Annotated in this window: 98 protein-coding genes and 9 pseudogenes (1 of these 107 running past the window's edge); 35 read left to right on the forward strand and 72 right to left on the reverse strand. The window is 68.2% G+C overall.

Going from position 1 to position 115,343, the window contains the following annotated elements:
• The first annotated feature begins 193 nt into the window (after positions 1-193).
• Both AB0F98_RS25945 and AB0F98_RS25950 read left to right on the forward strand, forming a co-directional pair.
• A complete protein-coding gene (locus tag AB0F98_RS25945) occupies positions 194-1,033 on the forward strand; it encodes a hypothetical protein (protein ID WP_357740197.1) in 840 nt (279 codons plus the stop codon).
• Positions 1,034-1,119: 86 nt separating this feature from the next.
• Positions 1,120-1,392 (forward strand): hypothetical protein, encoded by a 273-nt coding sequence (locus AB0F98_RS25950; RefSeq protein WP_357740527.1) that lies wholly within the window; start codon positions 1,120-1,122, stop codon positions 1,390-1,392.
• On the opposite strand, the pseudogene AB0F98_RS25955 reads toward AB0F98_RS25950, so the two are convergent.
• A pseudogene (locus AB0F98_RS25955) lies at positions 1,374-1,502 on the reverse strand (DDE-type integrase/transposase/recombinase); the annotation flags it as partial. The gene AB0F98_RS25950 and the pseudogene AB0F98_RS25955 overlap by 19 nt on opposite strands.
• Before the next feature lie 341 nt (positions 1,503-1,843).
• Between AB0F98_RS25955 and AB0F98_RS25960 the strand changes: the two are divergent.
• Positions 1,844-2,728: an ABC transporter substrate-binding protein gene (locus tag AB0F98_RS25960; RefSeq protein ID WP_357740200.1), complete on the forward strand. Its 885-nt coding sequence runs from the start codon at positions 1,844-1,846 to the stop codon at positions 2,726-2,728.
• A 288-nt stretch (positions 2,729-3,016) separates the two neighbouring features.
• Here AB0F98_RS25960 and AB0F98_RS25965 read toward each other — a convergent pair.
• The 3 genes and pseudogenes from AB0F98_RS25965 to AB0F98_RS25975 form a co-directional block, all read right to left on the reverse strand.
• A pseudogene (locus AB0F98_RS25965) lies at positions 3,017-3,135 on the reverse strand (IS5/IS1182 family transposase); the annotation flags it as partial.
• 238 nt (positions 3,136-3,373) lie between these two features.
• Positions 3,374-5,194: a CocE/NonD family hydrolase gene (locus AB0F98_RS25970; RefSeq protein WP_357740203.1), complete on the reverse strand. Its 1,821-nt coding sequence runs from the start codon at positions 5,192-5,194 to the stop codon at positions 3,374-3,376.
• Between the two features lie 164 nt (positions 5,195-5,358).
• Complete coding sequence (locus AB0F98_RS25975; RefSeq protein ID WP_357740206.1) at positions 5,359-7,959, reverse strand: M36 family metallopeptidase; 2,601 nt, start codon at positions 7,957-7,959, stop codon at positions 5,359-5,361.
• A 632-nt stretch (positions 7,960-8,591) separates the two neighbouring features.
• Here AB0F98_RS25975 and AB0F98_RS25980 point away from each other — a divergent pair.
• Positions 8,592-9,008 (forward strand): hypothetical protein, encoded by a 417-nt coding sequence (locus tag AB0F98_RS25980; RefSeq protein ID WP_357740209.1) that lies wholly within the window; start codon positions 8,592-8,594, stop codon positions 9,006-9,008.
• A 275-nt stretch (positions 9,009-9,283) separates the two neighbouring features.
• Here AB0F98_RS25980 and AB0F98_RS25985 read toward each other — a convergent pair whose 3' ends face one another.
• Positions 9,284-9,964: an HAD-IA family hydrolase gene (locus AB0F98_RS25985; RefSeq protein WP_357740211.1), complete on the reverse strand. Its 681-nt coding sequence runs from the start codon at positions 9,962-9,964 to the stop codon at positions 9,284-9,286.
• 1,493 nt (positions 9,965-11,457) lie between these two features.
• On the opposite strand from AB0F98_RS25985, the gene AB0F98_RS25990 reads away from it, so the two are divergent.
• Together AB0F98_RS25990 and AB0F98_RS25995 are read left to right on the forward strand one after the other, a co-directional pair.
• The gene (locus AB0F98_RS25990; RefSeq protein WP_357740214.1) at positions 11,458-11,766 is read left to right on the forward strand and encodes a hypothetical protein; all 309 of its coding nucleotides are present in this window, start codon (positions 11,458-11,460) and stop codon (positions 11,764-11,766) included.
• 220 nt (positions 11,767-11,986) lie between these two features.
• Positions 11,987-12,700 (forward strand): hypothetical protein, encoded by a 714-nt coding sequence (locus tag AB0F98_RS25995; RefSeq protein WP_357740217.1) that lies wholly within the window; start codon positions 11,987-11,989, stop codon positions 12,698-12,700.
• A 572-nt stretch (positions 12,701-13,272) separates the two neighbouring features.
• Here the strand turns inward: AB0F98_RS25995 and AB0F98_RS26000 are convergent.
• Positions 13,273-14,478: an MFS transporter gene (locus AB0F98_RS26000; RefSeq protein ID WP_357740219.1), complete on the reverse strand. Its 1,206-nt coding sequence runs from the start codon at positions 14,476-14,478 to the stop codon at positions 13,273-13,275.
• Positions 14,479-14,851: 373 nt separating this feature from the next.
• Here AB0F98_RS26000 and AB0F98_RS26005 point away from each other — a divergent pair, with 373 nt between their 5' ends.
• A complete protein-coding gene (locus tag AB0F98_RS26005; protein WP_357740222.1) occupies positions 14,852-15,700 on the forward strand; it encodes a carbon-nitrogen hydrolase family protein in 849 nt (282 codons plus the stop codon).
• Positions 15,701-16,184: 484 nt separating this feature from the next.
• Here the strand turns inward: AB0F98_RS26005 and AB0F98_RS26010 are convergent, their stop codons facing one another.
• The 4 genes from AB0F98_RS26010 to AB0F98_RS26025 form a co-directional block, all read right to left on the reverse strand.
• Positions 16,185-17,693, reverse strand: coding sequence for a glycoside hydrolase family 43 protein (locus AB0F98_RS26010; RefSeq protein WP_357740225.1), 1,509 nt, complete (start codon positions 17,691-17,693; stop codon positions 16,185-16,187).
• Positions 17,694-18,045: 352 nt separating this feature from the next.
• Complete coding sequence (locus AB0F98_RS26015) at positions 18,046-18,690, reverse strand: dihydrofolate reductase family protein (protein ID WP_357740228.1); 645 nt, start codon at positions 18,688-18,690, stop codon at positions 18,046-18,048.
• Positions 18,691-18,923: 233 nt separating this feature from the next.
• The gene (locus AB0F98_RS26020; RefSeq protein ID WP_357740231.1) at positions 18,924-19,427 is read right to left on the reverse strand and encodes a hypothetical protein; all 504 of its coding nucleotides are present in this window, start codon (positions 19,425-19,427) and stop codon (positions 18,924-18,926) included.
• Positions 19,424-20,326, reverse strand: a complete 903-nt coding sequence (locus AB0F98_RS26025; RefSeq protein WP_357740233.1) for a DNA-processing protein DprA — start codon at positions 20,324-20,326, stop codon at positions 19,424-19,426. Before AB0F98_RS26025 ends, AB0F98_RS26020 begins: the two co-directional genes overlap by 4 nt.
• Before the next feature lie 250 nt (positions 20,327-20,576).
• Between AB0F98_RS26025 and AB0F98_RS26030 the strand changes: the two genes are divergently transcribed.
• The 3 genes and pseudogenes from AB0F98_RS26030 (at position 20,577) to AB0F98_RS26040 (ending at position 22,569) form a co-directional block, all read left to right on the forward strand.
• The gene (locus AB0F98_RS26030) at positions 20,577-20,933 is read left to right on the forward strand and encodes a VOC family protein (protein ID WP_357740236.1); all 357 of its coding nucleotides are present in this window, start codon (positions 20,577-20,579) and stop codon (positions 20,931-20,933) included.
• A 432-nt stretch (positions 20,934-21,365) separates the two neighbouring features.
• Positions 21,366-21,707 (forward strand): annotated as a pseudogene (locus AB0F98_RS26035) (transposase); the annotation flags it as partial.
• A 79-nt stretch (positions 21,708-21,786) separates the two neighbouring features.
• Positions 21,787-22,569 (forward strand): transposase family protein, encoded by a 783-nt coding sequence (locus tag AB0F98_RS26040; RefSeq protein ID WP_357740239.1) that lies wholly within the window; start codon positions 21,787-21,789, stop codon positions 22,567-22,569.
• 12 nt (positions 22,570-22,581) lie between these two features.
• Here AB0F98_RS26040 and AB0F98_RS26045 read toward each other — a convergent pair whose 3' ends face one another.
• Positions 22,582-23,352: a maleylpyruvate isomerase N-terminal domain-containing protein gene (locus AB0F98_RS26045; protein ID WP_357740505.1), complete on the reverse strand. Its 771-nt coding sequence runs from the start codon at positions 23,350-23,352 to the stop codon at positions 22,582-22,584.
• Between AB0F98_RS26045 and AB0F98_RS26050 the strand changes: the two genes are divergently transcribed.
• Positions 23,236-23,787: a hypothetical protein gene (locus tag AB0F98_RS26050; protein ID WP_357740530.1), complete on the forward strand. Its 552-nt coding sequence runs from the start codon at positions 23,236-23,238 to the stop codon at positions 23,785-23,787. The genes AB0F98_RS26045 and AB0F98_RS26050 overlap by 117 nt on opposite strands.
• Here AB0F98_RS26050 and AB0F98_RS26055 read toward each other — a convergent pair.
• Together AB0F98_RS26055 and AB0F98_RS26060 are read right to left on the reverse strand one after the other, a co-directional pair.
• Entirely contained in the window at positions 23,756-24,682 is a 927-nt protein-coding gene (locus AB0F98_RS26055; RefSeq protein ID WP_357740241.1) for an IS3 family transposase, read from the reverse strand. The genes AB0F98_RS26050 and AB0F98_RS26055 overlap by 32 nt on opposite strands.
• Entirely contained in the window at positions 24,679-24,990 is a 312-nt protein-coding gene (locus tag AB0F98_RS26060; protein ID WP_357740244.1) for a transposase, read from the reverse strand. The genes AB0F98_RS26055 and AB0F98_RS26060 overlap by 4 nt, the downstream gene beginning before the upstream one ends.
• 116 nt (positions 24,991-25,106) lie before the next feature.
• On the opposite strand from AB0F98_RS26060, the gene AB0F98_RS26065 reads away from it, so the two are divergent.
• Positions 25,107-25,625 (forward strand): hypothetical protein, encoded by a 519-nt coding sequence (locus tag AB0F98_RS26065; RefSeq protein ID WP_357740247.1) that lies wholly within the window; start codon positions 25,107-25,109, stop codon positions 25,623-25,625.
• A 197-nt stretch (positions 25,626-25,822) separates the two neighbouring features.
• On the opposite strand, the gene AB0F98_RS26070 is transcribed toward AB0F98_RS26065, so the two are convergent.
• Positions 25,823-26,539: an SDR family oxidoreductase gene (locus AB0F98_RS26070; protein WP_357740250.1), complete on the reverse strand. Its 717-nt coding sequence runs from the start codon at positions 26,537-26,539 to the stop codon at positions 25,823-25,825.
• A 92-nt stretch (positions 26,540-26,631) separates the two neighbouring features.
• Here AB0F98_RS26070 and AB0F98_RS26075 point away from each other — a divergent pair, with 92 nt between their 5' ends.
• The gene (locus AB0F98_RS26075; RefSeq protein WP_357740253.1) at positions 26,632-27,246 is read left to right on the forward strand and encodes a TetR/AcrR family transcriptional regulator; all 615 of its coding nucleotides are present in this window, start codon (positions 26,632-26,634) and stop codon (positions 27,244-27,246) included.
• A 198-nt stretch (positions 27,247-27,444) separates the two neighbouring features.
• Here AB0F98_RS26075 and AB0F98_RS26080 read toward each other — a convergent pair whose 3' ends face one another.
• The 6 genes and pseudogenes from AB0F98_RS26080 to AB0F98_RS26105 all read right to left on the reverse strand — a co-directional run.
• Positions 27,445-30,201: a bifunctional YncE family protein/alkaline phosphatase family protein gene (locus AB0F98_RS26080; protein ID WP_357740256.1), complete on the reverse strand. Its 2,757-nt coding sequence runs from the start codon at positions 30,199-30,201 to the stop codon at positions 27,445-27,447.
• Positions 30,202-30,205: 4 nt separating this feature from the next.
• Complete coding sequence (locus tag AB0F98_RS26085) at positions 30,206-31,561, reverse strand: ABC transporter permease (protein ID WP_357740259.1); 1,356 nt, start codon at positions 31,559-31,561, stop codon at positions 30,206-30,208.
• A complete protein-coding gene (locus tag AB0F98_RS26090) occupies positions 31,561-32,493 on the reverse strand; it encodes an ABC transporter ATP-binding protein (protein WP_357740262.1) in 933 nt (310 codons plus the stop codon). The genes AB0F98_RS26085 and AB0F98_RS26090 overlap by 1 nt, the downstream gene beginning before the upstream one ends.
• Before the next feature lie 243 nt (positions 32,494-32,736).
• A complete protein-coding gene (locus tag AB0F98_RS26095; RefSeq protein WP_357740264.1) occupies positions 32,737-33,027 on the reverse strand; it encodes a hypothetical protein in 291 nt (96 codons plus the stop codon).
• Positions 33,028-33,206: 179 nt separating this feature from the next.
• On the reverse strand, positions 33,207-33,545 hold the full coding sequence (locus tag AB0F98_RS26100) for a hypothetical protein (RefSeq protein WP_357740267.1): 339 nt from the start codon (positions 33,543-33,545) through the stop codon (positions 33,207-33,209).
• Positions 33,546-33,708: 163 nt separating this feature from the next.
• A pseudogene (locus AB0F98_RS26105) lies at positions 33,709-33,922 on the reverse strand (ABC transporter ATP-binding protein); the annotation flags it as partial.
• 135 nt (positions 33,923-34,057) lie between these two features.
• Between AB0F98_RS26105 and AB0F98_RS26110 the strand changes: the two are divergent.
• Positions 34,058-35,320: an ATP-binding protein gene (locus tag AB0F98_RS26110; RefSeq protein ID WP_357740269.1), complete on the forward strand. Its 1,263-nt coding sequence runs from the start codon at positions 34,058-34,060 to the stop codon at positions 35,318-35,320.
• Positions 35,321-35,866: 546 nt separating this feature from the next.
• Here AB0F98_RS26110 and AB0F98_RS26115 read toward each other — a convergent pair.
• The 3 genes from AB0F98_RS26115 to AB0F98_RS26125 form a co-directional block, all read right to left on the reverse strand.
• Complete coding sequence (locus tag AB0F98_RS26115; protein WP_357740272.1) at positions 35,867-36,424, reverse strand: dihydrofolate reductase family protein; 558 nt, start codon at positions 36,422-36,424, stop codon at positions 35,867-35,869.
• Positions 36,425-36,444: 20 nt separating this feature from the next.
• Positions 36,445-36,681 carry a hypothetical protein gene (locus tag AB0F98_RS26120; protein WP_357740275.1) on the reverse strand — a complete coding sequence of 79 codons (237 nt, stop codon included), beginning with the start codon at positions 36,679-36,681 and terminating at the stop codon, positions 36,445-36,447.
• A gap of 126 nt (positions 36,682-36,807) precedes the next feature.
• Entirely contained in the window at positions 36,808-37,653 is an 846-nt protein-coding gene (locus tag AB0F98_RS26125) for a helix-turn-helix transcriptional regulator (RefSeq protein ID WP_357740278.1), read from the reverse strand.
• A gap of 208 nt (positions 37,654-37,861) precedes the next feature.
• Here AB0F98_RS26125 and AB0F98_RS26130 point away from each other — a divergent pair, with 208 nt between their 5' ends.
• Together AB0F98_RS26130 and AB0F98_RS26135 are read left to right on the forward strand one after the other, a co-directional pair.
• Positions 37,862-38,812, forward strand: coding sequence for an NmrA family NAD(P)-binding protein (locus tag AB0F98_RS26130; protein WP_357740281.1), 951 nt, complete (start codon positions 37,862-37,864; stop codon positions 38,810-38,812).
• A gap of 41 nt (positions 38,813-38,853) precedes the next feature.
• The gene (locus tag AB0F98_RS26135) at positions 38,854-39,735 is read left to right on the forward strand and encodes an MBL fold metallo-hydrolase (RefSeq protein ID WP_357740284.1); all 882 of its coding nucleotides are present in this window, start codon (positions 38,854-38,856) and stop codon (positions 39,733-39,735) included.
• A gap of 238 nt (positions 39,736-39,973) precedes the next feature.
• Here the strand turns inward: AB0F98_RS26135 and AB0F98_RS26140 are convergent, their stop codons facing one another.
• The gene (locus tag AB0F98_RS26140; RefSeq protein ID WP_357740287.1) at positions 39,974-43,192 is read right to left on the reverse strand and encodes a S8 family serine peptidase; all 3,219 of its coding nucleotides are present in this window, start codon (positions 43,190-43,192) and stop codon (positions 39,974-39,976) included.
• A 335-nt stretch (positions 43,193-43,527) separates the two neighbouring features.
• On the opposite strand from AB0F98_RS26140, the gene AB0F98_RS26145 reads away from it, so the two are divergent.
• On the forward strand, positions 43,528-44,502 hold the full coding sequence (locus AB0F98_RS26145) for a helix-turn-helix domain-containing protein (protein WP_357740290.1): 975 nt from the start codon (positions 43,528-43,530) through the stop codon (positions 44,500-44,502).
• Positions 44,503-44,637: 135 nt separating this feature from the next.
• Entirely contained in the window at positions 44,638-45,849 is a 1,212-nt protein-coding gene (locus tag AB0F98_RS26150) for a HEAT repeat domain-containing protein (RefSeq protein ID WP_357740293.1), read from the forward strand.
• A gap of 243 nt (positions 45,850-46,092) precedes the next feature.
• Here the strand turns inward: AB0F98_RS26150 and AB0F98_RS26155 are convergent, their stop codons facing one another.
• From AB0F98_RS26155 to AB0F98_RS26210, 12 genes and pseudogenes are all read right to left on the reverse strand, one after another.
• The gene (locus AB0F98_RS26155) at positions 46,093-46,887 is read right to left on the reverse strand and encodes a class I SAM-dependent methyltransferase (protein WP_357740296.1); all 795 of its coding nucleotides are present in this window, start codon (positions 46,885-46,887) and stop codon (positions 46,093-46,095) included.
• Between the two features lie 1,035 nt (positions 46,888-47,922).
• Positions 47,923-48,416: pseudogene (locus AB0F98_RS26160) on the reverse strand (beta-ketoacyl synthase N-terminal-like domain-containing protein); the annotation flags it as partial.
• Between the two features lie 3 nt (positions 48,417-48,419).
• Positions 48,420-49,313, reverse strand: a complete 894-nt coding sequence (locus tag AB0F98_RS26165) for a dioxygenase (RefSeq protein WP_357740299.1) — start codon at positions 49,311-49,313, stop codon at positions 48,420-48,422.
• Positions 49,310-50,371: a maleylacetate reductase gene (locus AB0F98_RS26170; RefSeq protein ID WP_357740302.1), complete on the reverse strand. Its 1,062-nt coding sequence runs from the start codon at positions 50,369-50,371 to the stop codon at positions 49,310-49,312. Before AB0F98_RS26170 ends, AB0F98_RS26165 begins: the two co-directional genes overlap by 4 nt.
• Positions 50,368-52,170 carry an FAD-dependent monooxygenase gene (locus AB0F98_RS26175; protein ID WP_357740305.1) on the reverse strand — a complete coding sequence of 601 codons (1,803 nt, stop codon included), beginning with the start codon at positions 52,168-52,170 and terminating at the stop codon, positions 50,368-50,370. Before AB0F98_RS26175 ends, AB0F98_RS26170 begins: the two co-directional genes overlap by 4 nt.
• An 828-nt stretch (positions 52,171-52,998) precedes the next feature.
• Positions 52,999-53,958: an AraC family transcriptional regulator gene (locus tag AB0F98_RS26180; RefSeq protein WP_357740307.1), complete on the reverse strand. Its 960-nt coding sequence runs from the start codon at positions 53,956-53,958 to the stop codon at positions 52,999-53,001.
• Positions 53,959-54,135: 177 nt separating this feature from the next.
• The gene (locus AB0F98_RS26185; RefSeq protein WP_357740310.1) at positions 54,136-54,726 is read right to left on the reverse strand and encodes a hypothetical protein; all 591 of its coding nucleotides are present in this window, start codon (positions 54,724-54,726) and stop codon (positions 54,136-54,138) included.
• Between the two features lie 17 nt (positions 54,727-54,743).
• Positions 54,744-55,238: a hypothetical protein gene (locus tag AB0F98_RS26190; RefSeq protein WP_355148022.1), complete on the reverse strand. Its 495-nt coding sequence runs from the start codon at positions 55,236-55,238 to the stop codon at positions 54,744-54,746.
• A gap of 706 nt (positions 55,239-55,944) precedes the next feature.
• Positions 55,945-57,327 carry an alpha/beta hydrolase domain-containing protein gene (locus AB0F98_RS26195; RefSeq protein ID WP_357740508.1) on the reverse strand — a complete coding sequence of 461 codons (1,383 nt, stop codon included), beginning with the start codon at positions 57,325-57,327 and terminating at the stop codon, positions 55,945-55,947.
• Positions 57,328-57,431: 104 nt separating this feature from the next.
• Positions 57,432-57,998 (reverse strand): QsdR family transcriptional regulator, encoded by a 567-nt coding sequence (locus AB0F98_RS26200; protein WP_357740313.1) that lies wholly within the window; start codon positions 57,996-57,998, stop codon positions 57,432-57,434.
• Between the two features lie 33 nt (positions 57,999-58,031).
• Positions 58,032-58,571, reverse strand: coding sequence for a class I SAM-dependent methyltransferase (locus AB0F98_RS26205; RefSeq protein ID WP_357740316.1), 540 nt, complete (start codon positions 58,569-58,571; stop codon positions 58,032-58,034).
• Positions 58,572-58,749: 178 nt separating this feature from the next.
• A pseudogene (locus AB0F98_RS26210) lies at positions 58,750-58,878 on the reverse strand (SAM-dependent methyltransferase); the annotation flags it as partial.
• Here AB0F98_RS26210 and AB0F98_RS26215 point away from each other — a divergent pair.
• Positions 58,819-59,313 (forward strand): hypothetical protein, encoded by a 495-nt coding sequence (locus AB0F98_RS26215; protein WP_357740319.1) that lies wholly within the window; start codon positions 58,819-58,821, stop codon positions 59,311-59,313. The pseudogene AB0F98_RS26210 and the gene AB0F98_RS26215 sit on opposite strands and share 60 nt — an antisense overlap.
• 623 nt (positions 59,314-59,936) lie before the next feature.
• Here AB0F98_RS26215 and AB0F98_RS26220 read toward each other — a convergent pair.
• The 3 genes from AB0F98_RS26220 to AB0F98_RS26230 all read right to left on the reverse strand — a co-directional run bounded on the left by AB0F98_RS26220 (position 59,937) and on the right by AB0F98_RS26230 (position 63,300).
• The gene (locus AB0F98_RS26220) at positions 59,937-60,605 is read right to left on the reverse strand and encodes a CGNR zinc finger domain-containing protein (RefSeq protein WP_357740322.1); all 669 of its coding nucleotides are present in this window, start codon (positions 60,603-60,605) and stop codon (positions 59,937-59,939) included.
• A 281-nt stretch (positions 60,606-60,886) separates the two neighbouring features.
• Positions 60,887-62,422, reverse strand: coding sequence for an NAD(P)/FAD-dependent oxidoreductase (locus AB0F98_RS26225; protein WP_357740324.1), 1,536 nt, complete (start codon positions 62,420-62,422; stop codon positions 60,887-60,889).
• A 359-nt stretch (positions 62,423-62,781) separates the two neighbouring features.
• On the reverse strand, positions 62,782-63,300 hold the full coding sequence (locus AB0F98_RS26230; RefSeq protein ID WP_357740327.1) for a carboxymuconolactone decarboxylase family protein: 519 nt from the start codon (positions 63,298-63,300) through the stop codon (positions 62,782-62,784).
• A gap of 795 nt (positions 63,301-64,095) precedes the next feature.
• Between AB0F98_RS26230 and AB0F98_RS26235 the strand changes: the two genes are divergently transcribed.
• Positions 64,096-64,854 (forward strand): C39 family peptidase, encoded by a 759-nt coding sequence (locus tag AB0F98_RS26235; RefSeq protein ID WP_357740511.1) that lies wholly within the window; start codon positions 64,096-64,098, stop codon positions 64,852-64,854.
• 299 nt (positions 64,855-65,153) lie between these two features.
• Here the strand turns inward: AB0F98_RS26235 and AB0F98_RS26240 are convergent, their stop codons facing one another.
• From AB0F98_RS26240 to AB0F98_RS26270, 7 genes are all read right to left on the reverse strand, one after another.
• Positions 65,154-65,858: a GntR family transcriptional regulator gene (locus tag AB0F98_RS26240; protein WP_357740330.1), complete on the reverse strand. Its 705-nt coding sequence runs from the start codon at positions 65,856-65,858 to the stop codon at positions 65,154-65,156.
• A 20-nt stretch (positions 65,859-65,878) separates the two neighbouring features.
• On the reverse strand, positions 65,879-66,889 hold the full coding sequence (locus AB0F98_RS26245) for a proline racemase family protein (protein ID WP_357740333.1): 1,011 nt from the start codon (positions 66,887-66,889) through the stop codon (positions 65,879-65,881).
• 4 nt (positions 66,890-66,893) lie between these two features.
• Positions 66,894-67,622: an ABC transporter ATP-binding protein gene (locus AB0F98_RS26250; RefSeq protein ID WP_357740336.1), complete on the reverse strand. Its 729-nt coding sequence runs from the start codon at positions 67,620-67,622 to the stop codon at positions 66,894-66,896.
• Positions 67,615-68,436 carry an ABC transporter ATP-binding protein gene (locus AB0F98_RS26255; RefSeq protein WP_357740339.1) on the reverse strand — a complete coding sequence of 274 codons (822 nt, stop codon included), beginning with the start codon at positions 68,434-68,436 and terminating at the stop codon, positions 67,615-67,617. Before AB0F98_RS26255 ends, AB0F98_RS26250 begins: the two co-directional genes overlap by 8 nt.
• Positions 68,433-69,470 carry a branched-chain amino acid ABC transporter permease gene (locus AB0F98_RS26260; RefSeq protein WP_357740342.1) on the reverse strand — a complete coding sequence of 346 codons (1,038 nt, stop codon included), beginning with the start codon at positions 69,468-69,470 and terminating at the stop codon, positions 68,433-68,435. Before AB0F98_RS26260 ends, AB0F98_RS26255 begins: the two co-directional genes overlap by 4 nt.
• On the reverse strand, positions 69,470-70,363 hold the full coding sequence (locus AB0F98_RS26265) for a branched-chain amino acid ABC transporter permease (RefSeq protein WP_357740345.1): 894 nt from the start codon (positions 70,361-70,363) through the stop codon (positions 69,470-69,472). The genes AB0F98_RS26260 and AB0F98_RS26265 overlap by 1 nt, the downstream gene beginning before the upstream one ends.
• A gap of 69 nt (positions 70,364-70,432) precedes the next feature.
• Positions 70,433-71,605, reverse strand: a complete 1,173-nt coding sequence (locus AB0F98_RS26270; protein WP_357740348.1) for a branched-chain amino acid ABC transporter substrate-binding protein — start codon at positions 71,603-71,605, stop codon at positions 70,433-70,435.
• Positions 71,606-71,808: 203 nt separating this feature from the next.
• Between AB0F98_RS26270 and AB0F98_RS26275 the strand changes: the two genes are divergently transcribed.
• From AB0F98_RS26275 to AB0F98_RS26295, 5 genes are read left to right on the forward strand one after another with little or no spacing between them, the layout of a single operon-like run.
• On the forward strand, positions 71,809-72,717 hold the full coding sequence (locus AB0F98_RS26275) for a dihydrodipicolinate synthase family protein (RefSeq protein ID WP_357740351.1): 909 nt from the start codon (positions 71,809-71,811) through the stop codon (positions 72,715-72,717).
• 3 nt (positions 72,718-72,720) lie between these two features.
• A complete protein-coding gene (locus tag AB0F98_RS26280; RefSeq protein WP_357740354.1) occupies positions 72,721-72,951 on the forward strand; it encodes a hypothetical protein in 231 nt (76 codons plus the stop codon).
• Positions 72,951-74,237 carry an aconitase X catalytic domain-containing protein gene (locus AB0F98_RS26285; protein ID WP_357740357.1) on the forward strand — a complete coding sequence of 429 codons (1,287 nt, stop codon included), beginning with the start codon at positions 72,951-72,953 and terminating at the stop codon, positions 74,235-74,237. The genes AB0F98_RS26280 and AB0F98_RS26285 overlap by 1 nt, the downstream gene beginning before the upstream one ends.
• On the forward strand, positions 74,218-74,670 hold the full coding sequence (locus tag AB0F98_RS26290) for a DUF126 domain-containing protein (RefSeq protein WP_357740360.1): 453 nt from the start codon (positions 74,218-74,220) through the stop codon (positions 74,668-74,670). The genes AB0F98_RS26285 and AB0F98_RS26290 overlap by 20 nt, the downstream gene beginning before the upstream one ends.
• On the forward strand, positions 74,667-75,644 hold the full coding sequence (locus AB0F98_RS26295) for an ornithine cyclodeaminase family protein (RefSeq protein ID WP_357740363.1): 978 nt from the start codon (positions 74,667-74,669) through the stop codon (positions 75,642-75,644). The genes AB0F98_RS26290 and AB0F98_RS26295 overlap by 4 nt, the downstream gene beginning before the upstream one ends.
• Before the next feature lie 431 nt (positions 75,645-76,075).
• On the opposite strand, the gene AB0F98_RS26300 is transcribed toward AB0F98_RS26295, so the two are convergent.
• The gene (locus AB0F98_RS26300) at positions 76,076-76,864 is read right to left on the reverse strand and encodes a phosphotransferase (RefSeq protein ID WP_357740366.1); all 789 of its coding nucleotides are present in this window, start codon (positions 76,862-76,864) and stop codon (positions 76,076-76,078) included.
• Between the two features lie 134 nt (positions 76,865-76,998).
• Here AB0F98_RS26300 and AB0F98_RS26305 point away from each other — a divergent pair, with 134 nt between their 5' ends.
• On the forward strand, positions 76,999-77,466 hold the full coding sequence (locus tag AB0F98_RS26305; protein WP_357740369.1) for a hypothetical protein: 468 nt from the start codon (positions 76,999-77,001) through the stop codon (positions 77,464-77,466).
• Positions 77,467-77,694: 228 nt separating this feature from the next.
• Positions 77,695-78,654 (forward strand): serine hydrolase domain-containing protein, encoded by a 960-nt coding sequence (locus AB0F98_RS26310; protein WP_357740372.1) that lies wholly within the window; start codon positions 77,695-77,697, stop codon positions 78,652-78,654.
• 331 nt (positions 78,655-78,985) lie between these two features.
• On the opposite strand, the gene AB0F98_RS26315 is transcribed toward AB0F98_RS26310, so the two are convergent.
• The 6 genes from AB0F98_RS26315 to AB0F98_RS26340 all read right to left on the reverse strand — a co-directional run bounded on the left by AB0F98_RS26315 (position 78,986) and on the right by AB0F98_RS26340 (position 85,867).
• Entirely contained in the window at positions 78,986-79,702 is a 717-nt protein-coding gene (locus AB0F98_RS26315) for a YcnI family protein (RefSeq protein ID WP_357740375.1), read from the reverse strand.
• A gap of 130 nt (positions 79,703-79,832) precedes the next feature.
• The gene (locus AB0F98_RS26320) at positions 79,833-80,477 is read right to left on the reverse strand and encodes a hypothetical protein (protein WP_357740377.1); all 645 of its coding nucleotides are present in this window, start codon (positions 80,475-80,477) and stop codon (positions 79,833-79,835) included.
• Positions 80,478-80,601: 124 nt separating this feature from the next.
• The gene (locus tag AB0F98_RS26325) at positions 80,602-82,512 is read right to left on the reverse strand and encodes a copper resistance protein CopC (protein WP_357740380.1); all 1,911 of its coding nucleotides are present in this window, start codon (positions 82,510-82,512) and stop codon (positions 80,602-80,604) included.
• A gap of 3 nt (positions 82,513-82,515) precedes the next feature.
• Positions 82,516-83,676, reverse strand: a complete 1,161-nt coding sequence (locus AB0F98_RS26330; RefSeq protein WP_357740383.1) for a branched-chain amino acid ABC transporter substrate-binding protein — start codon at positions 83,674-83,676, stop codon at positions 82,516-82,518.
• 85 nt (positions 83,677-83,761) lie between these two features.
• Entirely contained in the window at positions 83,762-85,237 is a 1,476-nt protein-coding gene (locus tag AB0F98_RS26335) for a hypothetical protein (protein ID WP_357740386.1), read from the reverse strand.
• A gap of 477 nt (positions 85,238-85,714) precedes the next feature.
• A complete protein-coding gene (locus tag AB0F98_RS26340) occupies positions 85,715-85,867 on the reverse strand; it encodes a hypothetical protein (protein ID WP_357740388.1) in 153 nt (50 codons plus the stop codon).
• A 690-nt stretch (positions 85,868-86,557) separates the two neighbouring features.
• On the opposite strand from AB0F98_RS26340, the gene AB0F98_RS26345 reads away from it, so the two are divergent.
• Positions 86,558-87,652: an alpha/beta hydrolase gene (locus AB0F98_RS26345; protein ID WP_357740391.1), complete on the forward strand. Its 1,095-nt coding sequence runs from the start codon at positions 86,558-86,560 to the stop codon at positions 87,650-87,652.
• A gap of 1,074 nt (positions 87,653-88,726) precedes the next feature.
• Here the strand turns inward: AB0F98_RS26345 and AB0F98_RS26350 are convergent.
• The 14 genes from AB0F98_RS26350 to AB0F98_RS26415 all read right to left on the reverse strand — a co-directional run bounded on the left by AB0F98_RS26350 (position 88,727) and on the right by AB0F98_RS26415 (position 102,098).
• Positions 88,727-90,223: an NAD-dependent succinate-semialdehyde dehydrogenase gene (locus AB0F98_RS26350; RefSeq protein WP_357740394.1), complete on the reverse strand. Its 1,497-nt coding sequence runs from the start codon at positions 90,221-90,223 to the stop codon at positions 88,727-88,729.
• Positions 90,216-90,650, reverse strand: coding sequence for a heme-binding protein (locus AB0F98_RS26355; protein ID WP_357740397.1), 435 nt, complete (start codon positions 90,648-90,650; stop codon positions 90,216-90,218). The genes AB0F98_RS26350 and AB0F98_RS26355 overlap by 8 nt, the downstream gene beginning before the upstream one ends.
• Entirely contained in the window at positions 90,650-91,534 is an 885-nt protein-coding gene (locus AB0F98_RS26360; protein WP_357740400.1) for a dihydrodipicolinate synthase family protein, read from the reverse strand. Before AB0F98_RS26360 ends, AB0F98_RS26355 begins: the two co-directional genes overlap by 1 nt.
• Positions 91,535-91,563: 29 nt before the next feature.
• Positions 91,564-92,832: a flavin-dependent oxidoreductase gene (locus AB0F98_RS26365; protein ID WP_357740403.1), complete on the reverse strand. Its 1,269-nt coding sequence runs from the start codon at positions 92,830-92,832 to the stop codon at positions 91,564-91,566.
• 339 nt (positions 92,833-93,171) lie between these two features.
• Positions 93,172-93,678, reverse strand: a complete 507-nt coding sequence (locus AB0F98_RS26370; protein ID WP_357740406.1) for a MarR family winged helix-turn-helix transcriptional regulator — start codon at positions 93,676-93,678, stop codon at positions 93,172-93,174.
• Positions 93,679-93,915: 237 nt separating this feature from the next.
• A complete protein-coding gene (locus tag AB0F98_RS26375) occupies positions 93,916-94,584 on the reverse strand; it encodes a hypothetical protein (RefSeq protein WP_357740409.1) in 669 nt (222 codons plus the stop codon).
• Between the two features lie 50 nt (positions 94,585-94,634).
• Complete coding sequence (locus AB0F98_RS26380) at positions 94,635-95,882, reverse strand: MFS transporter (protein ID WP_357740412.1); 1,248 nt, start codon at positions 95,880-95,882, stop codon at positions 94,635-94,637.
• Positions 95,879-97,072 carry an NAD(P)/FAD-dependent oxidoreductase gene (locus tag AB0F98_RS26385; protein ID WP_357740415.1) on the reverse strand — a complete coding sequence of 398 codons (1,194 nt, stop codon included), beginning with the start codon at positions 97,070-97,072 and terminating at the stop codon, positions 95,879-95,881. The genes AB0F98_RS26380 and AB0F98_RS26385 overlap by 4 nt, the downstream gene beginning before the upstream one ends.
• A gap of 10 nt (positions 97,073-97,082) precedes the next feature.
• Complete coding sequence (locus AB0F98_RS26390) at positions 97,083-97,844, reverse strand: isochorismatase family protein (RefSeq protein ID WP_357740418.1); 762 nt, start codon at positions 97,842-97,844, stop codon at positions 97,083-97,085.
• The gene (locus AB0F98_RS26395) at positions 97,841-98,593 is read right to left on the reverse strand and encodes an ABC transporter permease (protein ID WP_357740420.1); all 753 of its coding nucleotides are present in this window, start codon (positions 98,591-98,593) and stop codon (positions 97,841-97,843) included. Before AB0F98_RS26395 ends, AB0F98_RS26390 begins: the two co-directional genes overlap by 4 nt.
• A 98-nt stretch (positions 98,594-98,691) precedes the next feature.
• Positions 98,692-99,597, reverse strand: coding sequence for an ABC transporter ATP-binding protein (locus tag AB0F98_RS26400; RefSeq protein ID WP_357740422.1), 906 nt, complete (start codon positions 99,595-99,597; stop codon positions 98,692-98,694).
• 4 nt (positions 99,598-99,601) lie between these two features.
• A complete protein-coding gene (locus AB0F98_RS26405) occupies positions 99,602-100,615 on the reverse strand; it encodes an ABC transporter substrate-binding protein (RefSeq protein WP_357740425.1) in 1,014 nt (337 codons plus the stop codon).
• Positions 100,616-100,768: 153 nt separating this feature from the next.
• Positions 100,769-101,113 carry a cupin domain-containing protein gene (locus AB0F98_RS26410; RefSeq protein ID WP_074308873.1) on the reverse strand — a complete coding sequence of 115 codons (345 nt, stop codon included), beginning with the start codon at positions 101,111-101,113 and terminating at the stop codon, positions 100,769-100,771.
• 67 nt (positions 101,114-101,180) lie between these two features.
• Complete coding sequence (locus AB0F98_RS26415; RefSeq protein ID WP_357740429.1) at positions 101,181-102,098, reverse strand: ABC transporter substrate-binding protein; 918 nt, start codon at positions 102,096-102,098, stop codon at positions 101,181-101,183.
• A 136-nt stretch (positions 102,099-102,234) separates the two neighbouring features.
• Here AB0F98_RS26415 and AB0F98_RS26420 point away from each other — a divergent pair, with 136 nt between their 5' ends.
• The 3 genes from AB0F98_RS26420 to AB0F98_RS26430 are packed head-to-tail and all read left to right on the forward strand — an operon-like array spanning position 102,235 to position 105,301.
• Positions 102,235-103,728: an aldehyde dehydrogenase family protein gene (locus AB0F98_RS26420; protein ID WP_357740432.1), complete on the forward strand. Its 1,494-nt coding sequence runs from the start codon at positions 102,235-102,237 to the stop codon at positions 103,726-103,728.
• Between the two features lie 58 nt (positions 103,729-103,786).
• Positions 103,787-104,581 carry a carbon-nitrogen family hydrolase gene (locus AB0F98_RS26425; RefSeq protein ID WP_357740434.1) on the forward strand — a complete coding sequence of 265 codons (795 nt, stop codon included), beginning with the start codon at positions 103,787-103,789 and terminating at the stop codon, positions 104,579-104,581.
• Between the two features lie 45 nt (positions 104,582-104,626).
• Positions 104,627-105,301: a DUF2848 family protein gene (locus AB0F98_RS26430; protein WP_357740437.1), complete on the forward strand. Its 675-nt coding sequence runs from the start codon at positions 104,627-104,629 to the stop codon at positions 105,299-105,301.
• 645 nt (positions 105,302-105,946) lie between these two features.
• On the opposite strand, the gene AB0F98_RS26435 is transcribed toward AB0F98_RS26430, so the two are convergent.
• Together AB0F98_RS26435 and AB0F98_RS26440 are read right to left on the reverse strand one after the other, a co-directional pair.
• Positions 105,947-106,201: a hypothetical protein gene (locus tag AB0F98_RS26435; protein WP_357740439.1), complete on the reverse strand. Its 255-nt coding sequence runs from the start codon at positions 106,199-106,201 to the stop codon at positions 105,947-105,949.
• A gap of 62 nt (positions 106,202-106,263) precedes the next feature.
• Positions 106,264-107,232, reverse strand: a complete 969-nt coding sequence (locus AB0F98_RS26440) for a helix-turn-helix domain-containing protein (protein WP_357740442.1) — start codon at positions 107,230-107,232, stop codon at positions 106,264-106,266.
• 141 nt (positions 107,233-107,373) lie between these two features.
• Between AB0F98_RS26440 and AB0F98_RS26445 the strand changes: the two genes are divergently transcribed.
• The 4 genes and pseudogenes from AB0F98_RS26445 (at position 107,374) to AB0F98_RS26460 (ending at position 112,650) form a co-directional block, all read left to right on the forward strand.
• On the forward strand, positions 107,374-111,063 hold the full coding sequence (locus tag AB0F98_RS26445; protein WP_357740445.1) for a S8 family serine peptidase: 3,690 nt from the start codon (positions 107,374-107,376) through the stop codon (positions 111,061-111,063).
• Positions 111,064-111,252: 189 nt separating this feature from the next.
• Positions 111,253-111,354: pseudogene (locus tag AB0F98_RS26450) on the forward strand (hypothetical protein); the annotation flags it as partial.
• A gap of 145 nt (positions 111,355-111,499) precedes the next feature.
• On the forward strand, positions 111,500-112,345 hold the full coding sequence (locus AB0F98_RS26455; protein ID WP_357740448.1) for a hypothetical protein: 846 nt from the start codon (positions 111,500-111,502) through the stop codon (positions 112,343-112,345).
• Entirely contained in the window at positions 112,321-112,650 is a 330-nt protein-coding gene (locus AB0F98_RS26460) for a hypothetical protein (protein WP_357740450.1), read from the forward strand. The genes AB0F98_RS26455 and AB0F98_RS26460 overlap by 25 nt, the downstream gene beginning before the upstream one ends.
• A gap of 224 nt (positions 112,651-112,874) precedes the next feature.
• Here the strand turns inward: AB0F98_RS26460 and AB0F98_RS26465 are convergent.
• The 3 genes and pseudogenes from AB0F98_RS26465 to AB0F98_RS26475 all read right to left on the reverse strand — a co-directional run.
• Positions 112,875-113,222 (reverse strand): annotated as a pseudogene (locus AB0F98_RS26465) (hypothetical protein); the annotation flags it as partial.
• A 69-nt stretch (positions 113,223-113,291) separates the two neighbouring features.
• A complete protein-coding gene (locus AB0F98_RS26470; RefSeq protein WP_357740453.1) occupies positions 113,292-113,693 on the reverse strand; it encodes a hypothetical protein in 402 nt (133 codons plus the stop codon).
• Positions 113,694-114,429: 736 nt separating this feature from the next.
• A pseudogene (locus tag AB0F98_RS26475) lies at positions 114,430-115,343 on the reverse strand (IS701 family transposase); it runs 351 nt beyond the window's last position.

A 115,343-nucleotide genomic window follows, 5' to 3' on the forward strand; every position in this document is an offset into this window, starting at 1 on the left:
ATCACCGCCCACGCCTCATCGGTCAGTTCACCACGACGTACCACCGGCACATCGTCGACGATCAACCACTACAAGATCGGCAGGACACGCCCTAGCCGCTCGCGAGCGGGCCGCCCGCGAGCAGGCCGCCGCCCACCCGGCGCCGCACGCCCAGGCTGCGAGGGCCGTGTCGTCCTCAGGCGAAGGCCCGCGGGTGGAGCCGGTCGACATCTCGGTGCCGGAGCGCCAGGCCAGATGGATGGACCCCCCGGTGGTTGACCTGAAGCTGCTCAACCGCGGCGGCGAGTCCGCGGTGCTTACGAAGATGGTGGTGGAGGTGTTGTGGGCACGCCGGATCACGGCCTTCGGCGACCTGCTGCCCTACGTGGACACCTCGGGGGGTGTGTGGCTGCCTCCGTCAGCGACCTACGACGTCGAGCTTCCGGTGCCGGAGAACGCCCACGGAGCCCGGATCACCGTCGGCATTTCCCAGGTGATCGGGGCAGGCGAGGCCGACCGCTTTCAGGTCCGGGTGAATACCGAGATCCCGCCGGGCAGCGGATATCTCCACGAAACTCCCGGCGCGACCTCGCTGTATCTGCTGCGCCTGCACGTGGTCTACAACGCCGACAGCCGGCAGGTGCCGTTTCGCCCACTCGCCGTGGCCTGCCCAGGCAATCTCCTGCAGGTGCCGACCAAAGCGGTGATCGGGAAACGCATCGCCGAGTTCCGGGCCGAGGTCGATGAGCTTCGGCGGGCCATTGACCAGGAGATGTCGGCACGCGGAATGCAACCGCCCGACTGGATCGCCAAGCCCCCGCGGTCGGCCCGGGACGTGCCCGCCGATCTGGCCACACTGCGCCGTGGATGCGGGGTAAACGGCAACTTCTGGGATCCCGAGGGCGCGATCGAACGGTTCCTGGACGACGCCGAGCGCATCTGTCGTGATATCAGCCAGCTTCCACCCGATCTGCCCGACGGGCTGGATCGGGCAGTTGCGATGGCTAGGACCACTCTCGGGCAACTACCAGCGCTCCGCAGGGCAACCTCGTAGACCCGCTCGGAGAACTTCCCAGCCGTTACCAGTTCGCTGGCAGCGCCGGCGTCATTGACCGGTTCGCAAACAGCCCGGACCAGACCATGACTGTTGATCCACGTGCCGCCGCCGTCCACCCCGATCCCCAGGCACCACGACCCGGCGGCACTAGGGTCCACACCCGCTGGCGCGTCTTGGCACGCCCGTCGCCCTACGGCCACTTCCGGCAACTCCGCGACCGTCTCAACCCCTTTATTCAGCAGCTTGCCGAACGCGTCGACAACGGCCACCGCCTGCCGCAGCTCATCGGCCTCGCGGAGATCGAACTCATCGCGACCTTCATGGTCATCCTCATCCGCAGGTCGGTGCGCATGTGATCGGCGATCGCCCAGCCGGCGAGGCACCGGGAGTGCAGGTCGAGGACGGTGGCCAGGTAGAGGAAGCCGCGTTCCCCGACCGGCAGGTAGGTGATGTCGCCGACGCAGCGCTGCTTGACGGGCCGCGTCCGCCGCGTCACGGACGGCGCGCGCTTCGGCGGCCGAACGCCCGTAGTAGAAGCTTGAGCGGGACACCCCGATGATCTGGCACAACCGCTTCACGCCGTAGCGCTGCTGGTGGTCGCCGACGAACCGGGGAGCGGTTCACCAACGCCTCTCCCTGGGCGATCACGATCCGAGGTTCAAGTGTCCAGGAGCAGGGGATAACTCCCATATGACCTCCGATCAAACCGGGGTTCAACACGTCCGCTGATCAGACAACGCAACAGCGCCGTCACGGCACGGTTGGGTCAGCTCGCTCGTCCGCAGCGGGATCGGGCAGGATGGCAGTATGCGTCTGGTGTCCCTGCTGCCGTCCGCGACGGAGATCGTCTACGCCCTCGGTTTGGGTGACGACCTGGTTGGCGTGACGTTCGAGTGTGACGTGCCGCCCGCCACACGGGGCGACAAGACCGTCGTGGTCGGCGGCCGGGACACGCGCGGCCTCACTCCACACGAGATCGACGCCTACGTTAAGGCACAGGTGGCAGCCGGCAGCGACCTCTACACCCTGCACAGGGACGCGCTGGCCGGCCTGAAACCTGAGCTGATCCTCACGCAGGACCTCTGTCGAGTGTGCGCCCTGCCCTCAGGCCAGGTCTCGGACGCCTTGGATTACCTCGGCTGCCGTGCAGACGTACTGTCCCTGGACCCGCACACGCTCGACGAGGTCCTCGACACGATCCTTGCGGTAGGCGCCCGGGCCGGCGTATCCGAACGGTCCGAAGCGCTGGTAACCGGCCTGCGCGCCCGGCTCAAGGCCGTCGCGGCGGCGGTCGCCGGCCGGCCGCGGCCCCGCGTCGCGGTCGTGGAGTGGGTCGACCCGCCGTTCACCGCCGGGCACTGGGTGCCCGACCTGGTGCGAAGCGCCGGCGGCGACCCGGTTGCCGCCCGCCCCGGTGCCCGGTCGGTGCAGACAACCTGGCAGGAACTCAGTGACGCCGCCCCCGACGTCGTACTCGTCACACCCTGTGGATTCCGGCTCGACGGCGCGGCGCAGCAGGCCGAAACAGTCGCGTCGAGGTTTCCCGGGGCCGCGGTGTGGGCGATCGACGCGGACGGCCTCGTCGTACGCCCGGGTCCGCGGCTCGTCGACGGCGTCGAAGCGATCGCCGCGATCCTGCATCCCGACGCCGTTCCCGAACCTCCCGTGGGCACCGTCACCCGGGTGGCATGACAACGGATAACCCCCTACAGCCGGTGGTTCCCGCTGACGTCACGACCCGCCAACTGCCCGCCGTCGAGGCCGAGCCGCTGAGGCCCTCGCCGCGCTCTACAGCATCCCGATCCTCGACCGGAAGCGCCGGGCATGATCCAAAGAGTTCGACGAATACTGATGCCCGACCCACCGAGCAGCTTCCAAGCGAATGCGACCCCTGATTCGACACCGAGGCAGGCGGTCCAGCAGGTCACGCGCCTACGTGTGATCGAAGAACACCGGCTTCGAGTTCCTAACTCTCCGGTCGGGCCGTTGCCGGGGCCTGCCTCGGATGCCCTTGATCCGGGGATCTTGTCGACCAGGGGCAGGAGTTGGGTGACGTCGTGGCGGTTGCCGCCGGTCAGGCTCGCGGCGAGGGGGATGCCGCCCACCCTCACACCGGCTACCCTGCACCAGATCGCGGCATAACCCGGTGTCCACATCCTGGGGGGAACCTCACCACGACACCGCAGGGCGAATCTCATCCAACCGTTGGGTCTCGCCGCGGTGCTCTATCCCGCCCGGCACCGCGACATGGCAGCCTCTCCTGAGGCTGACGAAAGGACATCCGGGGGTGTTCAGGACCAGCGCACGCCAGGGCGTGCGCTGGTCCTGAACCGCTGCTCAGAGTCGGAATCTCGGCGTGCCCGGCTCCGGGAAGGTGCGCGTGTACGCCCGGATGTAGCTGTCGAGGAACGGCGAGCGCTCCCCCGCGGTCGGCACGTCGTCCGCGGTGCTCTCCGCCGACAGCCGCAGGATGGCGCCGGTCACCCTGATCGTGGCGCCCGACGGCGTGTCCCGCCAGCTCCCAGTCGTGATCGAGCCGATCTCGACCGCGAGCCGATGCCCAGGCTGCAGCGTCCAGTCGGTCGACTTGAGGTCGAACCCGACCCGGCCCTTCTTGACCAGCGACACGTTCTCGTCGAACATCACCGCCGTGCCGTCGGGTGCGACGTCCCACACCTTGACCATGACGTTGCCCGCCGCACCAGCCGTGAGTTCGACGCGCGGCGTGGCGGTCAGCCGCGTCTCCTGCCGCACGACGTCGGACCACACGAGGTAGCTCGACGCCGGCTTCACAGAGACCGCGTCGGACGACGCCGACGGCGAGGCCGCCTTGCGCGTCGCCCCGAGCCCCTCGAGTCTCGGGGCGCTCTCCATGTCCCACTGCCCGTAGCTCTTCGGGAAGGCGAGCGTGGACGGCGACGACGCGAACGGCACGCCCGCGGTGCCGCCGTCGTCGACGTAAGTGCCGTTGCCGAGCGCCACGGTGATGCGGCGGTCGGGGGTCGGCCAGGTCGGCTCGGCCCGCCACTCGCCGAGGTTGTCCTCGATCGAGTAAGTGGGGTACGTCGTCGTCGGCTCCTCGCCCTTGAGGTACTGGTCGTAGAAGCTCATCACCTCGTCGAACCAATCCTCGCGGCCCATCGCCAGGCGTCCGTCGGATACGCGGTCGTTGCCGCGCACGTGGTCCCACTGGCCCAGCCAGCCGCGCTCGGGGCCGACGTGGTTCTCGAGGAACTCCTCCATCCCCTCGGGCTTGGTGTTGTTCTCGATGAAGCCCGCCGTGACGAACAGCGGAGTCGTCGTGCCCTTGGCCTTGGCTGCCATGTCGCGCGCCTGCCAGAAGGGGGCGTTCGGGTCGGGCTCGTAGTTGTCCGCGATGTTCTCGCTGAGGCACTCGGGGTGCGACTCCTCGTACCGGGCGTTGGCCTGGTAGCGCGAGGTGTCGTCGGCCAGCGGGTCCATCGTGGCGATGTTGTTGTAGGAGTTCGGCGTGCCGGTGGCGTTCGGGCGCGGCACCCCGTTGGAGAACAGGTAGTTGTACCCGGTCCAGATGGACTCCTGCGCCACAACCGCCTTGAGCTGCGGCATCTTGAGGTTGTTGCCCATCAGACCGGTGGCGCCGTCGTACGACTTGCCGTACATGCCGACGTTGCCGTTCGACCACGGCTGCGAGGCCGACCACTCGATGGCCGCGCGCACGTCGTTCTGCTCGCCCGGGCCCTTGTTGTCGAGGCAGCCGGTGGACCCGCCGAACCCACGCAGGTCGACCATGACGTACGTGTAGCCCTCGTCGAAGAGGTCGGTGCCCTCGATGAAATCGTTGAAGCGTGCCGACGGCCCGGTGTGGGTGAAGCCCTCGGGCCCGGTCTGCCCTGCGTGGCCGAAGTAGGGCCCGACGGCGAGGATGACGGGCGTCTTCGCGCCCGCCGGCAGTCCCTCGGGCCGCAGCACGTCGGCGTGCAGCTCGACTCCGTCCGTCGACGGGAAGTAGTGCTCCGTCCAGACCGAGCCCTCCGGGACCCGGTCGTTCTCCTCGTGGGTGATCCCCTCCGGCGGGGCCTCCGCCGCCGTCGCGGGGGCCGCCGCCGCGATCCCTCCCGTGAAGACGCTCGCGGTCAGCAGCACGCCGAGCGCCGCTGCCGTCGTCCGTCTCTGCATCGATGTCTCCTCGTCGTCCATGATGGGTGACTCTGGGTGACGCGGCGGTCGCCGCGTCCAACGCGGCCGTACATCGGTCGCGGTTGGTCGGCTCTGGACGGACCGGAGGGAGCGTTCCGTTGGCCGGGACGCTCCCTCCGTTCGCAACCGATCGGTGCTGTGGCTCAGCTGGTGAACTTGAAGTAGGCGCGGTGCTGGAAGCCGTCGTCGAGGGTCAGGACGAACTCGCGGCAGGTGCCGGCCCAGGCGGGGTCGGTCTTCCACGGGTACAGGTACTGGCCGTTCGCGGTGGCGGTCAGTGCGGACCCGCCCGGGGTCTGCGCCGCGACCGGCGTGGGCCGGGGCGTGATCGGCCCGTCCGGGTTGACGGTCTTGAGGGTGTCGCAGTCCACCAGCCGGGAGTACGGGGAGTTGCTGGCTAGGATGTCCAGACCCCGGTTGGTGGCCAGCTTGAACCGCAGCGGCACCGCGTCACCCGCGTCGACCTCGTTCAGCGCCGGCTGCGCGGCCAGCTTGGTGAAGTCACCCCGACAGGACGGGTGCGTGTCGAACGCCTCGGTGTTGTCGTCCCGGTTCGTGGTGCCCTGCACCGCGCTGTAACCCAGACCGCGGCGGGCGAACGACGCCCACAGGGTGCAGGCGTTCTCGCCACCGGTCAACGCCGCGTCCGCGGCGATGATGGCGTTGCGACCGGTCACGAAGCCCGGGCCACAGCCCTGCATCTTCAGCCCGTCGATCACGAGCTGCATGGAGAGATTGTTACCGCCGGTCTCCCAGGAGTCGTAGACGTTCGGGTTCAGCCCGTGCTTGTCGATGAGGTCCCAGGTCATGTCCCAGAGGACCGACGCCCAACCGTGACCGATGCCGTGCGGCGCGGCCAGGGAGGTGCCGCCCAGCCAACCGCCGGTCTTGATGCTGTCGTACGTGAAGGGCTGTACCTCCATGTTGCGCGAGTACGGCCGCGGCCGGAGACCGTTACCGCTCCTGTTCTCCTCGAACAGGACGTACGGCACCAGGCCGCGCTGACCGTCGGCCGTGTCGAGCCTCGGGTCGAGCAGGGTGGTGACGGCGAAGTAGTCGCTCCAGCCCTCGCCCATCTGCTCGTTGCCGGTCAGGCAGTTGATCGTCGGGCCGCCGGTGAGCCGGTTGGAGATGCCGTGACTGTACTCGTGGATGATGATGCCGGCGTCGAGGTCGCCGTCGCGGATGCCCGGGTGGTTCGGGTGCTTGCGCACCGACCCGGTAACGTCGCCGGCGATGATCGCGGCCTTGATGGTCGCCCCGTTGGCCTGGGTCACGCCGATCGCCGGGATGGTGACCGGCGCGGTCGTCATGGAACCGGTCAGCACCGGCGCGGCCCCGGCGGCGTTGTGCGCGACCACCACCGCCTTGGCGCCGATTGACTCGGCGACCTGGATGCGCTGCAGGTAGCTGCAGGCGGCGGTGCCGCCGTCGACCACCGCGATCCAGTCGCCGCTCGGCAGCGTGCCGGGGTATGCGTCCGCCGCACAGCCGGTGCCGCCGTACACGAACTGGCCGGACCGGCCGGCCGCCGAAAGCGCCGGGCTGAACCGCGACCACGACGCGTCGAAGGAACCAACGCCATTGACAGCGACCTGGTTCTGGGCGCCGAACTGGTTGCCCGGCCACAGGTACATCTGCATCCGTGGGGTGCCCGTGCCGTCCATCGGCGGCGTCGAGAAGTTCGCGTTGTTCGTGCCGTTGCCGTCCGCGGCCTCGGCGCGCACGTAGTCGCTGGCCGCTCCGCCGCGACCGTAGTTGTTGACCTGGAAGTTGCCCGACGCCTCGTCGAAGCCGTAGAGGTAGGAGACGTCGTGGATGATGTTGTTCCAGTAGAAAAGGTTGGCCGTCGCCGCGTCCCGGTAGTTCTGCGGGTTCTCCGCGAGGTCGAGCGGGAAGTCGAAGCTCAGACCGGCCCCGCCGTTGGGGCTGCTGCCGAAGTCTGCGGCGTTGTTGACGTCCTGGTCCTGGTACGCGTGGACGTTGTTGCCCTGGGTGGTGGTGTGCTCGGCGCCCGGAACGCCGTCGGTGTCGTGCCAGCCGTACGGCGACGCGGTGCCGTCCGCCGGGTTGGTCACCAGGGTGCGCGGCCCGTCGTTCGGGCTCTCCGTCGGGTAGCCGTAGACCCGGTAGCTCGATCCGTCCTGCGCGGGGTTGCGGGTGCCCAGGCCGGTGGTGCCGGCCGGCAACGTCCGACCCTCCACCTGGCTCAGGGTGCCGGACAGCTCGTCGACGTGCTCGTGGGTGGTCCAGTCGTCGACGTTGAGGAGTTCACCGGTCCGGGCGTCCACCGCCGCGCCCCACAGGTGCGCAGCCGACGAGTCGTCAATGACCAACTGCCACGCCAGGCGCAGCCCCTCATCGGTCGGCTGCCACCCCAGCTTCGCCGGGATCGGCTGCTCCGAGATACCACTGCCGGACACCACGGTCCGCTTCGCCGCACCACCGGCCCGGCTCACCACCCGCGGATTCTTCGGCTTGGCCAGCTTCAGGCCCTTCGCGGCCGCCTCCACCGCCTGCACGGCGTCCAGCGACGCGGTCCCGGACACCTTCTCCGTCAGACCCGACACCAGCGAGTCACCCACGAAGACCACACTGCCGTCACGAGCGACGTTCACCGTCGCCGTGGCACCGAAGACCTCCAGGTCCCTGTACCGCTGCGCCAGGTTCACATGCGTCACACCGTTGTGCCGACTCGTGTAGCGGGACGCCACCGCCAGATCACGCAGGTCGGCGTCGGTCACGCCGTACTGCACCGGGTTCGCCCGCAGATAGTCAATCGCGATGCTGTCCGGCGTCCCCTCGTTCGGACCAGTCAGAAAGATCGGATTCGACCTCGCCGCACCCCCCTCCGGAGCCGCCGAAGCGGACGACGTCGGAAGCGAGGTCAGAGCAACAACAAGAGTCGTGGACAACAACAAGGCCGCGGGACGGCGGCCACGGGACGGACGTTTGTTCGGCGGCACAGCTACTCCTCCGGGGTTGGCAACGTGGAGCGCCTACTCACGACCGCCGGGGGACGGCGCCGCGGAGATTCGCGCCGCTCGCCCGGCGATTACTTTCCGTAATCGATCCGTGCGAGTTGAGTTGCCCCGACGCTACGGTTTGACCTGCGGCCGATCATCGAGCAACTGTTAAATATTTCGATTGATAGCTCCTACACCTGTCGTGCGGCGCCTTCCATGGCCTACGGATCCTCAGTGCGATCGCGCGCACCCTCGCCGACGCGGCCCTCGGCGGCTGGCTCGGCGGGCCGCCCGGGCTGCTGGTCGGCGCGGCTCTCGGGCTGCTGCAGGTACCTCGTCCTGGTCCTCCACACGTAGACTTCGCAGGCCCGGATAGGGCGGTGTCAAACCGGGTGAGGGAGCGTAGATCGATGTCTGCCTGGAGGTCGCACCTGCGGGCCGCGCCCCTGTTCCTGCTCGTATTGGTCGCCGGCTGTGCACAGCGCAATCCCGCCGAAGAAGCCATCTACGGCTCAGCCAATCTCCTCGCCCGTGAGGTGGAGGGAGTGCCGGCGTTCCATCGCGGGCAGCTTGGCGCAGCCGGGGTGAACTACCTCCGTGACGGAATGGAGCGCCGGGGCGACGAGGTCCTGGACTCCGAGGTGCTCCCTGGCGAGGACGTGTCCGGTCACGTTCTCGGCTGGATCGATGCCCGATTTACCCGGCAAGCGCAGAGCGGCCTCATTGCGAAAAAGGACCTCACCGCAACGTTGTGCCTTCGGTTTGAGGTCCGATGGTCCGATTCGGACGGCGGGTCGATTGCATACCACGAACGGGCATGCCCCTGACCGGTGTCGGCGGCCAGTGGCCGCCTCAGACAGGGAGATCGGGCCATCACCCAGGCGGTGGGGAACCTCCCCCGAAGCCGGGGAGTGGCCTTTGATCTGCGTGGGCGATAGTGGGATCGAACCAGTGACTTCTTCGGCGTGTGAAAGAACGATCACCCGGCGATTAGCTGCGTGAGTCGCAGCGGTGAGCTGCCCGAACGGTCCACCAGCGTCCACGGGCGTCCGGCCTTGCGTCCGTCGTCACCCAGTTGGTCACCCAACCCGATCGTCAGACGTTAAAGCGAACTTAGACTGGGCAGCTCGCGCAGCAGGGCGGGCAGGTCGCCGAGGGTAGCGAACGCACGTCCGCCCCAGCTCGGGTCGGTGTCGTTGTGCTCCGTGGTCCGGAGCACGGTCATGCCGACCGCTGCCGCGCCGGCCAGCTCGCCGTCTGCGCCGTCGCCTACGTAGACGCACTCTGCCGGCGCGACGCCCAGACGCTCAACGGCAGTGTGGTAGATCGCCGGGTCGGGCTTGGTCAGCCCGACATCGCAGGAGAAGACCGCGACGTCGAAGCGGCGGGCGAGCGGGCTCTGCGGCCATGCCTCGGCGGTCTCCGAGGTGGCGTTGCTGATGAGGGCCAGCGGATGCCCGTCGTCGCGTAGCGCGTCGAGCACGTCCAGGGTGGCGGTCGAGACACTGTGCAGCACCCGGCGGGCGAGGGCTCGCCGATGCCCACCGGCCCGTGTCACCTGTTCGTTGGTTGGCGTGCCGCCGAGGCGTCCGGCGAGGATGCGTACGGTCTCCTCCACGTCCCACCGGACCAGCCGGTCACGCCAGGTGGCGTGGTACGCGGCGACCAGCGCGGCGGGAGCCACCCCGACCATGAGCGCTATCTCGCCGACTACCCGGTCACGCTCGTCATCGGCTCCTTGGACCAGGGTATGGAAGAGGTCGAAGATCACTGGCCGGGACATGTGAGTATCCTACTGAGATCGTCACCGCTGTCACCTTGCTCTCCATCCCGTCTGCCGCCGACCCGCCCGTCTGGAAAGCGGCCCGCCGCCCGGTCCGCCACGTCAAGCGGGCCTTGACGCACGTATGGACGCTGGCGGGCCGGGCGGTGGTCTGCTCGCCTTGCCTGGGTCGTCGGCTGGCGAGATGGCCCTGCGCAACCACCCACGGACCGCAAGGCGCGCACGAAGCCCCAGCCATCCTGGAGCCGTTGCGCCCCCGCCGGAGGCGCAGTGACCGCGACCGGTCCGCCGCCGCGACTCGCCGCGCGGACCCGGCGTGCCCTTCCCTGCGCCGCGCTGCTCAGGCGCGGCGCGGCCGGCTGCCGGCGATGAACCTCCACCACTGTCCCCGCTGTCCCGTCTGCGGCGGCCCCGGGCTTCCCGCTCTCCGCGCCAGCCGCCGGGCATCAGGCGTGACCGCCGCAGAGCGATAGCGGCAGCGGCCGGCGCGCGCCCAGGCGGCGGCGCGTGCGGCCCGTTCAGGGCCGCCTTGATGGACGGCTCTCGTAACGCTACTGCTGTCACCGTTGCTGTCACCGCCCCGGGGAGTGATCTTCCTGAGGCGGTTTCGGCTGGTGATGAAGGGTGGGCGCGGCAGGTTCCGAACCTGCGACCCCTCGCTTGTAAGGCGTAGCCGGCGAAGGTCGCTCCGTCCGTCGCCGTTCGGGACGTCCGTAACCTCCGCCTGGCTCGTTCGCTGGTGTTCGCCGACGGCCGGCTCAGTTGATGTCAGCTACGGATGTCAGGCGAACCGTTGACCCCCACACCGCCACGAGCGAGCGGGCCGCCGTTCCGACCTACATCACGAGTCAGTCGCGGGCTGCTGGCCGGCGTGATCCTGGGCTTCGTCTACCTGCGCCTGCGGTCCGCCGCTGTCCGTCGGTGGTCGCCGGCTTGGTTGCTCCGTTGGCTGCTCGCCTACGACACATGGTTTAGGAAGGGTTTGGCGTTCACCGGGGCATTCAGTGTTCTACCAGGGGGTTCGTCAACCATCCCGGCCGTGACGTGCTTGATCATTCCGCGCATGTCTCGGATCTAGTTTGACGCCCTGTTTGAGGCCGGTGGGCTCAGACCAACGCTGATGCCGCCAAGTTGGTCGCGAGACCGCCAAGGACACTCGCAGTAGAGCTAGCGATCAGCTTCACCCAACTCACCTCGCCTTCCTCGTCTGGCTCCGTTAACACAGCGGCAGAGATCAGAGTGAAGATCCAGGCTGACAGCATGAGATGGAGCGCTGGCCCCAGGGGCAACCCTGGTCTCAGCCCACCGACCCCACATCCATACTAGATCCCTGGCTTGTAAGGTCTGGGCGCTTCGTCCGGCGGGGTCCGTCCGCGTCGTTGGCCTGGGACGATCGTCCGCACACCCCGGGCTGCGGTTGCCCTCGTCTGGGCTCGCTGCTGTCGCCGTTGCTGTCAACAACTCCGGCGACGCAGCCGCTACAGTCCGTTTCCATGGCCGAACGCGTGTCCGTCGACGACCTGGGAATCTGGATCACGCACCCCAACGGGACTACGGGACTTCCATGGGTAGAAGTAGCCAGCGTCGCCGTGTACACATCTCTGCTACCTCCTGATGATCAGCGCATCGTATGGATGGACGCCACGCATGTATCAGGTGAGTTCGTGGAGATCAATAACATGACCGAGGGGTTCAACGACGCCGTAGCCGCTGTCGTCTCCCGGTCAGGTCGCGGCCCCCTGGACCTGTCCCGCTTGCATCCGTCGGATTCCCCTGCCGAGATCTATCGCGCGGAGCTATAGGAAGATCACGATGCCAACCGGCAGTTTGGAAGGTGCCTAACCTCTGCTTGGGAATCGTGTTGATCTGCACGGCGGGTAGTCGCGTCACCTCCGACATCGCTGCCAACTGTCGGTCCCCGGCGACGTTGCGTGCCTGTGCGGCCCGTGTTGACCGCTATGTCGGGCACACAACGGGCACGCGGCCCGCGCGAGGCCCTTGCCAGGCACCTACGATGGCCAAATGCCCGATCCCGCGCTCGGTTTCGGTTACAAGCTTCAGTGGCTCGCGGTGCGTGACCGAGCCGCCGACGCTGTCGCCGCCGCGCTGAACCTTAGCCGTCCCACTCCGACCACCTGGCGCGATGCGGTCGCCGCTGCCTACGCCGGTCACGCGCAATGGCTTCTCACACCGCCGCTCGATGGCTGGACGCTTGCTGCTTCAAGAGATGTGCCCGCACCTGAAGACGACCGATTTGCCGCTTGGCTGGCGGCGATAAGCCACCTATTAGGTGAGGTTCAGTACTTCGGAACTCATCGCGTCATTGAATATCACGGCTGGGGACGCGCCAGGGGCGGCGTCGTGGAGCGGGCATTCGCCTATCTCGGCGAGCGAGGCGAAGTGCTGTTCAACGTAGGTGAGCCCACAGTGGAAGAGCAAGAGCTCGGAGTTGGGACCACCTACGACGTGGACGAACCGTCGGAAGAGGATGACGAGACTTCGCCGTGTCCGGGCGAGGAAACTGTGTATCTCGGCGACCGAGGCTTGGCACTGTTAGACGTAGGCGAGGCCACCTACGCCGAGGACGAACCGTGGGACGACGATGACGAGACTTCGCCGTGGCCGGATGAGGAAACCGTGCTCACGCTCGCGGGTCGATGGAGCATCGACCCGCGGAAGCTAGACGGTGCCATGGTCGCTGGGCATCCGTGGATCACCTCGGCCGAATCAAGGTAGTCGGAGAGCGACAAACCAATCAGGGGAACCGCTTCGTCCCGAAAGAACCAACACAGCTCACTTGCCTGCACTGACAGCAAGCGTGTGCATCGGCATTCGCCGGCCAATGGCTCGTCAATCCCCATGCCCGGCACGGTCGAACAACCCGCAAGCGCTTGACAAGCACACCGACCTGCGCACGAGGAATACTGCACGGTTGGAAGAGGTGTGCTCTACCAGTCCCTTGTGCTCGCTGTCGACCGCGCTCGGCCGGCCGGTTTCGCCCATCAACGAGGTGGGCGGAAAAGCATCAGTAATCGTGGTCGCTGACAGGGCACACACCTGTTCACCACCTTCGACATTCTGGATCCATGCCGGCACATACGTGCGATCAGAGGACCTACGCGGCACGCCATTCCCACGTGTCCGGTGCCCGATTCTCGCCAGGACGGGCCGCGCGTCGCGGGCCGCTGGCCCGTCGCTCAATGCGACGCACCATCGGTGGCAGATCCGAATGCCTTGCCGCAGCTGTGTTTGCCTGAGCACCCGGCCCTGAACACCGGGGTACCGCTGTTCAGGGCCGAGTGGGGTTGTTAGGCGGTTGTTTCGCGCAACCGACGCCAGGCGAGGGTGGTGACCGCTGTCATCATCACGGCGGCGATCCAGAACGGTGTGGTGATCTCCCAGACGCTGGCGAACAGACCGCCGAGGAGGGAGCCCAGCGCGGCTCCGCCGAGGTCCAGCAGCGCATACACGCTGCCGACCCGACCGCGCAGATGTGCGGGCACCGTCCGCTGCCGGACGGAGGCGACGGTGATGCCCCAGACCATGGCGTGGATGCTGAATACGACCAGGATGAGCGCAGCCACCCAGGGGGTCGTCGTGGTCGCCAGGGTCAGGTGGGTGACGACCTCGATGACCAGGCCGGCACGTAGGATGGTAGTGGTCCCGAGGGCTCGGGTGAGCTTGGCGGCGACTGTCGTACCGAACAGGCCGCCGACCGCGAAGGCGGTCAGCAGGAAGCCGTAGCCGACGTCGGACAGGTCCAGTCGCTGCCGGCAGTACAGGACGAACACCGCGAACGCGGTACCGAACGCGATGTTGCCCAGTCCCATGGTGACGGCGAGGGTCCGCAGCAGCCGGTGCCGCCACAACCACCGCACACCGGCGGCGACCTCGTCGCGCAACGATACTTGAGGCTGGTTTCGCTCCGGTGCGGGAACCGGTCGGATACCCGCTATCAGAGCTGCGGCCACAGCGAACGTGAACGCGTCGAGCCCAAACGGTACGGCGGCGGCGATGACGAACAACCACGCGCCCAACGGTTTTGCGATGAACTGGTTGCCGATGGTGAAGCTGGCGTAGAGCCGGGCATTGGCGCTGGGCAGCTTCTCGGGTGCGACCACCGACGGGAGTAAGGCACCCACGGCGGTGTCCGCGAGGGTTTCTCCGGTACCGAGCAGGAAGAGCACCGTGTAGATGATGGGCACGGTGACGGTCTCGGTCGCGATGGTGGCCGCCAACCCGGCGAGGGCGGCTGCGCGTACCAGGTTGACGGCTACGACCAGCCGGCGCCGGTCGAGCCGGTCGACGTAGGCGCCGCTGATCAGTGCGAACAACAGCCAGGGCAGCTGCTGGGCGAAGGCGGCCCCGGCGACGTAGGCCGGATTGTCACTGACGGAGGCGACCAACAGGGGGCCGGCGGCCATGGTGACACCGTCGCCGATGTTGGACACCGCCGAAGCGGTCCACAGGTTGGTGAAATCCGCGCCCAGACGCGCGGATACAAGGGCACGCAAAAGAGCTCCTCTAGCCAGGAAGGGGAACGGTCGTAGGACCGCCCCGCGGCGAGGAGCACCGCACCGCCGGCTAGTTCTTTCCGGCGGCGAACGATCAGTGTGCGGTGTGCTCTCGCGGCGAAGCGGGGACCGTGACCATGGCGAGACGCATCTCAGCTCCTAACTGTGGATCAATAGCCTGAGCAGGCTAGACGGGTTGCCGTTGCGGCTCAAGTGGATAAGGGCATGACCGGCCGGGCGACGGCAACCCGTGGCAGTGACCCGTCGCATTCACATCGACAGATCTGCGCACGCATCATGACGCGACCCGCACGGACCGTGACGGCGGTTCAGCCGTCGACGCGCGGTTCGTCCATCCGTTACGGTGCCGCGGATGAGCACCGCCGAGAAGATCCGGATTGCCGTGGCGCAGACCGAGGTCACCACGGACCCGCGTGCGAATGGCACGGCGATCCGCGACGCGATGCGCCGCGCCGCTGACCAGGGCGCGCGGCTCGTTCACCTCGGCGAGGGCGCGCTGTCCGGGTACGCCGGCGCGGCGAAGCCGCATTACGCCGGATGGCGAATCGACTGGGCGCCGGTCACCGAGCAGCTGTACCGCACGATGGCACTCGCCGCGGAACTCGGCGTCTGGGTCGTGGCCGGAGGCAATCACCGGCTGTCCGGCGGTCACTGGCCGCACAACTCGCTGTGGGTGATCGATGAGCGTGGTGAGCTGGTCGACCGGTATGACAAGCGGTTCCTGTCTCACGCTGAGATCACCGGCTTCTACACACCCGGGGACCATGCCTGCACCTTCGAGGTGGACGGGTTCCGCTTCGGGTGCCTGGTCTGTATCGAGGTGAACTTTCCCGAGTTGTGGATGCAGCAGCGGCTCCTGGGCGTGGATTGCGTGTTGTTCTCCACCTTCTCCGAGGACCCGGTCTTCGAGGTCATCGCCCGCGGCCATGCCGCGGTGAACGGGTTCTGGGTCAGCATTGCTGTGCCCGCCCAGTGTGCGCCGGCCACGCCATCGGCGGTTCTCGGCCCGCATGGCCACGTGTTGAAGCACGCCCGCTCGGATGGGCCCGACGTGATCTGCGTCGACCTGGACCGCACCGATCCCGTGCTCGACATCGCGCTGAACAAGGCCCGGCCGTGGCGAGACATCGCACGCGCTGGTCACATCTACGCCGACCGCCGGGTCAGCGATCCACGCAGCACCGACCGCACCAGCCCCTGATCGCGCCGTACCGGGATGAGCGGACCGGCGACGAGCCCGTAGTCGAACGCCCAGCGCGTCGTCGTGCCGTACGCCAGGCCGCCCGGTGAGGGCTTGCCGCATTAGCACGGCGGTGCCGAGCAGATGCGAGGCGCCGCCGCAGATCAGCGCGGCCCGGCCGAGCCCGGATAGGACGGCGTCCGAAGCGGGCGCGGCCACGACGATGAGCAGCACGGAGAGCATGAGCGACAGCCCGAGGACCCCCGGCGCAGCGACGGCGGCGGTGGGGCGGCTGATCGGGGTTCATGTGCTTTTCCTCAAACGGAAATGGCCCACCGTCCCCGATTCGGGGGCGGTGGGCCACGCGAGCTTGCGTCTACTCCGCCGACTGGCACCGGGACGGTGTTCGCCGGTTCAGGAAGTACGCGGGTCAGGTGGTGAGGCGAGAACCGGCAGGCCGATGTGCGCGGTCAGCGCCCGATTCGGCTCACTTCCGGCCCGGCATCTACTGGTTGGTGATAGTGACGTTGTCGAAGGCGGCAGCGGCGTTGTAGACGCGAACGCCCGACTTGCCGGACGGATGGGTGGCGTCGGTGACCGAGATCTTGGGAGAGGTCAAGTTGTCGACGTACACCTTGATCGACGAGCCGACGGCCACCACACGCAGGTGGTATTTCTGACCGGCGATGACCGGCAGCGGCGCTGCGCCGAGCAGCGTCCAGTTGTTGTCGGCCCGGCCGAGGATCACCCGCCCAGCCGGGGTGATCCCGGCGTAGTAGCCGCGGTAGGCGTCGGTTCCGATTCCCACGTCCGAGGCCCGGAACACCAGCCCGGCATCACCGATGCCCGACGTGACTCCTACGTCGAGGTCGTAGGTCGCGTTCACGTGGTTGTCGTCGAGCAGTGACTTGCCACCGTAGGAGGCAGTCGTCCGGTACTGGCCGCCACTGACCGACCAGGCCCCGCCGTACGTCTTCCAGCCGAGCGCGTTGCCGTCGGCGAAGTTGTCCTTTACGAGCATCTTCACCCGCTGGATCGTGCCGTCGGCGTTGAAGTTCATCCGGTCATACGCGACCTGCCGGGCGTTGCCGTTGGTCTCCGACAGCGGCCGGCGGTGGTAGAAGATGTACCAGGTGTCGGTGCCTGGGATGTTCAGCACCGAGTTGTGCCCGGCGCCGCGCGCTACCGCGGAATCCTGCGCCAGGACCTTGTCGAGGCGGGTGAAGGGGCCGGTGGGTGAGTCGGCCATCGCGTAGGCCACGGAGTAGTTGGGCCCGGTCCAGCCGCCTTCCGACCACATCAGGTAGTACTTGCCGTTCCGCTTGAACATCTGCGAGCCCTCGACGTACCCGCTCGGGGTGATCTCCTTGTACGTCGTGCCGTCGGCGAAGGTGCCGAGGCTCGTCATGTCGGCGTTCAGCTTGGCGACGTTGGCGTGCCCCCAGCCGCCGTAGTAGATGTACGCCTGCCCGTCGTCGTCGATGAAGACGTCCTGGTCGATGGGCTGGGCGCCGTTGACGAACTGCGCGATCAAGGGCCGCCCGATCGCGTCGGTGTACGGCCCCTCAGGCCGGTCGGCCACCGCCACCCCGATACCGCCGAGCTCGCTGTTGCTCTGGATGTCGTTGGCCGCGAAGTACAGGTAGTACTTGCCGTTGCGGGCGATCGGGGCGGGCGCCCAGACGGCGTACCGCGCCCAGCTCACGTTCGCGGTGGTGAGGACATTTGGGTGCTTGGTCCAGGTGATGAGGTCGGTTGAGGAGAAGGCGTCGAGATAGGTCTGTTCCGCGTACGGGCGGGAAGCGGTCGGGAACACGTAGAAGCGGTTGTTGTAGATCGTCACGTCGGGATCGGCGTACCACCCGGCCACGAACGGGTTGCCCGCCTCGGCGGTGGTGTAATCCGGTAGCGCGGCCGACGCCGGAGCAGCCGACGCCGGAGCGGCCGCCGCGGTGACAGCGAGCACCCCCGCGACGGCAACGAGCTTACTGAAGATGCGACCAAGTATCGACATTCAGCAATGCTTTCCAGTGTTGCTTGATGCCGTCAAGGGTCTGGTCGCATGACGAGGTGACTTGATCAGCCGGTCGTTGGACAATCAGGGTCTCGGTGTAATCCGCTCCCCTGGTGACTGAGGGGACCGGCGGGAGCTGCCGAGCGGAACGCGATGGGGCACCACCAGGTTGGTTAGGGTCTTTGCCAGTGGCCGCGCGACGTCCGCCAACTCCGCGACCTGCTCGACGTCGGAGACCCTGCGTGATGGCGGGATCCTCTGGCGAAGCGGCGTCGGCGAACTGCCGACGCCGTGACGGGAGGCCGGACTGGCGTCCCCGCGACGACAAGGACGCACCTGGCCCGGGGCGGCTTCAGTCGTCGCGTCCGGCGCCGCGATCGGGTGCGCTCATGTCTCCCGTCCCGGGCGTGCCGTCGGCGAGCCCGTAGCGCAGGAACACGGTGCTCTTCGGAGCGGCTACCGGCGGTTCGAGGAGTGTGAGGTTCGTGGGCACCGCGCCGCCGTCGAACACCTTCTTCCCGACGCCGAGCGCGATCGGGTGCACCCAGAGGTCGAGACGGTCGAAGAGTTTCTCGCGCAGAAGGGTCTGCACCAGGTTCAGGCTCCCGACGACCTTCACGTGCTCATGCCGGTCACGGATCTCGCGCACCGCGCCGGCCAGATCCGGGCCGAGGTGCGTGGACCCGGCCCACGAGAGGTCCGGCCTGCCGCGGGAGGCCACGTACTTCGGGACGCTATTGAAGAGCGCGGCGATTTCGTTGTCGTCGCCACCCTCCTGGAACGGCCAGTAGGCGGCGAAGATGTCATACGTTTGCCGACCGAGCAGGAGGGCGTCCGTGCCCTCGTATGCGGCACCGACCTGCGCCCCGGTGACCTCGTCGAGCAGGGGCGCCTGCCAGCCGCCGAACGGGAACCCCACTGGGTCCTCGTCGGGGCCGCCAGGCGCCTGCCCGACGAGGTCGAGGGTTGCGAACAGCTCGATGTGGATGAGGCCCATGCCTTCTCCCGATGAGTTGGTGGTATCGGTCGGAGGGTTAGCTGGTGTCATCCTGGCGCTCTATTGCGCTCGGTGGTGCCTTTTGCTGTGCGCGGGCGTGTCCGGGTTGGTGGCGGTCGAGCTATCCGTGCCCGTCTGCGCGGAGTCGCCTGAGCGGTTGCCGGGGCATCGGCCGGTAGGGGGTACGGACCGGGGCCAGCGTCCCTGGCGAATGGGTTGACGCCGTTGATCGTTCAGGCGGGGACTACTGGTCGGATCCGTCGTGTTGGGATCCGCCGCAACGACACCGCGAGGGTGCCAGGCTGCGCCGGGTGGCGGATCAGGTCGTAGTCACGGACCCAGACCGCGTACCAGGGCTCCGCCGGCGCGGCCCGCCGCATCTGACTGCCGGTGAGCGGGATCCCGGCCAGGGTGCGGTGCTCGCTGGTCCGATACCGGTCGCGCCGTCCGGCAAGCATCGGGCGCTGTACCTGGTGCAGCTGGGGCAGACGGCGGGGCTCGGCGATGCACTGGTACCCGAGGTCGGACTCCCTGGCGAACAGCACCACCCGCTCCGGCAGACGGTGCCCGCAGACCTGACACAGTCTGCTGGTCAGGCACTGGTGCTGCGCGACGTCGGCGACCTTGCCGAACAGGTACCGGCCGCCGCGGGTGGCCGGGGTGATCCACGGGACGACGAGTCCGCCGTGAAACGGTCGTCGGGCCAGATGGGCTGGGATGTCAGGCGTGCCGGTCACCGCGCCATGCCTTGAAGGTCGTCGCGGTGCAGGTCGGCGACGACGTCCGCCGCGTCGGTGACCGGTCGAATACGCCGGTCGGTGCGTAGCAGGGCGTGGCAGCCCGCCGACGTCAGCGACGTAACCGGGCCCGGCACGACCATGCCAACGCGCCCCCAGTCCGCGGCCTGCTGGAGCACCTCGCGCGCGCCGCTGCGCAGTGACGCCTCCACGACGACGGTGCCGGCGGTGACCGCGGCCAGCAGCTTGCGGTTGGCCTGCGCCCGTTCCCTGGTCGGTCGGGCGCCGGGCGGCCACGCGCTGAGCAGCAGGCTTCGATCGGCGAGACGCTCGAACAGCGCGCGGTGTGCGGTGGGGTGGATTTGGTCGATACCGTGGCCCAGGAGGGCGACGGCGTGACCGTCCGCGGCTGCTTGTAGGGCGGCCCCGTCGATGCCCAGCCCGCCGGTGGACACCACCGTCCAGGCGTGTTCGGTCAGGCCGGCGGCAAGGTAGCCGGCGATGTGGTTGCCGTAGCTGGTGCTGGCCCGCGACCCCACGATCGTGACCGACCGGTCGAACGACGGGTTGTGGGCGGGGCCGCGTGCCCACATGCAGACCGGCGCGGTGGCGCCGAGGTCCCGAAGCCCGGCGGGCCAGTCCGGGTCGCCGGGGATCACCACCCGTATGGGGCCGCGCTGGGCGGTGTCGACGGCGGCGGTTGCGGCTGCCCACAGGTGTACGTGTGGGAGGTGGCGCAGTTCGGCCCGCACGGGGAGCGACGCGGTTCCTGCGGACAGGAGGCGGTAGGTCGACACCGGTCCGTGTTCCGTGAGCAGGGCGTGCAGGCGGGTGTCGCCGGGTTCGTACAGCCACCCGAGCTGGCCTCTGGCGATCCATTCGTCGAAGTAGGCGCCCATCACGCGGCCCACCTTCCCGCCGCCCCGGCGCCGGCTGCCGCGAATGCGGCGGGCGGGCCCTTGACGTACTCGGTGCCGCAGGCCCCGTACCGGGGCTGCGCTCGTGCGGTCACTCGTCGGGCGGCTTTAGGCGTCCTGTCGGAACTTTCACGAGTTTGGTCCTGGTGGGTGCTCTTGCTGAGGTGTCGGAGGCTGGCACTCGGTGGGCTGACGGCCCTGCCCGTCCGCAACCGTCCATACCATTGCCGGCATGGCCGTCGCTCGCTTCCCCAGCATCGTCATCGACTGTCCCGATCCTGGTGCGCTCGCGAGGTTCTACGGCGCGATGTTGGATTGGGAGGTCGACGTCTCCTCAGATTGGGCAGAGGCCCGCGCGGAGTACGGTCAGTGCATCTCGTTCCAGCAGGTGAATGGGTACACGCCGCCGGCGTGGCCGGCCCAGGAACTGCCCCAGCAGATGCACCTCGATGTGATCGTTGACGACCTCGATGCCGCCGAGGCGGCAGTGCTCGATCTCGGCGCCACCAAACACCCGCATCAACCCGGTACGTCCTTTCGGGTCTTTCTCGACCCGGCAGGTCACCCCTTCTGCCTCTGCACGAACTGACCCGGACGGGCATTCCAAGCCCTGGCGGGCTCGGCGTGATTCTCGCGCTCACCGGCACGTCCAGGCGGCAACCGGTCCGGCTCGGTGGGACGCTGCGTAGCGCACGAATCGCGGCAATCGAGTACGGGCCCACCTGGGCCCGCTGTGCTGGCCGGGAGCGTGTCGGTGTACGTGATCGGGCAATGGATTGCTGGGGTGTCCACCAAAGAATCCAGGGTCAGCCATGAAAGACAGACCTCAGGCTGGGGTCCTCGACGCCCTGAAGCCCGAGTGGTAAGCGCGGTTTGAGCCGAGAAGCTATCGCTTCCGTGAGCGACGACAATGCCATCCTGCTCATACAAGCCGGCCGTACCCCGCGCCCAAGAGGTTCAGATGCCCTACCAAAGCCCTGCTGACTTTTGCGCCGAGTACACCAAGGCACACAATGAACCGATCCGCGTGACCCGCCTCGGTGTCGGCCGGACCCGCACCTGCCCCGACCTGGTCCTGGCCGACAAGGCCTACACCAGCCGCAGCAGCCGCAACCATCTACGCTCGCGCGGGATCAAGGCCTGTATCCCCAGCACGACCGACCAGGACGCCCACCGCAAGGCCAAAGGCTCCAAGGGCGGGCGCTCACCCGCCTTCGACAAGGACCTCTACCGGCTACGCCACGCTATCGAGAACGGCATCAACCGGCTCAAACGCCATCGCGGCGTCGCCACCCGCTACGACAAGTTCGCGGTCCGCTTCCAAGCCGTCCTGACCATCACGATCATCACCGAGTGGCTCTGACCGGCTTAATGAAAACGCCTGAGGCTCCCGGTAAGACAACAATCGACCAAGATCAGATGCCCCAACCGGGAGCCTCGCTGTGCTGTCTTACTCCGCCGCGATTCCGTTGTCCGCCCGCAGCCTGAACCACCTCGCGGGTCTCATCCGCCGCCACCGTGAACAGCGCAGATCCCGATGGCGGCGCCTTGATCCCGACCGGCAGGCACTGCTCGCGCTCGCCCACCTGCGCAACAGTGACACCCTGACCCGCCTGGCCTGCGGATTCGAGATCAGTTTTACGACGGCTTGGCGGTACGTCCGGGAAGCTGTCGACCTGCTTGCCGCCACCGCAGACGACCTGAACGCCGTGATGGACCGGATCCGCCGGCTGGCCTACGCGATCCTCGACGGAACTCTGATCCCGATCGACCGAGTTGCCAACCAGAGGCCCTACTACTCGGGAAAACACCGCCGTCACGGCCTGAACGCACAGGTCGTCGCCGACCCGGCAGGCCGGCTGGTCTGGGCCTCAGCTGCCCTGCCCGGCTCGGTCCACGACCTGACCGCGGCCCGCGCTCACGGCATCATCGACGCCCTGAACGGCGCCAACGTGGTGACCTTTGCCGATAAGGCATACCAAGGCGCCCGCGGCAGCATCCGCACACCGTTCAAACGCCACCGCTACCGACCGAAACTGCCGCGCTCGCAGAAGAAGGTCAACCGCGCTCACGCCCGGATCCCTGCCATCGGTGAACGTGCCAACGCCCCCCTCAAGACCTGGAAAGTTCTGACGAAACTGCGCTGTTGCCCACACCGCGCCACCGCGATCCTGCAGGCGATCCTGGTTTTGCACCACGTCGAGAACCCGACCTACGCAGGATAAAAGGGATCGTTGTTACACGGACGGATCCCAGGCGATGAGCTGATCGAAGATGCGACGGTCGCCTTCCAGCTCCAGCTTCAGAGAATCCGTCGGTATGCGGCCATAAAAGAACAGGACCAGATCACTGGCCGTACCCCGGGCGGAGACGTCGGCCGTGTCCGGGTCCGGGTCCTCGCTGGCAGCCGGCGCGCCGAGGCGGGCGGCCCATGCGCCGTCGCGGGACAGCCGAAGGCGCCAAGAGCGGCCCTCGGTGGCGTGGTAATCGACGACGGCGGGTTCGTGCGGCCAGGCGACATCCGTCGAGCAGAGGGTGAACTGGCAGTCGTCGAAGCCGTCGAGGGCGACCTCGTCCGGTAGCGGCTCCGGGTCCCCCACGGTGAGTTGGACGTCGTAGGTGTGCACCGCGATCTCCGGAACCTGGCGCCGAGCCCATGCACCGGAGGTTTCCGGTGACTGCGATTCACCCCAAAACGTCCAACAACCGCGGTCCGGGCCGGCCTCGCGCAGCGCGCTCGTCAGTCGCTCGACGGACTCGGTCCACCAGGCCAGGAGAGCCTCGCGTTCCCGAGGCGCACCCGTACCGTCCTCCCAAGCGGACTCGTCCGGGGGAGCGTCGGCCGGCCCTGCGGCGACGATGGCGGCCGACCTGCGGCGGCCCATGCCCAGGTGCTGCACGAGATCGAACAGCGTCCACCCCGGACAGCTCGGCACCGGCACGTCGAGGCTGGGCGCCGCAGCGACTGCGGCGCGGAAGGCGGTCGACCGTTCGTCAATCAGCCGCAGATGATCGGAGAACGTCAAAGTCTTTTGCATTCTGGCTTTCTACCAGTGTGCTCCGACAACCGGACAGCAATTTTCGCAGCCGACGCGGCGGGCACCGCGGCACTGGCGCGCCAGGATTCCACCTGCCGTGACCTGCACCTTCACGGTGAAAAAGGCTCAATCACGACGAAACCGATAAATCCGGCGCTCCGTCCACACTGGAAGTGTGTGACCAATATCAGCGAGACCCCGGACACGGCGCGTGTCGAAGCGCTCTGGTTCACCTGTGGCCACGACCCGGAGTCCGGATACTACGACGTTCATGAACGCACCGCCTTCGTCCTGGTCAACCGGCATGACGGATGGCGCCTGCACGCCGAAGAAGATCTCGGCTTGAGGTTCCCCCGGTTTGTCGGAGGGTTGGTTACCTGGCGCCGGTGGGCTCAGGCTGAATGATGGCCGTCTCGTCCTGTCGGGCTTGGTGGGCATGCCAGGCGGTCTCGTACTCGTCTGGGGATCGCCAGCCGAGGTCTTTCTGGATGCGGCGGGTGTTGTACCAGCCGTCGATGTAGCTGAAGATCGCGTTTTCTGCCTCGTCACGGGTCCGCCAGGAGTTTCGGTAGACCAGTTCGATCTTCAACGTCGACCAGAAGTTCTCCATCAGGGCGTTGTCGTAGCTGTCGCCGACGGAGCCCATGGAGGGCAGGATGCCGTTGTCGGTCAAGCGTTGCGCGAAGCGAAACGACGTGTAGTTCGAGCCCCTGTCCGAGTGGTGGATCAGTTGCCCGTCGCGGATGTCGCGGGACCAGATTCCGTATTCGAGGGCGCCGAGGATCAGGTCGGTGTCGCAGCGGTCGGAACACCGCCAGCCCACGATGTGGTTGGAGAACACGTCCCGCACCGCGGCCAGCCAGAACACACCTTCACCGCAGGGGATGCGGGTGGCGTCGGCGACCCACAGACGGTTCGGCGCCGCAGCGGTGAACTGCCGGTTGACCAGATCTGGTGCCGGTGTCGCCTTCGGGTTCGACCGGGTGGACGGGATGCGCCACTTCTTGCGCAGGCACGCGCCCTGCAGACCGTGCTCGCGCATCAACCGCTCGACCCGCTTGCGACTCACCCGGCGGCCTTGGCGGCGCAGCATGGCGTGCACCCGTGGGCTGCCGTAGGTGCCGCCCGAGACATCGTGGACCTCCGCGATCTCCACCGCCAGCTCGGCGTCCTTGCGTCGGCGAGCGGAGGGGTTGGCGGCCTGGGTGAGCCAGCCGTAGTAGGTGGAGGCGGCCACGCCGATGACCCGGAGGACGGGCTCGACCCCGAAGCGATCGCGTAGCTCGTCGACGAGCGTCACGACCGTCGCCGGGCCGGGTCGAGTTCCGAGGCGAAAAAAGCCGAAGCGGCCTTCAAGATCTCATTCGCCCGCTTCAACTCGGCGTTCTCCCGCCGCAGCCGGCGCAACTCCTCCAACTCCCCGCTGGTCGGCCGGTCGTCACGCTGACCTCGGTCGGCTTCGTCCTGGCGGATCCAGTTCCGCAACGCCTCGTGATGCACCCCAAGCTGGCGTGCCAGCTGGCGGATCACGGGCTTCGGGTCCGACTCCCGATACAAACGCACCGCACGTTCACGCAGCTCATCGGGATACTTCTTCGGTGCTGCCACGGATGACTCCCTTCAGCTCCATCAGAGCATGATCGAAAGCCTCCGAGCTACCGGGGGAACCTCAGCCTGAGTCCGACGTCGGATTCGCGTCGCGGCTCGCCAGGCACATCGTCCTCGTGTACACCAGCCACGGCGAAACGGTTCTCGACCTGGACGGCGACAACCACCTGCACGAGGCGGCCGTAGCAACCGGCCGCTCCTACCTTTCCGGATTCGACGCCACCCGCACAGACGGGCTCGACCAAACCGACCAGCAGGTCAGCCTAATCACCCTGCGTTGGCCACGCGCAGACCTCTCCCCCTCTGGCCACGCCGGCGGCCTGCTCGGCGCTAACCGGCTGCCGATAAGCGACGACGCGTGCGTGATCGTTGCGATCCAGCCCGGCAGCCTCGCCGAGCCAAACCAAGCGTTCGCCGACCATGCGCGCGCGCTGTGCACCGTCGCCGAGGCCGCCCGACTTACTCTCGTACTGCGAATCTCGGCCACCGGCGCACCCGGCAACGGCGACCGGTTTCTCTACTACGCCACCAAGACCGAAGTCACCCGCGCGGCCACTGAGGACACTACAGCCCCCACACAGCAAGTCCCGCACATCGACCTACTGCTCTTCCAAGCGAGGCGTGAACCGGTGTGACCCCGGTGCTGGCACCTCAGGCGTTCCGCGCAAACGGAGCGGTTCGAGCCACTCGGTCAGGCGGGAGGACGGCAGTGAAGTCGTCCAAGGTCAGGGCGAAGAGCACCAGGTTCAATAGAGTACGGCTGAACTCGTTCCTGGTAACGGCCGCTGGGGGCTGGCGGGTAGAAACGCGCCAACCCCCCAGCGGCTGCCGGTCAGTGACCCGCGCTCGTTCCGCCGTCGACGTGCAGGATCTCGCCGGTGACGAACGGGGCCGACTCGAGGTAGACGACGGCGTCGACGATGTCGCTCGTCTCGCCCATCCGACCGACCGGCTGCAGCCCGGCGAGCATTTCGTGGAGTTCGACCGGGTGCATCGGGGTCTTGATGACGCCCGGGGAGACGGCGTTCACCCGTACTCCTCTGGTCGCGTACTCGATGGCCAGGGACTTCGTGGCGGCACTGAGGCCACCCTTGGTCAGGGACGCGAGCACGGCCGGCACGCTGGAGTTGGGCTGGTCGACCACGCTCGCCGTGATGTTGACGATGTGGCCGCCACCGTTGGCGAGCAGGTGCGGCAGGACCCGTTGAGTGAACCGGAAGAACCCGGCGAGGTTGACGCCGAGGTAGAGGGCGAATTCCTCCTCGGTGTAGTCCGTGAACGGCTTGGCGATGAAGATGCCGGCATTGTTCACGAGTGAGTCGATGCGGCCGAAACGGTCCAGCGCCGCCGCGATCACACGGTCTGCCGTCTCGGCGTCCGCGACATCGCCCTGGACGGTGACGATGTCCGGGTCGCCGGACGCGCTGATCGTGCGCGAGGTGGCCGCGACGCCGTAGCCGAGTTTGCGGTAGGCGTCGACCAGGCCGGCGCCGATGCCCTGGGACGCACCGGTGACGACAACGACCTTTTGTCCCTGATTGGCGCTCATAGTGAACCTTTCGGTGGCTGATTGCCGTCTTGACGACCACTAGACGACTGGTCGGCTATGAAGCTAGACGACTGGTCGTGTATTTTCAAACCATGGGACGGACGAGTGACGCGCAAAACAAGATCCTCGACGCGGCGAAGATGCTGATCGAACAGCGGGGATATTCCGCGCTGGGCGTGGCGGAGATCTGCTCGACGGCCGGCGTGCCGAAGGGCAGCTTCTACTACTTCTTCGAGTCCAAGCAGGCTCTCGCGCTCACCGTCATCGACGATCACTGGGCAGCCCAGCGACAGCAGTGGGTGGAACTGCTCAGCAGCGATCACGACCCGTTGCGGCGCCTGCGAGACCTGTTCGAGGCGACGGAGAACGTGCAACGCACCGTACAGCAGAAGGCCGGCCTGGTCGTCGGTTGCCTGTTCGGCAACCTCGCCCTGGAACTCAGCAACCAAGCCGAGGAGATCCGCGACCGCCTACAGGAGATCTTCGAGGCCCAGATCGACCTGATCGAGCGGGTGGTCGTCGAGGCGAAAGACCTCGGACTGGCCGGCACCTCGATCGACGCGCGCGACGCCGCGCGCTCCATCATCGCACTGATGGAGGGACGCGCGATGTTCGCGAAACTGCTCAACGACCCGGCCCAACTCGAGGCGCTGTGGCGTAATTGTCTGGACCTGCTACAGGTGCCGACGCGGGCGCGGGCGAACTGAACGGCTGGCTGTCGCGTTGCGATCGGGCGAGCGGCAGGCGGCGGGAATCGGCCGGTCGGGGCCCCTCGGCGGCGGCAACCCACGAAACGATGAAGGCTGCGGCGCTTCCGCCGGCGGTGCGGCGCCTCCGATGGATGAACAGGGCCCCTGGCCGGCGGTGATGCCGGTCAGGGGCCCTGTCGACGCGGTCAGCCCGTGTCAGCCGTCGGACTCCGGCGACGGGATGTAGGCGCCGGGCACATCCTCCGGTGCCAGGATCTTGTCCTCGCCGGGGTACGGCTTGGTCCAGTCGTGCGCCTCGTACCACGCGAAGTGGTTCATCTGCGCCGGGTTCGCGAAGTCGGGCTTGGCGTCAGGCCCGGTCAGCCGCTGGCGCGACTTCCACTGATCCCACTGCGCGGCCACCTGCTGCTTGTCCGCCGGCACCGTCGCCGACGGCGCGGCCGCGGCGAGGGGGTTCTGCGGGGCCGGGGTGTCCAGGCCGCAGGCAGGCGGGGTCTTCAGGCCCGCGGTGAGCGAGGTCCGGTTGGGCAGCGCGGTGAACGGCGTGAAGTCCGGCTTCTTGGTGAAGGCCGCACGCATGGGGCTGGCGGCGCTGTCCTTCTGGTTCATCGGGTGGATCCCGAGGATCTGCTCGATGGTCCGGATCATCGTGATCTGCGTGTAGTAGTGGCTGTCGACGACGCCGCGCTGGGCCCAGGGGCTGATGATCTGGATCGGAGCGCGGTGGCCGTCGACGTGGTCGAGGCCGGCCTGGGAGTCGTCCTCGACAACGAAGATCGCCGAGTCCTTCCAGTACGGGCTGTGCGAGATCGTGTCGACGATCTTGCCGACCGCGAGGTCGTTGTCCGCGACCTGAGCGGCCCCGTTCGCCGGACCACCGGTGTGGTCGCTGGAGAGCCAGAACATGTTCAGGTTCGCCGGCCCGTTCTTCGCGAAGTCACGCTTCCAGATCTCGTACCGGTAGATGTCCGGGACGGCGGTGTCGAACTTCGGGAACCCGGGCACCGACACGCTGTTCAGTGACGGGATCGGCGAGGACGAGACCAGGTCGTAGGCCGTGTCCTGCCCGGTCGCCGCCATGTTCTTGGTGTCGCAGTACAGGTTCTGCCAGCTCGCGTCGGCCGGCTTGGTCAGGAACTGGTGGAACTCGCCGAAGTTCCGCACGCTCTTCCCGGCCGCCGTCGCGCCGGTCCAGATGAAGCCGGTCCGCTGGTGGCCGAGTGCGTCGTCCTCCGTGTCGTAGCTGCGGAGGTATTCGCCAGCCGTGGACTCGGTGTACTCCGGGTTGTCGGCCTGCATCAGCCAGTTGTGGCCCTCGGCCGAGTTCGTGCCGATGTCGTAGGTGTTGTCGTACAGCCCGAACTGCTTCGCCATCGCGTGCTGGTTCGGCGTCACGTTCTCGCCGTACTGCGCCAGCGACGGATCACCGTTGCCCCGCGCGTCGTCACCGAGGATCTGGTCGTAGGTCCGGTTCTCCTTGACGATCAGGAAGACGTGCTTGATCGTCGACGGGTCGCCGAGCCGCTGCGGCACCGGCTCCGCCTTCGCCTTGTTGCCCTTGGCCAGCTTGACCGAGCCGTTGGTCCAGCCGTTCTGGCTGAACACCTTGCCGGTCTGGGCCTTGATGTCCTTGTCGCTGGGCAACGTGAACCGCTGCAGGCTCGACGTCGTGTCGTGGGTGCCGTGCCCGGCGCTGTTGGTGGGGCGGCGGGCGTCGATCCCACGAGTGTTGGAGACCAGCACGTCGTCGCCGACGGTGGTGATCTCCGCGGGGAAGTAGTCCGTCGGCAGGAGGCCGACGTAGCTGACCGGCTCCAGCGGAGTCGTGTACCGGTAGACGGCGACCGCGTTGGCGCGGCCGAGCGTCACGAGCAGGTGACCGTCGTCGGTGAGCGTCACGGCGTCGGGCTCGTAGCCCACCGTCGCCTCCGGCCACGGCTGCGTGGCGATGGTCTGCACGACCTTGTTGCTCGCGGTGTCGATGACCGACACGTCGTTGGTCGCGGTGTTGGTGACGAACAGCGTCCCGTTCTTGACGTACAGGGCGGTCGGGTGCAGACCGACGTCGATGCTCCCGACGGCGGCGCCCGGGTCCGCCACGTCGATGACGCTGACCGTACCCGTGGTGGTGGCGGCGGTCACCGGGTCGGCCGGCACCTGGGTGTTGTAGGAGTTGATGGTGCTCTCGCCGGGCAGCGCCTTGCGGCCACCCTCGTTGCTGGCGTAGAGCTTGCCGCCGACCAACGCCAGGTCACGCGGGGCGTTGCCCACGGCCCAGCTCTGCCGGATGGCGCCGGTCGCCGTGTCGATGGCGACCACGCGGTTCTGGCCGTTGACGGCCGAGTACACGGTGGCGCCGTCGGGCGAGAACACGGCCTCGGCCACGAGCGCCTGCTTCGGCCCGTCCTTCGCGATCGCGATGGACGTCGGGTTGGCGAGCGTGCCGTCGGGGTTCACGGTGAACTTCGTGTAGCCGTCGGGCTGACCCAGCCAGAGCTGCGATCCGTCCGGCGAGTACGTGGGTCCTTCCTGGCCCACGTTGTTGCCGCTGATGCGCAAGTCAGCGGCCGCGTTGTTACCGACGAGCTGCTGCACCTTCCAGGTCTTCAGGTCCACGATGACCAGCGCCACCCCACCGTCGGCGACCGAGGCCGCCAGGTGGGTGCCGTCCGGGCTGACCGAGGACGACATGATCTTGCCGTTGTTGATGACGAGACGCTCGCCGATCGGGTCGACGTACTGGGCGTCGGACACGACCAGGCCCTTGTCGGTCACCTGGCCGACCTGATCGGTGCCGAACTGTTGCGTCTGGGCGAAAGCGATGCCGGTGCCGGCGGCGACGACGACAGCGGTGGTGCCTGCCGTCGCCAGGGGTAGCCGGCGGCCGATGCGTTGACGGAGAAGGCGGAACTGGTCCTTCTCCACACGCCGACGGCGGCGTGTTACCTGCATGGGATCATCCCTTCGTGGTGTGGAGCAGCTCGACGTTGCCGTCGAACTGCCAGAGCGGGTTCGGTGCGTCGCCGGTCGGCGTCTGCACCAGGAAGTAGCCGTTCACTTCCTTCGGTCCGTCGCCATCGGCCACGAACCGCCCGTCTGGGGTGACGTCGAGTTGGTAGATGGCCGACCCAGCGGCCTCGACGTCGGGGAGATGCCAGGAGACGACGCAGCGCCAGTCGTTACCGGGCCCTTCGGGGGCGAGCTTCCCGCCGCCCTTGTTGCACGTCGCCGTCGCCTTCAACTGCGCCTCGGTGACGGCGGGACGGTTGAGCTGCTCGGTCTGCATGCGGTAGAGGTGGGCGAACGCCGTGGCGACCGAGCGTTGCACCTTCTCCTGCTCGATCCCGGATCCGTTGGCCGGGGTCGTCACGGCGACCACCCCGACCGTCACGGCGAGCAACCCCACCAGCGGCAGGGCTCCGACGGTGAGCGCGCGGCGCCCGGAGCCGTCGTAGCTCAGGTTGGTGAAGGCGCGGCGCAGGAACAGCAGGTAGGCCAGGGCAGTCGCGGTCACGGCCCACACCAGGCTGACCACGATGCCGATCAGGAGCGGGCCGAGCTGCCCCGGGCTGGTGAACAGACCGTTCCAGGCGATGAAGGCAAAGCCGGGCAGTGCGAGGCGTACGGCGACGGGCAGCGGCAGCATCTGCGCGAGCTGCATCGCAAGCGCGACGAGCGCGGGCAGCAACAGCCCCATCGGCGAGCGTCCCAGCGCGACGGATCCGAGTAGCCCGACCGCGGCGAGGGCCAGGGTCGGGGCGAGCACGCAGACCCAGGCGAGCATTGTCGTCCCGGCGGCGTCCCCCGGGGTCAGCAGGTGGCCGTCGAGGCCGACCAGTGGCTGGTTGCCGACCGCCACAACCCCGCCGGCCGCGCTGGAACAGGCCAGCCCTACCACGAGCAGCAGAATGACGGTGAGGCTGGACAGCGCCTTTGCGGCGAAGATCCGTCGCGGTGACCGGACCGCCACGAGCAGGTGGCGCCAGGTGCCGAGCCGGTCCTCGGCGGCGAACACGTCGCCGGCGACCACCGAGGTCAGCAGCGGCAGCGCCCAGGTGCCGGCGAACCCGAGCGTCACCAGCGGTCCGGCCCACCCCGTGGCGTGCATCCACCGGCCGAAGAGAGTGTCGACGGGCAGAGAGCTCTGCTGGCTCACCGCCGCGACGAACAGCGCCGGCGCTATCCAGCAAGCGAGAACCAGCAGCCGGATCCGCCATTGCGAGACCAGCTTGACCAGTTCGAACCGGTAGCCGCGCGCCACCGAGACCCGGCGGGCGCCGACGGCACGGTCGGCAGCGATAGTCGCCGTCATCAGTTCTCCTCCTGCTGCTCGGTGAGGGCGAGGAACGCGGCCTCGAGCGGCGACACCACGGGTGCGAGCTCGCGCACTGCGACGCCCGCGTTCACGAGCCGCGCCACCAGTTCGTCGAGGGCGGACACCAACGCCCGTACGACGAGCACCTCGGCGTCCCGTCCCCCGGCCTCGTCGACATGAATACCGGCCGTGTCAGCGGCGAGTCGGCGGGCCGCCTGCGGGTCGGAGGTGCGCAGCCGATAGTCGAGCTCACGGTCCTCGGCGGCCAGCTTGCCCAGCGGGCCGGAGAAGACGACCCGTCCGGTGGCGAGGATGGTGACCTCGGAACAGAGCGCCTCGAGGTCGTCCATGCGGTGGCTGGAGAGCACGACGCTGGTTCCGTCAGCCGCGAGCCGGGTGAGGACACGGTGTACGTGTTTCTTGCCTGCCGGGTCGAGGCCGTTGGAAGGTTCGTCGAGCACGAGCAGCCGCGGCTTGGTGAGCAAGGCGGCGGCGAGCCCGAGCCGCTGACGCATGCCGAGGGAAAAGCCGCTCGCCCGGTCGTCGGCGACGTCGGTGAGCCCGACCTCGGCCAGCACGTCGTCGATCCCGGTCGTCCGCGCGTCCTGTCCGCGGAGAGCGGCCAGGGCGGCGAGGTTCTGCCGGGCGGTGAGCGAGGGATAGAGGCCGGGCCCGTCCACGAAGCCGGCGACGCCGTCGGGAGCCGCGAGCGCCCGCGCGAGCGGTGCACCCAGGATCTCGAGCCGACCGCTGTCGGCGACGGCCAAGCCCAGCAGGAGACCGAGCAATGTGGTCTTGCCAGCGCCGTTCGGCCCGACCAAGCCGTGAATCTGCCCCTGGGCCACGTCCAGATCGATGCCGTCGAGTGCGACCACATCGCCGAAACTCTTGGTGATCCCGCGAGCCCGGATTGCGAGTGGTGCGTCCATGAGCCCCTCCTTTCGTCGCCTTAGGCAACTTAGGGAGGACGAACGGCGCGGGCAGGGACGAATAGCTGAACGTTCATGGAACGGCAGACGACCAGAGCGCAGGGGTCGTGGACAGGTCCGCGGGTTCTCGCATCGGCGTCGGTCCTATTAGGAGTCACTTGGACGCCGCGGGTCGACCTCTCGGCCGACGGCAGCAGGCGATGAGAGCAGGGCCCGGCTCGATGGTGGTGAAGACCGCCGCGATCAGCCGGCGCGGCTGATCTTGAGAAGGGTCGCCATGTCGGCGACGCGGCGGGCCTGGTCGCGGGCCGTCTGCAGGGCCACCTCACCGGGCGCGCCGTCGCCGAATAATGGGAAGTGCCGTAGGGGTTGCCCGACTGGGAACTGGATCGGGTCGGGGTAGCAGGGAGCACGATGGTGCCGTGGTAGAACGTGTTCGTCAGCGCCAGGATGGGTCGCTTCCTGCCCGCCGTGGACGGTGCTGGAGTCGGTGAAGCCCGAGTACAGCTGGTCCGCGAGCTTGCGTTGAACCACAAGAGGCCTGTGGTGTCGATGGATGCCCTGAGCTGGCTGGCGGGGCTGCCATAGCGGGTAGGGGTACCGATCAGCACCGCGTCGGCCTACTCCAGGTCGTCGTGGCCGGCCTCGGCGACGTCGGCGGTGTCCATGAGATGTCTAACGAGCGGACCGGCGACGAGCCCGTAGCGGAACACTCAGCGCGTCGTCGTGCCGGGCCGCAGGTCGCCCATGGAGCCTGATCGCATCAGCACGGCGGTGCCGAGCAGATGCAAGGCACCGCCACCGATCAGCGCAGTCCGGCCGAGCCGGGACAGCACGGCGTCCGAAGCGAACGACGGTGAGCAGCACCGTGAGCATGACCAACAGCCCGAGGAACCCCACCGCAGCGACGGCGCCCCCGTACACGGCCCGGCCGAGAGCACGCAGCCGGCGGCCGACAGCAACAGCGCCAAGGCGGCCACCACCTGCAAGCCGGACTGCACACCGACCGCGAGCCCGTTGACCGAGCAAAAATCCCGGGTTGCGCCGCGCAAGCGGCCGGCAGGTACAGCGTCTTCCCGACAACGAGCGCGCCCCCAACGACGAGGGAGACGACGAACGCGGCGGTGAACGAAGCCCCACCATCCGGAGCGCCGAACATCGCCACCGCGGCGGAGGGCGCCGTACCGCGGCGTAGCTCCACCCTCAGCGCGCGCCTCACCGCGGCACCGTCCGCGCGCCGCGCAGAACCGCCGTAGACCCGGTCGATCGGGGAGTCGCCGCTGTCGCCGTCCCCACCGGCGGCGATCAGCTCGTCGGGGAGGCCGGTGAAGTCCAGCCGACCGCCGTCGACCAGGTTGACGCGGGTGCACGCCACGACGTCCTCGACCAGCGGCGTGTTGACCGGAACTACAGCGTCGAGGCCCAACTCCGCAGCAGTGTCCAAAGCGTCGGCGAGTGGCCCGCAAATCGAACACAGATTACCCCGCATTCCGATCACGGATAGTGCCGCATACCGAACGCCGACTGCTTCGCAGATCGAAACCGTGTCGGTTATCATGACGCCGTGCCCACACCGCATCTCATCCCCCGCCGCGCCGCCGCGCAGGTCAACGACGCCCTGGCCGACACCCGCGTCGTGCTGATCAGCGGAGCACGTCAAGCAGGCAAGAGCACCCTGGTTCGCATCGTCGCCGGTGATCGTCTCGCCGAGCGCCGTGATCTCGACCGGGCACAGGACCGCGCCGCGGCGCTCGCCGACCCGGTCGGCTTCGTGGACTCGCCCGAACTCCTGGTCATCGACGAGATCCAACGCGCTCCAGAACTGTTGCTGGCCATCAAGGCAGCCGTCGACGAGGATCCCCGTCCCGGCCGGTACCTGCTCACCGGCTCGTCTCACCTGTTCGGCATGGTGGCCGCCCCGGACGCCTTGCCCGGCCGGATGGAAACCGTCGAGCTCTGGCCTTTCTCTCAGGGCGAGCTCGAGGGAGCACCGGACGGATTCATCGATGCCGTCTTTGCGCTCGGTCCGGACCTGCGACACGAGTCGGAGGTGACCCGCGCCGACTACGCGGCTCGGATCGTGCGAGGCGGCCTACCCGAGGCCACGACCCGCACCGACCCACGCCGCCGCCAACGGTTCCTCGACGCCTACGTCCAGGCGCTCATCGACCGCGATGTGCGGCAGCTGTCCGACATCCAACACAAGGGCGAGCTACGCAAGCTGGTACGCCTCCTCGCGACCAGGTCCGCGACCATCATCGCCGCCAACTCCCTCGAATCCGCCCTCGGACTGAGCCGGCCAACGATCGCCCGCTACCTCCAAGCCCTGGAAGAGATCTTCCTGATCAAGCGGATCCCCGGCTGGTCCCGTAACCTCGGCACCCGCACCACCGCCGCGCCAAAACTGATCTTCGTCGACTCGGGCATCGCCGCCAACGAGACCGCGACCGATACCCGGGCGCTGCTCCGGCCGGGCGCGCCGTTCGGGCCACTACTCGAATCATTTGTCCTGTCCGAGTTGTCCCGCCAGCTCACCTGGTCCGAGCAGTTCGTCGACCTGTCCCACTACCGCGACCAGAGCAGGTACGAAGTCGACGCGGTGCTCGAAAACAGATCCGGGCGCGTCGTCGGGATCGAAGTCAAAGCAGCCACCACCGTCGGACCGGGCGACTTCCGCGGGCTACGCCGACTCGCCGACCGCCTCGGTGACGACTTCATCGCCGGCATCGTCCTCTACACCGGCACCTCGACGCTGCCGTTCGGCGACAAACTACGCGCCCTACCAGTCAGTGCCTTATGGCAGATTCCCGCCCCGCCAGCAGTCTGACCTCGCCCACCCCGCAGGTCGCTCGCAGTTGGTGAGGGCCCACCAATGTCCGAACGATGTGGTCTGCCGATCTTCGGCAAACAGCGCACATCATCGAAGATCAATAATGTTTCGTCCGCATACCTACCGTCGGCGCCGCCAGCGGAAAACCACGGAACGGCCATCCGGGATCGCTGCGGCCGGTCGTGGTTCTGACCATGGCGGTCCCAACTCCGACGCGGTGTTCGTGACTGAGCGCCGTGTCTGACGAGGACTTCCATCATCATGTAGGCGTTGAAAATGTCGGACATGCTCGGCTGAGCCGGGGTTTGAGTCGGCGTTTCTCAGCGTTGTGTCAGTGGCGATTTCGTATTGACCTGTCGAAATTCTCATGATCTTGGCCTGGCCGTGTTCCGGCGAGAAGGTTGGCGAATCCACGGAGTCCTCGACCGGCTCTTCGAAGAGGTCCTCGCGTTGGGCGCTGCGCGGCGAGCGCGAGGAGGACGCCGCGCTCCCGGTGAGCTGGCGGCGATCTGTAGAGCGCAGAGCTGACTGGACTCCTGTGATTCAACGCGCGCGGCGGTAATGCATGGCCACCGCGCCGTTGCGGAACGGCTCCGCCGAGAGCAGCTCGAGTTCGCGCGTGCCGGGCAGCCCGCCCTGGTACAGCGTCGGGCCGTGTCCGGCGATCCTGGGATGGACGAGCAGCTTGTACTCGTCGATCAGGTCCAGCCGGTCGAGCTCGGTCGCGAGCTTGCCGCTTCCGAGGAGGACCCCGGCTGGGGTCGCGTCCTTGAGCTTCTGCACGCCCTCGCGTAGATCGCCGGCGATGTGGTGGCTGTTGGTCCACGGGAAGTCCCGGCGTGTCGAGGACACCACGTATTTGGGTTTGGCCTCCAGCTTGACCGCCCACTCCCGAATGGCCGGCGGCGCCTCTTCGTCGCCGCGGGCGACGGCCGGCCAGTAGCTTTCCATCATCTCGTAGGTGACGCGACCCCAGAGCATCGCCCCGCCCTCGTCCATGAGACGGGTGAAGTGGGCGTGCGTCTCGTCGTCGGCGATCCCCTCCTGGTGGTCGACGCAACCGTCCAGGGTGAGGTTGAGGCTGAAGGTGAGGATTCCCATGGCCGGCGAGCCTAACGCCACTACAGCGTGCCGGCACGGAGGCTGATCACGTTTTCGCTCAACGCTTCTCCTCCGTTCGTCAGATCGGCGATGCCGAACCATGCGGCCTCGACAGCCAGACTCGCGTCGATCGGCCACGGACGCCGGTACCCGGCCAGGAATCGCACGTTATCCAGCAGTACCGCGCCGTAGCACGTCTCGAAGTCCCAGCCGCGCAATCCGGCCAGCTCCGCCGTCCGGCCGAAACCCTGCTGCACCAGCGGATCTGCCGACCGGCGCCCAGTGCTTGACGTCCCATCACCGTGACCCGGTCGTCCTGATGACGCATCAGCAGATCCGGAAGATGGCGTCGCAGCCCCGATTCGGTCTGCTCCTGGGGGCGGTCAGGTGAGTGTGTCGAGCAGCTGAAGACGTTGCGCCGACGTGGTGCCGTTCTCCGCGCCGCTGAAGATGATCCGCACCCCGGGGTCATCGGTCAGCCGGACCACCTCCTCGTTCAGGATCATGCTGCCGACCTGTGGATGGCGGTATTCGCGTACCGAGTGCGCGCAGTCGCTTACCGGATGCTCGGCCCAGATTCGGACGAAGTCGGGGCTGTGGACGCTCAGCTGGCCGATGAGTGCGTGTAGCTCCTGGTCGTCCGGGTATTGGGCGGCCGCGTGGCGTAGATAGGCGGTGATGTCCCTTGCTTGCGCTTCCCAGTCTGGGAAGAGGTCCCGGGCTGATGGGTCGAGGAACGTGATCCGGGCGATGTTGGGCTGCGGCTCACCGGACCCGCTGTTCGGTGCGGGCAGTCCCCACAGGGCGTAGCCGAGCCGGTTGCCGCCCAGCAGGTCGGCGTGTCGTCCCACGATGATCGCGGCCTGGGCGGCGGCCGCGTCGACGAGGGCCTGGACTGCGGGGCGTACCCGTTCCGGCTCGCCGGTACGGCGGCTGGTCCGTTCCGGCCGGGCCAGCCGGACCAGGTAGGCGCGCTCATCCGGGGCGAGTTTGAGCACGCGCGCCAGGGAATCCAGGACGGAATCCGAGATCTGGTGGCTCTCCCCCTGCTCCAGGCGGGTGTAGTAGTTCACGCTGATGCCTGCGAGTTGGGCCAGTTCCTCACGCCGGAGACCGGGCACACGGCGCTGGCCCCAGGAGGGCACACCTGCCTCCTGCGGAGTGAGGGCCGCCCGTCGGCTGCGCAGGAACGCGCCCAGTTCCGTCGACGACGACCAGGTGCCGTTCATCTCTCCAGTGTCACCGCGTATCGGGTGCACTGCCTGCCCATGTCGTGGATACCGTGGCATCTCGTACCCGGAGCCCTGCGATCGTCGACCGGGCGGCCACGCGAACATCCGAGCGTCCTGATCATCCCGCTCTGTCGGCTTTCTGTGGTCGCTTGGGTATCCACGGCATTGTCTGGTTGGCCCTCCCGGGCCGTCTCACACTGGCGATATGAACGATTCGCGCTCATACACCGGCACTTCCGCAAGGCACGTCGAGGCGGAACCGGATCTTTTCGTTGTCACCGCGTCCACCAGCGCCACCGGTTCAGCCGTGGCACGGGCCCTGCTGGACGGCGGATCGACAGTGGTAGCTGTGGGACGCGAGCATGACCGGCTGCGTCCGTACGCCGACTCCGGCGCCCTGACCTACCTCAGCGCGCTGGATGACCCGGACCGCCTCACCGCGCTCATGGCCAACGCCACCGGCGCGTTCGTCATGATCGCCCCGGGTTTCATCCCGGACAGCCCGGACTTCCAGGCCTACCAGCGGGCCGTGATCGCGGCTGAGGCGCACGCCGTACAGACCGCGCACCGTCACGGTCGGTTACGGCGTGTGGTGACCCTCAGCGGCTGGGCGGCCAACTACGGCGAGGCACGCGGGCCGGTATGGGGGCTGAGGCAACTTGAGCAGGCGATCGACGCCACGGGCGTACCGGCGGTCCACCTGCGGGCGGGATCGTTCATGGAGAACCTGCTGCCCGACATCGCCGCCATCCGGGCCACCGGCGCCACCGGCGGGCTGATTCCCCCCGACCTTCCCCTGCCGATGATCGCCACCGTGGATGTCGGCCGCGTCGCGGGCGAGTTCCTGCGTGGCGACCGCCCGTTCACGCCCGGGCCGGTGGAGGTGGTCGGCCCGGCCGACCGGACGCTCACCGAGGCCACCCGACTGATCGGCGCGGCTATCGGCGTGCGGGAGGCCCGGTACGACGTCCTGACCGCCGACGCCGTACGCGCCGGGTTGAAGGCCAACGGATTCTCCGACCACATGGCTGCCGCCATGGTCGACATGACCCTCGACGTGGCGGAACGCCGTATCCGCGTGCACCGCCCCGAAGGGACGATCACCACCGCGACCACCCTTGAGGAATTCGTCAGGGCAGCCGTCACCGCCGAGTGAACACACCCCAGACCCTGAACAGCAGAAAGCGGAATCCACCCATGCTCAGTCAGCCGACACAGGCGCCCGGCTTCCAGCGGTTCCGCATCGGGAACCGCCTGATCACCGCCCTGTACGACGGGTACGTGCCCATCCTCGCCGCGGACCTGCGAGGCATACCGGCAGAGCAGGTACGGGCTCGTCTCGCGGACGCTCACCTGGACGCGGAAGGCGACCTGTACACCGCGGTCATCGCCTTCCTCGTCGAGGAGGACGGCCGGTACGTCCTCGTCGACACCGGCAGCGGCGCGACACTCGGTCCGAACACCGGCCACCTGCTCGACAGCCTGTCCGCCGCCGGCGTCACCCCGGACGACATCGAGCACATCCTGATCACGCATCTGCACCCCGACCACTCCGGTGGACTCGTCACCGCGGACGGCGACGCCGTCTACCCACGCGCCACCGTCCACGTCGCATCCGACGACGTCGGGTACTGGCTCGACCGGGATCGGACCGGACAGGCCGAGGGCGTCCAACGCGACATCCATCAGGCGGCCACGGCCAGCCTGGCCCCGTACCAGCGGGCCGGTCGGCTGGACGCCTTCGAAACCACCAGCGTGCTGCCCGGCGTGCGGGCGCTCCACCAGCACGGCCACACGGCCGGCCACACCGGTTACCTGTTCGGCGACGGCGCGGAGACGGTGCTCTTCTGGGGAGACCTCGTGCACAGTCACACCGTCCAGCTGCCGCATCCGCAGGTGTCCATCGCGATCGACAACGCACCGGAGCTCGCCGTGGTCGCGCGAAGCGACGTGTTCGAACTGGTCACCGAGCGCCGCTGGTGGGTGGGGGCAGCCCACCTCCCTTTTCCCGGTGTGGGCCACCTGCGCCGCGCCGACGGCGCATACGCCTGGGTTCCCGCTCACTTCCGGCCCCTATAGGTGTGCCCTTCGAAGCGACGACAGGGCCGTGAACCTCCGCTGCTGGCGGCGCACGGCCCTTCACGTGAGGTGCTCGGTGCCGCGGCCCTCCCCCAGGGCAGGCCCACGCGGTGGCTCACGGCAAGCGTCGGGGCGTGCGCGGGCCGCAGGCTGTGATTTCCGCTGGGTTCTGCGGCGGCCGTTGCGGTGACCCGGGCCCGAGCGGCGTCGTGAGCTGCTCGGGCCCGGGTCACGTGGGTCACCGGGACCGTACCCCGTAGGCGCGGTAGACGATCTGCGTGACCTGGTTGCCGGCCCGGTCGGCGAGGGTGACGCGCAGCGCGACGTAGCCCGCGGCGGCCCGGTTCTCGACCATCACCTTGCCCAGCTGCCCCTCAGACCTGGCGGTTACCACGAGTGGCTGCCAGGTGCCGCCGTCGTTGTAGGACACCTCGACCTGCTTGACGTGGGTGCCCGCGGTGCCCCCACTGGGCCGGCCTCCGACCCCGATCAGCACCTTGGTCCGCGACCCCTTGACGGCCTGGTTGTATCCGTCGAGCCCGACGGCGGTCAGACGGGGCACGATGAGCGGGTTGTCGACGTACGAGTCGGTGCCCTCGGCGGTGAACCGCCACTCTGTGTCAATCCTGTTCGACAGGGTCGAGAAGGGCACGTCCCGACTGACGCTCGCCCGCAGGCTGTACGTCGACTTTTCGGTCGGCAGCCCGTACGCGTAGCCCCACTGGTCGGCTGGCCACTGGGTGATCTGCTGGCCGTCCCGGCTGAGGGTGAGTGTGCCTGACGCGGGGCTGAAGCCGAAGGTGTGCGGCTCGGCGTCGATGAACCATGGGATGCTCGGGATCGACATGAAGTCTTCGCGACGCGACCCGGTTGAGCTGTCCAACGACGGCCCGAGGATCGCGTTGTTCCAGGTCTCCTCGCTCTCCTGGTCCAGGCTGACGGTCTTCGTCGGCGCGAAGATCCAGTCGCCCCCGATCCGGATGTCGCTCTCGTACTGCCCGGGTGAGCGGTATTCGATGACGGTCGACGGATAGCTGACCGGGCCCTCGAAGGACAGCGTGGGCAGGCCACTGTCGCTGACCATGCCGACCGAGGCGAAGCCGCTGGAGGCGACGCCGGGAGCCTTGAAGTTCGTGACCACGCGGGCCAGTTCCTCCCTCGCCACCGTCCGCGTCGGTTTCGTCGGTACGCCCTTACGGACGTCAGCGATGCGGTAGTAGTACGGGCTCGGTGACTGCGCGCTCGATCCCTTCTTGTCGAAGACCGCCCGGGCGTTGTAGGTGACCGCCGGGTCGTCGAGCGGGAGCACGTAACTGGCGCCCTCCAGGCCGAAGGCGCCACCGTGCGCCAGACGCGTGCCCGCCACGTCGAGGGTGAGGTCCACGGAGGTCATGAGGTGCTCGGCCGAACGGTCGGAGACGTCGAGCCGGACCTGCTTACCGAGGCGGGCGTCGACGGTCACCGGCAGGATGGCCGTCTCGTCGGTCACCGTGATCGGCACGATCCCGTAGGTGAAGGTGACGTCATCCGGTCCGCCTGGGTAGACCGTGGTCAGCAGGTAGTGCCGGCCGGCGGGCAGCAGGGCCCGTGCCGTGCCTCCGGCGACGCTCAGCCAGGTCATCTCGCCGGTGTCACCGTTCACCGCGGCGACGCCGCCGTCGGCGACCTCGCCGAGCCGGTTGACCAGGTTCACCGAGACGTCGTAGCGCGCCTCCTGGTGGTACGTCAGGGCCGTCCGTGCGACCTGCGTCCCGTTGACGGTGGCGGTTAGCGCGCCGAGGTAGTAGGCCTCGTCCTCGCCCTGGCTGCCCATCGTGAGGGTAACCGAAGCGCTGCCTCCAGCCGGTACCTCCAGACGGGAGGTGTTCAGCGTGACCAGCGCGCTCGGCACCGACGACACGGCCAGGTCAAGCACGGCCGAGGTGCCCCCGTCATTGCGGTAGCTGACCGTGCGGGTTACGGGGGTGGTGGGGCGGGGCCAAGGCTGGTTGACGTTGACGGCACCGACACTCGGAGTGACCTGAGCGGCGATCGCCCGCGCGAGGTCCACCCGGCCGGTCCCGTACCGGGTCGACGGTGTGCTCTCCCAGGAGATCCCGGCCGCGCTGCTCGTCAGGGCCGCCTTGAGCTGTTGACCGGTCCAGTCGGGGTGCTGCTGGGCCAGGATCGCCGCCGCGCCGGCGACGTGTGGAGTGGCCATGGAGGTGCCGCTGAGCGTCCCGTAGCCGCCGCCGGGGACCGCCGCGGTGATGTTCACGCCAGGGGCGCTGATCTCCGGCTTCAACGCGGAGTCACCGGTGCGGGGGCCGCAGCTCGAGAAGCTGGCAATGTAGTCGTCGGCGGCGACCGCGGCCACGCTCAGCGCCGCGTCGGCGGTGCTGGGTGAGCCGACCGGATGGACGCCGTACACGCAGCCGTCGTTGCCCGCCGCGACGACGAAGAGCGCCCCGGTCTGGGCCGACAGGTCGTTCACCGCGGCTTCGAGCGGGTCGACACCGGGCGTGTCGATGCTGCCAAGGCTCATGTTGATGACCTTGGCGTGCACCTCGGTCGCCGCCCACTGCATACCGGCGAGGATCGCCGACCAGGGGCAACCGTCCTCGCCGCAGACCTTGCCCTCGGCCAGCTTCGCGCCGGGTGCCACACCCTTGAGCGACCCCTCGGAGGCGGCGCCGCTGCCCGCGATGGTCGAGGACACGTGGGTGCCGTGACCGATGTGATCGTCCACCGTGCCCTCGCCGACGAAGTCGGCGGAGGCGACGACCGCGTCCTTGAGGTCGGGGTGGTCGACGTCGTAGCCGGTGTCGAGAACCGCGACGGTGACACCGGTGCCGGTGAGCCCGGCCTGCCAGGCGGTGGGGGCGTTGATCTGGGGCACACTGCGGTCCAGCGACACGGCTATCTTGCGGTCCAGCCAGAGCTTGCCGAGATCGCCGCGCAGTCGATGCGCCGACTTCTCACCGCCGGTGACGGTGCGCCACATGCGGCCGGTGTCCTTCGGCGCCACGCGCACCGCGTTCAAGCCGAGCCGGGGAAGCGTACGGGTGGTCCGGGCGGTGTCGGAGAGCATGGCCCGCAGCATGTTGGACCGCTCGGCCGTGGCGGTCTTGCTGTACTGGGTGAGCAGCGGCAGCTCGCCGCCGTCGGTGGTGGTGGTGTTGTCGATCAGCGCTCCCAGGTCGAACAGCTGGGGGTCCAGACGATCGGTGGCGAGCAGGGTCAGCGCGTCGGAGGGGATGACCGAGACGCCGCCGTCGCCAGACGACCGGGTCAGGAACGTGATGTCCTCGCGCCCAGGGCCGGGGGTGACGCGGTACGAGGTGATCCCCTTCGGCCCGCGGGTGATGGCCACCGTGTCGCCGGTGACCAGAGCCACCGTGTGGTGTTCGAGTTGCTGCGGCGCACCGCCGGATGCGGCGACCGGCCGGGGTACAGCGACCGCCGGCGCTGGGGTCACGGCCGCCGAAGCGGCTATCCCCACCACCGTGAGGGCACCGGCTGCCACCCTCCGGGCGACATTCCGGGGCGACCGAGGTAGGTACACAGACATCGACCCTCTCTTCAGCTGACGAGCCCTGATCTGTCGTGACGTCACGACTGGCACCTGCCGACGACGTTCCGGCCGGGTCCTAGCGGAGATGAGCTCGGCAGAGTGTCACACTTGGCACCACCCCCGGCTAGATCACTTTGCGGCGCAGATGCGCCCTGACTCAGGTGCGCCATCATCCGTTCACCGCACCGCTCACCGCCGAACCGCCGCGTCCTGCACCCGCCCGATGGGAGGTTCCCACCTTGCTCGAGTCCGCCGGACTTAATGCTGCCGAGGAGTCGACCTACCTTGCGCTGCTGCGGCACGGCGCAGCCACCGTCGATCAGCTCGTCAGGCGCACGGGACGTGCCGCCACGCAGGTCAGCCGGGCGGTGACCGGTCTCCAGCGCAAGGGAATGGTGCACCGCACGCCACCACCGCACGGCCTGGTCGTGCCGGTTCCGCCCGACGAAGCGATCGACCAGCTGATCCAGCGCCGGCACTCCGAACTGGATCGGGTCCGCGAGGCGGCTCACACGCTGGCGGCCCAGACCCGCGACCGCACCGCCGGACGGCGTACCGGTGAACTCATCGAGATCGTCCAGGGCCAGGCGAGCGTGCAGCGCGCCTTCGACCGGGTGCAGCGGGTCGCCAGGGCGGAGGTACGACAGCTGGTCGCACCCCCGTACGCGGCCGCGAAACAGGTCAACAGCGTGCAGATGGAACGAGCGTCGCAGGTCACCTACCGCGTCGTCTACACGATCGAATCCCTCGACGACCCGGCCATCCTGGCGGCAACCACGGAGCACGTCCGTACCGGCGAACTGGCCCGCCTCGCGCCGACCGTGCCAACGAAGCTCGCCGTCGCCGACCACACGCTTGCGCTGCTTCCCCTGGTCTGGACCGACGCCGCACAGGACGCGGCGGTGCTCGTACATCCATGCGCGCTACTCGACGCGCTCGTCGCGCTCTTCGAGGGAGTGTGGGCCGCTGCGACCCCGTTGACGCTGTCCAGCGCCGACGAGCCCACCGCCCAACGCGAGATTTCCGACGAGGACCGCAAACTGCTGTCCCTGCTGGTCGCCGGGATGACCGACGAGGCAGCGGGGGCTCGCCTCGGGATGAGCCGCCGCACCGTTGTACGCCGGATGCAGCACCTGATGAAAACCGCGGGGGCGCAATCGCGCCTGCAGCTGGGGTGGCGTGCCCACGAGCGCGGCTGGCTGTCCAACACGTAAGCCCGGGTGGTCATCGCACGAAGGCCCACCAAGAACAACGGCGGAACGTGGAGGACCCCGGCGGCGGTTGCGGCTGCGGCGAACATCGAGGGGTACCCCATGGTGGGTGGGTTCGCCTTGTGGAGAATGCGGCGGGTGCGACTTGATCTGGACAGCATCGACTGGGCGTCGTTGACGCACGCGTACGGGAGTGCCGAGGACGTGCCTGACCTCATCCGTGACCTGCGGTCATCCGACGCCGAGATCCGTAGCGCGGCGATGTACGAGTTGTACGGCAACATCTATCACCAGGGCACCCGCTACGAGGCCACCGCATTCGCGGTCCCGTTCCTGCTGGAGCTGCTGGCCGACCCTGCCACGCCCGCCCGGAACGAAATCATTCAGCTGCTCTCCTGCCTCGCTGTCGGCTACCCGCCTTACGAGATACCCGCCAGCGGCTTCCCCATCGCCGAAATCCGCAATGACGTGGCCCAGGTCCCCGAGGAGACGTGGCGCCGCTGGTCGCAGGCGATGAAGGATTGGTACGAGGCCGTTAGTACAGGGCAGAGGCAGCCGCTTCCGCTCACGAAGCCCGAGCGGCGCCTGTTCGAGACCCGGCACACGCTCGCCGCATACGACGCCGTCCGGGCCGGCGTTCCGTTGTTGTTGGCATGCCTGGCTGACCCGGACACCGCGGTGGTCGGGGAAGCGATCCACGCCTTGGCTTGGTTTTCGGAGGAGATGACGTCGATCCGTCCCCGCCTGCTCGAAATCGCCTCCGACGGCAAGCGCCCGGCGCAGCTGGTGGGAGCGGCGCTGCTCGCGTTGGGACTGGTCGGCGGTCCGGTGACGCCGCCTGTAGCGGACCTGCTCGACAGGAACCTCGCCGGTACGGATCCCGACCTGAGGTGGGCAGCTGCTGTGGCCTGGGCACAGTTGGCTCGCGAAGACGCGCCGGACTCGGCGATAGCCGTGCTACGCGGATGGGCAACCATTCGCGAACAGGACACCGGGCAGACAATCTGGTCTGAGAGCCCCAACTACGTGGCACTCGAGGTACTCGACGCCTTCGCCGCGCCGGTGGCCGAGCAGGTGCGGTCGGAACTCGTTGCGGCGGTGCTCGCCGAGCAACCCACGTCGAACTGGCACAACCATTTCAACGTGGTGCTGGGGAGCGCGTTTCCGCAAATGGAGGCGGATCACGGCCGCGGCTTCGAGGAACTGACGGCGGCGCAGCGGGCGGTGGTCGCCTGGCTCATCGACAACCCGCATGTGTTCGGCTCGTCGGGGCCTCAAGGCCCGCTCCGCCAACACGGCCTGCCCACGACTCACGAGGCGCTACGCGCTTACGCCGGCCTGGACGGCTAGCGAACACAGCGGGCCGAAGGAACACGCTGGCCGCCGCCGACATGCTTCCCGATTCGCCAGTGCCTGCTGATCGCCCTGAACGGTGCGAGTGCTGCCGATCCGCGCGTGCGCGACGGCGGCGCAGCACGACGTCTATCAGCTACGCGAGTCAGGCACGCGGGCGGTCCGCCAGGTCTGGCCACGACTGCGCAGCTGGTAGCACCGGCCACCGGGGCACCAAGCAGGGGTCGAGGACGGCATCGCTCAGGCCTCCCCCATCGTGCCGACACTCGACTCGACAGCGCCGCCCGGCGTACGCCCGACGGCGTACCGGAACGCGTTGACGAGGCGGTAGCCCCCGGACGGGGTCCGGAACCGCCGGGCGGCGGCGATCACCGTGGGTGCCACGGTGACCGTGGTGGCTGAATCTTCGCCCAACAGCACGCCCTGGACGAGCGCGTCGTCATCGGGTGCGTGCCAGGGGACCTCGACGAGCCCCGCGAACACGACGTCGAGACCCACGGCGCCGAGCAGCTCGCCGAGACCACCAGGTTGCCATAGTCCGCCGACGGGTCTCGGCTGCTCGCCGGCAGCGTACGCGATGGCGTCCTCGATCGTGTTCAGGTCGTTGCGGGCGGTCTCCGCCCAGTTGGAGATCGCGACGAGGCCGCCGGGCGCCGCGACGCGGACGAACTCGGAGAGGGCGTCAAGGATGTCGTCGGCAAATTGCAGGGCGTTGAACGACGTCACCAGGTCGAACTCCCCGTCCGGCCAGGGAAGCTGCTCAGCATGGCCGAGCCGGATGTCGGCCCCAGTCGCCCGGGCGCGGGCGATCTCGACCATGCCGGGCGCAGGGTCGACGCCTGCCGTCGAGGCCCCGAGCCGGTCGAGGTACGCGAGGAGTTCGCCGCTGCCGCACCCCACGTCGAGCACGCGCGAGCCCGGACCGATCCCGCTCGCCTCGACCACGGCCCTCCAGGCGGGCTCGGGGAACCCGCCCCAGAGCTTCGCCCAGCCCGCGGCGACGGCGGACCAGCTGTCCAGATCCGTTCCGCCCATCCTGCTCCTCCATAAATTGACCGGGCGCATCCGAGCGGTGTGTCAGCCCGAGTTCAATTCCTGACCCGTTTTCCGCGCCGCCTTTTCGACGCTGGCAGGCGAGAGCCGTGGCTCAGCCGCCCAGCAAGATCGTCACGCAGGACCCGCCGGTAGTAGTCGTCCCGATGACTTCGGTACGACCAGCAAACCTCAGATAGGCGTTCATGCCCGAGTGGTTGGCAAAGGGCTATCCCGCCCGTAATCACGAAGCCCGATCCTGGCTCTCGCACGATGTTACCGGGTGGCCGACTTGGTGACGGTCACATTCGTCGACGTTGCGCTATCGTGAGCGCCACTCACGGCTAATATGCCGGCGCCCTTATTGGACTCGCCGAAGGCCGAGCGCATCCCGTCGGCGGACCGGCTGTCACCCGACAAGCGAGGGACGGGCAGGTCGCGAACCGGCCGGTCTACGTCATGGCGGTCACCGTCCACCGGCACCGGGACATCCTTGGGGATCTGGGCCCGCGACGGTGGCGAGGGCGCGAAGCAGTGGCTCCACGTGCTCACCGTTTTGGAGGAAGGATCCCGTTCGTCGGCGTGCCGATCGCCATCGGCAACTTCATCTACGACATCAAGGAGGGCAAGTCACCCAGCCAGGCGATCGTTTCCGGGGCCTTGAGTACGACCGCAGGCACGGCAACCGTCGCCGTCGTCGGCACGGCTCTCGGCGGTGCCGCAGGCAATGTGCCGGGTGCCATCACCGGAGGCCTGGTCGGACTTGGTGTCGGCACCCTCTCAGGCCTCGCCGTCGACGCGGCGTGGGAGAAGTGGATGCCAAGCGGGAATCGAGGAGCTCATGGACGACGCGTTGCGGAAGGGCTGGCACGCTGTCACCCCAGGCTGACCGCGCCGGGAGGTAGACCGCCGACCGACGGGTCACGAAGCCCTCTCCGCGATGATCGCGCCAGCATGACCGCACAGGTCAGCGAAGTCCTCGAGCCGGACACCGCTGTCCAGTCTGGCCAACGCTTCCGACTGGTTGATGAGGATCGACGAGTCGAGACCCGTCCGTTCCGGGTTCATCCGCGGGTTCGCCAGCCGCCAGCCCAGGGTGGTGGACACCAGTGCCGCGTCGCCGGCCGGATACGCCTTGTCCGGCTTGGGTAGCACCCAGGGCACCCGGCTCATTGACTCCACACCCCCGGCCAGCACCACGTCCGATTCGCCGAGGGCGATCTGCCGGGAGGCAACGATGGCGGCGTCCAGACTGGAGCCGCACAACCAGTTCACGGTCGTGGCCGGCACCGAGGTTGGCAGTCCGGCCGGCAGGCCGGCCATCCGGCGACTTTGCGGTTGTCCTCCCCGGCGCCGTTGGCGTTGCCCAACACGATCTCGTCGACGCGGTCCGGTTCTAGCGCGGGCGCCCGTTCGACCAGCGTCCGCAGCACGTGCGGCGCCAGGTCGTCCGGACGCACACCGGCCAGCGCACCGCCGTACTTCCCGACGGGGGTTCGTACGGCGTCGTACAGGTAGACGTCGGCGAGAATCCGTCAGCCCTCCTCGCCGATTGCGGCCGCGGGGGCAAGAACGATGTCGAACCACACCCGTGACCAGGTGTCGTCTCCCAGCTCGCGACCATCCGGGGTGGGGGTGCCCGCAGGCTGGGGCTCGAAGTCCATGACCAGCGAGTCCCGTACGCCGAAGACGCTGTCGCGGTCCAGCACCTCATCCCCACGAACGAAGATGTGTGTCACGAGGGTCCTGAATCCCTCCGCCTGGACCATGAAGTGCAGGTGCGCCGCCCGCATGGGGGACCGGCCGGTGGCGGTCAGCAGCTGGCCGACCGGGCCGTCGTCCGGGATCGCGTACGGCGTCGGGGCGATCCCCCAGAAGCGGTAGCTTCCGTCCGCGTCGCTGTACAGGTGGCCACGGGCGGCGACTCTGTCGTCGCCGTACTGGACGTCGTAGAGGCCGTCCTCGTCGGCCTCCCAGACCTCGATCCGTGCATGCGGCACCGGTTTGCCGTGCGTGTCGGTGACCGTGCCCTCCACCCAGCACGGTCTCCCGGATGCCCCGGCCGCGATGTCACCGCCGAGTTCGATCTCCGGCGAGCCTTCGACGAAGAACGGACCAAACACCGTCGCCTCGGTGGCGTTGCGGTATGCCTCGTTGTTGACGGTGATCGTTTGCATCGAGACGCCCAGGACGTCGGAGAGCAGGATGAACTCCTGCCGCCGGTCGTCGGTTATGTGCCCGGTAGCGGTGAGAAACTCGATGGCACGCTGCCATTCCTGCTCGGTCAGCCGCACCTCCCGCACGAAGGCGTGCAGGTGCCGGGTCAGCGCCTGTATCAGCTCCATGAGCCGTGGCTCCGGCGTGTTGTCGAACGACGCGACCACGCGTTCGACAAGCTGTGACTCGCGGTTCTGCTGCTCGATGCTCATCGAGTCTCTCTTCCGTCCCAGGCTCGTCGTAGCAGGCCCTCAAGGTTTTCCCTGTTGACCGGCGTCGGGTTGTTCGGCGGCACGGCCGCTAGGACAGCGTCGACGGCAGCCGGGATGTCGGTTTCGCGCAGCCCGTAGTCCCGTAGGGCGCGAGGTGCTCCCACCTGCTCCCGCAGGCGCTGCAGCCCGTGCAGGGCGGACGTCTCGCCGAAGGCCGCCGCTATCCGCTGCTCGGTGTCGGGGACTGACGGCGCGTTGAACGCAAGGACGTACGGCAGCACCACGGCGTGGGTCTGCGCGTGCGGAAGGTTGTACATCCCGCCTAGCACGTGACAGATCTTGTGGTGCAGCCCGGAGCCGGCCGAGGCGAACGCCACTGCGGCCAGGTAGGCCCCGTACAGCGTCTGCTCGCGCCCGTCGATGCCCTGGGGATCACGCACGACCTCGGGCAGTCCCTGACGAAGGGCACGGATGCCCTCGATCGCGAGCGCCTGGTCGATCGGGTCAGCCCGTGGCGCCCACATCGAGTCGACGCAGTGCGCCAGCGCGTTCAGCCCGGAGGCCACACTCAGCGGCACCGGCAGGGACAGCATCAGGCTGGCGTCGTAGACGACGGACTGCGGCAGCACGCGGGCGTCGACTCCGGTGATCTTGCGGCCGCCCTCGGTCAGCCCCCAGACATTGGTGGCCTCCGAGCCCGCGTACGTGGTCGGAACGGCGACGATGGGCAACCCGGTGGTCAGCGCCACTGCTTTGGCGAGGCCGGTGGTAGAGCCGCCGCCGACACTGATGAGGATGTCGACGTCGTGCTGCTCGGCTGCCCTGCGGGCCCGCTCGGCAACGTCGATGGGCACATGCATCACCACCTCGGTATGGCGCACCGCGGCCGGCGCGGCGGCCACCATCAGGTCGGCCAGCGAACCGTCGGCCTCTGCGGCGATCACCATCGGGCGGGCGGCGCCGAGCCGAGCAACCTCGTCGGCCACGTGACCCGCGGCCTGGTACGACGCGAACACCACCCGCTGCGGCAGCGCCTCATGGGTGAAGGTGACTCTCATGCGCCACCACGGCGGCCGAGGATCGCGGACATCGCCTCATGCAGCACCCGTTCCGGATCGGCGGACATCCGGATCGACCGCCAGCCGATGTGCTTGTCCGGGCGCACCAGAAGGGCACCGTCCTCGTCGACCTCCCGCACCCGCGCCCAGTCGTAGTACAGGTCGGTCACCTGACGCCCGGGGCCGATCACCACGGCTTCCAGCGGCACACCGAGTTCCTGGCCGACCTTCTCGGCAGCGGCCACCCACGGCTCCCCTGCGATGCCGGTCAACAGCGTGAACCGGGTCATCGGCGCCAAGTCGAGCGTGGAGACCTTGTGCTGGGCGTCGCCCACCCAGACGTGCGGCAGTCGGGATCCCGGGACCGTGGATGTCTCGTAGTACAGCTCCGGATCCCGCGCGGGTTCCGGCCGCCGAGTGCCGTCGGAGATCACCGCGTCGGAGTCGTAGAACTGCCCCAGCTCGACACCGTGGGCGTTGAACTCGTAATTCTTCAGCTCCATGGCCGACACCAGCGCGGCCCGCTTGGCCGCCCCCTCGGGGGTGTTGGCTTTGCGCTCCTCGATGCGCTCGGCCATCTCGGCCTCGTCCTTGGCGTCCATCAGGCCGAGTACCTCGAAGAACTGGACAAACTCCCGGCTGGACTTGTTCGCGCGCTGAACAATCTGCTTAGCCACCGGCGCCCGTTCCGCCGAGTAGGTCTCCAGCAGTGCAGGCGCGGCCTGCCCACGCAGGACGGCGGCCAGCTTCCAGGCGAGGTTGTAGGAGTCCTGGATCGAGGTGTTCGAACCCAGTCCGTTGCTCGGTGGGTGGCGGTGTATCGCATCCCCAGTACAGAACACCCGCCCCGCCTGCAGATGCGTCGCGTACATCTCGTTGTTGCCCCACAACGACGTGCCGGTGATTTCCACCTCTATGTCCGGCAGCCCAAGCAGGTTACGCACGATCTGGACGGCGGCGGCCTCGTCGACGGCCGGTGGAGGTTGGCTGATGTCATAGCCCCACACGATGAGCCACTCGTTCCACGGCCGGACCATGCGCACCAGCCCGGCCCCGATCCCGCCGACGTTCGAGCCGGGCTGGATCACCCAGTAGAGCACCGACGGTCGATGCCTGGAGTACGCCGAGATGTCGGCCTTGAAGGTGATGTTCATCGAGCCGGCGATGTCCATCGCACCCTCCATCGGAAGGTCGAGGTCTGCGGCGACCTTGGAGCGGGCGCCGTCGGCACCAATGAGGTACTTGGCCCGGATCGTGTACTCCTCGCCGGTAAGGCGGTCTCGAACCTCGACGTCGACGCCATCGGCGTCTTGCCGGTGCCCCAGGTACTCAGTGGAGAACCGGGCCTGAGTACCACGCGCTGCGGCGTTACGCACCAGGATCGGCTCCAGATAGGTCTGGGGAATGTCGACCGGCAGGCACGGTGACGCGAGTTGGTAGTCCGCCCGTCGGGCGGGATGCGTACCCCAGGTGAGGATCCGTCCGATTTCCTCGCCGGCGATCGAGGTGCAGAAGACGGTATCGCCCATCAAATCGTGAGCAGTGGCGTCGGCGAGCACCTGATCCTCGATGCCCACATCCCGGAAGATCTCCATCGTGCGCTGGTTAGTGATGTGCGCCCGCGGCGTGTTCGCTGTCCACTGGTACTTCGTGATCATGATGTTCGGAATCCCCAGCGTGGACAAAAACAGCGCCGCTCCTGCCCCTGCGGGGCCGGAGCCGACGACCACGACATCGGTCGTCACCATCGGTCCCCGGGGGAGCTGCGTCTCGGCCATCCCGTCGTTGAGCTCCACCATCAGTCAGCCCCTTCCACTGCATCGACTTGTGGCTCGGGCCACGTGCGCGAACAGTGTGTCGCGATGCTCCTCCACCTCGGCAAGTGCGAAGGCGGTAACACGGCGGAAATACGAAGGTGTGGCGGAATTCAGAGAACTAGGCAGTGACTAGAAGTGCGTGTAGCCATTCGTTGATCGCGTGGTCGAAGGCAGGTGGTCGGCGGCCGGCGGAGCCCGTTGGCCCGCCAGTGGGCGTCCTGGTCGACCTTGCTCGGGACGCAAGCCCTGATGCCACGGCGGCGCAAGTAGGTCCGGTTGGCGCGGGAGGCGTAGGCCCGGTCGGCGATCACGCGGTCGGGTCGCACGCGGGGACGGCCGACACCGAGAGACAGGGCACCCGGATGTCAGCCAGCACCGCGGCGAACTGCGGGCTGTCACCGCCATGCCCGGCGGTCAGCAGCATCGACAGCGGTAGCCACCCTGCTCACAGGCGCAAGGTGTGGCTTGGTGCCCCACCCGCCACGCGACCGGCCAAAGGCGCGGTCGCCGGGCTCGGCGCCCCGCCGGGCAGCTCGATGTCCTGATGCGGGCACCGACGTACACCGCCACCGGATGCCGTCAATCAGCTGCCGCTTGATCCACTGCGACGGTCGGCCCGGCCGCTTACCCGCAGGCAGCAGCGATTCCAACACCCTCCACTGGCCGTCGGTCAGATCGTGCCGCCTCATCACCGCTATGGTGGCCACCGAGGTCTCCGGTATTCAGGTTCTTCTCGGTCGATGAACCTCTACTGGAGACCTCGCTCTCTACCGATCCACCGACACGCCGCACCCGACTTCGAAACACTGCCTAGCCGAGCCGGCGCGCCCGGGCCTGCTGGCGCAGGTCCGTGGCGCGCATACCGAAGCGCGCCCGGAATGCCTGTGCGAAGTGGGTAGCCGAGCCGAAGCCGCAGCGTGCCGCGGCCTCACCGACTGGAATCTGTGGCGAGGACGCGAGCAGCGCACGGGCCCGTTCCAGCCGACGCGCCAACACGAACTGCGGAACAGTGGTGCCGGTGGCGGCGAACGCCCGGGAGAGATGGCGCTCGCTGATACCGATGCCGGCGGCGATCCGGGCAGCGGTCAAGCCACTGTCGGTTAGGTGATCCTCGATGAAGGTGCGCGCGTTGGCCAGATGGACCGTGCCGAGGTCGATCGGACGGCTGCCCGTCATGCTCGCGAGCAGGTCGAGCGCGATTCGTTCGTCGAGGGGTTCGCCTCCCTCGGGACGCAGGGCGCGGTCGATCAGCCTCGCGAGAGTCCGGGCCGCCACATCCCCTCTGTTGAAATCGCGCACCAACGGGGTGCTGAGCGAGCCGAGGCCGGTCAGATCCCGGAACAGTGGCCGCGGTACCGCGATCGCGAATTCCTCCAGATCACGCGAGAAGCCGCGCATGAAGGGACGATCTGCGTCGCAGATCAGGACCTGTCCAGGTCGCAGGGTGAGCACGCCGTCGTTGTGGTAAAAGAACGCCTCCCCCACGAGCGTCAGGTGGACCGCGACCGTGTCCGCTGGATCCTTGCGGATGACTTCGGCCGGACGTTCGACGACGTGCGGGTTGCAGCGGACGCGGGCCAGATGCATCTGCTCGAGCTGAAGGTTGAGCGCGGACGCGTCGAACGGCATCTCGCCCAGCGTATGACACCGCAGGCCGAACATCGCCTGCGAGCTGTGGTCCTCCCACAACGCGATCCTCTGTGCGCCCGGGAGCCCCACCGTGCTGAAGCTCATCGGCCGGGCCGTCGCCGAACCGGTTGTCACGGTCACCCCCGACTACGTTCGGCCTCGAATACTACAGCCATCAGATTGTGATACAGGGCACACCGGTCAGGCGTTGATCGTCGCGAATCCCCTCAGCCGGGCCCACCGTTAGCGGCGGGCCAACCTGAATCTTACAAATGTGCGGTCATCCCCATCTAACCTATGAGCTCTGGGACCGATCGGTCAATGTTGATGGTCAGCGGACCAGCTGGTGAAAGCCGGCAACAACTTTTCTGTAATACCAATTACCTCAAGACCGGCGTTTCGGTTGAGGAACGTGAAGGCATTCTCCACCTGCTCATCGTCGGCATAGCGCAGCCAGGTGGATTTTCTCAAGCAGAAGTTCGGACCCCTCGCCTTGGACATCGACGAGTGGCCCTTGACGCCGAGCTTCTTCGCCTCGTTGTAGAGCTGTTCCTTCGTCCGCCCCTGGGCGCCGCAGTGCGAGCGCTTACCGCCCCGGTGCCCGGACGACACGTCCTTACTCGAGGAGCGGCTCGCTGTGTGGGCCTCGCCGGAGCGCGCCCGCTCCTTGTCGACCGTACGGGCGGAGATCTCCTCGGCTCGATCGGGCGACTCGCCACGCTTCTTCGCGCTCGCCTTGATGTGCTCGTACTGCCGTTCCCTCTTGGGGCTCGATCCTGCCGGCATCGCCTGCCTCCGGTTCGTCGGTGCGGAGCGTTCACGGCGCCCGTCCGGCGGGCGCGCCGCCGACCGGGTCGCCGGGCTCACGCGACCGAGGTGCCCCGAACCCCACGCGGCGAAACCGGTCACCCAGCGGGGACGTCGGCTCAATCGGGAAGTGGCAGCTCGACCGGCTCGGCCGGGGCGCCGGCCGGCGCGGAGTGCTGCGGCGCGGGGCGGGGCGGCAGTCGCGAGTGCCGGTGGTGGCGCACCGCCACCTCGCAGGCGACGAGGCGGATCGGCGGGGGCGGCGTGGCGAAGGGGCCGGGACCCCAGCGCACCCAGAGCGCGACCCGGCCGGCGTCGCACTCGGCGAGCAGCTTCTCCACCGTACGGCGGCGGTCGGTGCGGTCCACCTCGATCACGACGGGACGAGCGCCGGTGCGCGCGCAGGCGACGTCCACGACCGAGTGCCGGTCCTGGTAGGGGGCGGGCAGCGGGACGACACTCGCGGCGCGCCGGTAGACCCGGAAGCCCTGGGCCTCGCCCCAGCCGGCGACGGCGTCGACGAGCAGCGCGGTGACCTCGTCGGTCGACCGGTCCACGAACGTGAGCCGGGCCAGGTGTGCCGCCAGCGAGGCGGCGAGCGCGTCGTCGTCCACCGTCCGCCCCGATCAGACCTGCCGTCGCGCCGAATTCTAGGCCACCGGCGGATTCCCACTCGGCGGCCTACCGGAAGCCGGCGTCGCGGGCGAGGAGGGCTGCCCGGACGCGGTCGGAGACCCGGAGCTTGGCGAACACCGCGGAGAGCTGGTTGCGGGCGGTCTTCTCGCTCAGGCCGAAGCGCCGGGCGATACGGGCGGTGACTGGACAAGAGGCTGATGTGAGCCAGACCACCTCGAAGCGGCTGAAGACGCGGCAGGAACTCGCGCGGCAACTCTGGGAGACCGTGACACTGCTGGCGATCCTGATCTGCCGCCCGAGAGCGTTCGAGTGTGCCGAGTTCGACGTGATGTTGCGCGAGGCGCGCGCCCAAGGTGCACGACTGGCTCGTGAACTATGTGGTGAAGAGGAGTCCGCACTCCGAGGAGCTGCGCGTGGCCTGGTTCGCCGATCCGGGTCCGGTGGTCGCGAGTGCCGGCTGGGCGCTGACCACCGAACGCGTGGCGGAGAAGCCAGGGGCGTCGACCTCGCGGGCGTGCTGGACGTCATCGAGGCGGAGATGAAAGACGTACCGGATCGCCTACAGTGGGCGGTGAACCATGCCTGGCTCGGATTGCGATCACGCATGCCGAGCAACTGCGCTCACGCCATCGACTTCGGAGAGCGACCCGGCCGTGAGCGCGGGCTCACGGCCGGGTCGGTTGCTCACGCCGGGCCGGATCGGAGTGCCTCGCGGAGGTTCTCTGCGGCGTCGGCCGGCTGGAGGTAGCCGGCGACGATGTTGCGGACATCGGTGGCCACCACGCGGGCGACGTAGCCGGCGTGCGTCGGGTAGAGATCGTCCAGGGTGGCCTCGTCGAACGGTTGGTAGGTGCCGAACAGCACGCAGAACGACTCGCCGGCGTTGTCGCCGGTGTTCAACGCGGTGGGGACGGCGACCTGCGACAGCCGGATCCCGCCGCGGGCCAGGCCGTGGGCGTCACGGGCCTTCGTGCCGTCGGGGTTGAACACCAGCGGCGGCGCGGTCGGCGGCGGGGTTCCCCGTTCGACCCAGCGCACGAGGTAGGCGTACGCGGCGGCGGTGACGTGGTGCATCGGCACCCGGCTGAACGGCGGCTGGGCGCAGGTGTACACCGGCGCGGCGCCCAGGTCGCGTTCCTGCATGGGTGCCCGGTAGACCTGGCCGTTGTAGCCGCTGTGCGCCGCACCGGCCACCTCCCACCGGCGGAACCGATCGGTGTCGGCGGGTCGGACGGGTGTCCGCACGTCGGTCTCGGACAGCACCTGGAACACGGGTTCGTCGCCGACCCGGGTCGGCGCGGAGCCCACGACGAAGGCGTACCCCTCGAACACCGGCCGCACCTGCGGCAGGACCCGGTCGTAGTAGACGGTCATCCGGCCGGCCGACTGCGAGGCGCCGATGGCCAGGACGGTGCGGGCCCGCAGCCGGCCCAGCGGCGAGACGCCGCGCGGGTCGGCGATGGCCTTTCCGGCCTGGGCGAAGATGTCGTACGAGAGTTCGTCGGCGACGTACCGGCCCCCGCCGGTGATGTCGAGCCGGCCGTACCGGGTCGGGCTCCAGCCGCGGAGCTGGTCGACGCCGACCCGCTGGGCGGAGACACCGATCCAGGCGTCGCCGGCCCGGATGGTGGACTCGGCGTTCCACAGCGCGTCGAGGTCGTACCCGGCCGTGACGTTCTGCCACTCGACCAGCGCGACGCCGCTGAACCGGCGCGGGTCGGCCGGCCGACGCACGATGAGCCGGGTCTCGTACGGCACATCGGTGGCGACCCGGTTGCCGACGGTGTCCCAGCCGTCGGCCACGCCGGAGAGATAGAACTCCTCCTCGACATAGCCCTTGGCCGCCAGGTCGTCCGGCGTCGAGAAGAAGGGGTAGGTGTCGGCCAGCCGCTCGGCGAGCGGGTCGCCCGGCACCGTTCCCGGTATCGGGCCGTGGACCGCGGCGCGGGCGATCGGCTCACGGTCACCGGTCGCCGAGGCGTGCACGGGTGCCGAGACGAGAAGTGTGGCGACCATGCTGGTGACCAGGCCGACAGCGAGGGCGGCAACGCGCCGTGGACGTGTCATGCCGGAGACTCCTTCACAACGGGCTTCCTGGCCGTACCATAAGCGGCCGTCGATGGAGTGGGAATCGACTGGCGGCAACCTGAGACGGCAGTCGCAGCGGCCGTTCAGCAGGCTTCGAGCACGGCGCGGGCGGCACGTTCCGCGGTGATCGGGTCGGCCCGCCGCCCCCTGATCAGCTCCGCGTACAGCATCGACTCGACGATCCGTACGTAGAGGAAAGCGGCGCCGTCGAGGTCGGCGGGCGACCAGGCGGGATCGGCGGCCGCGGCGGCAAGGATGGTCTTCTGCGCCTCGACGACCCGGACGTGCACACCGCCGGCCGGGGTGAACAGTACCCGCGCGGCCGTGACCGGCTCGGCGCGCAGGAAGGCCCGGAACGGCTGCGCCTGCCGCACGGCGACGGCGAACCGACGGGTGGTCTCGAGCACCCCGTCGACGCCGGTGGCGACGGTGTCGGCCCGAGCCTGGGCGAGCAGCCGATCCGCGAGGCGCCAGAGTACGTCGCCGAGCAGCCGGTCGCGGCTGTGCACGACCCGGTAGAGCGTGGCCCGACTGACCGCGAGACTGCCGGCGAGCGCGTCCATGTCGACGGTGGCGTGGCGGAGGAAGAAGGCGCATCCGCCCTGCACGACGCGTTCCGCGCTGACCACCCGCCGCGACGGCACCGGCATCCCCCGACGATAGCGTCGCGGCCGACGGCGTCTCTACCCGTGCGGCGGAAACACCGCTGCGCCGACCGACGCGCCGACGGGACGGGTCGTACGCGCCGGGCCGCGGCGGAGGACCCACCGGTACGCCTGGACGAGGCCCGTGGCGAACCCGACGGCCGATCCCCAGAGGAAGATCCGAAACCGGCGGTAGAGCGACTCGCCCCAGCGCGCGATGATGTCGTCGCGCCGCGCGTCGAGCCGCTGAGCCCAGGCCCGGCAGGTCAGGAAGTAGTTGTGCCTGTCGTCCTCCATGCCGAGCAGCTCGAACGGCGATCGAGCCACGTGTCGCAGGTAGGAGTGCAGCACCAGCGGGGCCGAGTTTCCCGGGTAGATGTACTGCTTGAAGAACGTGGACAGATGCTGTTTGCGACGCATGGCGAGGGCGTTGAGGTAGATGCGGCCACCGGGGCGCAGCAGCCGGGCGTACGCCTGAAGGGTGGCCCGGTAGTCGGGCAGGTGCTCGGTGACGCCCATGTTCACGATCGCGTCGAACGGCTCGGCGGCCCGGTACCGCAGGATGTGGTCCCTTACCACGGTGACCGGTAGCTCCTCCGGGCGAAGAGGTCGGTGAGGAAGCGCTCGGACTCGGCGGCCAGCGTGACGGTGGTGACCACAACGCCGCGCCGCGCCGCGTGCTCGGCGAACGCTCCCCAGCCGCCGCCGACAGCACCCGGTCTCCGGGACCGACGCCGATGGCGTCGAGCGCCAGATCGAGTTTGCGGGTCACGGCGTCCTCCAGCGCTTCGTCGTCCCGCTCGAAGACCCCCTGCGTGTAGCAGCGGTGCCGGGTGTCGAGGAAGGTCAGGAAGAAGTCGGACTCCTCGTCGTAGTGCCGGGAGATCGACCGCTGATCGTGGCCGTACCGCCCGTGCAGCAGAGCCGGAAGCCATCGGCTGAGGAAGGCGACCGGATGCACGTCGGAGAAGAACCGACGCATGGTCAGTGCGGCGGACAGATCACCCTCGACGTCGATGTGCCCGCCGAGGTACGCCAGGGCGACCTGGAGCTGGTCGAGGGAGCGCAGCGCCCGGTAACCGACCTGGTCGCGGACGACCAGAGTGAACCGGGGCGGCACGGTACCGGTGACCCCGAAGCGGTGGGTCGCGCCGTTGCCGACGACGAGCTCGAACGGCATGGGGGTGCGGTCGTGGAAGTAGTCCTCGTAGCGCCGGCCGACCGTGTCGGCCAAGGTCCGCCTCATGCGGTGATGGTCTCGCGGCTCCCCTGCTCCGGGACATCATCGCTCGACGAAACGCCCGGTCGAGGCCGACGGTGAACCGTCGACCGGCCGATTCGGTGACCGCTTGGGCGAGCAAATCCCCGGTGCCGCCCTGGGGCAGGTTCGCGGCGCAGCGCTGTCACAAACCGGCAGGCCCTCCTGTGTTCCTGTCGCCAGCCCCTGTTCGAAGGATGCGTGAGCGCCGACCACACACACCTGCCCCCAGGCGTCGAGGTAATCACGACCATGCCGGAGGCCACGGCCAAGATCCCGGCTGGCGCCGAGGCCAGGACCATCCGGGTCACCCTGCCTCCCGACGACCCCGGTGCGCCGCCGCACCGGCACCCGGGTCCGCTGCGCGGCGGGCGCGGGCGGCAGCCTCGGCCCCGGGAGGACCCCACGCGTGCGGGACGACCACGTCCCGGCGCCCCGCTTGCACCTCCGCATGAAAAGAGGCCCGCGCATGCGGGGGAGCAGAGGGCCGGGGCTGGTCCCGCTACTGGTCGCCGCCGCCCTCGCTGCCTCGGCGCGGCGTGATCGCACGGTCCGCCGGATGCGCCTGAATCCGCGCGACCGGGACCCGCCGCCCAGCCGGCCGGATCCAGTCAACCCACGGGCTCGGCCCTTGCCCGATCACCACCGGGTCCGCCGGCTCCTGAGCTGCCGTGAACTGTGCCCCGTCAGTCGGCGGGCTGGTTCCTGTGATGGCGCAGATAGTGCCGAGCGGCACGGACCCGGTTGCCACACACCGGAGAGCACCACTCACGGCGCGGCTGATCCTTGAGGAAGTAGAACAAACAGTTGGGTGCGTAGCAGGATTGCAGCTTGTCGCGGTCGGGGCCGGTGACCAGCGCGATGGCCTCGTGCGCGATCGACGCGAGCAGGCGCTGCGTGACGCTCGCTGATCCGACGGGGGCGAGTCCGAGGTTGCCGTCGCGCCGGACGAGCTGCGACCAGGTCGGCGCCTCGGCGGCGGCGCGGTTGACGATCGCGACCGCCTCGTCGAGGTCGAGGTCGGTCGACTGGGCGTATGGCCGGGTGTCGCCGGTGAGGTCGGCTGCGAGCCGCCTCAGCGCGTCACGCAACGCCCGGAATCGCTGGAGGTCGGCAGCGTCGGGTACGACGCTTTCCTCCGGCTGCTTGACTGCGGTAAGCCAGGCGGCCAGCTCACCGGGCGTAGTCAGCCCGTCATAGCGGCGGGTACGCGCGGCCCAGATGGTGTTCATCAGGCGAATCGGCGCCGGCTCGTTCGGCAGCAGCAGAGCCTGGGCAGCGTCCGGTTCTGCGCCGGGCGCGGTGGCGATCGGGTCCGCCGTCGCGGCTTCCGCCGTAGTTGACCGACGCTTCATACACCTAACGATAGCTCGGCCTTGCGGCGTTAGAAGCGTTCGCATGTCGCCCTTCTTCGGTACGCAGAGATCGCCGCAATAGGGGCGAGATGCCGTTGTTTCTCAAGGTCGAGCGGAGCCGGCCGCGAGTGCGGTGTGACGGCCTCGGCGATGGCGGCCGGCTCCGCTTCGGCGCACCCGTAGCCGCTCGGCACACGCGCGTCGGAGTTGTCCCGTTTTGCGCTGCATGCCGGGTCCAAGCTAGTCGTGGACAGCGCCTGCGGTCGGTGGCCCGATTCGACTCAGCCCCGGTACGCCTCGAGCAGTCGTAGCCACACCTCGCTGATCGTGGGGAACGTCGGGACCGCGTGCCACAGCCGGTCAATCGGTACCTGGCCGGCGACCGCAATCGTCGCCGAGTGCAGCAGCTCGGCGACACCTGGTCCGACGAAGGTTACGCCGAGCAGGTACTCGCCATCCAGATCGACGATGGCCCGCGCCTGCCCCTCGTATCCGTCCGCCCAGAGCAATGCCCCTGGCACCCGAGCCATATCGACGTCCACCACCCGAATCCGACGTCCGGTGCGTTCGGCCTGCTCCGCGGTCATCCCGACGGTTCCCGCCTCTGGATCGGTGAAGATGACCTGGGGGACGGCGTACTCGTCGGCGGTGGTCTGATGCAGGCCCCATGGGGTGTTGTCCAGGGGGCGGTTAGCGGCCCGGGCGGCGATTACGTCACCGACGATGCGAGCCTGGTACTTCCCTTGATGAGTGAGCAACGCCCGGTGGTTGATGTCCCCGATCGCGTACAGCCACTCACCCTCAACGCCGCGCACCGTGCAAGACGCATCCACGTCCAACCAAGTTCCAGGGAGCAGGCCAACCGTCTGCAGTCCGATGTCCTCGGTTAGCGGCTGCCGGCCGATCGCAAACAGGATCTCGTCGCACGTCATCTCGGAGTCATCATCCATGTGCACGGTCACAGGGCCATCCGGGTCGGGCCGGCGCAGTTCCGTCACCGACACTCCGGTACGCACCGTGATGCCGGCCTTCTCGAGCCCCTGCTTCACCCTCGCCCCGACGAACGGCTCCATCCTGGGCAGAAGTGAGGAAGTCCGGCTGATCAACACGACTTCGGCGCCCAGGCCCTGCCAGGCTGCGGCCATCTCCACTCCGACGGCGCCCCCGCCGACAACCGCCAAGCGGCGCGGCACAGTGTGGCTGTCCGTGGCCCGCCGGTTCGTCCACGGTCGCGCTTCGGCGATACCGGGGATGTCCGGCAACGCCGCCAGGCTGCCGGTGCCCAGGACGACGGCCAGTCGTGCGTTGACCATCACGACACGGTTGTCCGGCGTCTCCACCGCCACCCTACGGGGGCCGTCGAGCCGTCCGTGTCCACGAATCAGATCGGCACCGATGCCGTTGACCCACTGCGCCTGAGAGCTGTCGTTCCAGCCGGTCGTGTATTTCTCCCGCCGTTCGAACACTCCGGCCGGATCCAGCTGCCCGGTCACGGCCTGCCGGGCACCGTCCACCCGGCGGACGTCGGCGAGCGCGGCGACCGGCCGCAGCATCGCCTTGCTGGGAATGCACCCCCAGTACGAGCATTCGCCCCCGACCAGTTCCCGCTCCACCACGGCCACCGTGAGGCCCGCGGCCCGGACTCGGTCGGCAACTGTCTGGCCAACCGGGCCCGCTCCCAGCACTACGACGTCGTACTCGTCTCGTTCCGCCATTGTCTGCCCTTTCACTGCAACTTGTTCTTCGTTAATGAGCGCTGCGGCTCTTCCACTGAGGAGCCTCGGACTCCCGAGATCTCGGCCATCGACCCCGGTCACACTGAGAAGTCCAGACAGCGGTTCGCGTTGTATTCGCGATGGGTCCATACCGAACTCGCGGGTTTCCGCTTGCATCGGTGAGTCCCAAGGCGCGCCACTGTTGCCCCGTACGTCGACTGCACGAGGGGCACTCACGATTGCCACCGGTTCGGCCCGTCGGCCCGCAGCATGCAGCTGCCAGCGCCCCAGGCCGTCGTCGCGGTCACCAGCACTTGGCGTTGGCTGTCACGACCGAACGACGAGTTCCGCTGGCGTTGCGGGCAGGGCCGAGACCTCGATAAACCGTCGCCGCTTGGTGACCGGCCGGCACCTGGCCGTCGAGCGTGGAACGTGAGCGGGGCCAGGTGGGGCGTCCGGGTTCAGGGCGTGACGAGCGGGAAGTCGACGTCCGTGTCATTGGTGTTGTTGAAGAAGTTGGTGAACACGTTCAGGGCCACGTGCGCGACGACTTCGGCGATCTCCTTGTCGGTGAGGCCGGCGGCGCGGGCGGCGGCAACGTCCTCCTCTGCGGCGCCACGCTTCTGGTTGACAGCCAGGGCGAACGTGAGGATGGCGTCGGTCTTGGCGTCGGATGCGCCGCCCTTGCGGGCTTGCGCGATCTCGTCGGTGCTGAGGTGCAGGGCATGCTCCGCGCCGTAGCTGTGCGCTGAGAGGCAGTACTCGCAGCTGTTGGACTGCGCGATCGCCAGCGCGATGAGCTCGCGGGTCTTTGCGTTCAGGGTGGGACGCAGAGTGCGCGACAGGTCGAGATAGGCCCGGAGGACGGCCGGGCTGTTGGCCATCGCCTTGGTCATGTTCGGCGTTCCGCCCATCTGCTTCTGGACGTCGGCGAACAGCTCTGCGTTGGTGTCGGGCTCGAGGTGTGGCAGCCGGCTCATGGCAGCTTCCTTTCGGCTTCGCAACGGATCTCCGTTGACTGACGCCGCCAACCCTAGGGCGATTTTCTAACGGCTGCAAGCCGGGGAGGGCGTTAGATATACCGGCGAACCGGTCGATATGCCTCGAAGGCCCTGATCTACTCAGGGCACATTTCGATTATTTGGGGACAGAGTGACACCGCGCCCGGCTGGTTGGTTCTGACCGGTGAGGAGTGTGGAGCGCGCCGAAGTTCCGACGCGTTACAGCTAGCTGTTTCAGCAACTGTGTGGCTGCGGTGGGCTCCTCGTCGGCCTGGGCGAGGGCCAGGACCGGCTCAGCTAGAGCGGCCTGCCGGATGAGTCGCCGACCGATCGGTGTGGCTGGCGCCCTTCCCCCACGTCGCGCGTGGCATCCCCGCCATGGGGGCCGGCCCGCACACTACGGTCCATTCCGCCCCTTCGAAACCAGATAGCGCCGACGCGCGCCGCCGCCGGCCCATACCCCTGTCATTCAATTCACTTATAGCCGCCATAAGGGCACGGTTGCAGAGGGTCAGTTGAACCCGTTACCGTCGCACAGCCGGTCGATCGTCAGGCATGAACGCAATGAGGCCCAGGGCCAGGCCCGCTCAATCGTGATCATGCGAGCCACCAACCGAACATCGGCTGATTCCCAGGACTGATGGCCCCTGACGGCTGCACCCTCACCGGTCGAGGCCGATGCGCTCACCGCGATGCGTTCCGGTCCACCCCACGCTGCATCTACCGCTGATCCGGTCCATTACGTCCGCCAATCCACTCGATCGAGGGAGCATCATGACTCCGGAACGTGTTCGCATTACCGCTCTGCGCCGCGGCCACAAGGTGGCGCTGCTGTCGGCCGCGCTGGTAACCGCCGCGACGGCCGCCACGGGGGCCGCTCTCGGGCATGAGCTTTCCGCTCCGAGTGCGGCACTCGCCGCCTCGGGTCCGCAGGTCGTGGCCGATGTCGCGGCCGCCAAGGCCACAACCGCCGGGCCGGATCCGGCCGCGGCCACCACTCGAGATCCGGCTCCGGCGGCCCCGCCGGAGAAGATCCTGGGCACCTCGTTCGAGTATCAGATCAACTTCTACTACTGCGGCCCGGCCGCGGTGCACAACGCCCTGACCGCTCTCAACATCGACGCCAGCCAGGAGGAGCTCGCCGACGGGCTGGGCACCACGATCCACGGCACGGATTCCGCCTTCGACACGACCCGCATGCTCAACGGCGCGATTGGCGCCGACATGTACCAGACGAAGGAAATCACGGGCCAGGAAGCCACACCCGCTCAGATGGACCAACTGCAGGCTGACGTCGTACACGCCATCAGCAGTGGCCATGCCGTGGTGGCCAACGTCATCGGTGGCGCGACCGACGCCAGCGGGGTATGGCACGACTTCTCCGGCGGCCACTACGTCACCCTCGTCGGCTACAGCGACGACGGGCGTGCCGTGAAGGTCGCCGACGCGTCCGGCATGTACGGCTCCAACACCTACTGGATGAGCACGATCGACATGGCCAACTGGATCGCAACTCGCGGCTACTCTGCCTGATCGCACCACGTCCCTACACGGGAGACGCCGCTCGGGGATTTGCAGTTTCCGGCAGCGACGCGTCCATCAGCCAGCGCTCGCGCTGGCTGATGGACGCGGGCGGCTTGTCGGCGCGATCGCTTTCGGGGCGAAGTTGGACCGTCGGGCACGGAACGAAGCTCAACACCCTCCGTCCCTCCGCTGCCGCGGTCAGCACTGCCCTCTCCTCAGCATCCGCACTCTCGCGGGCTAGCGAGGTCACGGCGGCGACGCTGTTGCCCGGCTCGACTTCATCCGCCCTGGCCGCCCGGTGCCGGCGGTCAGGGTTCGTGGTGGCCGGCCCAGGAGCCGCGGACGTGGCCGATGTGGCGTCGCATCAGCGCTGCCGCGCCCGGCGCATCGCCGGCCACCACCAGATCGACGATCTGCTCGTGCTCGGCGGCCGAACGCCCCAGCTCGCCACGCTCGGCGAGTTCTTGCAGGCCGTACAGCCGGCTGCGGGCCCGTAGGTTGCCGACGACGTCGATGAGATGCCGGTTACCGGCGAGGGCGAGCAACGACAGGTGGAAACGCCTGTCGACTTCGACGTAGCCGATGAGGTCGCCGATTTCGGCGAGGCGCTCGACCTCCTTCGTCAGGGGACGCAGCTCCTCGACCGCCGCCCGGGTGGGCTCGTTGATGGCCCGGGCGATCTCGGCCACGGTGGGCACCTCGATCAGCGCGCGCAGCGAGGTGATCTCGTCCAGGTCCCGGTCGCTGAGCTCCTTGACCCGGAAGCCCTTGTTCCGAACGATCGTGACCAGTTCCTCGTTGGCGAGGTCGAGCATCGCTTCGCGGACCGGCGTGGCGGAGACACCGAACTGCTCTACGAGCATCGGCACGGAGTACAGCACGCCGGCGCGCAGCTGCCCGGTGATGACCGCGCCACGCAGGGCGTGGGCGATCTCCTGTCGAAGGTTGGGACGGCCCCCCAACTGCGGCAGCGAGAGCGCGTCCGGGGCCAGGCGCCCGGTGGCGTCCGTCACGGTCTCACTCCTTGTCCTCTTCATCGCAGCGCGAATCCCAGTCCGACGGGATCGTTGTCCTCAAGGACGAAATGGTGTTCGCCGGTGCGATAGGCCATCCCTCGCACCTCTGAAACGTAGGCCGGGCGGCCCTCTGCTTCCAGCTCCCGTACGACGCGGCCCAGGAATCGTGTTCCGATCACCGAGTCGTGCGTTAGCACCTGGTCAGGGGCGAGTTGCCCGGATGATGCTAGCAGCGCGATCCGCGCGGACGTGCCTGACCCGCACGGTGACCGGTCGACCTCCCCGTCGGCGAAGACGGTGATGTTGCGCTGGTGGGGGCCGCTGGACCGTCGGCCGAGATCCTCGAACAGGATCGTGCCGTAGACGCCGTCGAGCCGTGATTCGCTCGGATGCCGGGCCCATTCGGTTTCGTTGAGTTCCCATTTGATTTCACGGCCGAGTGCGAGCAGCTCACCGTAGTGCTCCGGGGTGACCGACAGCCCGAGGAGCGAGGCGTCGACGGAGGCGTAGATCCCGCCGCCGTAGCTGACGTCCGCGCGTACCGGGCCGCGGCTGGTGTTCACGATGATGTCCCGGCCCAGTACGTATGCGGGCACGTTGCGGAAGCTGACCTCGCGGACCTCGCCGGCGACACAGGTGACTGTGGCTGTGACGCGACCTGACGGTACGTCGATCACCACGTCGGTGTCCCCGTACGGGGTGGCGTCCACGAGGCCGCTGCGGACGGCCCACACACCCAGCGCGATGGTGCCGTGTCCGCACGCCGTCGAGTAGCCGTCCTTGTGCCAGAACAGCACTCCGAAGTGGGCGCCCTCGTCGTTCGGTGGCACGAGGAAGCAGCCGTACATGTCGGCGTGGCCACGAGGCTCGTTGACCAGAAGCCGCCGTACCGCGTCGACTTGTTCATCACGCTGAGCATGTTCGCGTCGTTGCAACACGGTGGTGCCGGAGATCTCCGGGACGCCTTCGGTGACGATGCGGAAGGGCTCTCCCGCCGTGTGGTAGTCGGTGGCACGAATGTCCCGCATCGCCTCAGGCCCCCAGGTACGCCTCGACCACGCGGGAGTCGCGCGCGAGTTCGCGGGCTGCTCCCTGCAGGGTGATCACGCCGTTCTCCACGACGTACGCGCGGTGCGCGATCTTGAGCGCGGCGCGGGCGTTCTGTTCGACGAGCAGCACCGAGGTGCCGTCGGCGTTGATCTGGCGGATCAGGTTCATGATCTGCGCCACCATGAGTGGTGCGAGCCCCATCGAGGGTTCGTCCAGCATCAGCAGTTTGGGTGCCGCGACCAGCGCGCGGCCGACGGCGAGCATCTGCTGCTCGCCGCCGGACAGGTTCCCGCCCTGCTGATTGCGCCGCTCGGCGAGCCGCGGCAGCAGGGTGTACACCTCGTCGATCCGGCGGCCGACCACGGCCTTGTCGCTCACCAGGTAGCCGCCGAGTTGCAGGTTCTCGTGGACGGTCAGCCGGGAGAAGATGCGGCGTCCCTCCGGCACGTGCACGATTCCGGCGCCGACGATCTCCCACGGCTTGGCCTTGGTGATGTCCCGGCCGAACGCGCGCACGGTGCCGCCGGTGGATCGCACCACCCCGGAGACGGTGGCGAGCGTACTGGTCTTGCCGGCGCCGTTGTTGCCGAGCAGGGTGATGATCTCGCCCTCGCCGACGGTCAGGGTCAGCCCCCGGAGGGCGTGGACGCGGCCATAGTGGACGTCGAGGCCGTCGATTTCGAGTGCCCAGCGGTCGGCGGCGTCACTCATGGCTGATCATCTCCTCGTTCGTGTCCTCCTCCTCGTCGTCGTCCTTGCCGAGGTACGCCTCGATCACGGCGGGGTCGCGGCGTACCTCCTCGGGAGTGCCGTCGGCGATCTCCCGGCCGAAGTTCAGTACGACGACGCGGCGCGAGACCTGCATGACGAGATCCATGTCGTGCTCGATGAGCACGATGGCGATGCCGAGCGCGCTGATGCGCTGCAGCAGGTCGAGCAGCTCGCCCTTCTCGCCGTAGTTGAGGCCGGCGGCGGGCTCGTCCAGCAGGAGCACCTTGGGTCCGCGGGCGAGGGCGCGGGCGATCTCGACACGGCGCTGCTCGCCGTACGGCAGGTTCCGCGCGAGACCACCGCGGTCGCCGCGCAGGCCCACGAAGTCGAGCCACCGGTTGGCCTCGTCGGTGGCCTCCCGTTCCGATCGCCGGAACCGGGGCGTGTGCAGTAGCGCGTCGAGGCCGTTCTGCCGCAGCCGCAGGTGCATCCCGGCGCGGACGTTGTCCAGCACCGTCAGCTCACCGAACAGGCGCAGGTTCTGGAAGGTACGTGACATCCCCCGGGCCGCGATCGCGGAGGGCCGCAGGCCGGTGATGTCCACGCCGTGCAACGTGATGGAGCCGCCGGTGGGCTTGTAGAAGCCCGTGATGCAGTTGAACGCGCTGGTCTTGCCGGCACCGTTGGGACCGACGACGGAGAGGACGTCGCCTTCGTAGACCTGGAAGGACAGCCCGTCGACGGCCTTCACGCCGCCGAAGTCGAGGTGCAAATCCTGCACCCGCAGCAGCGGTACGGAATCCCGCGTGCTCACGGCACTACCTCCTTGCCCTTGCGCACGTCATGTTCCTCGGCTCTGCGCCGGTCGCGCCGGGACTGCCGTTCCACGGCCCGCGCCGGCCACAGCCCCTGCCGACGGAAGATCATCACGATGATGAGCAGGATGCCGAAGACGAAGTACCGGTAGTCGGCGGCCTCCCGGAGAAGCTCGGGCAGCACGCTGATGAAGATGGCGCCGAGCACGACGCCGGGCGTGGAGCCCATGCCACCGAGCACGACGGCCATCAGGATGAGGGCCGACCACAGGAAGGTGAAACTCGGTGGGGAGATGGCGGACAGTTGGGCGCCGAAGAGGATGCCGGCGAGGCCACCCCAGATGGCGCCGCCGATGTAGGCGGCGAGTTTCACCCGGTACGTGTTGATGCCCATCGCCTCGGCGGCGTCCTCGTCCTCGCGGATGAACCGCCAGGCGCGGCCGAGCCGGCTGCGGCCGAGCCGCGCCGCGCCGAGGACGGCCAGGGCGACGACGACCACACAGGTGTAGTAGAGGCCGACCGGGCCGCTGAGGTCGACCCCGAGCAGCATGATGCCGGGGATCCCGTAGATGCCGGACGGCCCACCGGTGATGGTGAGGTTGTTCGCCGTGACCCGGATGATCTCCCCGAAGCCGAGCGTCACGATCGCCAGGTAGTCGCTGCGCAGCCGCAGGGTGGGCCCACCGATCACGATGCCGGCGACCACCGCCGCGACGATGACGACGGGCACGGTGGCCAGCAGCGGCCAGCCGTACCTGGTGGCGAGGATGCCGCTGACGTAGGCGCCGATGGCGAAGAACGCGGCGTACCCGAGATCGAGCAGGCCGCAGTAGCCGACGACGATGTTGAGGCCGACCGCGAGCATCACGAACAGCAGCGCGGAGGTCATCACCGACAGGGCGTAGTTGGTGGCGGTGATGAACGGCGCCAGCAACGCGACGGCCAGTCCGACCAGGCCGAGGTAGCGGTTCTGCTGGATGCGGTCGAAGAGCGCACGGGCGCGGGCGGGTGACGTGGCGAGGTTGGTGGTCATCAGACACGCTCCGTAACGCGCTCGCCGAGGATGCCGGTCGGGCGGAGCGTGAGGAAGATGATGAGGAAGCTGAAGGCGAAGACATCGCGCCACTGCCCGCCGATCCAGGCGGTGCCGATCGACTCGAGCAGGCCGAGCGTCAGGCCGCCGAGCATCGCGCCCTTGATGTTGCCGATGCCGCCGATGACGGCCGCGGTGAACGCCTTGAGCCCGATGATGAACCCCATCAGGAAGTCGATCTTCCCGTAGTAGCCGCCGGCCATCACGCCGGCGGCGCCGGCGAGGGCGGAGCCGATGAAGAAGGTACGCGCGATGACCGCGTCGACGTTGATGCCCATGTACAGGGCGGCCGTCGGGTCCTGGGAGATGGCGCGCATGGCCCGCCCGGTCTCGGTCCCCATGACGAGCCACTGGAGGCCGGCCATCAGCAGGATCGCGATCAGGATGAGACTGACCTGCTGGACGGTGATGCGGGCGCCGAGCAGATTGACCGGGTCGCCCGCCAACCGGACCGGGTAGACCTCGGGGTTGGGTCCGGCCACCAGCCGCATCCCGTACTCGAGCGCGAACGAGGCGCCCACCGCGGTGATCAGCACGGAGAGCCGGGGCGCGCCGCGCAGGGGACGGTAGGCGACCCGCTCGAGCACCAGGCCGGCCGTCCCGGTCACCAGCATCGAGATGATCATGACGATCAGCAGCGCCACGAAGCCGAGGCCGGTCGCCAGCCCGCCGGCGACGCTCAGGACGCCGAAACCGACGAACGCACCGAGCATGTACAGGTCGCCGTGGGCGAAGTTGAGGAGCCTGATGATGCCGTACACCATCGTGTAGCCCAGGGCGACCAGGGCGTAGAACGATCCGACGAAGAGACCGTTCCAGATGAGTTGGGTCATGGGAGTCCTTCGGGGCGGGGAACGCCCCGGCGGCGCACTCCTGGGAGGGCGCCGCCGGGAGCAGACGACCTACTGCAGGGTGTCCTCGAGGACGATCTTGCCGTTCTCCACCGTGAGGATCTGGAAGCCACCGCTGGAGAGCGTGTGCTCGGGCGTGAACTTCAGCGGCCCGGAGAACAGCTGGAAACCGTCGATCCCCTCGAGTGCCTTGATGACGGCGTCACCGTCGGTCGAGCCGGCCTTGTCGACCGCCTCGGCGGCCACCCGAACCGCGTCGTAGGCCTGGGTGGAGTACGGGCCGGGGGCGGCGCCGAACTTGCTCGTGTAGTCCACGATCCACTGGTCGGCGCCCTGGATCGTCTCCGGGGTCTGCGTCATGGTGGCGAAGACACCTTCGGCGGCCTCGGGGCCGGCGATGTCCACCAGCTTCTGATCGACCGACCCGTCGGCGACCATGATCTTGCCGTTGTAGCCCGCCTGCCGCAGCTGACGGATGATGAGGCCGCCCTCCTGGTAGTAGCCGGTCCAGTAGATGAAGTCCGGCTGTCCCTTGAGGATGGCGTTGACGTTGGCGCTGTAGTCGCTCTCCCCCGCGGTGACCGACTCGCGACCGGCGAGCGCCGGCGAGCCGGTCAGCAGCTTGGCGGTGGTGTCGGCGATGTCCTTGGAGTAGCTGGTGTTGTCGTCCATGAGGGCGACCTTGGTGGCGCCCACCTTCTTCATGAACTTCAGCGCCGCGTCGGACTGCTGAGCCCCGGTGCCGTTGATCAGGAAGACGTTCTTCTTGCGCTGCGCGACCAGTTCGTTGGAGTTGGCGGCCGGGATGAGCATGGGCACGCCGGCCTTCTCGAAGATCGGCAGCGTCGGGAGCGTCGCACCGGAGCAGTAGCCGCCGACCGAGATCTTCACGCCCGCGGTGACCAGCTTGTTGGCGCCGGCCGTGGCGCTCTTGGCGTCGCACGCCTCGTCCTCGACCTTGAGCTCGAGCTTGCGCCCGTCGACGCCGCCCTTGGCGTTGATCTCGTCGACGGCGAGTTGCGCGGCGTTCTTCATGTACGGGCCGATGGCCGAGCTGCTGCCCGACAGCGGAGTCAGCATGCCGAGGACGATCGGCCCATCGTCCGACTTCTCGCCCCCGCCCGAGGCGAGACCGTTGCCGCAGGCGGAGAGCATCATGGCCGCCACCGCCGCACTGCCCACGAGGGCGACTCGCGACAGCCGGCGGGTGAGGAATGACGTCATTGTCCAAACTCACTTCCCTCAGGACCGACACAGGGGACGGCCAGGTAGCGACTGGTAGCACTGCTGTGTGACGTAGCACTGCACTATGGCACACGACACAGGGTTGCTCCAGACGTGCATGTGGGGGTGTTACCGACGCGTGACTTGAGCCTCGCGGACTGCTATGTAATGTTTTACTGACCGTCCCGGAAGGACTCTCCGACATGACTGCCTCCCCCACTGTCCGTACCCGCCCCTGGCACGGCGTGCTCGTCGCGGCCGCCCTGCCCTACCGGGACGACCTGTCCGTGGACTTCGACGCGTACGCCGAGCACGTGCGGTGGCTGGCCGACAACGGCGCCCACGGAGTGACCCCGAACGGATCCCTGGGCGAGTACCAGGTGCTGACCGTCGAGGAGCGCACGAAGGTCGTCGAGGTGGCCGTCCAGGCCGCCCCCGAAGGCTTCGTCGTCATGCCCGGTGTGGGCGCCTACGGCGCCCTGGAGTCACGACGCTGGGCCGAGCAGGCGGCCGAGGCCGGCGCGCAGGCCGTCATGGCGCTCCCGCCGAACGCGTACCGCACGGACGAGCGGGCCGTCCTCGAGCACTACCGCGAGATCGCCAAGGCCGGCCTGCCGGTCACCGCGTACAACAACCCGATCGACACCAAGACCGACCTGACCCCCCGAATCCTGGCCACCCTGTACAACGAGGGCCTCATCGTGGGCGTCAAGGAGTTCAGCGGGGACGTGCGCCGGGCCTACGAGATCTCGGAACTCGCGCCCGGCCTGGACCTGATGATCGGCACCGACGACGTCGTGCTCGAGGTCGGCATCGCGGGCGCCAAGGGGTGGGTCGCCGGATACACCAACGCCTTCCCCCGCTCGACGGTCGCGCTGTACGAGGCCTCCGTGGCCGGGGACCTGGCAGCCGCGCTGCCGCTGTACCGGCTGCTGCATCCCCTGCTCCGCTGGGACTCGAAGACCGAATTCGTGCAGGCGATCAAGCTCTCCATGGACATCGTCGGCCGTAAGGGCGGCGTCTGCCGGCCGCCGCGGCAGCCGCTGGCCGCTGAGCAGGAGCGGGCGGTCCGCGCCGCAACCGAGGCAGCCCTCGAAGCCGGACTGGCCTGACACATGCCCGCCGACGACGTGTTCACGCGCGGTCTCACCGCCGCGCTCGCGACCGCGGATGCGTTGGAGGCCGGCCTGGTGAAGGTCACCGCACCGACTACCGGAGTCGACCTCCACCTGCCGTTCGGCATCGAAAAGGCGTCCAGCGTGGACGGCCGTGAGCGGGGCAAGGCCGCGCAGGTCCTCTTCACCTCCCTGCGCACCGCGCCTCTTGCCCCCGGCGAAGGAGTCTGATGCCCGGCGACGACGCTCTGGTCCTGACCGCCGAGGAAGAGTCGATGCTGGCCGGGGAGCAGGGCCCGGCCATCGCGATGTGCATGCGGCTGATCGTCGGGATGGCACGCGCGAACGGAGCCGAACGGTTGGTGCCGATCGAGTCGGCGCACGCTGACGGCTGCCTGTACCACGGCGTGGCGGGGCTGGAGTTCACGCAACGGCTGGTCTCCCTCGGCGCCCGGGTGCGGGTGCGTACGACACTCAACGTCGGCTCGCTCGATCTGCTGCATCCCGGGCTGGTACGCGCCGACGCGGAGGTGGCCGAGAACGGCCGGCGCCTGATGGACGCGCACGTGGCCCTCGGCTGCGAGCCGATCTGGTCGTGCGCGCCGTACCAGTCCGGCCACCGCCCGGCAGCGGGCAGCCACGTGGCGTGGGCGGAGTCGAACGCCATCGCCTTCGTCAACTCGGTACTCGGGGCGCGCACGGACCGGTACGGCGACTTCATCGACATCGCCGCCGGCGTCGCCGGCCGGGTCCCCTACTCGGGCCTGCACCTGCGGCGCAACCGCACCGCCGCGCTGGTGCTCGACTTCTCCAAGGTTCCCGCCGCGCTGCTCGACGACGACGTCGCCTGGCCCGCGATCGGGGCGCTGCTCGGGGAACTCGCCGGAACCCGGGTCGCGGCTCTCACCGGCCTGCCCGGCGACCTGACCGACGGCGGCGTCACCGAGGACCGGCTCAAGGCGCTCGGCGCCACCGCCGCGTCCGCCGGCGGCGTCGCGCTGTTCCACGTCGTGGGGGTGACCCCGGAAGCACCGACGCTCGACAGGGTACTCGGGCCCGGGGCCACCACCGTGCTGGTGACGGCACACGACCTCAGGCGAGCGCGCGACCGGCTCAGCAGCACCGCCACGACCTCACTCGACGCCGTCAGCCTCGGCACCCCGCACTTCTCGCTGTCCGAGTTCGCGGCGCTGGCGGGCGAGTTGCGTAACGGCCCGTCGTTCGCCTCGTCGGTCGACGTGTTCGTGTCGACCAGCCGGGCCGTGCTGGCCGAGGCGGAGGCACGCGGGTACGCCGACGCCGTACGCGACGCCGGTGGCCGCATCCTCACCGACACCTGCACGTATGTGACGCCCGTGCTGCGTGACGGAGTCCGCACCGTGATGACGAACTCGGGCAAGTGGGCCTGGTACGCGCCGGCCAACCTCGGGATCGACACCGTGTTGGGAAACCTGGCCGAGTGCGTCGCCTCGGCGAGAGCCGGGAGGGTGGTACGCGATGAGCGGCTCTGGGGATGATCCGGTGATGCTGGCTGGCCGCTCTCTTCATCCGGGAGCGGCGGACGGCGTCGTCCTCGCGCTCGACGAACCGCTCTCCTTCTGGGGCGGGCTCGACGCGCGCGGGCTGATCGTCGACGCCCACCATCCGCAGCGCGGCGTCACGGTCGCCGGGCAGGTCCTCGCGATGCAGGCCGGTCGCGGGTCCAGCTCCTCCACGGCGGTGCTCGCGGAGCTGATCCGGTCGGGGCACGCGCCGGCGGCCCTCCTGCTGGCCGAGTGCGACGCGATCCTGGTGATCGGGGCCCTCGTCGCCGCCGAGATCTACGGCACGAGCCTGCCCATCGTGCAGCTCACCGACGACGACCTGGCCCGACTGCACACCGGCGCCCAGGCCGCCGTCCTCGCCCACACCGCACCCCGCCCGGCGACCGTGATTGCGAAGACCCGATGACCGCGACGCTGCCGTACCTCGACGAGGCCGACGTCTTCGGCCTGGTGCCGTTCGCCGACGCCGTCGCCGCCCTGGCGAAGGCCCTGTCCGGCGGGCTCGACCCGCAGGCGTCGCTGCAGCGCTCCATCCACGACGTGCAGCACGGGCAGCTGCTGCTGATGCCCGCCGAGACCGCCACCGCCGTGGGCGTGAAGCTGAGCACGGTGGCTCCGGGCAACTCCGGCCGCGGCCTCCCCCGCATCCAGGCGCTGTACGTGCTCTACGACCGGGTCACGCTGACGCCGGTAGCGCTGCTGGACGGCACGGCCCTGACCACGTTGCGGACCCCCGCGGTTTCCGCGGTCGCGGTAGACCACCTCGCCGCACCCGAGGCGCGACACCTGGTCGTGCTCGGCTCCGGCCCACAGGCGTGGGGGCATGTGCAGGCGCTGCGCACTGTTCGCCCGCTCAGCGACGTCACAGTGGTGGGCCGGGACCCCGACCGCGCGGCGGCCCTGGTGGCCAAGGTTCGCGATAGCGGTCTGGACGCGCGCGTCGGCAGCCACGACGACGTCGCGGATGCGGACGTGCTGGTCTGCGCCACCACCGCCCGCCAGCCGCTCTTCGACGGCCGCCGGCTGCGCCCGGGAACCTGTGCGGTCGCGGTCGGCTCCCACGAGCCGGACGCCCGCGAACTCGACGACGCGACGATCGGCGCCGCCGAACGGGTGGTCGTCGAGTCCCGCCGCGTCGCGCTACGCGAAGCGGGTGACATCATCCAGGCCGTACGCGCCGGCGCCGTCGGCAAGGACAACCTCATCGAGCTTCGCGACGCGGTACGTCTGGCACCCACCACCAATTCATCGGTGTTCAAGAGCGTCGGCATGGGCTGGCAGGACCTCGTGGTGGCCGATCTGGCCCACCAGCGCTGGACGGAGCGAGGCCATGCCTCTCGTGCCGGAGGTCCTCGGCGCCCTCGCTCGTTGACGCGGTGAGCAAATCGCCTCGGACACAGCCACCGCGGACCTCGGTGATGAACGGAAGCCCGTCGCGCACGTGGAGGCCATAGCCCGTGATGCCCGCACGATCAGTCCGCGACACCAATGGCGCTACCTACCGGTGGGCCAGTTCGCCATGGCGAAGACTGCCATAGACAAACATCGCTTTGGGGGTGTCGGACACGAGTCGAAGTTTGCCACGGCCGAAGGATCGGTCATGGGTGCCGCCGCACACCCAATTTGCCTTCGGCACTCGCTCCGCTTGCGCCGCTCCTACGCCGGACAGCAGCACCGGGCCTCGCTGAACCAGCGATACAACAACGTGCCGCTTTCAGCGCGGTACGGACTGTCATAGCAAGTTGGGCCGCCCGACTCCCGGATCTGCCGAGGTGAGTCCATCGCTACTGTGCCGCTCGTCAGCGCCACACCTACAACAGCGCCTGTTCCAGTACGCGTCGGTGCTCGGCTGTCCACCGATGGGCCTCCCGAACGCCATCTACCGCGCCGAGCGCACGCAGCCGCACCATTGCCGGCTCGCCAGCGTCCGCAGCGGCCGAGATTCCCTTCCAACATCTGTCCTGCCACCACAGGATCGTTCGGACCAGTTCACTCCGAGCCGGCAAGTCGTACGTATCCGCGATCAACCGCACCAGCCGGGCGGTCTCGGTGACGTCCGCTCCCGGCCCCAGGCCGACATACTGCCAGCACACATGAGCAACGTCATGCACCCGAGCTCCGGGCGCCGCCAGGTCCCAATCGATGAAGGCCACTGGACGCAGGCCACACCCAAGGTCGCGGTAGACGGTGTTCTTCGGCGACAAGTCGTTGTGGCAGACGACCTCCTGATCACCAGCAAGGTCGCTACCTGCGGTCAGATCATGGAACTGGCGTACCAGGCCCGTTACGGCCGCCAAGCTCTCGTCGGATCGCACCTCAGCCGGCTGTGTCCCCTCCCAGGCAACATGCCCGTCCAGGAAGGTGAGGATCTCACGACCCCGATCATCGAGGCCGAGGTGACGCGGAGCCCCCGACCACTGGCAGCGCTCGAGATACCGCAGGAGATCCTGAACAAAGCCACCCGACGGCGAGGCGGACCGCCGCACCGTGTCGCCCACACGCACAACACCATTGACGAAACCGCCGGGCAGTTGCACCGGCTCATCACCGCTCAGTTCCATCACGTCGCCCCCGGCATCGGCGCTGTAGAGCATACTCATCTGCCGCGATCCGCGCGCTGCGGAGCGTGACCACCCAGTAGCCCTCGGAGTGGCCTGCGCATTGCCACCGGATCCGGAAAGTATCGCTCGGCGCCGGTACCATCCCAGCGCCAGCCCTCGACGATGGAGATGCAATGTCCGATACACCCCTGATTGACGCCCGCAACCCCGCCGACGTGGTGACCGGCCTGATTGATCAAGTCCTTGAGCTGGCTCGGACATGGACGCTTTGGGACGGTGAGCCACGGGCGGTGGACGACCGGATCTATAGCCCGCACAAGGCGATCCGGCGGGTCACCGACCATCTCATCGACCACCTAGCGGAGATCGAAGCACGGATCGCTGGCGTTCCGACGATCCCGGATCACTGGCACGCTTCCGCGATCACCACACCCGCCGATCTTGCACCGTTCACTTCCGAGGACCTAGACGAGGCACGCAGCCGACTGACCCGGCTCGCGCAGATCTACGATGTCCGACTCCGGTGCCTCTCGGAATCCGAACTCGATCAACGGCAAGGCGATGCTTGGTCAGTTCGGCAGATCGCCTTCCATCTCGAGGAGTCCCTCTACTATGCCAAGGCCGTAGGCAGCTTGAGCTAACGCATTGCCGCGACATGACGCTGGCCGGGCGGGGCTGACTTGGGCAAGACACCGGTATCCGGATCTGCCGCGCAGCGTGCGCGGTGGCGGGCTGTGGTCCGTCAGCACCAGTGGTCGCTTGATGGTCGGCTCGGTATCCGGAACTGCAGATGATAGTGCGGGTCCAGCTGAGCCCTCCGACGGCGGCTCGGCGATGGCTGGGAAGATCTCACTGTGGATCTTCAAGATGTGCTCGACAAGCAGGTCAACCTCCGCGACATTCCGGCCGTGGTAGCGGGACTCTCCGCCACGAGGACAAGAAGCGTGGCTACCCGCGGAGCGGTTCAGGTGACCGCGGATTCGTGCTTCCGAATCGCGTCGTTAACGAAGACCTTCACCTCCACCGCGCTCGTGCTGACACTGCGAGAGCACAACGTCCCGCTAAGCACCCCCGCCATCGAACTGCTTCCACACCTCGCGCCCGACTGGCGAGCCGATGCCAGCCTCACCGTCGAGCAGATCCTCGGGCAGGTCTCAGGGCTACGCGAGTCCGTGGACTCGACCGCCGTAGCCGCTCTGGGCGACGGGCACCACGCGCTCCACGAGGCAGCCCGGCTCGTAGTACGCGCCGGGAACGCATACGAGCCCGGGGCACACTGGTCCTACTACAACGGAAACTACTTCCTGGCCGGCGCGATCCTCGCGGCCCTCAACCGCGCTTCGTACGAGACGGCGTTGAAGAAGAAGCTGCTCGAACCTTGGCATCTCTCCCGCACAAGTTTCGACGCACCGCGCGACCCGGTCACCGGATGGGACGGGCCGACCGAGCTCCCACTCAGCGATTACCCACACTCGCGCCGCCCCAGCGGAGGCTTGTGGTCGTGCATCTCGGACCTCCTGGCACTTGGCGAAGGACTGCTCGACGACCGGGCCCTTCTGGCCGACATTCGCCGACCGCGTACCACGCCGGGCGACCCCATGACGTACGGCCTCGGATGGGCGCTTGGCCCCTCGGGCCAGATGTACCTCAACGGGCGCCTACCCGGATATCGCACCGCGATGCTACTGGTTCCCGACAAGGACTACGCGAGCGTTCTCCTCACCAACCAGCAGCACGCGCTCCCCGCCGTGGCGAGAGTCCTCAGCGACATGCAACAGCCCCTGACTGGGGACGACCTCGCAACAGACATTGACCGCTTCGCAGCCTGAGGTGCACTCACATGCCGCCGTCCGAGCGCTCAGCGTCGGCCACCTCGGTCCGTCCGTGGCATTCGTCAGGTGCGCCCTGCTCAGTCGACCATCACAGAGAAGACCGACGACACCGGCACTGGCCGGGCACACCGGGCGTCGTTCGACTGGGCGCGGGGTCGTCCTCGTAAGCACCAAGACAACGCCAATTGGCAACCTCACCCTCAACGCGTTGGCAACGTCCTCTGCGATGGAGACGACCCACCGCCAGCCGAGTGAGAAGGACGGGCATCATTCGGCGGTGCTGATCGGTGCTCCTCGCGTCCGGCGCAAGGAGCACCGATCAGGGCGCTCATCGCGTCCGGCGCGATCGCACGGCGATCGCCGCGCACACGAGGGCGATCAGCAGCGAGGCCACGGAAAGTCCGAGCGCCCACCGGCTTCCCGCATCCGACTGCGTAGTGGACGCGCTGTCCACGGCCACCGCCGCCTGCTCGGTACCCGCCGCCGGGGGCGATGCCGCATCCGCCTCGGCCACGAGCCGGAGCACCGGCGCGGGACGCTCCGGCTCGTCGGTACCGGAGGCTGGCTCCTGGATCCACCGCACGACCTCGCCGCTGCTGTAGTGCTGCAGCGTCTTGAACACCAGCTGGTCGGCCGCGGGCAGCGGTCCGGCGCTCACCGAGAACTCGTCGTACTCACCCGGTTTGATCGCTGACTGCGGATCCGCCGCAGTCCAGGTGATCTTGTCGATGACCTCGCTGATCTGCGCGCCGTGTGCCTCGATCGGTGTGGTCAGCTTCTTCTTCGTGATCTCGTACGACCAACCGGCGTGCGGCTTCACCGAGAGCGAGGCCAGCGGGGAGTCGGCCGGGAACTGCACCTCGACCTTGGTGGTGCTCGCGTCGTCGCTCTCGGTGGGAATCCGGAACGTCAGGGCCGCGTAACCGCCCTGGGTGGCCGTGCCCGGGTTGACCGTCACGTGGGCGAACGCCGCCGCCGGTAGCAGGCCGACGAGGAAGGCCGCCACCCCTACGGTTACGAGGCCACGTACAACTCGGCGAAGCATGTGCATCCTCCAGCTCTTCATTGGTCGGCGATCATGGCGTTGAACATGCGGATCACGGTCTCGTGGGTGCTTTGGCGCAGGTCTTGATCAGCCCAGCCGCCGCAACCGGCGAGCATTACTGGTCACCGCATTAGCCGAGGCGGGCCAGCGTGGTCTTCATCAACGCCTTGACCTTCTCGTCGGAGTCGGCGCGCTTGCCCACGGACTTGATCTGGGTGTAGCCGACGTAGATGATGGCGTTCGCCTTGCGCACCACGACGGTGACCAGGTCGTCGTAGGTCTCCGTGTTCACCTCCGGGGGCGAGGTGTGTACGAGATGCTGCGAGAACCCTTTCCACCCGTTGATCTCGATCGACCGGCTGCCGACCTTGTACTCACCGACCACGGTCGCCGGTCCGCCGAGCACGCTGAACGTCGCCGGGCACTTGTTGGCCTCGGCCACGACGGCGTTCATCGTGTCGTCCACGAGCGAGGAGCTTTGGAAGACCACCGCGCCCTGTGTCACGACCGGCAGCGACGACGGCCCCACGATCTGAGGCGCGACGACGGTCCGTCCGGTCGGATTCCCACCCACCGGCTCGATCGCCGGCTCCACAGCGACCTCGACGTTCTCGGAACGTTGGACGTACGGGCAGGTCGGGATGCTGTTCGGGGGCGTGTAGATGACGTGCGAGGAATGGCCCTCGTCCTCGATCTCGATCGCGCCCTCGCCCAGGTCCTTGGGGCTGACCAGGCCGGAGCGGACCGAGTCCACGGTGTAGGGGGGTTTGGTCACGGGTGCCGGGCCCTCGCTGGAGCAGCCCGCCAGGACGCCGAGGGCGAGCAAGCCGGCGGCGATCGCGGTGGATCGGCTCCGGGACGCCTTTCGGTCAGCGCCTCGCATGTGTGTTACCTACCTTTCAGCGTGCCGTGAACTGGACGCGCACGGGTGTCTCGTCGAAGTCGGAGACTCGGATGTCCAGCCGCAGCACCCACTCCCCGGGGAAGGGGATGGACATCGAGTTCGCCACGTAGTGGCCGGGTTCGGCCGCGGTGACGGTGACCGGCAGTGCCGGGACGTCGCGGTCGGGTGATTCGAGCCGGCCGGAGATCTCGGGTACCGCGACCAGCGAGCCGTCCGGGCCGGTGAGGTAGATGTCGGCCACGTTGTTGCCGGACCGCGCCGGCTCGATCTTCACCTCGACCGAGGCGTCCCGCAGCCCGGAGGCCGACTCGGCTGCGGCGGCGGGTATGGGAACGGTGGTATGCACCGGCGGCGCGTAGCTGGTGCGGGCCGGGGCGGTGTTGACGAGCACGGCCGTGATTGACACGACCGCGACCCCGAGCAGGATCTCTCCCACGACCGAACGGCGCAGCCGGCGCACCGCGGCGGCGGGGGCGGCGTCGAGGCCGAGAGGTTCGCGGCCGCGCCGCCGTACGAACCGCCGCGCTCCGGCGGCGAGACCCACCACGGCGAGGACGACGGCGAGCTTGCCGAGCAGCAGCCGACCGAAGTCGGTCGCGCCAAGCGCGGCCCACGTCCCCACCTGCCGCCAGGACAGGTAGACGCCGGTCGCCGCGATCACCGCGAAACAGACCTGCGCGAGCCCGGAGAACCTGCGCAGCGCGGGCTCCAGGGCGATGGCTCGGCTGGTCTCCCGCCTCCCGGCCGGGATGAGGACGCAGACCGCGAGCGTTATCAGGCCGCCCAGCCACAGCGCCATGGCGAGTAGATGCAGGCTGGTCGCCGGCACGGCCAGCCAGGTCTGCACGCCGGTCTGCGCGTGATCCGTCAGCGTCCAGGTCAGCGGCAGGGCGACGGCGCCGACCGTGGCGACCGCGGGCAGAACGATCCGGCCGGTGGCGCCGGCCGCTCCGGCCGTCCCGGTGGTCGCCGTCGCGATGGTCGCCGTCGCGATGGTCGCCGTCCCGGTGGTCGCCGTCGCGGTAGCAGCAGGAGCGGTGGCCGCCGTCGCGGTAGCAGCAGGAGCGGTGGCCGCCATCGCGGTGGTGGCAGAGCGTGACCGGTGGCGTACGACGAGCCCGAACGCCACGCCGAGGGCGAGCACGATCACCAGCCGGACCAGCAACGCGTGGCCCAATCGGGTGGACAGTGCCGCGCCGAGCAGGTCCGGGTCGAACACTCCGGCCAGCGACGTGCCGGCAGCGTACGGCCCCTGCATGAGCAGGACCACCACGGTGCCGGCGGCCAGCACGGCGAAACCTGACCAAACGATGCGCCGGCCGCGCCGGTCGGTACGGCCGGCGGGCCAGAGCACGGCCACGAACAGCGCGCCACCGAGGGCGAGGGCCATACCGAGAAAGGCCAGGGCACGGCCGACCGCGTCGACGACGACGACGCCACGGTGGGCGTCCTGCTCCACCGGGGCGGCCGTCGCGCTCGGATGGCCGATGCTGAACGTGAGCGCACCCGACACCACGTGCGAATCCGCGGAGGTGACCCGCCAGGCCAGGACGTACGTTCCCTCGGCCAGATCCGCGGGCAGGCCGACCCGCGCCGTGTTGGCCTTCCCGTCCGCGTGACCGACAGTCCCGATCGCCAGCTTCTCCGCGTTGGTGTCGAGCAGCTGGATCGACCGCTCGTTGAAGCTGACCGCCTCGTTGAAGCGGAACCGGACCTCAGCCGGGGGCGAGGCCAGCACCTCGCCGTCGACCGGCGAGGTCTCCACCAGGTAGGCGTGGGCGTACGCCGGCTGCGCGGTGGACGCGAGGTTCGTGGCCAGGCCGCCGGCCGCGACCAGGAGGACCACCGCCAGCCGCGTGACCAGCCGGGCCCAGCGATGGCCTGCGAGTTGAATGCTGTGCGTCATCCGCTAGTCCGTACGCAGCTTGCTGGCCAGGGTGAAAGTGCCGCCCCGGACCTGGGCGATGACGTAGTTGTCGTACGTCATCGAGTGATCGGCGGCGAAGCGGAGCACCCCGGTGAAGGTGGTGAAGTCCTCGAGCCGCGGGATGTTGTCGATGACCTTCGAGGGTGCCGTGTCCCCTGCCTGGCGCACCGCCTGCGCCAGCGCGCGGAGCGCGTCGTAGGCCTGCATGGCGTCACGACCCGGGTCCCGTCGGTAGCGGTCCTTGAAGCGTGCAGCCCACTCCGCGGCCGTCGGGAGAAGCTTCGGGCCCGCGGCCGTGGTGAGGAATGCGTCCTCGGCCGCCCCACCGGCCGCCTGCAGAAACTCGGGGCTGTCCGACTCGGAGGAGGCCATGAAATTGCCGGTGTAGCCGGCCTGGCGTAGTGCGCTCACCAGTCGTCCACCTGGTTGCGCTGCCCCCGTCCAGTAGACGAAGTCCGCCTTGGAGGCGATGACGGTGCCGGCAAGCTTCGCAAGATCCGGACCGTTGGTGCTCTGCCTGCTCACCGGCAGGCCGTCGGCTTTGATCCGATCGGTCACCAGGCCGGACAGCCGCTGTGCGGCCGGCGAGCCGTCATCGAGCACCGCCACCTGCTGCGTGCTCCGGTAGCCCATCCAGTGCACCGCGGCCAGCGCCTCCTGATAGACCGTCGCCTCCATCGGGAACACCGACGGCACCCCGGCTTCGATCAGCCGGTCGGCGCGGGCGGAGGAGACCAGGAACGGTGTGCCGGCCACGGCCACGGCCTTCGCCGCTGCCACCGCCGCGTCCTCACACAGCCCGCCGACCACCCCCACGACCTTCTTGGCGGCCAGCCCCGTCACGGCCTGCTCGCCGCTCGCCGGCGTGCAGCCGCCGTCCTCGACGACCACCTTCACCCGCCGCCCCAGAACCCCGCCCTGATCGTTGAGCTCAGCGGCAGCCAGCTGCGCCCCGTCGACGAGGTCCTGCCCACGCTCAGCCATCTCGCCGGACAGCGGGGCCAGCACCCCGAATGTGATCTCGCCCCGCAGCTTCGGGGCGCCCCCGCCCTCGTCCGAGCCGGAGCACGCGCCGAGTAGACCGCTCACCACCAGCGCGGCCGCGCCCAGCGCGACCGAGCGCACGGCACCTCTGCGTCGCACCGTTCTACCTCCAGATCCGTCACCACCGAAAGCCGGCCCGGGCGCAGCGGTCGCCGCGCTCGGGCCGGTGCTTTCGTTCAGACGGTTACTTGTCGCACGAGTTCCAACAGATCTTGTCGTCCGGCGCGCCGGCCAGCTTGCCGTCGAACCGCAGGACGTCGACGCCCCGGTTGTAGTCCGCGACGTAGACCAGCCCGTTGTGCCAGTAGACGGCCGACGCCGAACCGCCGGTCACACCCTGCCCTGCCGGCACCCGGAAGTAGCCGACCTGGGTCGGGTTCCTCGGGTCCGACACGTCGATGAAGCGGGTGCCCTGCCCGTACCATCCCTGCGCCACGATGTTGCCGTTCACCGTGAACCAGTGCGCGGAGCAGCTACCGGTGGTGGCTGAGCCCTCCTTGCCCCACGGCGACCAGTGGCTGATCAGGTCCAGCCGGAACGGGTTCTCCGGCGTGGAACGCCAACCCTCGCCGTCGTAGCTGCCCTTCAACGAGGCGATCTTGAACTCGCCCGCCCGAGAGCAGGTCGTGATGTTCTCGTTGGTGATGTAGAGCAGCTCGCCCTTGTCGAAGTCGCCGACCTTCTCCGTGTTGTGGTACGCGTTGTGGTCGAAGAAGTCGAAGAATTCAGTGCCCTCCGGGTTGGTGGCCACGACGGTCCCGCCTGCGTACGGCACCGGGTCGTACGCCGTTGCGACGCGGTTGCGCTTCTGCACCGGGTCGTAATGCCTGCCCTCGGTCCAGTAGCCGCGTACGCCACCCTCACCGGAGGCCCAAGCGATGCCGTTCTTGTCGACGTCGACGCTGTGCACGTAGTCGGTGACCCCGTCGTGCCGGCCGAGATCGACCGCCTGGTCGAAGGTGTACGGGTGCTTGATGTCGTGGATGTCGGTCACCCGCACCGGCACACCCTTCCAGGAGGGGTCCTGGCCTGGTGTCCCCGTGTTGGCCGGACCGACCGACCAGAGGTACTTGCAGTCGTTGATGCAGGTGGCCGTGTGCCCGGCCGGAATCGGGTGGAAGGTGACGACTTCCGGCTTCCACGGATTCTTGACATCGACGATGTACACGCCGGACTGACCGGTCGAGACGGTGCCACCGAAGCCACGCGGGTCCCGGGTGAGGAAGACCAGCTTGCGCTTCGGGTCGACGGTCATGTTCTCGCCTTCCCAGAACCTGTCCTGGGTGTCCCCCGGCAGGCGCAGCTCGGCCGCCGTGATCTTCGAGACCAGGGCCGGGTGCTTGGGGTCCTTCAGCGACCAGACGGCGAGACCGCCGGTGCCGTTGGCGAACATGAAGTCGTAGCCGTACTTGTTGTAGTTGATGAAGTTCAGCGCCGAGTAGCCGCTGACTCCCCTGACGTTGTCGATGAACGTGACGTTGCCTGCGACGGCGGTCGTCGGCTCATTGTGGACGTCATCCAGGACCGCCCCGCCGTGGGCGGAGTTGTCCGACGGGCTCGATCCCGGCCCGGCGGCAAATGCCGTGCCGGCTCCACCGAGCTGCACTGCCAGAGCCGCCGCCAGAGCGACTGCACCCGCGACGAGGGGCTTCGCTTTCACCACATTTCTCCCTTGGCATTTCTCCCTTGGTGACTCTCAGCGCAGCTTGGACACCGCGCAGCCGAAGAGCGCACGGGACATGACACTAAAGACGGCACAAGCGGGACGTCATGCTGCAGTTGTCGAGGAAGGCGGACCCACGGCTACGTCAATCGTCGTGATCATGCAACGCAGCACGTCAGCCGAGCTGTCGCGGCTCTGCGCCCCTACCGGGCGGCGCGCGCCGAACGCGGCGTACGGTGACCACCCGAGTACGTCGAGCATGCGCCCATGGCCGGCGCATGCGCGCGGGCCGGCGGGCACCTACGTCAAGCGCCGGACAGCCGGCGGGGAGCCGGCATCGGTACCGACCTCGTGCACGCCGCGCTGAGGGCGACGGCGGCGCGACCACCCGGGCCGAGCGGGAACCGCGGTGATCGCCGGGAAAACCGGCTCGACCGAGTCCGGCGGAACCTCGGACCGCGCCACTGGGACGGGTCATCGGCTGATCGCCTTGCGGCAGCGCCAGACCGCCAGGGTCAGCGCCACCCAGGCCAGCGTGGCCGCGACCGGATGGCGGAGCGACAACGCCTGCGGTGACGCCATCGCGGGACTGATGTTGCCGAAGTCGACCCGGACAGTTTGCACCACCGCCAAGACCGAGTGCCACTCCGCGACCGCCCGCAGGGCCGGCGGCAGGGTTGCCGGTGGCGATGAACGTGTTGGCCACGAAGGTCAGCGGGACAACCGCGATCAAAATCGCGTTGCCGAACACCTCGGGGCCGCCGAGGGCGGCACCGATCACCGCCAGCAGCCACGACAGGGCGTACGCAAACGGCAGCAGGGTGTAGCCGATCAGGGCGTCCGCGAGCGGCGGCCGGATGCGCCAACCGACGAGCAGCTTGGTCAGGGTCATCGGTCACGTCGAACCCGACCACGTGGCGACAGCTGTCCGGCGTGGATGTAGTGGAACTCGGAGCGTGACCGAAGTTGCGATCGCCGTCTGCAAAGGACAGCGAAAGGTTGACGACGACCATCGAACATAGCGTAACTAGGATCAATAATATAAGTCATTGATCTAGGTACCACATCTGAGTGTAGAGTCAGCGCTATCGGATCTACGTAAGGAGGTCACACCTCGACGTGACCCCGGTGGCCAAACGCCCAAACGCTAGGGCGTCCACCCGGCAGCCCCCAGGCCCTGCAACCGCCACAGTCGAGCACCAAAGCCGACGACGATCCACATCCGTCGGATGCAACACGGAGAGCTTGGCCTGTAGATCCGTTCCCGCCTGTCCGCGCACCCCTGGCGCGAGTGCCAGGGACGGAAAAAGGAGAACAATGGGCAAAGCACACGATCTGAGCCGCCGGAGTTTCCTCGGGGCGGCCGCCGGAACGGCTACGGCGGCGGCGATTGGCGCCACCGCGAGCCCGGCGATGGCAGCGGGTGGCGTCACCCATGGCCAACCCCAACCCGAGGGCCAGGCGGGCCCGACCGCAGCCGGTCATGGCGGCGAATCCGTCGCAGCGATCACCTACCGGACGACCTCCAGGCCCAGCTGGGTGCCCGACGACTTCGTGGCGCCGAAGAACGCGCGGCAGCAGTTCCTCACTATCGACGCCATCGACGGTTTCAAGGTCGACGCCGTGCTCTTCGAACCCCGTAACAAGAGGCCGAGCGACACCACGCTGGTGCTGAGGGTCCACGGCAGCGGCGGAAACTATCTGGGATTCGAGATGCCCGGGTTGTCGGCGGCGGGCTACGCCGTACTGGCGATCAACACCCGGCAGCACGACGACCACGGCGAGACGGACAACTTCTTCGACATCCGGAAGGACATCGAGGCCGCGTTCTTCACCGCCGTCGGTTTGGGATACAAGAAGATCGTCTTGAACGGTCGCAGCCTCGGCAACATCCAGGTCCAGTTCTACGCCGCCACCAACTGGGACCCCCGCATCCGCGGGGTCATCCTGCCGTCGATGTTCGCGAAACTGCCGTGGAAGTCGCGTCACCTCCTCACTCAGGACGAGCAGAACTACAATCAGCTCTTCGACGAGTCGATGCAGTTTCTGGCCGCGGGACGAGCTGATGAGATCCTGCCGACCGAGATGCGCGGCGGAGGCGGGAGCCCGAGCCGGACGGGTCCGGTGACCGGGCAGCACTTCCTGTCATACCGATGGGAGGCCACTAGCGCCGCGGACGGCACCTACTGGATCAAGCGCATTCCCTTCCCCATCCTCATGATGCGTGGCGACCAGGACACCACCATTCGGGACTTCGAGCCCAACTGGCTGCTGGCCGAGGCCAACTCCGAAGGCTCGCTGGTCCCCAGCATCAAGTTCGTGGAAATCCCCGGCGGCAGTCACAGCCTCAACGAGAACCCCGAGGCAGTACTCGAAGCGGAAGTGAGCTGGCTGAAGAGCCTGGGGCTCTGACCGAACTAGCCCGGGTTGCTCCAACCGTGGCCGGCCATTGGACCGCCGTTGTCGAGACCATCCGTGCCGATCCCTCGAACGGCCGGCGCCTGCCTCGACCGACGGCGGTCCGCTACGGTCTGACGCGTCGACACGACGACGGCCCAGGCGACACGCGTCAAACCGAGCCGATACGTGTAGACCGTCGCGGGACCAAAAGCCCAGCATCTCCTTGAGCGGGCGGAAAGTTCATGCCGCCAGGGCCGAGTAGGACGAGGGGTGTTCCACCGGACGCGGCCGCCAGCGCGGCAACGCGCCCCAGTGTCAGCCGGTCTCGGCCGAGCAGAGCCGCACTCACCACGGTGACAGACGGGGTAGGTGTAGGGGATCAGGGATAGATCGAGGCATCCATCAACTGGAGGGCCGAGAAGAACAGGCTCGGCTGAGCGGCGTACCCGACCGCTCCCAAACCGATGGCGGTGGCCAGCACACGGCGGCGTGCTGTCGCTCGGTGAGCCGTTCTCCCCCATTCTTCTCGGCCTCCCCTCCCCTCGCCGCAGACGCAGGAGCAGGAGCAGCGCCAGCCCGGCGCCGCGCGGCGCACTGAGCGCGGGTGTCATTCACCCCGGTAACGGACTGTCACCGGTGCGCGCGGGCAAGGCCAAAGAACCAGGGCCGAGCTGGCGCTCCACGTGCTCGCCGGTACGGGCGGCAGGACGCGTCATGGGTTGCCTACTACGACACGCTGCATCGACTGGGCCTTGCCGGCGCGGCCCGGACGAGGCCGAACACCTCGGGGCGTGGGCCGGCCGGGCTCGCTCCTGCGGCTGGTGGTGGCCGACTGTGTCGTGGTTTACCGGCCCGGGAGATCCGAACCGAGCCGGTCTCCGCAACGATGTACGAGCAGATCCGACTTCAGCCTCGCGGTGTGCGCTACCGCGACGGCTGGCAAGCGCTCCTGAGGTTGTGCCTGATCTGATGGCCGGAGGGTCGAGGCTTCACGAAGCCCGGCTGGCAGCAGCGCCCACCAGCCAGTCGTCTCTCCCACGTCGTCCGCCCACGGACAGAGCAACGCACGAGACATCGCGGGTGAGGCTAGGAGAAGGCGATTCCCACGTACTTACTCTCGAGGTATTCCTCGATTCCCTGGGTTCCGCCCTCCCTACCGAGGCCCGACGCCTTCATGCCGCCGAACGGCGCGGCCGGGTTGGAGATCACCCCCTGGTTGATGCCCACCATTCCTGTTTCGAGCCGCTCGGCCAATCGGATCGCCTTGTTCAGATCGCGGGTGAAGATGTAGGCAGCGAGACCATATTCGGTGTCGTTGGCGAGAGCTGCGGCCTGCTCGTCGTCGGAGAAGCTGGTGATCGGAGCGACCGGACCGAAGATCTCCTCCGACAGCAGTCGTGCGCCGACCGGCACGTCGACCAGAACCGTCGGCGCGTAGAAGAAGCCCTCACGCTCGAGACGACGGCCCCCGGTCAGAACCCGGGCTCCCTCCTTCGCCGCGTCCGACACCAGCCGCTCCACCTTCCGCACTGCAGCTTCGCTGACCAGTGGACCGGCCTGTGTCTCCTCGGCGGTCGCTGATCCGACGAGGAGAGCGCTCATGCGGTCGGCTAGGCGGTGCGAGAACTGCTCGACGACGGCCTCGTGCACGAGGAAGCGGTTCGCCGCGGTGCAGGCCTGGCCGCCATTGCGCATCTTCGCCAGCAATGCGCCTTCCACCGCAACGTCCAAGTCGACATCGTCGAAGACGATGAACGGGGCGTTTCCTCCGAGCTCCATGGACACGCGCAGCACGGAGTCCGCCGACTGGGCGATCAGACGCTTGCCGACAACCGTTGAGCCGGTGAACGTCAACTTGCGCAGACGCTGGTCGCGGATGACCGACTCGGCGACATCGCCGGCCCGGCTGGTGGTCACGACGTTGACCACGCCGTCGGGCACGCCGGCATCGACGAGGACCTGCGTCAGCGCAAGGGTGGTCAATGGTGCGAGTTCGGAAGGCTTGACCACGACCGTGCATCCGGCCGCCAACGCGGGCGCGATCTTGCGGGCGCCCATGGCGAGCGGGAAGTTCCACGGCGTGATGGCGAGAACCGGTCCGACCGGCTGTCGTATGGTGAGGATCCGGCTGCCGCCCGTGGGCGATTGCGAATATTCGCCACCGACACGGACAGCCTCCTCCGAGAACCACCGAAAGAACTCGGCGCCGTAGCCGACTTCGCCCCGGGCCTCGGAGATGGTCTTTCCCATCTCAAGTGCCATGACCGTGGCGAAGTCGTCGGCCCGTTCGCAGAGCAGGTCGTGCACCCTGCGCAGGATCTCGCCCCGGGTCCGTGATGGAACGGCGGCCCAGTGGTGCTGGGCTCGCGACGCCGCGGCCAAGGCCTCCATGCCGTGCTCCGGACCGGCATCGGTCACCGCGGCGAGCGGTTCGCCCGTGGACGGATCCCACACCTTGAATGTGGCGTCCGTGCTGACCCACGCGCCGTCGATGAACGACCCGGTGGGCACGGAGGACAACAGAAGGTGAGCCGCCTCCGTGGCACCGTCCATAATTTGCAGGGTGCCGGGGCGCTCAACCACGCTCGGCATGGAACTTCATGAAGTGGTTGACGGCAGCCTGGGCTACCTCGAGGTCTTCGCCGGCGGTGCCGGAGCTGATGCCGATGCCGCCGACCACCTGGTCGTCGACGACGACGGGGAGCCCACCGCCGATAACCGAGAATCGACCGCCGTTGGTGTTGTGGATGCCGAAGGTCGGCTCTCCGGGCACACAGAGCTGGTTGTAGATGTGCGTCCCCTTGCGAGCGGTGGCACCGGTGAAGGCCTTGTCGATCGCGGTGGCGATGCTGCTCACCTTGGCGCCGTCCATCTGCTCGAACATGATCAAGTGTCCGCTCTCGTCGGTCACCGCGATGCTCATCGGGATGCCGAGATCGACGGCGGCCTGACGGGCGCCCTCCACGAGCACGGCAGCGTCGTCTCGTCCGAGCCTGATGACGGTCAGCATCAGAGTTCCCCCACTATCTCTAGGTCGGTTGTCGCGAGGAGGGCACGCAGGTCGTCGAGGTCCGTCCCGGCCACCGGCGAGTAAGGCGGGTAGGGATCACCGGCCGGTACGCCCAGAAGATTCAGCGACGCCTTCATTGTTGACGTCAGGCCGTACCGCATCCACTTCGCCGGATACAGCGAGAACTGCCGTTGCAGCCGTACCGCCTCGGCAACGTCGCCCTTGAGGAACGCCTGCAGGAGCAGCGATGCGATCTTCGCGACGGGCGGCGGCAGCGTCACACCGGATCCGCCGAGCTGGAGGCTGATCAGCATCATCTGCACCGTGGTGAAGTAGTGCGCCAGGCCTCCCTGGTCGATCTCTTCGATCAGCCGCGCCACCCTCGAGAGATCGCGCGAGCTCTCCTTGACGAACCGGATGCTGTCCCGGCTCGCCAACGCGATGGTCGCTTCGGGAGACACGGTGGCTCCGGCCCCGGCGTTGAGGTAGAGCATGAGCGGCAACGATGTCTCGGCGGCCACGGCGTCGACATAACGCTCCAAATCCCGGGGTGAAGGCTCGCCGCCGAAGGGCCGCAGCGGCGCCAGCAGCTGCACGGCGCTCGCGCCCAGCTCCTCGGCAAAGTGAGCGAGGTCGACACTGACCTTGAACGACGGGTGGGAGACGCCGACCACGACCGGCCGGCGCCGATCGACGAACTCGACCGTTCTGCGGATCAGCTCCCGCCGCTGCGGGAGGTCGAGGTACTGGTATTCCTGCGCCTCCACGCCCGCCGCGATCACCATGGCGGCGTCACAGTCCTTCACCACATAGTCGACACCGTGCTTCAGCGCGTCGTAGTCCACGGTCAGCTCTGCGGTGAACGGGGTCAGCGGGGGAACCACGAGACCGGGGATGGTCATGACCGTGCTTGTCATACGAGCGACCCCCTCCGCTTCAGCTGGTCGACTTGGAAGCCCGCGACGGTCTTGTACCGCTCCGTGATCGCACGCAGCTCCTCGTCGGAGACAATGTCGCTCAGGCGCTCGAACGGCTTGTCGCCGCTGCGCTCGTGCACCTCGCGCAGGATCGCGTCCGGCGGGTTGGCCCGGTTCATGCGGACGACCTTGCCCGTTGCCTCGACACGCGTGACGTCGTACTCGTGGAGGGCCTCGTCGGTCACGCCATGGCGCTTGAAGCTGCCGGCGAGGTACCGCGCGTCGAGGATCGCCTGGCCTGCGCCGTTTGAGCCTCGCGGGTACATCGGGTGGGCGGCGTCACCCAGCAACGTCGCGCGACCGAAGGTCCACGTGGGAAGCGGGTCGCGGTCCACCATGGGGTAGATCAGAATCGGGTCGGTCTTCTGGAGCATGCCGGGCACGTCCAAAAAGTCGAAGTGCCAGTCCTTGAAGACCGGGAAGAAGTCCTCGAGCCTGCCCTTGGCGTTCCAGTCGTACAGGTCGGGTCGAGGCCGCTCCAGGGTCGCGACGAAGTTCGTCAGCTGGTTGCCCTGGCCGTCGATGTTGTTCCTGATCGGGTAGACCATGAGCTTGCCGACGCTCATCCAGCCCATGCGGACGGTGTTGGCCCCGCTCAGGAAGGGCGGCATGGGGGTCGCCCCGCGCCAGATGGTGAGGCCGGAGTAGATGGGGTCACCCTCGTCCGGATAGAACTGCTTGCGCAGCGCGGACTTGATGCCGTCGGCCCCGACGAGGACGGAGGCGCGGACCGAGGGAAGATCCTCGCCGTTCGGCCCGATGAAGTGGGCGGTGACCATGTCGTCACCGAGGTCGACGTGGGTGAGCCGGTGACCGGTGACGACGCTGTCCTCGCCGAGCCGCTCGCGTACGGCTTTCAGGAACACCATCTGCATGTCACCGCGGTGAAGAGAAAACTGCGGCCACGGGTAGCCGGCCGCTTCACCTGCGGGCTCGGTGAAGATGTGCTGACCGAACCGGTTGTAGTAGGACGCGTCCCTGGTGCGGATACCGACTTCGTCGAGCGCCGGCACCAGGCCGAGTTCGTCGAGTTCACGAACGGCGTGCGGTAGCAGGTTGATACCGACACCCACGGCCGTCAGCTCGGGCACCGCGTCGTACACGCGGCACTGTATGCCGATCTCCTTGAGGCTGAGGGCGAGGATCAGGCCACCCGCTCCTGCACCGACGATGAGAACCTCGGTGTCCTTCGTTGCATGGGTCATCCAGCGCTCCTATGGAGGAAATCACTGACCTTTATACGTTACCTAGATTAAATAAATGGCTGAGGAGGGTCAAGGGGCAAGGAGCGACGAGACGGCTGTGCGGCGGGCCGAGCTCTCGCATGCGCCAACGTTTGGCGGCGGGTGACACGTTCACGGGCGCCCGCGGGGCGGGGCGATCACGCCGGCGCCCCCGAAACGGCCTACACCAAGCCGACTCGCTCGCAGATCGCCCGAGCGCCGCCGCGCCCGCCCGCTACACGTCTACAACAGCAGGCTCGCGCCGCGCTCGGCGCTCGACCAGCCGCCAGCCCGCTTCACCAAGATCGCGGGCCGGAACACTCAACTCCCGGCCGCTTCTTCCTGTGCGTCGATGGCCGACTGGACGAGGCTCCTGATGGACTCCTGGTCGTCGGCGTTGAGCGGCACGCCGACGTAGAACGCCATGACAGTCAGGGCAGCCGCGCGGTCTTCCTCCGTCAGGTGCGACTGGAAGTAGGCCACGTCGCGCCGGACACCGTCGGACACCCTCGTGAGACACCGGCGCCCGTGCGCAGTCGCCTCCACCAGGATGACCCGGCGGTCCACCTCCGAGGGACGCCGGACGACCAACTCCTTGGCCTCGAGGTCTTGGACGAGCCGGGACGCGAAGGCACTCGTGACGTTGAGACGCTCAGCGATCCGGCTCACCGGCAGGGCTCCCTCGGTCACGCCGCCACCGAGGATCTGAATGAGCGCCTGGTGCTGCAACGGCTCGAGATCCGAGTTGCGGGCCACTTCATCGAAAATCCGGAAGGTGCGCCGGATGATGTAGCGAGCGCGTGCGACCCCCTCGAAGTAGGCATCCACCTCCGCGGGTTCCCCTCCAGGGCCGCCCCTGAGCGCGGAGATGGTGGCGGCGACGCCGCGGCCTACGTGCCCTGGGTTCCGTACTGATCGACGAGCCACTGCAATACCTACGCTTCTTAAAATCGTGGCCGGTCGGTCGCGCACGTGTCCATACACGTGCGCGATCGCGAATGCGCGGCCAGGCGTCAAATTCGCCTCCTGGGGCGCCCTGCTAACTTTATCGGAGGCTCCCCAGGGCTAACATTTGCCCGTCTGGCGATTCCTTGACGCGGGGTTCAGACGATCCACGGCCCTGACGGTGTAGCGGGTGCTGGCGTTGAACCACGGTCGCGCGGCAAGCTGCTGTCGCCGCAACGTTTCCCCCGCTGCACGGCGCTCCGGCGATTCGAGCGCAGACGCATCGGCGAGCCGGTGGATCGCCACCCGCGTCCACGGAGTGTTGGATTCCGTCACATCGACCAGGCTGACTCCGCGCCAGGCCGCGGCCTTGAGGAGCATGGGTGCGTGTTCCTCGCGGTACCACGCGTCGAGCTCGTTAAGGTCGCTCCGCGGTGCCGAGAACGCCACGACGAAGAGCAGTGGGGCCCCGGTTTTGACGTCGCCGTGCTCCTGGATGACGTCCCCGGTGACCCTGACGAATTGGTCCAGTCCCCCCATCCGCGTCTGCGTGGTCGCGGCCGTCCTGCCCTGCAGGGCTCGATACGCCTCTGTGCTCAGCGCATCCAGACTCTCAAGGTCGTAGATCAGCAGACCCATGTCATGATCGTCTTCGGAGACGTACCTATGGGCGTCGAGAAAGCCCGGCATCGCCAATCGTCCGGTGACGTGCTCGGCCTCGTACCACGTGAAAAAGTCGTCGATGTCGTCGGCCTTCGGGCGGAGGACCGCGAGAAGTACTGCGCTCACAGCTGCAGCTCCTTGGTATTGTTGTGTGTCGTTGTGTTAAGAAAGCGGCTCTAGGCGGCTCCTCGCGTACCGTCGGCACCGACCCGAGCGGCCTCGGACCCACTGGCGTCGTGGCCACGCCTACCGAACCGCTTCCAGCAGGCCGTGATGACAACGAGTACTACCGTGAGGGCGCACAGGTACGACCACGCGCCGCCGTAGCCGGCCGGCGAGTCGACGAACATGCCGAAAGTGAGCGGCCCGACCATGAAACCGGCATAGAGCCCCAGTGAGGTCCAACCGGTGGCGCGGCCCACCGAGCCGCTGGGCGCGTTGCGCACCACCGTCATCATGATCACGACGTTCGCAGCCAACGCACTGGCTCCGAAGATCGCGGCGCCCACCCAGACCATCAGGCCACTGACGGCGGCGGCGAGACCGCATACCGCCAAGCCCACGCCCGTCAGGACCGCCAGCCCGGTCAGAAGCGACGGCGTATCGAGGATGCGGTCCATCACCCGCCCCCAAACAAGCCGTGCCAGCACGCCGGTCCCGCCAAGGGTGGCCGAGACCAGCCCGGCCTCGCTCACCGAGTGGCCGAGCACGTCGTGGGCATAGAGCGGCAGGTACACGTTCGTTGCCTGGATGGCGGCACCGGTCACCAGCGCGTAGATGGTCAACCACCACACACTGGGGTCCATGGCCGCACGTGGGACGCCGGCCCGCGCGGCGCGTGGAGCCGCGGGGCCTACGACCCACCGGGTGGCCGCGAACCCGAGGACCGCCAACACCCCGCAGAGCAGAATCGCAACGCGCCAGCCGAGCATCACGGCCAGTCCTGGGAGCGCGAGACCCGCCAGCAGTTGGCTTGCCTGCACTCCTGACTGTTTCGCTCCAACGACGAGCCCTTGTCGCCCGACGGTCACCGTGCCGGCCACCGCGAGGTTCGTCGCAGGGTTGGAGGTGGCCACCGCCATGCCGGCGAGACCCACGCCGAGCACCAGTGGGACCAGCGAGTGCGACATGCTCACGGCCACCATGGCCGCCCCGGCACAGACGAAGGTGAGCCGAAGCATCCGTTGGGCACCGAGGTGGTCGGTGAGCCGCCCGAACCCGGGGGTGCTGGCGGCTGCGGTACCGAAGGCGACAAGCCAGAGGCCGCCGAACTCGGTCGCCGACAACCCGAGGTCGGAGACGACCAAGGGACCCAGCGCGCTCAGGGCGTAGTGCGTGAGCGGACCGACCCCCATGCCCAGCGCGAGGTAGCCGGCGAGGACCGGTTCATAGGCGGTCGACGCAGTGCGGCCGTGCCCTCTCATGCGCTCGCGTGCGGCTCTCGCACGCTCTCGAGCAGGGACGTCCTGCGCAGGAACGTCCGCTGCGCCTCTGGGCTGCTCGCGATGGCGCGCAGCTCGTCGAGGCGCTGGGCTCGCACGACCGGGTCCTTCTCCTCGAGGCGCTTCTTGTTGCTCACGGTCTGCTGCTGTACATAGCGGATGTTGAGGTCCCGCCGGCGGCTTTCGTAGGCGTCGAGCACGTCCTCGTTGCGGGAACCGCGGAAGTTGTCCAACGCCTCGAGGAGCTCGACGGCGTCGTGGATTCCGCAATTGAGCCCGAGGCCACCGATCGGGTTGTTCACGTGGGCCGCGTCGCCGGCGAGGAAGGCCCTGCCGACCCTGAACCGGGCCGCCACGCGCTGATGCACCCGGTAAATTTTGCGGTGCACGATCTCACCCTGCGACGCGCCGGGACAGATACGCTCGAGCCGCTGCATGGACGCCTCGTCGCTAAGTGCCTGTTCGTCGGACTCCCCGACCGATGTGGGAAGTACGACCCGCCAGCGTCCCTTCAGGTCCTCGCCTGCGACCTTGAAGAGGTTCGACCACTCGAACGGGTCCGCGAAGTAGCTGCGGTAGCTGCAGGACATGGCATCGGCGAAGTCGAAGAGGGTGGTCAGCACCACGAACCGCTCCGGCCAGGTGTAGCCCTCGAACTCGATGCCGAGCCCCTTGCGCACCGCACTGCGGCCGCCGTCGCACCCGATGACCCAGTCGCCCGTGAGTCGGACTGGCCCGTCGGCGGCCTGCGCATGGACGACGACGGAGTCGGCCGTCTGCTCCAGATTCGTGAATGTGCAGCCTAGCCGCACGTCGACGTTCGGCATCTCCGCGAGCTTTTGCAGGCCGATGCGGGCGAGCTTGTGCTGCTCGGTCTGCACGACGAAGGGGAACCTCGTTTCGTCGCGAAGGACGTCGTGGTCGAGCCGTGCAACGAGACTCCGGCTCGGCTTGTCCCAGAAGTCGAAGTGACGGGCGAGCAGGCCGACGCTGATCAACTCGTCGACCAGGCCCAGGTCGTCGAGCATCTCGAGGGTCGAGGGGTGCAGGGTGGAGGCTCGCGGGTCGTCCAGGACCTGCTGCGCGGCCTCCAGCACGGTCACCTCGAAGCCGCTTCGCGAGGCGGCGAGGGCGGCCACGACACCGACCGGGCCCCCGCCGACGACGATCACGTGCCCCATGTCATCCACACTCTTTCGTTCGGGCCGGAGAGAACCACGGGAAGAGCCCGTCCGGGAGCGAGTCCAGGAACTCGAGGGTCTCGTCGAGGGTCACCACGTCGGCGTATTTCTGATGCATGTCCAGCAGGTTCACGCGGTGCGAAAGCTGCACGCGGTCGAAGGTGCAGTCGGCGACCACGGCCATCCGGTAGTTGTTGGAGAACCCGTCGATGACGGTGGCCCGCACGCAGCCACTGGTCGTGGCGCCGCACACCAGGACGGAGTCGGCCTTCAGCTGCACCAGCAGACTGTTGAGTTGTGTGGCGAAGAAGGCGCTGGGCTTCGGCTTCGAGATGACGATGTCGGGATCCTGCGGAGCTATCTGCTCCATGATCTGGTTGCCACGCCCCCGTCTGAGGACTGCGTCCTCAGCTCGCCGGCGGTTCTTGTCCGCCCAGCGGCCGGAGTCCAGTCCGTCGGGACGGGGATCCTGGCCCGTGCTGTAGATGACCGGGACCCCGCGCTGCCGAGCGGCAGCGGTGAGCCTGCCGATGTCCGGCAGCGCGTCCCAGGCACGCTCGCCGCAGCTGTTGCGCCACGACCTGATGGAGTCCAGGATCGGCTCGGGGCGGTCGCCACAGAAGTTGTAGTTGACGTCGACGACCAGCAGGACCGGGCGCTCGCCGAAGCCGGCGCGCTGTCCGTAGCCTGCCGCTTCGAAGATCGCGCGCTCATGCTCGTCGAGCAGGCCTTCCAGTACGTCGATGTGGATCGCGGCGGTCACTCCGGGTCCCGCCCGCCGCTGACGCCGGCGTACCAAGGGGCGACCCGCGACTCGAGCCAGCCGACCCCCCGCGTCAGACCGATGCCGAGCACCATCAGGACGACCACCGGGACGAACAGCGCCGATGTGTCGAACCGCTGGCCGGCGTTGATGATCAAACCGCCGAGTCCACCGATCGAGGTGAAGAACTCGGCAATCACGATGCCGATGACGGCGCGTCCGATGCCCAGGCGTAGGCCCGTCATGATGTGAGGCACCGTCGCGGGCAGGATGATCTTCCGCATGATGGCGGTCTCGCTGGCCATGAAGGACTTGCCGACCTCGAGGAGGGGCCTGGAGACGGCGTTCACCCCGGCCCAGGTACTGATCACGATCGGGAAGACCGTCATCACCACGACGACCGCCACCTTGACGGTGAAGCCGAGTCCGAACCAGAGGATCAGCAGGGGGATGAACGCCACCATCGGCATGGCGTAGCCGCCCGTCACATAGATGCCGAGGGCCGCCTGCACGGCCCGGTACCGGCCGAGCAGCAGGCCGATGGGGATGCCGGCGACAGCAGCGATCAGGTAGCCGAACAGCAGTGGCTTGAGGCTGTCGAGCAGTGCCGTGACGAGCGTCCCGTCGGCGATCTGATCGCGGAACGAGACGGCGATGGCCGTCGGGTACGAGGCGAAGATCGGGTTCATCCGTCGCCCGAAGATCTCCCACGCCGCTAGGAGGACCAACAGGGAGGCGATGGTCACCATCGTGTAGGTGTGTCGGCCGCGCGGGGCCCCCCGCCGCTTCGCGAGAGAGGTGGGGCCGGGTCCCTGGCGGGTGGATGTGCGCTTTTGCGCTAGGGAAGTCATCGGTCCCCTCCTCGATCGCGGCCCTGCGAGTCGATGCCGTGCGGCGTCTCACCGTTCTCGTGGACCCGGGCCATGAGCCGGCGCCAGATCTCGTACCTCGTGTGGGCGAATTCGTCGAGACCGCGGATCGCGAACAGGTCCTCGCGTGGCCCGGAAATCGGGATGTCGAAGATGTGATCCACACGGCCTGGGTTCGGCGACATCAGCACGACCCGGTCCGCGAGCAGAACGGCTTCGTCCAGGTCGTGCGTGACGAAGATGATTGTCTTGCCGGTCTCGCGGTGAACGCGCAGCACCTCGAGCTGGAGGCCCTCGCGGGTCTGCGCGTCCAGCGCTCCGAAGGGCTCGTCCATGAGAAGCACCTGCGGCTCGATGCTGAGCGCGCGGGCCAGACCGACACGCTGCTTCATGCCACCGGAAAGCTGGTTGGGGCGCCGGTCCATCGCCGCGCCCAGGCCCACGAGTTCGAGCTTCTCGCGGGCGATCCGTCGACGCTCGGCCTTCGGCACGCCCTTCACCTCGAGCCCGAACTCGACATTCTGAAGGGCCGTCCGCCACGGGAAGAGCTCGGCGTGCTGGAAGACCAGACCGCGGTCATAGCCGCAACCAGTGACTACCTTGTCGCCCACCGTCACGGTGCCGCTCGTCGCCCGCTCCAGCCCCATGATGATGCGCAGCAAGGTGGTCTTGCCGCACCCGCTCAAGCCGGTCAGGGCGACGATCTCGCCGTCGTTGATTGACAACGACACCTGGTCCAGGGCCTTCAGGGGCCGACTTCCCTTGCGATCCGAGACGGTGAACTCCTTGCAGACGCTGTCGATGACGACCCTCGGCTGCGACCTGGCCGGTGGAGTTGTCGGAAGGCTTGCCTGCGTCTTCCCGACGGTGCTGCTTGCCTGCATGGCGTCAGCCCTCCAAACGCTTCAGCGCGGCCTGCTGGTACGAGTCGTCGACGAGGGACTTCACATCGATCGACTTCTTGAGATCACCGGAATCCTGTAGCACCTTCTCCAGGTACTCGAGCTTGTTCATGTCGATGCCGCCGTCGGGGTCGACCAGCTTCTTCTCGACGATGACGTCGTGGGTGAACGTGACCATGGGGTCGTCCGGGCTCAACTTCAGCGCTTCCGCGGAGACCTTCTTGGCTTCGTCCGGGTGCTCGTACGCGTACCGCAGACCCTCGATCAGGCCGGCCAGGTACCCGGTGGCCAGCTCGCCCTTCTTCTTGAGGCTGTCCTCGCGAGCTATGATCATGAAGCGCGGATAGTCGGGGATGATGTCGGCGGAGAGGCCGAGGACGTTCACGCCGTCCTTCTCGGCCCGCGGGATGTAGTCCGTGGCATCGGCCGTCGCGTCAACCGTGCCCGCCACCACGGCCCGGTATCGGTCGGGGTTGCCGCCCGCGTTCACCGTCCGGACCGACGTCCAGTCGACGCCGGCGTCTTTCAGCATCAGCTTGGCAACGAGCGCTGGAAGTCCTGTCGGCGACGAGATGCCCACGCTCTTACCCTTGAGGTCCGACAGAGAGTCGTACTTCTTATTGGCGAAGATCGCGAAAGGGTTGCCCTCCATCGAGGAACCGATCACCTTCGCGTCGAGGCCTCCTCGCTGCGCGGCGATGTAGAGTCCGCCGGGGCTCTGCTCGATGGCGTCGACCTCGCCGGAAGCCAGCGCCGGGTAGACCTGCTCCGCACTCTTGAGCTCGACGAACTCGACGTTGACGCCCTGCTTCTTGTAAAAGCCCTTTGCCTGCGCCATGCGCAAGAAGCCGCAGTCGCTCGTGCAGGGCATGACACCTACCTTCCAGGTGGTGTCGTTCGATGCACTGCCCTTGCCGGCTCCAGCGCTGCATCCACTGAGCATCGTGGCCACGCTGATGGCGAAGACAGCTGCGAGGCGGGGGACGGCTCTCAGCTTCATCGGGGGACTCCCTAACCGGTGGTTAAGCCAGGTGAATTAGTTCGGTTGAATTGGTGACCTACTTCGGCGATTCGTGACCGACGACGCTGTTCGGTGGCGTGGGACGAGGTGGCGGCATTCTCGGGGGTTCAGCCGCTCCTCGCCGCCGGCGGCTTAAGCCTCGTACCTGACCTCGAAGGTGAGGCATCCCTCCTCGGACTTCCACGGGCCGTGCTTCATGCCGGGCGGGCGACACGCGTAGTCCCCCGCGGTGAACGTCTGGCCCAACCGCAGGTCGGTGATGGAGCCCTCCAGGATGTAGACCTCCTCCCAGAAGTCGTGAGACTGCACGCCATTCGGCGTCGTGTCCGTCTGCGGCTCGAAGCGGAGGATCCGCGTCGCCACGCCGCGCTCCGGGTCGCGGGCGAGGACTCTTTCGGTCAGCTGGGGCACCACACCCTCACAGGGTGTGAACGCGGTCTTTTCAATGGAGACGAACTCCAGCTCGGGCTTCGGCATGTCTTCCTCTCGGAGGTGTCTACGGTGGGCGATGGTCAGGAACGCTGTGGAGCGGCGCGGCGCCTCTTCACGAGGACCACAGGGGGGCGAACTCCCGGGCGACCGCTCGCGCGAAGGAGCCGCCGGCGCCTGGCAGGGCAGCGCGCCGCGCGAAGTCCTGCAGGCTCGCGACGGCGCTGTCGTTGATGGCAGAGTTGTAGAAGGGAAGGTCCCGCCTTACGAGGTTCGCGATCAGCCCGGTCTCCATCGGCGGGAAGAGGCCGTCGGCGACCTTCTCGGCCAGAGACGGATCCTCCCGGAGCGCCCGCTGTGCGCGGACGATCGCGCGGACGGCGGCTGAGACGACCTCTGGCGACTCGGCAGCCAGCCTCCGCGACGTCATGAGGGCGGGGAACGTGAAGCCGGCGGCTTCTCCGTCGCAGCGCCGTGCGTCGAAGATGACCTTGCCGATGCCGTCGCGAACCGCGACCTCGGCGCCCATGCCGTTGGCCCAGAACGCGTCGATGCGGCCTTGCTCGAGCGCCTGTGCCGCGGTGACGCCGAACGAGACGCTGGGGGCGTCAGCGCCCGGAACCGGAGCGATATCGATCCGAGCCTCTTCGAGATCGAGGCCGGCACCGATCAGGAGCTGGCGGAGTCCTGTGTCGGGGCCCGGCGCCGCGCCGATCCGCACGTCGCGGAGCGATGTCCACGAGCCCGCGTCAACGTGCGAGTCCGCCGCCACAACGAGGTACCAGTACATGTTGTTCGACAGCGCGGCGACGAGTGTCGTGTCGTCCCACGCTCGCACGTCGTACAGCGGCGCATGCGCGGCACCCGCCAAGAAGTCGATCTCGCCATCGCGCAGCGCGGCGGCCGCGTCGGTGACCGGGAAGAGCAGTTCCAGCGTGACGTCGAGGCCTTCCTCGCGCATGAGGCCAAGCTCCACCGCCGCAACGGCAGGAAAGTACGAGTTCGAGATCAGGTCGGGAACAGCCAGTCGCATCTCGCGCTCCTCGGTCGGTTGTGATTTAGTTAATCTAGGTACGGTACCTAGAGTCAAGGACTTCGGCGGATACTGCCGCGACGGACTTCCGGCCCACTGGCCCGCTCCGTACGACGTCGTGGCGGAGAGGGCACGCATGCACGACCCGACGCAGCGCACCGACCTGTCGGACGTCTTTGGCTCGCTGGCCGCGCGGGCCCCGCGCCTCCTGATCGACAACGAGTGGGTCGCACCCGCCTCCGGGGCCGTGCGCCGCACAACGAATCCGTCCACCGGCACCGAGTTCGCCAGTTACGCCGTCGCCGGTCCGGCCGACGTCGCCGCCGCGGTCGACGCGGCCAGGGACGCCCAGCGAACCTGGGCGCGCACGACGCTCGCTGAGCGAGGTCGTCACTTCGAGCGCCTCGCGCTGGCCATCGAGGACCGCGCCCACGAGATCGCCTTGGTGGACGCGATCGACGCCGGGCTGCCCGTCCAGCGAATGTTCGGCGATATCGCCGGGGCGACCAGGTCGCTACGAGGTTGGCCAGGGCTCGCAAGCGCACTACGAGGTGACGTCCTGCCCGACGAGAACACCCTGCACTACACGCGGTACAAGCCGTACGGAGTCGTGGCCAAGATCGTGGCCTACAACCACCCGTTCCTGTTCGCCGTCAAAGGCAGCCTGGCGGCGCTCATCGCGGGCAACGCCGTAGTCCTGAAGGTCGCTGACCAAACGCCCATGTCGACGCTACTTCTTGGAGACCTGGTCCGGGAGACCTTCCCCCCGGGGGTCTTCAACATCATCACCGGCGACGCGCACACCGGCGACGCGCTGGTCACGCATCCTGACGTCCGCCGCATCGGTTTCACCGGCAGCGCAGCGACAGGCCGCCTCATCCAGCGCCGTGCGGCCGAAGACGCCGTGCGATCGGTGTCGCTGGAGCTGGGCGGCAAGAACCCAATGATCGTCTTCGCGGACGTCGACGTGGCGCGCACCGCCCGTGAGGTCGTGAAGGCGATGAATCTACGCGCCAACGCCGGCCAGTCGTGCGGCTCCACGTCACGTTTGTTCGTCCACGCCGACGTGCACGACGCGTTCGTCGAGGAGTTGGCCCGTGAGTTTTCCGCCCTGACGCTGGGACCGGCGTACGACCCCGCCGTCGACATGGGCCCTCTGATCAGCGCCCGTCACGCCGACAGAACACGGGACTTCATCAAAGGAGCGGCCGCGGAGGGCGCAACCCTGGTCTCGGGCGGACTCGACGACCCCCGGGTTCCCCGGGAGGGCTTCTTCGTCGCTCCGACCGTCTTCACCGAGGTCGAACCCGATTCGAGGATCGCGCAAGAGGAGGTCTTCGGCCCGGTGGTGTCCGTGTTCCGCTGGCGCGACTACTCGACGATGTTGCGCGATGTGAACAGCGTCGAGTACGGACTCACCGCGAGCATCTGGACGAATGACGTGCGCAACGCGCTCCGATTGGCCGATGACGTGGAAGTGGGTTACGTCTGGGTCAACGACAGCACGACGCACTACTGGGGCACGCCCTTCGGCGGATGGAAGAACAGCGGCCTCGGACGGGAGGAGTGCGTCGAGGAGCTGTTGAGCTACCTGCAGGCCAAGAGCGTCCACGTGAAGCTCGGCGCCTGATGCAGCCCCAAAGAACGGTGCTCTGCATGAGAACCGACGACGAACGGAGTGGATCGGCATGAAAACAGCCTTGGTGCAGGTCGCCAGCCCTCTCGACGAGCCGGTCGAGGGCCGCATCGAGCGCGTCGGTGACCTTGTTACCGGCCTCACCGACGTCGACCTGGTGGTCCTCCCCGAGTTGTGGGCCCCCGGCTACTTCGCATTCGACCGCTATGACGAACTTGCGCAGCACCTCGACGGACCGCTTCTCTCCACGATCAGGGGCTGGGCCCGAGCGCTCGGGGCGCACTTGCACGCCGGAAGCGTGCTCGAACGGGACCCAACCGGTCGCCTTCACAACACCGCCGTGCTCGTCGACCCGACCGGTGAGATGCTGCTGGACTACCGCAAGATCCACGTGTTCGGCTATCAGTCCCTCGAGTCGAAACTCCTCAGCGCCGGTCAGCGAGCGGACGTGGCGGACACCGCCATCGGCCAGGTCGGCATGACGACCTGCTACGACCTCCGCTTCCCAGAGCTGTACCGGCACCTCGTCGACCAGGGCGCAGAACTCGTCATCGTGCCAGCCGCGTGGCCGGCCGCACGCCTTGAGCATTGGAAGCTCTTCACCCGAACCCGTGCGGTCGAGAACCAGGTGTTCATGCTGGCCTGCAACGCCGCCGGGCAGCAGGGCAACGTCGAGCTGGCCGGCCACAGCGTCGTGGTCGACCCCTGGGGACGCGTGCTGGCCGAAGCAGGCTCCGGCGAGGAGATCCTGCACGCGAAGATCGACCGCACCGCGGTCACGGAAACACGACGCGAGTTCCCTGTGCTTCAAGACCGCCGGCTACGCAATCAGGCGACCTTCAGCTGACCAGCTTTCCATCTCGTTTACACGAACCAAAGGGAAGGACATCTCGTGCCTGACACGCCCCTGATCACTCTGACGGTCGCCGGTACAGCCGACCAGATCCACCTCTCCGACCCCAGACTCATCGTGGCGGGCTACACCGGCCGCGACCGCCAAGCGGTCCAAGCACACATTGACGAACTCGCTCACATCGGCGTCACACCGCCACCGCGCGTCCCGATGTTCTACGAGCTGAACGCTGACCTCCTGACGACGGACGCCTCCGTCAACGTAGCCGGCGACAAAACCTCTGGAGAGGTGGAGCCGGTTCTGGTTTTCCACGCAGGCCGCTTCTACCTTGGTGTTGGCAGTGACCACACGGACCGCGAACTCGAAACCCAGAGCATCGCCAACTCGAAGGCGGCGGCGCCCAAACCGATCGGCGCAACCGTGGTGCCCTTGACGTCCGTCGAGGAGCGATGGGACGACATCGTCGTGACGTGCCGCACCGATCACCAGCTGTACCAGCAGGGCCGCCTGGCGGCGATGCTGTCGCCCCACCAACTGCTCGACAAATTAGAGGCCAGCGGCACGGGGCTCACGGCGGACACGGTGATGTTCTGCGGGACCCTGCCGTTGTTGACCGGAAAGTTCGTCTACGGGACCAGCTACGAGATGGAGATGCACCTGCCCGACGGCCGGTCACTGACGCACGCCTACCAGGTGAAGAACGGGACCGTCTGATCGGGTCGGCGATCAAGAGTGCTCGACCGCTTCCGGTGCGGCTGTGGTTTCTGAAGGGCGATGCCCGGGCTTGGATGTGATTCGGCGGAGTTCGTCGACGCCTGATGCGCTCAGGGGCGGGTACGGGAGGCCCGACGTCGTGGGGGCCGTGCGGCCGTTCGGCACGGCCCCGAACGTCACTGTCGGCCGTTCAGCCTCCAGGCCCAAAATCCACGGGTTGAGTACAGCGGATGCCGCTGAAGCTGCCGGATAGAGCCAAAGCGGGCTGGTGCGCCCGCGCCCGGGTGGTGCACGCTATCGCCGTCCGCGAGGACGCCGACGCGACTGCAGTCCTGCGTTGGAGTCGTGAGGTCATCAAGCGCCTCACGGTTGAGCGAGACGACGAACGAAGTAGTCGCCTCACCAACGAGCCCGACCGGTGGGAGCCCGCTCAGCTTTCGCCTCAGGGCCGCAGAGACGTGCTCGCCGCCAGCGGCCTAACTGATGCGCCCGAACTCGATCTGCTCGTGCCCGCCGGACACCGTCGTCGCGTGGCCGTCCGTCCCTTCGGGGCAAGACGGGTTGATGCCGCTCCAGACGTTCATCGACCTGGCCAAGCTGCGCGTCCTCCGTCCTGCGACCAGCAACGCACCCACGGACGTCCTGTCAACGCGCCCGGCCAACCGGCGCGCCGCCGGAACCGAAAGGTTCCGGCGAGCCCTGAACGCTCTCGCGCAACTGGAGGGACCCCTGCCCGTGAAGATGCTTCGCCGGCACCTGTTGGAACTCGCCGTGCTCCGGGCAGATGATCGTCGCCGTGGCCTGGCTGTTGACGTACTGAACTAACGAGTAGTCGTACCTGTCGCCGTGCTTCTCACGGGCTCGGGCGATGAACTCAGCGCCGGTGAGTCGTTCTGCCACGGGCCTACGCAGCCACAACACCCGGACTCGCCCCGTCCACGCGCGGGCGTGCGGTATACGACTCAGAGCCAGCCGCGGCGTTCCGCCAGGCTGCCGGCTTGGAACCGGCTCGACGCTCCGAGCTCGGTCATCAGGCGCTGAAGCCGGCGGTAGGTGGTCCGAGTGCTCCAGCCGTTCACGCGCGCGATGGCTGAGTCGGTCAACCCCGCCATCATCATCTTGCAAAGGGACCGGGTTTCCTCGTCCGGCCCTGGGACGCCCCCGTCGAGCGGGGCGGCCTGGGCCCATTCGCCCTCGAACAGGGCTTCGAGGGCGGTGAGCAGCGGGGAGCGCCGCACGAGGTAGGCGAACTGCAGGCCGCTGCGGCTGAGGTCGAACGGGATGAGGGCGTCCTGGTCGTCGCGGATGATCAGCTTGATGGGCAGGGTCGGCCGGGTTCGGGCTTCTTCGCCGCCGCGCACGGCGGGCAGGATGTCGGTTTCCAGCTTCTGGGGCCAGGTGACCGCGTCCAGGCTGTAGATCACGCGGTGCGTCACGCCGTCGTTCTGGTGGCGGGCGATCTGCGCCTGGGTGTTCCTGGCGGCGCCTTCACCCCCGGGCGCCTCGTAGTAGGGCGGCGTGTCGAACACCCGGACCTGATGGTGCGCCTCGGATTCCAGGTGGGCGACGGCCGCGGCGATCGTTTCCCGGTCGGTCAACTGCTCGATCACGAGCTCGGGGCTCATCCGGTGCGCGCTGCGGTGGATCTCCGACAGCGAGTGGACTTTGGCGCGCGCTGCGCTCAGCTCGCGTTCCCGCTGCTGCACGAGCTGGTTGATCGCGATGTCCGGGGGAGCGGCCAGGTACCGCGCCGGCCTGCCGCTGCGGGCCACCAGGTGCTTCGCGCAGAGCGCGGCGAGGGTCCGCTGCAAGGGGCCCACCGGGGTTAACAGGTGGTCGGCGAGCGTCGCGACCGTCGAGCCCGGCAGGGCGACCAGCGCTTCGTAGACCCGCTCCTCGTCAGCGGACAACCCCAGGACCGCGAGCTCCATTGTCGAGATTGTGCCAGGTGGCAGTGAGCAGCCACGAGGGAATCTTGTGGCGGGTGATGCCGGCTGGCACTGTTCGGCCGCAGTGGCGCTCATCGACGTGCGCCGACGCGGAAAGGAACCCCGCTATTGAAAACCTCACGCATGCGTCGCGCCATCGCGACGGCCGCCTGCCTCGCGTTGTCGCTCAGCTCGATCATCGTTCCCGGCGAGGCGTCGGCCGCTCCCGGCGGAACATCGAAACGCGCGGCCCCGCAGACCCACACCGTCACCCTGATCACCGGCGATGTCGTCACGGTGAACGCGACCGGTGACGCCGGTGACAGCGGGGGGACGATCTCGGTCGAGGGACCGGACGGCGAACCCGCCGACGCGAGGATCCTGGCCTCGGCGGGAGACGTGTACGTCTACCCGTACTCGGCGGTGTCCTACCTTGCCAAGGGGGTGCTCGACCGGCGGCTCTTCAACGTCACGGAACTGATCGCCGACGGCTACGACGACGCTCACCGCGGCGACCTGCCCCTGATCGTCTCCTACACCGCCCAGTCGCCGGGGTTCCGCGCGAACACCGCCCCGCGGGGATCGGCGCTGGTCCGAACGCTCCCGAGTCTCGACGGCGCCGCCATCACCGCCAGCCACGCGAACGCGCGAGACTTCTGGGCCGCGGTGACGGCAGGAACGCCCGCGGCGGGAGTGGCCCGATCCGCAGCCCCGACGTTCGCGAACGGCATCAAGCAGATCTGGCTCGACGGCAAGGTCCACCCGGACCTGGCCGAATCGGTCGGGCAGATCGGCGCGCCGGAGGTCTGGGCCGGCGGCGACACCGGGCAGGGCGTCGACGTCGCGGTCCTCGACACGGGTGTGGACGAAGGCCACCCCGATCTGGCCGGACGCATCGTCGACACCCGCAGCTTCATCCCCGGCGAGGGCGTCGAGGACGTCCACGGCCACGGCACCCACGTCGCCTCCACCATCGCCGGTACGGGTGCCGCGTCCGGTGGCACGGAGAAGGGTGTCGCCCCCGGCGCTCGCCTGCACATCGGGAAGGTGCTGGCGAACTCCGGCTCCGGCACCGACTCCCAAGTCCTCGCCGGCATGGAGTGGGCGGCGGTGGAGGAACAGGCCAAGATCATCAACATGAGCCTGGGTTCGCAGGAGCCCTCCGACGGCACGGATCCGTTGTCGCAGGCCGTGAACCGGCTCAGTGCGCAGACCGGCGCGCTGTTCGTGATCGCGGCGGGCAATACCTCCGGCCCCGGCACCGTCAGCTCGCCCGGTGCCGCCGACGCGGCCCTCACCGTGGGCGCGGTGGACAGCGGTGACCGCCTCGCCGAGTTCTCGAGCCAGGGTCCCCGAGTCGGCGACGGCGCGCTCAAGCCGGAGATCACCGCCCCCGGCGTCGACATCCTGGCGGCGCGGTCGCAGTACACCTCCGAAGGGGATGGCCCCTACCAGACGATGAGCGGCACGTCGATGTCCACGCCGCACGTGGTCGGTGCCGCCGCGCTACTCGCCTCGAAGCACCCCGAGCTCACCGGCGCCCAGTTGAAGGACCTGCTGACCAGCACCGCCAAGCAGACCCCCGACTACACCGCGTTCCAGGCCGGCAGCGGCCGCGTGGACGTCGCAGCCGCCGCCCGCGCCGGGATCTTCGCTTCGGCCACCGCGTCCGCCGGGCAGAACGCGGCCGACCCCGTCAGCCGCCCGGTGACGTACACCAACCTCGGCGCCACGCCGGTGACGCTCGCCCTGTCGATCGCGGCGCCCGGCGTGCCCGAGGGGATGTTCCGGCTCTCGACCGACCGGGTCACCGTGCCCGCGCACGGCACCGCCTCGGTCACCATGACCATCGACCCGCACGCCGCATCCGGCGGCTCCAACGGTTTCAGCGCCCAGATCCTGGCCACCGGACCGGACGGCGGGCTCGCCGCGCACACGGCGGTCTCGCTCGGCGCGCTGGCGCACCGGATGACCATCAGCGTCAAGGACACCGCGGGCGCACCCGCGTCCGCCTTCGTCATCGTGCTCCGGGCGGGCGATCCGACCCCGATTCCGGTCCCGGTCGATGGCACCGTCAGCTTCTACACTCCGGAAGACCAGTACTCGGCTCTCGGTTATCTGACCGTGCCCGGCGCCCACGGTTCGAATTCACAGGGGCTGGCGCTGCTCGGCGATCCCGACTTCACGTTCGACGGGGACCGCACGATCACGCTGGACGCCCGCCACGTCCGGCTGGTCGACGAGACCACCCCACAGCCGGGCGTCCCCAGCTACCTGCGGCTCGAGTACTCGCGGATGCTCCACGAGGACGGCCGCTGGCACGACTTCGGTCTCGCTGGCACGGGCTTCGACAGCCTGTGGATCCAGCCACAGGGCAAGGTGACGCACGGCGACTTCGTCCTCGGTGCGAGGTGGCGCAAGGAGCAGCCGGCGCTGACGGTGTCCGTGCGGGGGACCGAATACACCGATGTCCTCCGGCAGGCGGGCGTCACTCCGCTGCCCGAAGGGACCCGCACCCTGCCGCTCGTCTTCGCGGGTGCCGGGGCGCCCGCGGACTACGCGGACCTCGGCGCGCGGGGCAAGGCTGTGGTCATCCAGCGCGCCCCGTCGGCGACCCCGGCCGCGCTCGCCGAGGCGGCGGCGGACGCCGGCGCCGCGCTGCTGCTGGTAGCCAACGACCGTCCCGGGCGGCAGCGCCTGTACTTCGGGACGGACGCGCTCGACGTCGGGCTCCTCAGCCCCGACGAGGGCGCGAGGCTGATCGCCCAAGCCCAGCGGCCCGGCGCGATGCTGCGCACGGAGTCACACGCGACGCCGGCCTACCTCTACGACCTCATGCACACCTGGCACAACGAGGTGCCGAAGGACATGGTCGTGCGCGCGTCGGGCAGGAACCTCGCGCGCATCGACGAGACGTTCGCCGGCGCCGTCCCCAGTGGAGCCGGTCAGGAATGGCGGTACGATTTCCCGGCGTACTCGGAGTGGGGGATCGGGAACTACGTCGCCATGGCCGCCAGCGGCCGCCGCACGGACTGGGTCACCACCGACGGCGCGAACCGGTGGGGCCACGAGGTCTACGACGGCCTCCTAAGCCAGTGGGGCGTCAGCCGGACGTACGAACCCGGCACCGTGTCGAGAGACGAGTGGTTCACGCCCATCCAGCGGCCTTACCTCAACAACAACTACCTCGGGCCGACGCGTACGGACGACCAGATGCGGATCGACGTGCCGGGGTACGGCAACGCCGACCACGTCGGCGCGCTCTCGGACCGGCAGCACGCGAGTCAGACCGTGACCCTCTACCAGGGTGACACCCAGCTGGGCACGTCCGACAACGGACTCATCATCTATCCCACGGCCCCCAGCGCCGGACCGCTGCCGTACCGCCTGGTCGTCGTGAACCAGCGTGACGCGTCCGTCAGCCCCTACTCGTCCTCGACCACGACAGAGTGGAGGTTCACCTCCGCCGCCCCGAAGGTCAGCGGCCAACGGGACCTGCTCCCGTTGCTGCAGATCCGCTACGACGTCGACCCGGACGCCTCCGGGTCCGTGCGCCGCAACGCGACATTCGGCGTGACGGTCGAACAACGCGCTCCCGTATCGGTCGGCCTGACCCCGGTATCAGTCGGTGGCGGTGGCACTCCTCGCTCGCCCCGCGTGGAGGTCTCCTACGACGACGGCACCACCTGGTCCCGTCTCTCCGACGACCGCCAGGGCGCCTACCGACTGGACGCACCGAAAAAGGCGCAGTTCGCCTCGCTGCGCGTAACCGCCACCGACTCCGCCGGCAACTCCGTCACCCAGACAATCCTCCGCGCCCTCGGACTCCGCTAACCTCCTTGTCCCTTTGCTGACGTCCCGGATTCACTGTGGGGTGTCCCTGGTCCCGAACAACACTTGGCGATGCGCCAAGCTCGTTGAGCGGATTGCCATGGGACACCCCACCATCCGTCGAGGGACGCGATCGCTGGTGGCACGCTCACCGGCACCATCACCGGCCTGGCCAGCCCGACCGGCCTCGCGATCACGCCCGACGACAGCCGGGTCTACGCGGCGCTCTCCAGCTCCAACGAGATCGCCGAGATCGACGCCGCCACCCTCGCCGTCACCCGACGGATCGACCTGTCCGCGTACCCGTCCCCTACCAACCTGTCGCTGGACGGCGACCGGCTCTGGGTGGGCTACGGCGTGAAGGGCAGCTACGGCGGGCGGCGTCCTCAGCCTCGACCTGTCCGCCGCGGCATCCGCGCCGGTCCAGGTCGCCGACCGGATGTACGGCGCGCCGCTGGTCGCGGGAGCCGGCACCACGGTCGCCATCGGCGAGTCCGGCCTCAGCCCCAGCAACCTGCGGGTGTACGACGTGAGCACGACACCGGCGACGCTACGCGGAATCATCAACGGCTCTGACAACGGTTTGTGGGACCTGAACGACCTCACCATCACGCCGGACGGCTCGCAGGCGATCACCGTCTTCCCCGGCTCTGGCGTGGACGTATGGGACACCACCACGCTGACCAAGGTCCGCACCTACGGTTCCCGGTCGGAGTACCCGGGCGCCCCGCGGTCCGTCGCCCGCAGCGCGGACGGCGCATACCTCGCCGCCGCCTTCGACGGCGACGCCTACGGCCCCTACGCCGCCGTGTACGACTCGACCAGCGCCACCCGCACCTACCAGACCACCATCACGAACAACGCCACGCTGGTCGCCGGCAGCCTCTCCGTCATGGATCACAATCTCTTCGCCCTGCAGAAGGACCGGCAGCGCAACCGGTACTACCTGTGGCGAGTGGCGGGGGCCACCCTGCCGGCGTCCACACTGACCCTCTCCCCCGCCGGCACGGCGACCGCGATCGAGCCGTTCTCCCTGACCGGCCGGCTCACCCTCCTGATGGCACCGCCGCCGGCGAGCAGCCGATCGAGATCAGCCGCACCCTGCCCGACGGCACCACGGCGGTCGTCGGCACCGTCAGCACCGCCGCGGACGGCACCTTCACCGCCACGGACATCCCGCCGGTCGGTGGCAGGGGCTACACCGCGATCTGGGACGGCAGCCCGACCGCCCGCTGGTCGAAGACCACCACCAAGGTCAACGTGGCGGCGCATGCCACCTCACTGAGCCTGACCGGCCACAGCACTGGGAACACCACCAAGTCGCTCACCCTCACCGGTCGGCTGAGCACCGCCGGCGGCGTCCCCACCCCAGCCGGGTCGTTTTCGGTGTGGCGGGTGGTCACCAACCGCAACGGCACCACCGTCCTGGACCTGGCCCCGGCGACGCTCGCCACCGACGACTCGTTCACCATCACCGACACGCCCCCGGTAGGCGGCACGTACACGTACCACGCCCGGTACGACGGCAACGCCACGTTCTCGCTCTCGCACGTCGCCTACGACGTCGTGATTCGGGGTGGCGCCAGCTGACTCGGTGAGCCGTGATGGCACCCGTCCGGCCCAACACCGGACGGGCGCCACCGTCACCCCCGACGGCCATCGCGAAAATGGTCCGTGGGCCGCGATTTGTTCAACCTGTCACCCGACGGTCACTCCGACGGTCGCCGGCGGCCCTACCTCTCGAGCGCTGAAGGGGCAAACTGGTTCCCTTCTTCTTGACAGGGCCAGAAGATGTTGCGGTGGGCCAATGACGTTCAATACCGCACCTCCGGACCGTCGACGGCACCGGTCTCGACGCGTGTGGCGTTGTCCAGGCTCGCTGGACTCGAGTCGATCGAGGGGCAGTGGAAGATCAGCACGTCCTCGTGGGTGATCAGGTGCAGCGGTGTGCCGCCAGCGCGGGCCTTGCGCACGGCTTGGAGTTGAAAGAACGGCGGGCGGGCGACGAGGTGCCCGTCGCGGACCGCGGCGAGAAGGGCGACGCACCGCTCGGTCGGCGTCAGGCAGGCGCGGAGGCCAGCGGCGATGACCGCGGACGGCAGGTCGACAAGCTGTCCGTCCTTGGGCCACGGGAGTGCCGTGACCACGATGGTGCCGCCGGGGCTTCGGGGGGTGTCAGTATCAAATCTGGCGATGGCTGCGTGCCACAGCGTAGCCGTTATTGCGCCGCACTAATTCTTCTTCCAAAGGGATACTCTCATAGTCACATGCTCTGGAGTATTCATCGAATTCGCCTCTCCACCGGTCATGGCTTTCATGACAACAAGGGCAACTCCTTGGTCCGTCGTGGTGCAGATTATGACTCCTGGCCTGATTTCACCCTTGTTGTATCCAGGGTAAAGTTCCTTGCCGTCCCAGCCGCCGGACAGGGCTGCCTCGGAGCACTTTTCAGGGCTTGCGGGTTGCTCGTCTAGGAGGGTCGCGTCGCCGTACGAGTCGAAGTAGCCCCATACGCAGTTGTTGTATAGCATGTCGTATTTTATGCGCTGGCCACTCTCCTTCGCGGCTGTCAGTTCATTGTCGAGATCCTCTTTTAGATAGCTCCTGGACGTTCCGCCCTCGAAGTCCACCACCCAGGTACTTGCGCAATCGGGCAAATTCATTCCGAATTGTCTACCGCTGAACACTGGAGAAAAAGCTGAATCTGCCGAAGTATTTGGTGTGGCCGCACCTGCGGCCGGAGGGGTGGCTCCTACGGTTGCGCCCGGCGGTGGAGTAACGGGCAAGCCAGGGCGAGAGGAGGTGGAGCGTTGTGACGGCGAGGCCGCGGCACCCGGGCTGTCACCGGAGCTCACCACTGCAGTGCCGACAACCGTGATTACTGCTGCCGCGACAACTCCGATGACGCCGATGACTGCGCCCTTGACTGTTGGGTCCTGCAGGCCGAACCAGTGTCGTGCGTCAGGACTTCCACCGCCCCGTATCGCCTGCGGTTGAGGCGGCTCAGCTTGCTGCGAGCTGCTGAAGTTGATGTCCGGCCGCTCGGGCATGTCCAGACCCCTTGGTGGCGTGGCGTTATGGGCAGAGAACACGGTCGTCAGGACGAAGAGGATAGTGCAGCCAGCCGGCAAAGGATGGCCGTCCGGTCACCGGATCCCCGGGTTGCGGCCGTCCAAAAGTCCACTATGGGCGGTGCCCTCAACCCTCGTTAAGGCCTGACCACGGTGGGTGGAGAAAGAAGAAGCGCCTTCTGATCAGGGAAGATGGGGCTTGTTGAAGGTCCTGGTCGGCTGCTCGTCGACCCGGCCGACGCCACCGGGTTGACCAGCGCCTTCAGTGAGGCTCTAGTACGGCAGCCGCCGTTCGGAATCATGGCTGAAGTTCGAGGTTGAGGCGGCGTGTGTAGTGGGCTCGCCGAGCTCGGGCTTGATGCTGGCGCCGCCAGCCTGACCAGTGCAAACGGTGGGCGAGATCGGTGATCGGGCGGATGATGCAGGCGTTGATCAGGCGGCGGACCTCGTTGACCGTCAGCTTGATCAGCCCGGTGCCGGTCGGGTCGTCGTCGGTCGCGTCGGCGGGGCAGATGGCCAGGACGGCGAGGGCGGCCAGAGCGAGGGTGGTGAAGCGATGCCAGGAGTCCCAGCGGCGGACCTGGTGCTGGTCCAGGCCGACCTGGCTCTTGGCCGCCTGAAAGGCTTCTTCGACGGTCCAGCGGATGCCGGCGACGCGAACGAGTTGGGCGAGGGTGGCCGGCTTGGGGGTCCAGCAGCGGTAGAAGGCCAACTCACCGGTGGTGGTGTTGCGGCGGATCAGGAGGCTGTGCCGACCGCCGTCGTCGGGGTCAGCGTCGGTGCACACGTTGTCGAGCCACGCCCAGTCGTAGAAGCGGGGACCCTTCGATCCGGCACCGGCTGAGCGGCGCTGCCACGCCGATGCCGGTAGTTCGGCGGCGACCCGGTCGGCGCGAACTCGGGTCTTGCCGCCGTCGAGTGGCACCAAATGGCTGCAGGACACCGCAAGGACGTAGCCGATCTCGTGTTCGCGCAGGCCAGCGCGGAAGGCGGCGCTGTTGCCGTATGCCTCGTCCGCGGCGGCCCAGCCTGCCGGCACCCCGGCGTCCAGCGCGGCGGTGATCATTTCAGCGGCCAACTCTGGCTTGGTGGCGAACTCGATCTCGTCGGGCACGCCGGCGGCCTGGCAGCGGTCGCGGTCGTCGGTCCACGACGCCGGCAGATACACCCGCCGGTCGATCAGGGTGTGCCCATCGACGCCGGCGTAGCCGA

It is taken from the genome of Micromonospora sp. NPDC023737 (assembly GCF_040639715.1).
Taxonomy (GTDB): Bacteria; Actinomycetota; Actinomycetes; order Mycobacteriales; family Micromonosporaceae; genus Micromonospora.

Excerpts from the sequence above, each read along its gene's own strand:
- AB0F98_RS25950 (WP_357740527.1), top strand. The coding sequence starts at position 1,120 with ATGACTGTTGATCCACGTGCCGCCGCCGTCCACCCCGATCCCCAGGCA.
- AB0F98_RS25960 (WP_357740200.1), top strand. The coding sequence starts at position 1,844 with ATGCGTCTGGTGTCCCTGCTGCCGTCCGCGACGGAGATCGTCTACGCC.
- AB0F98_RS25970 (WP_357740203.1), bottom strand. The coding sequence starts at position 5,194 with ATGCAGAGACGGACGACGGCAGCGGCGCTCGGCGTGCTGCTGACCGCG.
- AB0F98_RS25980 (WP_357740209.1), top strand. The coding sequence starts at position 8,592 with ATGTCTGCCTGGAGGTCGCACCTGCGGGCCGCGCCCCTGTTCCTGCTC.
- AB0F98_RS25985 (WP_357740211.1), bottom strand. The coding sequence starts at position 9,964 with ATGTCCCGGCCAGTGATCTTCGACCTCTTCCATACCCTGGTCCAAGGA.
- AB0F98_RS25990 (WP_357740214.1), top strand. The coding sequence starts at position 11,458 with ATGGCCGAACGCGTGTCCGTCGACGACCTGGGAATCTGGATCACGCAC.
- AB0F98_RS25995 (WP_357740217.1), top strand. The coding sequence starts at position 11,987 with ATGCCCGATCCCGCGCTCGGTTTCGGTTACAAGCTTCAGTGGCTCGCG.
- AB0F98_RS26005 (WP_357740222.1), top strand. The coding sequence starts at position 14,852 with ATGAGCACCGCCGAGAAGATCCGGATTGCCGTGGCGCAGACCGAGGTC.
- AB0F98_RS26010 (WP_357740225.1), bottom strand. The coding sequence starts at position 17,693 with ATGTCGATACTTGGTCGCATCTTCAGTAAGCTCGTTGCCGTCGCGGGG.
- AB0F98_RS26015 (WP_357740228.1), bottom strand. The coding sequence starts at position 18,690 with ATGGGCCTCATCCACATCGAGCTGTTCGCAACCCTCGACCTCGTCGGG.
- AB0F98_RS26025 (WP_357740233.1), bottom strand. The coding sequence starts at position 20,326 with ATGGGCGCCTACTTCGACGAATGGATCGCCAGAGGCCAGCTCGGGTGG.
- AB0F98_RS26030 (WP_357740236.1), top strand. The coding sequence starts at position 20,577 with ATGGCCGTCGCTCGCTTCCCCAGCATCGTCATCGACTGTCCCGATCCT.
- AB0F98_RS26070 (WP_357740250.1), bottom strand. The coding sequence starts at position 26,539 with ATGAGCGCCAATCAGGGACAAAAGGTCGTTGTCGTCACCGGTGCGTCC.
- AB0F98_RS26075 (WP_357740253.1), top strand. The coding sequence starts at position 26,632 with ATGGGACGGACGAGTGACGCGCAAAACAAGATCCTCGACGCGGCGAAG.
- AB0F98_RS26080 (WP_357740256.1), bottom strand. The coding sequence starts at position 30,201 with ATGCAGGTAACACGCCGCCGTCGGCGTGTGGAGAAGGACCAGTTCCGC.
- AB0F98_RS26085 (WP_357740259.1), bottom strand. The coding sequence starts at position 31,561 with ATGACGGCGACTATCGCTGCCGACCGTGCCGTCGGCGCCCGCCGGGTC.
- AB0F98_RS26090 (WP_357740262.1), bottom strand. The coding sequence starts at position 32,493 with ATGGACGCACCACTCGCAATCCGGGCTCGCGGGATCACCAAGAGTTTC.
- AB0F98_RS26115 (WP_357740272.1), bottom strand. The coding sequence starts at position 36,424 with ATGGGAATCCTCACCTTCAGCCTCAACCTCACCCTGGACGGTTGCGTC.
- AB0F98_RS26125 (WP_357740278.1), bottom strand. The coding sequence starts at position 37,653 with ATGAACGGCACCTGGTCGTCGTCGACGGAACTGGGCGCGTTCCTGCGC.
- AB0F98_RS26130 (WP_357740281.1), top strand. The coding sequence starts at position 37,862 with ATGAACGATTCGCGCTCATACACCGGCACTTCCGCAAGGCACGTCGAG.
- AB0F98_RS26135 (WP_357740284.1), top strand. The coding sequence starts at position 38,854 with ATGCTCAGTCAGCCGACACAGGCGCCCGGCTTCCAGCGGTTCCGCATC.
- AB0F98_RS26155 (WP_357740296.1), bottom strand. The coding sequence starts at position 46,887 with ATGGGCGGAACGGATCTGGACAGCTGGTCCGCCGTCGCCGCGGGCTGG.
- AB0F98_RS26165 (WP_357740299.1), bottom strand. The coding sequence starts at position 49,313 with ATGAGCATCGAGCAGCAGAACCGCGAGTCACAGCTTGTCGAACGCGTG.
- AB0F98_RS26170 (WP_357740302.1), bottom strand. The coding sequence starts at position 50,371 with ATGAGAGTCACCTTCACCCATGAGGCGCTGCCGCAGCGGGTGGTGTTC.
- AB0F98_RS26175 (WP_357740305.1), bottom strand. The coding sequence starts at position 52,170 with ATGGTGGAGCTCAACGACGGGATGGCCGAGACGCAGCTCCCCCGGGGA.
- AB0F98_RS26195 (WP_357740508.1), bottom strand. The coding sequence starts at position 57,327 with ATGACACGTCCACGGCGCGTTGCCGCCCTCGCTGTCGGCCTGGTCACC.
- AB0F98_RS26200 (WP_357740313.1), bottom strand. The coding sequence starts at position 57,998 with ATGCCGGTGCCGTCGCGGCGGGTGGTCAGCGCGGAACGCGTCGTGCAG.
- AB0F98_RS26220 (WP_357740322.1), bottom strand. The coding sequence starts at position 60,605 with ATGAAGCGTCGGTCAACTACGGCGGAAGCCGCGACGGCGGACCCGATC.
- AB0F98_RS26230 (WP_357740327.1), bottom strand. The coding sequence starts at position 63,300 with ATGAGCCGGCTGCCACACCTCGAGCCCGACACCAACGCAGAGCTGTTC.
- AB0F98_RS26235 (WP_357740511.1), top strand. The coding sequence starts at position 64,096 with ATGACTCCGGAACGTGTTCGCATTACCGCTCTGCGCCGCGGCCACAAG.
- AB0F98_RS26245 (WP_357740333.1), bottom strand. The coding sequence starts at position 66,889 with ATGCGGGACATTCGTGCCACCGACTACCACACGGCGGGAGAGCCCTTC.
- AB0F98_RS26250 (WP_357740336.1), bottom strand. The coding sequence starts at position 67,622 with ATGAGTGACGCCGCCGACCGCTGGGCACTCGAAATCGACGGCCTCGAC.
- AB0F98_RS26260 (WP_357740342.1), bottom strand. The coding sequence starts at position 69,470 with ATGACCACCAACCTCGCCACGTCACCCGCCCGCGCCCGTGCGCTCTTC.
- AB0F98_RS26265 (WP_357740345.1), bottom strand. The coding sequence starts at position 70,363 with ATGACCCAACTCATCTGGAACGGTCTCTTCGTCGGATCGTTCTACGCC.
- AB0F98_RS26270 (WP_357740348.1), bottom strand. The coding sequence starts at position 71,605 with ATGACGTCATTCCTCACCCGCCGGCTGTCGCGAGTCGCCCTCGTGGGC.
- AB0F98_RS26275 (WP_357740351.1), top strand. The coding sequence starts at position 71,809 with ATGACTGCCTCCCCCACTGTCCGTACCCGCCCCTGGCACGGCGTGCTC.
- AB0F98_RS26280 (WP_357740354.1), top strand. The coding sequence starts at position 72,721 with ATGCCCGCCGACGACGTGTTCACGCGCGGTCTCACCGCCGCGCTCGCG.
- AB0F98_RS26285 (WP_357740357.1), top strand. The coding sequence starts at position 72,951 with ATGCCCGGCGACGACGCTCTGGTCCTGACCGCCGAGGAAGAGTCGATG.
- AB0F98_RS26290 (WP_357740360.1), top strand. The coding sequence starts at position 74,218 with ATGAGCGGCTCTGGGGATGATCCGGTGATGCTGGCTGGCCGCTCTCTT.
- AB0F98_RS26295 (WP_357740363.1), top strand. The coding sequence starts at position 74,667 with ATGACCGCGACGCTGCCGTACCTCGACGAGGCCGACGTCTTCGGCCTG.
- AB0F98_RS26300 (WP_357740366.1), bottom strand. The coding sequence starts at position 76,864 with ATGAGTATGCTCTACAGCGCCGATGCCGGGGGCGACGTGATGGAACTG.
- AB0F98_RS26305 (WP_357740369.1), top strand. The coding sequence starts at position 76,999 with ATGTCCGATACACCCCTGATTGACGCCCGCAACCCCGCCGACGTGGTG.
- AB0F98_RS26315 (WP_357740375.1), bottom strand. The coding sequence starts at position 79,702 with ATGCTTCGCCGAGTTGTACGTGGCCTCGTAACCGTAGGGGTGGCGGCC.
- AB0F98_RS26325 (WP_357740380.1), bottom strand. The coding sequence starts at position 82,512 with ATGACGCACAGCATTCAACTCGCAGGCCATCGCTGGGCCCGGCTGGTC.
- AB0F98_RS26345 (WP_357740391.1), top strand. The coding sequence starts at position 86,558 with ATGGGCAAAGCACACGATCTGAGCCGCCGGAGTTTCCTCGGGGCGGCC.
- AB0F98_RS26355 (WP_357740397.1), bottom strand. The coding sequence starts at position 90,650 with ATGCTGACCGTCATCAGGCTCGGACGAGACGACGCTGCCGTGCTCGTG.
- AB0F98_RS26365 (WP_357740403.1), bottom strand. The coding sequence starts at position 92,832 with ATGACCCATGCAACGAAGGACACCGAGGTTCTCATCGTCGGTGCAGGA.
- AB0F98_RS26380 (WP_357740412.1), bottom strand. The coding sequence starts at position 95,882 with ATGAGAGGGCACGGCCGCACTGCGTCGACCGCCTATGAACCGGTCCTC.
- AB0F98_RS26395 (WP_357740420.1), bottom strand. The coding sequence starts at position 98,593 with ATGGTGACCATCGCCTCCCTGTTGGTCCTCCTAGCGGCGTGGGAGATC.
- AB0F98_RS26400 (WP_357740422.1), bottom strand. The coding sequence starts at position 99,597 with ATGCAGGCAAGCAGCACCGTCGGGAAGACGCAGGCAAGCCTTCCGACA.
- AB0F98_RS26405 (WP_357740425.1), bottom strand. The coding sequence starts at position 100,615 with ATGAAGCTGAGAGCCGTCCCCCGCCTCGCAGCTGTCTTCGCCATCAGC.
- AB0F98_RS26410 (WP_074308873.1), bottom strand. The coding sequence starts at position 101,113 with ATGCCGAAGCCCGAGCTGGAGTTCGTCTCCATTGAAAAGACCGCGTTC.
- AB0F98_RS26415 (WP_357740429.1), bottom strand. The coding sequence starts at position 102,098 with ATGCGACTGGCTGTTCCCGACCTGATCTCGAACTCGTACTTTCCTGCC.
- AB0F98_RS26420 (WP_357740432.1), top strand. The coding sequence starts at position 102,235 with ATGCACGACCCGACGCAGCGCACCGACCTGTCGGACGTCTTTGGCTCG.
- AB0F98_RS26425 (WP_357740434.1), top strand. The coding sequence starts at position 103,787 with ATGAAAACAGCCTTGGTGCAGGTCGCCAGCCCTCTCGACGAGCCGGTC.
- AB0F98_RS26440 (WP_357740442.1), bottom strand. The coding sequence starts at position 107,232 with ATGGAGCTCGCGGTCCTGGGGTTGTCCGCTGACGAGGAGCGGGTCTAC.
- AB0F98_RS26445 (WP_357740445.1), top strand. The coding sequence starts at position 107,374 with ATGCGTCGCGCCATCGCGACGGCCGCCTGCCTCGCGTTGTCGCTCAGC.
- AB0F98_RS26455 (WP_357740448.1), top strand. The coding sequence starts at position 111,500 with ATGTACGGCGCGCCGCTGGTCGCGGGAGCCGGCACCACGGTCGCCATC.